The 110,908-nt window shown below is 71.9% G+C and carries 115 protein-coding genes, 4 tRNA genes and 1 pseudogene (2 of these 120 running past the window's edge); 60 read left to right on the plus strand and 60 right to left on the minus strand.

The features are described 5' to 3' along the window. Window positions 1-289, minus strand: partial view of a 3-oxoacyl-ACP reductase gene (locus ABZU53_RS08075; RefSeq protein ID WP_354853451.1) — the beginning only. Its footprint begins 1,070 nt before the window's first position; the window shows 289 of its 1,359 coding nt (coding positions 1-289); the start codon lies at window positions 287-289; its stop codon lies beyond the left edge, outside the window. A gap of 55 nt (window positions 290-344) precedes the next feature. Between ABZU53_RS08075 and ABZU53_RS08080 the strand changes: the two genes are divergently transcribed. From ABZU53_RS08080 to purB, 4 genes are all read left to right on the plus strand, one after another. Further along, window positions 345-1,637 carry an acetyl-CoA C-acetyltransferase gene (locus tag ABZU53_RS08080; protein ID WP_355064638.1) on the plus strand — a complete coding sequence of 431 codons (1,293 nt, stop codon included), beginning with the start codon at window positions 345-347 and terminating at the stop codon, window positions 1,635-1,637. 90 nt (window positions 1,638-1,727) lie between these two features. Further along, window positions 1,728-2,420 carry a hypothetical protein gene (locus tag ABZU53_RS08085; protein WP_354853457.1) on the plus strand — a complete coding sequence of 231 codons (693 nt, stop codon included), beginning with the start codon at window positions 1,728-1,730 and terminating at the stop codon, window positions 2,418-2,420. 2 nt (window positions 2,421-2,422) lie between these two features. Continuing rightward, window positions 2,423-2,764, plus strand: coding sequence for a nuclear transport factor 2 family protein (locus ABZU53_RS08090; RefSeq protein ID WP_355064640.1), 342 nt, complete (start codon window positions 2,423-2,425; stop codon window positions 2,762-2,764). 397 nt (window positions 2,765-3,161) lie between these two features. Beyond that, window positions 3,162-4,586, plus strand: coding sequence for an adenylosuccinate lyase (gene purB / locus ABZU53_RS08095; protein WP_355064642.1), 1,425 nt, complete (start codon window positions 3,162-3,164; stop codon window positions 4,584-4,586). A gap of 151 nt (window positions 4,587-4,737) precedes the next feature. On the opposite strand, the gene ABZU53_RS08100 is transcribed toward purB, so the two are convergent. Both ABZU53_RS08100 and ABZU53_RS08105 read right to left on the minus strand, forming a co-directional pair. Continuing rightward, window positions 4,738-5,301: a YbjQ family protein gene (locus tag ABZU53_RS08100; protein WP_354853464.1), complete on the minus strand. Its 564-nt coding sequence runs from the start codon at window positions 5,299-5,301 to the stop codon at window positions 4,738-4,740. 23 nt (window positions 5,302-5,324) lie between these two features. Further along, window positions 5,325-6,008 (minus strand): trypsin-like serine protease, encoded by a 684-nt coding sequence (locus tag ABZU53_RS08105; protein ID WP_354853466.1) that lies wholly within the window; start codon window positions 6,006-6,008, stop codon window positions 5,325-5,327. Window positions 6,009-6,364: 356 nt separating this feature from the next. On the opposite strand from ABZU53_RS08105, the gene purS reads away from it, so the two are divergent. Genes purS through ABZU53_RS08125 form a run of 4 tightly spaced genes read left to right on the plus strand, consistent with a single transcriptional unit; the run spans window position 6,365 to window position 10,769 of the window. Beyond that, a complete protein-coding gene (gene purS / locus ABZU53_RS08110; RefSeq protein ID WP_007454310.1) occupies window positions 6,365-6,628 on the plus strand; it encodes a phosphoribosylformylglycinamidine synthase subunit PurS in 264 nt (87 codons plus the stop codon). Further along, a complete protein-coding gene (gene purQ, locus ABZU53_RS08115) occupies window positions 6,625-7,308 on the plus strand; it encodes a phosphoribosylformylglycinamidine synthase subunit PurQ (protein WP_355064644.1) in 684 nt (227 codons plus the stop codon). Before purS ends, purQ begins: the two co-directional genes overlap by 4 nt. Before the next feature lie 46 nt (window positions 7,309-7,354). Beyond that, window positions 7,355-10,009 (plus strand): phosphoribosylformylglycinamidine synthase subunit PurL, encoded by a 2,655-nt coding sequence (purL, locus tag ABZU53_RS08120; RefSeq protein ID WP_355064646.1) that lies wholly within the window; start codon window positions 7,355-7,357, stop codon window positions 10,007-10,009. 4 nt (window positions 10,010-10,013) lie between these two features. Next, window positions 10,014-10,769 (plus strand): 2-phosphosulfolactate phosphatase, encoded by a 756-nt coding sequence (locus tag ABZU53_RS08125; protein WP_354853897.1) that lies wholly within the window; start codon window positions 10,014-10,016, stop codon window positions 10,767-10,769. A gap of 247 nt (window positions 10,770-11,016) precedes the next feature. Here the strand turns inward: ABZU53_RS08125 and ABZU53_RS08130 are convergent, their stop codons facing one another. Further along, window positions 11,017-12,843 (minus strand): carboxypeptidase-like regulatory domain-containing protein, encoded by a 1,827-nt coding sequence (locus ABZU53_RS08130; protein WP_355064648.1) that lies wholly within the window; start codon window positions 12,841-12,843, stop codon window positions 11,017-11,019. A gap of 352 nt (window positions 12,844-13,195) precedes the next feature. Between ABZU53_RS08130 and ABZU53_RS08135 the strand changes: the two genes are divergently transcribed. The 5 genes from ABZU53_RS08135 to amcA all read left to right on the plus strand — a co-directional run bounded on the left by ABZU53_RS08135 (window position 13,196) and on the right by amcA (window position 17,877). After that, on the plus strand, window positions 13,196-13,519 hold the full coding sequence (locus ABZU53_RS08135) for a sterol carrier family protein (protein ID WP_354853900.1): 324 nt from the start codon (window positions 13,196-13,198) through the stop codon (window positions 13,517-13,519). A 168-nt stretch (window positions 13,520-13,687) separates the two neighbouring features. Then, the gene (gene purF / locus ABZU53_RS08140) at window positions 13,688-15,226 is read left to right on the plus strand and encodes an amidophosphoribosyltransferase (protein ID WP_354853477.1); all 1,539 of its coding nucleotides are present in this window, start codon (window positions 13,688-13,690) and stop codon (window positions 15,224-15,226) included. A 61-nt stretch (window positions 15,227-15,287) separates the two neighbouring features. Beyond that, entirely contained in the window at window positions 15,288-16,442 is a 1,155-nt protein-coding gene (gene purM / locus ABZU53_RS08145; RefSeq protein WP_354853480.1) for a phosphoribosylformylglycinamidine cyclo-ligase, read from the plus strand. A 126-nt stretch (window positions 16,443-16,568) separates the two neighbouring features. Beyond that, a complete protein-coding gene (gene amcB / locus ABZU53_RS08150) occupies window positions 16,569-17,672 on the plus strand; it encodes a cyclophane-forming radical SAM peptide maturase AmcB (RefSeq protein WP_354853903.1) in 1,104 nt (367 codons plus the stop codon). Continuing rightward, window positions 17,641-17,877: a multiple cyclophane-containing RiPP AmcA gene (amcA, locus tag ABZU53_RS08155; RefSeq protein WP_354853483.1), complete on the plus strand. Its 237-nt coding sequence runs from the start codon at window positions 17,641-17,643 to the stop codon at window positions 17,875-17,877. The genes amcB and amcA overlap by 32 nt, the downstream gene beginning before the upstream one ends. A gap of 143 nt (window positions 17,878-18,020) precedes the next feature. Here the strand turns inward: amcA and ABZU53_RS08160 are convergent, their stop codons facing one another. Beyond that, entirely contained in the window at window positions 18,021-18,236 is a 216-nt protein-coding gene (locus tag ABZU53_RS08160) for a DUF3073 domain-containing protein (RefSeq protein ID WP_007454329.1), read from the minus strand. 307 nt (window positions 18,237-18,543) lie between these two features. Beyond that, on the minus strand, window positions 18,544-19,626 hold the full coding sequence (locus tag ABZU53_RS08165; protein ID WP_354853486.1) for a Glu/Leu/Phe/Val dehydrogenase: 1,083 nt from the start codon (window positions 19,624-19,626) through the stop codon (window positions 18,544-18,546). Between the two features lie 194 nt (window positions 19,627-19,820). Here ABZU53_RS08165 and ABZU53_RS08170 point away from each other — a divergent pair, with 194 nt between their 5' ends. Next, window positions 19,821-20,660: a hypothetical protein gene (locus tag ABZU53_RS08170; protein ID WP_234583169.1), complete on the plus strand. Its 840-nt coding sequence runs from the start codon at window positions 19,821-19,823 to the stop codon at window positions 20,658-20,660. A gap of 250 nt (window positions 20,661-20,910) precedes the next feature. Next, window positions 20,911-21,120, plus strand: a complete 210-nt coding sequence (locus tag ABZU53_RS08175; RefSeq protein WP_007073996.1) for a BldC family transcriptional regulator — start codon at window positions 20,911-20,913, stop codon at window positions 21,118-21,120. Window positions 21,121-21,186: 66 nt separating this feature from the next. Here ABZU53_RS08175 and ABZU53_RS08180 read toward each other — a convergent pair whose 3' ends face one another. Beyond that, window positions 21,187-21,576: a PPOX class F420-dependent oxidoreductase gene (locus tag ABZU53_RS08180; protein ID WP_234583170.1), complete on the minus strand. Its 390-nt coding sequence runs from the start codon at window positions 21,574-21,576 to the stop codon at window positions 21,187-21,189. Between the two features lie 54 nt (window positions 21,577-21,630). Here ABZU53_RS08180 and ABZU53_RS08185 point away from each other — a divergent pair, with 54 nt between their 5' ends. Continuing rightward, complete coding sequence (locus ABZU53_RS08185; RefSeq protein WP_355064650.1) at window positions 21,631-22,410, plus strand: class I SAM-dependent methyltransferase; 780 nt, start codon at window positions 21,631-21,633, stop codon at window positions 22,408-22,410. Between the two features lie 45 nt (window positions 22,411-22,455). On the opposite strand, the gene ABZU53_RS08190 is transcribed toward ABZU53_RS08185, so the two are convergent. Beyond that, window positions 22,456-22,758: a hypothetical protein gene (locus tag ABZU53_RS08190; protein ID WP_354853497.1), complete on the minus strand. Its 303-nt coding sequence runs from the start codon at window positions 22,756-22,758 to the stop codon at window positions 22,456-22,458. Between the two features lie 179 nt (window positions 22,759-22,937). Here ABZU53_RS08190 and ABZU53_RS08195 point away from each other — a divergent pair, with 179 nt between their 5' ends. Next, the gene (locus tag ABZU53_RS08195; protein WP_355064652.1) at window positions 22,938-23,795 is read left to right on the plus strand and encodes a 3-hydroxyacyl-CoA dehydrogenase family protein; all 858 of its coding nucleotides are present in this window, start codon (window positions 22,938-22,940) and stop codon (window positions 23,793-23,795) included. Between the two features lie 28 nt (window positions 23,796-23,823). Next, window positions 23,824-24,567 carry an enoyl-CoA hydratase/isomerase family protein gene (locus tag ABZU53_RS08200; protein ID WP_354853502.1) on the plus strand — a complete coding sequence of 248 codons (744 nt, stop codon included), beginning with the start codon at window positions 23,824-23,826 and terminating at the stop codon, window positions 24,565-24,567. Window positions 24,568-24,633: 66 nt separating this feature from the next. Here ABZU53_RS08200 and ABZU53_RS08205 read toward each other — a convergent pair whose 3' ends face one another. Then, window positions 24,634-25,977, minus strand: coding sequence for an ABC transporter substrate-binding protein (locus ABZU53_RS08205; protein WP_354853505.1), 1,344 nt, complete (start codon window positions 25,975-25,977; stop codon window positions 24,634-24,636). 155 nt (window positions 25,978-26,132) lie between these two features. Between ABZU53_RS08205 and ABZU53_RS08210 the strand changes: the two genes are divergently transcribed. After that, window positions 26,133-26,522 carry a hypothetical protein gene (locus ABZU53_RS08210; protein ID WP_354853507.1) on the plus strand — a complete coding sequence of 130 codons (390 nt, stop codon included), beginning with the start codon at window positions 26,133-26,135 and terminating at the stop codon, window positions 26,520-26,522. A gap of 52 nt (window positions 26,523-26,574) precedes the next feature. On the opposite strand, the gene ABZU53_RS08215 is transcribed toward ABZU53_RS08210, so the two are convergent. Continuing rightward, the gene (locus ABZU53_RS08215) at window positions 26,575-27,036 is read right to left on the minus strand and encodes a hypothetical protein (RefSeq protein ID WP_354853510.1); all 462 of its coding nucleotides are present in this window, start codon (window positions 27,034-27,036) and stop codon (window positions 26,575-26,577) included. Window positions 27,037-27,162: 126 nt separating this feature from the next. On the opposite strand from ABZU53_RS08215, the gene ABZU53_RS08220 reads away from it, so the two are divergent. Further along, on the plus strand, window positions 27,163-27,867 hold the full coding sequence (locus ABZU53_RS08220; RefSeq protein WP_355064654.1) for a DUF2786 domain-containing protein: 705 nt from the start codon (window positions 27,163-27,165) through the stop codon (window positions 27,865-27,867). 4 nt (window positions 27,868-27,871) lie between these two features. On the opposite strand, the gene ABZU53_RS08225 is transcribed toward ABZU53_RS08220, so the two are convergent. Further along, a complete protein-coding gene (locus ABZU53_RS08225) occupies window positions 27,872-28,393 on the minus strand; it encodes an SRPBCC family protein (RefSeq protein WP_354853515.1) in 522 nt (173 codons plus the stop codon). A gap of 163 nt (window positions 28,394-28,556) precedes the next feature. Here ABZU53_RS08225 and ABZU53_RS08230 point away from each other — a divergent pair, with 163 nt between their 5' ends. Further along, on the plus strand, window positions 28,557-29,777 hold the full coding sequence (locus tag ABZU53_RS08230; RefSeq protein WP_355064656.1) for a hypothetical protein: 1,221 nt from the start codon (window positions 28,557-28,559) through the stop codon (window positions 29,775-29,777). Between the two features lie 295 nt (window positions 29,778-30,072). Here the strand turns inward: ABZU53_RS08230 and ABZU53_RS08235 are convergent. From ABZU53_RS08235 to ABZU53_RS08270, 8 genes are all read right to left on the minus strand, one after another. Next, window positions 30,073-30,146, minus strand: a tRNA-Phe gene (locus ABZU53_RS08235). A 99-nt stretch (window positions 30,147-30,245) separates the two neighbouring features. Continuing rightward, window positions 30,246-30,319, minus strand: a tRNA-Asp gene (locus ABZU53_RS08240). 31 nt (window positions 30,320-30,350) lie between these two features. Then, window positions 30,351-30,423: transfer RNA gene (locus tag ABZU53_RS08245), tRNA-Glu, on the minus strand. A 154-nt stretch (window positions 30,424-30,577) separates the two neighbouring features. Next, entirely contained in the window at window positions 30,578-31,381 is an 804-nt protein-coding gene (locus ABZU53_RS08250; RefSeq protein WP_355064658.1) for a polysaccharide deacetylase family protein, read from the minus strand. A gap of 74 nt (window positions 31,382-31,455) precedes the next feature. Further along, window positions 31,456-32,400 carry a MerR family transcriptional regulator gene (locus ABZU53_RS08255; protein WP_354853906.1) on the minus strand — a complete coding sequence of 315 codons (945 nt, stop codon included), beginning with the start codon at window positions 32,398-32,400 and terminating at the stop codon, window positions 31,456-31,458. Beyond that, window positions 32,390-33,010, minus strand: coding sequence for an isopentenyl-diphosphate Delta-isomerase (gene idi / locus ABZU53_RS08260; protein WP_355064660.1), 621 nt, complete (start codon window positions 33,008-33,010; stop codon window positions 32,390-32,392). Before idi ends, ABZU53_RS08255 begins: the two co-directional genes overlap by 11 nt. Continuing rightward, complete coding sequence (crtI, locus tag ABZU53_RS08265; RefSeq protein ID WP_355064662.1) at window positions 33,007-34,488, minus strand: phytoene desaturase family protein; 1,482 nt, start codon at window positions 34,486-34,488, stop codon at window positions 33,007-33,009. The genes idi and crtI overlap by 4 nt, the downstream gene beginning before the upstream one ends. Before the next feature lie 28 nt (window positions 34,489-34,516). Then, window positions 34,517-35,659, minus strand: coding sequence for a polyprenyl synthetase family protein (locus tag ABZU53_RS08270; protein WP_354853530.1), 1,143 nt, complete (start codon window positions 35,657-35,659; stop codon window positions 34,517-34,519). Between the two features lie 64 nt (window positions 35,660-35,723). On the opposite strand from ABZU53_RS08270, the gene ABZU53_RS08275 reads away from it, so the two are divergent. Together ABZU53_RS08275 and ABZU53_RS08280 are read left to right on the plus strand one after the other, a co-directional pair. Then, window positions 35,724-36,647, plus strand: coding sequence for a phytoene/squalene synthase family protein (locus ABZU53_RS08275; RefSeq protein WP_354853533.1), 924 nt, complete (start codon window positions 35,724-35,726; stop codon window positions 36,645-36,647). Continuing rightward, on the plus strand, window positions 36,644-37,969 hold the full coding sequence (locus tag ABZU53_RS08280) for a deoxyribodipyrimidine photo-lyase (protein ID WP_355064664.1): 1,326 nt from the start codon (window positions 36,644-36,646) through the stop codon (window positions 37,967-37,969). The genes ABZU53_RS08275 and ABZU53_RS08280 overlap by 4 nt, the downstream gene beginning before the upstream one ends. A 12-nt stretch (window positions 37,970-37,981) precedes the next feature. On the opposite strand, the gene ABZU53_RS08285 is transcribed toward ABZU53_RS08280, so the two are convergent. Further along, on the minus strand, window positions 37,982-39,058 hold the full coding sequence (locus ABZU53_RS08285) for a serine hydrolase domain-containing protein (RefSeq protein WP_355064666.1): 1,077 nt from the start codon (window positions 39,056-39,058) through the stop codon (window positions 37,982-37,984). A 90-nt stretch (window positions 39,059-39,148) separates the two neighbouring features. Here ABZU53_RS08285 and ABZU53_RS08290 point away from each other — a divergent pair, with 90 nt between their 5' ends. After that, the gene (locus tag ABZU53_RS08290) at window positions 39,149-40,624 is read left to right on the plus strand and encodes an FAD-dependent oxidoreductase (protein WP_355064668.1); all 1,476 of its coding nucleotides are present in this window, start codon (window positions 39,149-39,151) and stop codon (window positions 40,622-40,624) included. A 55-nt stretch (window positions 40,625-40,679) separates the two neighbouring features. On the opposite strand, the gene ABZU53_RS08295 is transcribed toward ABZU53_RS08290, so the two are convergent. After that, window positions 40,680-40,895, minus strand: a complete 216-nt coding sequence (locus tag ABZU53_RS08295; protein ID WP_354853544.1) for a hypothetical protein — start codon at window positions 40,893-40,895, stop codon at window positions 40,680-40,682. Window positions 40,896-41,191: 296 nt separating this feature from the next. Here ABZU53_RS08295 and ABZU53_RS08300 point away from each other — a divergent pair, with 296 nt between their 5' ends. The 8 genes from ABZU53_RS08300 (at window position 41,192) to ABZU53_RS08335 (ending at window position 54,900) form a co-directional block, all read left to right on the plus strand. Beyond that, window positions 41,192-41,440: a hypothetical protein gene (locus ABZU53_RS08300; RefSeq protein WP_354853547.1), complete on the plus strand. Its 249-nt coding sequence runs from the start codon at window positions 41,192-41,194 to the stop codon at window positions 41,438-41,440. 106 nt (window positions 41,441-41,546) lie between these two features. Then, the gene (locus tag ABZU53_RS08305; RefSeq protein ID WP_354853550.1) at window positions 41,547-42,551 is read left to right on the plus strand and encodes a LacI family DNA-binding transcriptional regulator; all 1,005 of its coding nucleotides are present in this window, start codon (window positions 41,547-41,549) and stop codon (window positions 42,549-42,551) included. A 296-nt stretch (window positions 42,552-42,847) separates the two neighbouring features. Further along, window positions 42,848-44,227, plus strand: a complete 1,380-nt coding sequence (locus ABZU53_RS08310) for an extracellular solute-binding protein (RefSeq protein WP_354853553.1) — start codon at window positions 42,848-42,850, stop codon at window positions 44,225-44,227. A gap of 129 nt (window positions 44,228-44,356) precedes the next feature. Continuing rightward, window positions 44,357-45,265: a sugar ABC transporter permease gene (locus ABZU53_RS08315; protein WP_354853555.1), complete on the plus strand. Its 909-nt coding sequence runs from the start codon at window positions 44,357-44,359 to the stop codon at window positions 45,263-45,265. 11 nt (window positions 45,266-45,276) lie between these two features. After that, on the plus strand, window positions 45,277-46,164 hold the full coding sequence (locus tag ABZU53_RS08320; RefSeq protein WP_355064670.1) for a carbohydrate ABC transporter permease: 888 nt from the start codon (window positions 45,277-45,279) through the stop codon (window positions 46,162-46,164). Between the two features lie 142 nt (window positions 46,165-46,306). Continuing rightward, on the plus strand, window positions 46,307-47,929 hold the full coding sequence (locus ABZU53_RS08325; protein WP_355064672.1) for a glycoside hydrolase family 13 protein: 1,623 nt from the start codon (window positions 46,307-46,309) through the stop codon (window positions 47,927-47,929). Between the two features lie 154 nt (window positions 47,930-48,083). Further along, entirely contained in the window at window positions 48,084-51,005 is a 2,922-nt protein-coding gene (locus tag ABZU53_RS08330) for a discoidin domain-containing protein (protein ID WP_355064674.1), read from the plus strand. 181 nt (window positions 51,006-51,186) lie between these two features. After that, window positions 51,187-54,900 (plus strand): discoidin domain-containing protein, encoded by a 3,714-nt coding sequence (locus tag ABZU53_RS08335; RefSeq protein WP_355064676.1) that lies wholly within the window; start codon window positions 51,187-51,189, stop codon window positions 54,898-54,900. Window positions 54,901-54,930: 30 nt separating this feature from the next. Here the strand turns inward: ABZU53_RS08335 and ABZU53_RS08340 are convergent, their stop codons facing one another. Further along, the gene (locus ABZU53_RS08340) at window positions 54,931-55,701 is read right to left on the minus strand and encodes a crotonase/enoyl-CoA hydratase family protein (protein WP_354853568.1); all 771 of its coding nucleotides are present in this window, start codon (window positions 55,699-55,701) and stop codon (window positions 54,931-54,933) included. A 117-nt stretch (window positions 55,702-55,818) separates the two neighbouring features. Between ABZU53_RS08340 and ABZU53_RS08345 the strand changes: the two genes are divergently transcribed. After that, complete coding sequence (locus ABZU53_RS08345; RefSeq protein WP_354853571.1) at window positions 55,819-56,670, plus strand: Rieske 2Fe-2S domain-containing protein; 852 nt, start codon at window positions 55,819-55,821, stop codon at window positions 56,668-56,670. A 452-nt stretch (window positions 56,671-57,122) separates the two neighbouring features. Here ABZU53_RS08345 and ABZU53_RS08350 read toward each other — a convergent pair. The 12 genes and pseudogenes from ABZU53_RS08350 to ABZU53_RS08405 form a co-directional block, all read right to left on the minus strand. Continuing rightward, window positions 57,123-58,145: pseudogene (locus ABZU53_RS08350) on the minus strand (LysM domain-containing protein); the annotation flags it as partial. A 14-nt stretch (window positions 58,146-58,159) separates the two neighbouring features. After that, the gene (locus ABZU53_RS08355; protein WP_354853574.1) at window positions 58,160-58,591 is read right to left on the minus strand and encodes a pilus assembly protein TadG-related protein; all 432 of its coding nucleotides are present in this window, start codon (window positions 58,589-58,591) and stop codon (window positions 58,160-58,162) included. After that, window positions 58,588-59,055 carry a TadE/TadG family type IV pilus assembly protein gene (locus ABZU53_RS08360; RefSeq protein WP_354853577.1) on the minus strand — a complete coding sequence of 156 codons (468 nt, stop codon included), beginning with the start codon at window positions 59,053-59,055 and terminating at the stop codon, window positions 58,588-58,590. Before ABZU53_RS08360 ends, ABZU53_RS08355 begins: the two co-directional genes overlap by 4 nt. Next, entirely contained in the window at window positions 59,052-59,495 is a 444-nt protein-coding gene (locus tag ABZU53_RS08365) for a TadE/TadG family type IV pilus assembly protein (RefSeq protein WP_355064678.1), read from the minus strand. Before ABZU53_RS08365 ends, ABZU53_RS08360 begins: the two co-directional genes overlap by 4 nt. A gap of 5 nt (window positions 59,496-59,500) precedes the next feature. Then, window positions 59,501-59,704 carry a hypothetical protein gene (locus tag ABZU53_RS08370; protein ID WP_354853908.1) on the minus strand — a complete coding sequence of 68 codons (204 nt, stop codon included), beginning with the start codon at window positions 59,702-59,704 and terminating at the stop codon, window positions 59,501-59,503. Between the two features lie 25 nt (window positions 59,705-59,729). Further along, window positions 59,730-60,599, minus strand: a complete 870-nt coding sequence (locus ABZU53_RS08375) for a type II secretion system F family protein (protein WP_354853911.1) — start codon at window positions 60,597-60,599, stop codon at window positions 59,730-59,732. A gap of 46 nt (window positions 60,600-60,645) precedes the next feature. Beyond that, complete coding sequence (locus ABZU53_RS08380) at window positions 60,646-61,548, minus strand: type II secretion system F family protein (RefSeq protein ID WP_355064680.1); 903 nt, start codon at window positions 61,546-61,548, stop codon at window positions 60,646-60,648. A gap of 4 nt (window positions 61,549-61,552) precedes the next feature. Next, a complete protein-coding gene (locus ABZU53_RS08385) occupies window positions 61,553-63,094 on the minus strand; it encodes a CpaF/VirB11 family protein (protein WP_354853586.1) in 1,542 nt (513 codons plus the stop codon). Continuing rightward, window positions 63,084-63,884: a ParA family protein gene (locus ABZU53_RS08390; protein ID WP_354853589.1), complete on the minus strand. Its 801-nt coding sequence runs from the start codon at window positions 63,882-63,884 to the stop codon at window positions 63,084-63,086. Before ABZU53_RS08390 ends, ABZU53_RS08385 begins: the two co-directional genes overlap by 11 nt. A gap of 2 nt (window positions 63,885-63,886) precedes the next feature. Next, window positions 63,887-64,546 (minus strand): SAF domain-containing protein, encoded by a 660-nt coding sequence (locus ABZU53_RS08395; protein ID WP_354853592.1) that lies wholly within the window; start codon window positions 64,544-64,546, stop codon window positions 63,887-63,889. A 46-nt stretch (window positions 64,547-64,592) separates the two neighbouring features. Beyond that, window positions 64,593-65,495: a hypothetical protein gene (locus ABZU53_RS08400; RefSeq protein ID WP_354853914.1), complete on the minus strand. Its 903-nt coding sequence runs from the start codon at window positions 65,493-65,495 to the stop codon at window positions 64,593-64,595. Between the two features lie 38 nt (window positions 65,496-65,533). Continuing rightward, window positions 65,534-66,100 (minus strand): hypothetical protein, encoded by a 567-nt coding sequence (locus tag ABZU53_RS08405; protein ID WP_355064789.1) that lies wholly within the window; start codon window positions 66,098-66,100, stop codon window positions 65,534-65,536. A 693-nt stretch (window positions 66,101-66,793) separates the two neighbouring features. Between ABZU53_RS08405 and ABZU53_RS08410 the strand changes: the two genes are divergently transcribed. Further along, complete coding sequence (locus ABZU53_RS08410; RefSeq protein ID WP_355064791.1) at window positions 66,794-67,501, plus strand: A24 family peptidase; 708 nt, start codon at window positions 66,794-66,796, stop codon at window positions 67,499-67,501. 32 nt (window positions 67,502-67,533) lie between these two features. Here the strand turns inward: ABZU53_RS08410 and ABZU53_RS08415 are convergent, their stop codons facing one another. Together ABZU53_RS08415 and ABZU53_RS08420 are read right to left on the minus strand one after the other, a co-directional pair. Next, on the minus strand, window positions 67,534-68,160 hold the full coding sequence (locus ABZU53_RS08415) for a phosphatase PAP2 family protein (RefSeq protein ID WP_355064682.1): 627 nt from the start codon (window positions 68,158-68,160) through the stop codon (window positions 67,534-67,536). Window positions 68,161-68,278: 118 nt separating this feature from the next. Next, window positions 68,279-68,743, minus strand: a complete 465-nt coding sequence (locus ABZU53_RS08420; RefSeq protein ID WP_355064684.1) for a hypothetical protein — start codon at window positions 68,741-68,743, stop codon at window positions 68,279-68,281. A gap of 142 nt (window positions 68,744-68,885) precedes the next feature. Here ABZU53_RS08420 and ABZU53_RS08425 point away from each other — a divergent pair, with 142 nt between their 5' ends. From ABZU53_RS08425 to ABZU53_RS08435, 3 genes are all read left to right on the plus strand, one after another. Continuing rightward, window positions 68,886-69,683, plus strand: coding sequence for an SAM-dependent methyltransferase (locus tag ABZU53_RS08425; RefSeq protein ID WP_355064686.1), 798 nt, complete (start codon window positions 68,886-68,888; stop codon window positions 69,681-69,683). 72 nt (window positions 69,684-69,755) lie between these two features. Further along, a complete protein-coding gene (locus ABZU53_RS08430; RefSeq protein ID WP_354853603.1) occupies window positions 69,756-70,919 on the plus strand; it encodes a low temperature requirement protein A in 1,164 nt (387 codons plus the stop codon). Window positions 70,920-70,929: 10 nt separating this feature from the next. Further along, window positions 70,930-71,826 (plus strand): helix-turn-helix domain-containing GNAT family N-acetyltransferase, encoded by an 897-nt coding sequence (locus ABZU53_RS08435; RefSeq protein WP_355064688.1) that lies wholly within the window; start codon window positions 70,930-70,932, stop codon window positions 71,824-71,826. A gap of 7 nt (window positions 71,827-71,833) precedes the next feature. Here ABZU53_RS08435 and ABZU53_RS08440 read toward each other — a convergent pair whose 3' ends face one another. Genes ABZU53_RS08440 through ABZU53_RS08450 form a run of 3 tightly spaced genes read right to left on the minus strand, consistent with a single transcriptional unit; the run spans window position 71,834 to window position 73,412 of the window. Then, window positions 71,834-72,241, minus strand: a complete 408-nt coding sequence (locus ABZU53_RS08440; RefSeq protein WP_355064690.1) for a hypothetical protein — start codon at window positions 72,239-72,241, stop codon at window positions 71,834-71,836. Then, on the minus strand, window positions 72,241-73,119 hold the full coding sequence (locus ABZU53_RS08445) for a methyltransferase domain-containing protein (protein ID WP_355064692.1): 879 nt from the start codon (window positions 73,117-73,119) through the stop codon (window positions 72,241-72,243). The genes ABZU53_RS08440 and ABZU53_RS08445 overlap by 1 nt, the downstream gene beginning before the upstream one ends. Continuing rightward, window positions 73,119-73,412 (minus strand): hypothetical protein, encoded by a 294-nt coding sequence (locus ABZU53_RS08450; RefSeq protein WP_354853615.1) that lies wholly within the window; start codon window positions 73,410-73,412, stop codon window positions 73,119-73,121. The genes ABZU53_RS08445 and ABZU53_RS08450 overlap by 1 nt, the downstream gene beginning before the upstream one ends. Before the next feature lie 57 nt (window positions 73,413-73,469). Here ABZU53_RS08450 and ABZU53_RS08455 point away from each other — a divergent pair, with 57 nt between their 5' ends. After that, the gene (locus tag ABZU53_RS08455; RefSeq protein WP_354853618.1) at window positions 73,470-74,114 is read left to right on the plus strand and encodes a TetR/AcrR family transcriptional regulator; all 645 of its coding nucleotides are present in this window, start codon (window positions 73,470-73,472) and stop codon (window positions 74,112-74,114) included. 40 nt (window positions 74,115-74,154) lie between these two features. After that, window positions 74,155-74,322 (plus strand): hypothetical protein, encoded by a 168-nt coding sequence (locus ABZU53_RS08460; protein WP_355064694.1) that lies wholly within the window; start codon window positions 74,155-74,157, stop codon window positions 74,320-74,322. A gap of 39 nt (window positions 74,323-74,361) precedes the next feature. Here ABZU53_RS08460 and ABZU53_RS08465 read toward each other — a convergent pair whose 3' ends face one another. Together ABZU53_RS08465 and ABZU53_RS08470 are read right to left on the minus strand one after the other, a co-directional pair. Further along, window positions 74,362-76,266, minus strand: coding sequence for an ABC transporter permease subunit (locus tag ABZU53_RS08465; protein ID WP_355064696.1), 1,905 nt, complete (start codon window positions 76,264-76,266; stop codon window positions 74,362-74,364). Between the two features lie 125 nt (window positions 76,267-76,391). Beyond that, window positions 76,392-77,828 (minus strand): extracellular solute-binding protein, encoded by a 1,437-nt coding sequence (locus ABZU53_RS08470; RefSeq protein ID WP_355064698.1) that lies wholly within the window; start codon window positions 77,826-77,828, stop codon window positions 76,392-76,394. Here ABZU53_RS08470 and ABZU53_RS08475 point away from each other — a divergent pair. Next, entirely contained in the window at window positions 77,821-78,054 is a 234-nt protein-coding gene (locus ABZU53_RS08475; RefSeq protein ID WP_354853629.1) for a hypothetical protein, read from the plus strand. The two genes, ABZU53_RS08470 and ABZU53_RS08475, sit on opposite strands and share 8 nt — an antisense overlap. A gap of 96 nt (window positions 78,055-78,150) precedes the next feature. On the opposite strand, the gene ABZU53_RS08480 is transcribed toward ABZU53_RS08475, so the two are convergent. After that, a complete protein-coding gene (locus ABZU53_RS08480) occupies window positions 78,151-78,957 on the minus strand; it encodes an IclR family transcriptional regulator (RefSeq protein ID WP_355064700.1) in 807 nt (268 codons plus the stop codon). Window positions 78,958-79,041: 84 nt separating this feature from the next. Beyond that, on the minus strand, window positions 79,042-80,760 hold the full coding sequence (gene argS / locus ABZU53_RS08485) for an arginine--tRNA ligase (RefSeq protein WP_355064702.1): 1,719 nt from the start codon (window positions 80,758-80,760) through the stop codon (window positions 79,042-79,044). A gap of 332 nt (window positions 80,761-81,092) precedes the next feature. Between argS and ABZU53_RS08490 the strand changes: the two genes are divergently transcribed. Genes ABZU53_RS08490 through ABZU53_RS08510 form a run of 5 tightly spaced genes read left to right on the plus strand, consistent with a single transcriptional unit; the run spans window position 81,093 to window position 85,147 of the window. Next, window positions 81,093-81,644, plus strand: coding sequence for a sigma-70 family RNA polymerase sigma factor (locus ABZU53_RS08490; RefSeq protein WP_355064704.1), 552 nt, complete (start codon window positions 81,093-81,095; stop codon window positions 81,642-81,644). Continuing rightward, a complete protein-coding gene (locus ABZU53_RS08495; protein WP_355064705.1) occupies window positions 81,641-82,447 on the plus strand; it encodes a hypothetical protein in 807 nt (268 codons plus the stop codon). The genes ABZU53_RS08490 and ABZU53_RS08495 overlap by 4 nt, the downstream gene beginning before the upstream one ends. 11 nt (window positions 82,448-82,458) lie before the next feature. Further along, window positions 82,459-83,259 (plus strand): ATP-binding cassette domain-containing protein, encoded by an 801-nt coding sequence (locus tag ABZU53_RS08500; protein WP_354853642.1) that lies wholly within the window; start codon window positions 82,459-82,461, stop codon window positions 83,257-83,259. After that, window positions 83,256-84,578, plus strand: a complete 1,323-nt coding sequence (locus ABZU53_RS08505; RefSeq protein WP_355064707.1) for a hypothetical protein — start codon at window positions 83,256-83,258, stop codon at window positions 84,576-84,578. Before ABZU53_RS08500 ends, ABZU53_RS08505 begins: the two co-directional genes overlap by 4 nt. Then, window positions 84,575-85,147, plus strand: coding sequence for a hypothetical protein (locus ABZU53_RS08510; protein ID WP_355064709.1), 573 nt, complete (start codon window positions 84,575-84,577; stop codon window positions 85,145-85,147). Before ABZU53_RS08505 ends, ABZU53_RS08510 begins: the two co-directional genes overlap by 4 nt. 11 nt (window positions 85,148-85,158) lie before the next feature. Here ABZU53_RS08510 and ABZU53_RS08515 read toward each other — a convergent pair whose 3' ends face one another. The 3 genes from ABZU53_RS08515 to ABZU53_RS08525 form a co-directional block, all read right to left on the minus strand. Beyond that, window positions 85,159-85,416, minus strand: a complete 258-nt coding sequence (locus ABZU53_RS08515) for a Txe/YoeB family addiction module toxin (RefSeq protein ID WP_354853651.1) — start codon at window positions 85,414-85,416, stop codon at window positions 85,159-85,161. Next, window positions 85,413-85,688: a type II toxin-antitoxin system prevent-host-death family antitoxin gene (locus ABZU53_RS08520; protein ID WP_355064710.1), complete on the minus strand. Its 276-nt coding sequence runs from the start codon at window positions 85,686-85,688 to the stop codon at window positions 85,413-85,415. Before ABZU53_RS08520 ends, ABZU53_RS08515 begins: the two co-directional genes overlap by 4 nt. 151 nt (window positions 85,689-85,839) lie before the next feature. Continuing rightward, window positions 85,840-85,911 (minus strand) — tRNA-Lys (locus ABZU53_RS08525). Window positions 85,912-86,119: 208 nt separating this feature from the next. On the opposite strand from ABZU53_RS08525, the gene ABZU53_RS08530 reads away from it, so the two are divergent. Then, a complete protein-coding gene (locus tag ABZU53_RS08530; protein ID WP_355064712.1) occupies window positions 86,120-86,422 on the plus strand; it encodes a hypothetical protein in 303 nt (100 codons plus the stop codon). A gap of 126 nt (window positions 86,423-86,548) precedes the next feature. Continuing rightward, window positions 86,549-87,631 (plus strand): NAD-dependent epimerase/dehydratase family protein, encoded by a 1,083-nt coding sequence (locus tag ABZU53_RS08535; protein ID WP_355064713.1) that lies wholly within the window; start codon window positions 86,549-86,551, stop codon window positions 87,629-87,631. Window positions 87,632-87,743: 112 nt separating this feature from the next. Here the strand turns inward: ABZU53_RS08535 and ABZU53_RS08540 are convergent, their stop codons facing one another. The 4 genes from ABZU53_RS08540 to ABZU53_RS08555 form a co-directional block, all read right to left on the minus strand. Continuing rightward, on the minus strand, window positions 87,744-88,940 hold the full coding sequence (locus ABZU53_RS08540; RefSeq protein WP_355064793.1) for a hypothetical protein: 1,197 nt from the start codon (window positions 88,938-88,940) through the stop codon (window positions 87,744-87,746). A 125-nt stretch (window positions 88,941-89,065) separates the two neighbouring features. After that, window positions 89,066-89,815, minus strand: coding sequence for a ZIP family zinc transporter (locus tag ABZU53_RS08545; RefSeq protein WP_354853685.1), 750 nt, complete (start codon window positions 89,813-89,815; stop codon window positions 89,066-89,068). 42 nt (window positions 89,816-89,857) lie between these two features. Continuing rightward, entirely contained in the window at window positions 89,858-91,048 is a 1,191-nt protein-coding gene (locus ABZU53_RS08550; protein ID WP_355064715.1) for a GNAT family N-acetyltransferase, read from the minus strand. Window positions 91,049-91,129: 81 nt separating this feature from the next. Then, window positions 91,130-91,849: a protein phosphatase 2C domain-containing protein gene (locus tag ABZU53_RS08555; RefSeq protein WP_354853691.1), complete on the minus strand. Its 720-nt coding sequence runs from the start codon at window positions 91,847-91,849 to the stop codon at window positions 91,130-91,132. A gap of 62 nt (window positions 91,850-91,911) precedes the next feature. On the opposite strand from ABZU53_RS08555, the gene ABZU53_RS08560 reads away from it, so the two are divergent. Then, window positions 91,912-92,976, plus strand: coding sequence for an AAA family ATPase (locus ABZU53_RS08560; RefSeq protein ID WP_355064717.1), 1,065 nt, complete (start codon window positions 91,912-91,914; stop codon window positions 92,974-92,976). Between the two features lie 7 nt (window positions 92,977-92,983). Here the strand turns inward: ABZU53_RS08560 and ABZU53_RS08565 are convergent, their stop codons facing one another. Then, window positions 92,984-93,544, minus strand: coding sequence for an XRE family transcriptional regulator (locus ABZU53_RS08565; RefSeq protein WP_354853697.1), 561 nt, complete (start codon window positions 93,542-93,544; stop codon window positions 92,984-92,986). A gap of 56 nt (window positions 93,545-93,600) precedes the next feature. On the opposite strand from ABZU53_RS08565, the gene ABZU53_RS08570 reads away from it, so the two are divergent. Beyond that, window positions 93,601-94,842, plus strand: a complete 1,242-nt coding sequence (locus ABZU53_RS08570) for a benzoate/H(+) symporter BenE family transporter (RefSeq protein WP_355064719.1) — start codon at window positions 93,601-93,603, stop codon at window positions 94,840-94,842. Here the strand turns inward: ABZU53_RS08570 and ABZU53_RS08575 are convergent. The 5 genes from ABZU53_RS08575 to ABZU53_RS08595 form a co-directional block, all read right to left on the minus strand. Continuing rightward, window positions 94,836-95,405, minus strand: coding sequence for a GNAT family N-acetyltransferase (locus ABZU53_RS08575; RefSeq protein WP_355064721.1), 570 nt, complete (start codon window positions 95,403-95,405; stop codon window positions 94,836-94,838). The two genes, ABZU53_RS08570 and ABZU53_RS08575, sit on opposite strands and share 7 nt — an antisense overlap. Window positions 95,406-95,537: 132 nt before the next feature. Beyond that, a complete protein-coding gene (locus ABZU53_RS08580; RefSeq protein ID WP_354853702.1) occupies window positions 95,538-95,906 on the minus strand; it encodes a hypothetical protein in 369 nt (122 codons plus the stop codon). 236 nt (window positions 95,907-96,142) lie between these two features. Continuing rightward, the gene (locus ABZU53_RS08585) at window positions 96,143-96,394 is read right to left on the minus strand and encodes a hypothetical protein (RefSeq protein WP_354853705.1); all 252 of its coding nucleotides are present in this window, start codon (window positions 96,392-96,394) and stop codon (window positions 96,143-96,145) included. Between the two features lie 81 nt (window positions 96,395-96,475). Continuing rightward, window positions 96,476-96,949, minus strand: coding sequence for a large conductance mechanosensitive channel protein MscL (gene mscL / locus ABZU53_RS08590; protein ID WP_355064723.1), 474 nt, complete (start codon window positions 96,947-96,949; stop codon window positions 96,476-96,478). Between the two features lie 39 nt (window positions 96,950-96,988). Next, window positions 96,989-97,705: an FCD domain-containing protein gene (locus tag ABZU53_RS08595; RefSeq protein WP_355064725.1), complete on the minus strand. Its 717-nt coding sequence runs from the start codon at window positions 97,703-97,705 to the stop codon at window positions 96,989-96,991. A gap of 176 nt (window positions 97,706-97,881) precedes the next feature. Between ABZU53_RS08595 and ABZU53_RS08600 the strand changes: the two genes are divergently transcribed. Next, a complete protein-coding gene (locus ABZU53_RS08600) occupies window positions 97,882-99,033 on the plus strand; it encodes an MFS transporter (protein ID WP_355064795.1) in 1,152 nt (383 codons plus the stop codon). Window positions 99,034-99,046: 13 nt separating this feature from the next. On the opposite strand, the gene ABZU53_RS08605 is transcribed toward ABZU53_RS08600, so the two are convergent. Next, entirely contained in the window at window positions 99,047-99,403 is a 357-nt protein-coding gene (locus tag ABZU53_RS08605; protein ID WP_007454464.1) for an STAS domain-containing protein, read from the minus strand. Between the two features lie 166 nt (window positions 99,404-99,569). Here ABZU53_RS08605 and ABZU53_RS08610 point away from each other — a divergent pair, with 166 nt between their 5' ends. The 6 genes from ABZU53_RS08610 to ABZU53_RS08635 are packed head-to-tail and all read left to right on the plus strand — an operon-like array spanning window position 99,570 to window position 105,159. Then, window positions 99,570-100,430 (plus strand): STAS domain-containing protein, encoded by an 861-nt coding sequence (locus ABZU53_RS08610; RefSeq protein ID WP_354853713.1) that lies wholly within the window; start codon window positions 99,570-99,572, stop codon window positions 100,428-100,430. Next, entirely contained in the window at window positions 100,430-100,840 is a 411-nt protein-coding gene (locus tag ABZU53_RS08615; protein WP_354853715.1) for an STAS domain-containing protein, read from the plus strand. Before ABZU53_RS08610 ends, ABZU53_RS08615 begins: the two co-directional genes overlap by 1 nt. Beyond that, the gene (locus ABZU53_RS08620) at window positions 100,837-101,256 is read left to right on the plus strand and encodes an anti-sigma regulatory factor (RefSeq protein WP_354853717.1); all 420 of its coding nucleotides are present in this window, start codon (window positions 100,837-100,839) and stop codon (window positions 101,254-101,256) included. The genes ABZU53_RS08615 and ABZU53_RS08620 overlap by 4 nt, the downstream gene beginning before the upstream one ends. Further along, a complete protein-coding gene (locus tag ABZU53_RS08625; RefSeq protein ID WP_354853720.1) occupies window positions 101,244-102,260 on the plus strand; it encodes a SpoIIE family protein phosphatase in 1,017 nt (338 codons plus the stop codon). Before ABZU53_RS08620 ends, ABZU53_RS08625 begins: the two co-directional genes overlap by 13 nt. Continuing rightward, complete coding sequence (locus tag ABZU53_RS08630) at window positions 102,257-103,618, plus strand: sensor histidine kinase (protein ID WP_354853723.1); 1,362 nt, start codon at window positions 102,257-102,259, stop codon at window positions 103,616-103,618. The genes ABZU53_RS08625 and ABZU53_RS08630 overlap by 4 nt, the downstream gene beginning before the upstream one ends. Before the next feature lie 2 nt (window positions 103,619-103,620). Further along, window positions 103,621-105,159 (plus strand): SpoIIE family protein phosphatase, encoded by a 1,539-nt coding sequence (locus ABZU53_RS08635; protein ID WP_355064797.1) that lies wholly within the window; start codon window positions 103,621-103,623, stop codon window positions 105,157-105,159. Between the two features lie 57 nt (window positions 105,160-105,216). Here the strand turns inward: ABZU53_RS08635 and ABZU53_RS08640 are convergent, their stop codons facing one another. Further along, window positions 105,217-106,032, minus strand: a complete 816-nt coding sequence (locus ABZU53_RS08640; protein ID WP_355064727.1) for an AraC family transcriptional regulator — start codon at window positions 106,030-106,032, stop codon at window positions 105,217-105,219. A 31-nt stretch (window positions 106,033-106,063) separates the two neighbouring features. Here ABZU53_RS08640 and ABZU53_RS08645 point away from each other — a divergent pair, with 31 nt between their 5' ends. The 4 genes from ABZU53_RS08645 to ABZU53_RS08660 all read left to right on the plus strand — a co-directional run bounded on the left by ABZU53_RS08645 (window position 106,064) and on the right by ABZU53_RS08660 (window position 109,569). Then, window positions 106,064-106,654: a TIGR03086 family metal-binding protein gene (locus tag ABZU53_RS08645; RefSeq protein ID WP_354853728.1), complete on the plus strand. Its 591-nt coding sequence runs from the start codon at window positions 106,064-106,066 to the stop codon at window positions 106,652-106,654. Between the two features lie 160 nt (window positions 106,655-106,814). Beyond that, window positions 106,815-107,351, plus strand: coding sequence for a PadR family transcriptional regulator (locus tag ABZU53_RS08650; protein WP_355064729.1), 537 nt, complete (start codon window positions 106,815-106,817; stop codon window positions 107,349-107,351). Next, entirely contained in the window at window positions 107,348-108,049 is a 702-nt protein-coding gene (locus ABZU53_RS08655; RefSeq protein WP_355064731.1) for an ABC transporter ATP-binding protein, read from the plus strand. Before ABZU53_RS08650 ends, ABZU53_RS08655 begins: the two co-directional genes overlap by 4 nt. Continuing rightward, entirely contained in the window at window positions 108,046-109,569 is a 1,524-nt protein-coding gene (locus ABZU53_RS08660; protein WP_354853737.1) for an ABC transporter permease, read from the plus strand. Before ABZU53_RS08655 ends, ABZU53_RS08660 begins: the two co-directional genes overlap by 4 nt. Before the next feature lie 29 nt (window positions 109,570-109,598). On the opposite strand, the gene ABZU53_RS08665 is transcribed toward ABZU53_RS08660, so the two are convergent. Beyond that, entirely contained in the window at window positions 109,599-109,760 is a 162-nt protein-coding gene (locus ABZU53_RS08665; protein WP_354853948.1) for a hypothetical protein, read from the minus strand. Window positions 109,761-109,852: 92 nt separating this feature from the next. Further along, window positions 109,853-110,908 carry the 3' portion of a S9 family peptidase gene (locus tag ABZU53_RS08670; RefSeq protein ID WP_355064733.1) on the minus strand. 1,041 nt of this gene lie beyond the right edge of the window, so 1,056 of the gene's 2,097 nt are visible here — the last part of the coding sequence; its start codon lies beyond the right edge, outside the window; it ends in the stop codon at window positions 109,853-109,855.

Genomic DNA, 110,908 nt, shown 5'->3' on the forward strand with positions numbered 1-110,908 from the left:
GCAGCTGGGTCGAGTCGGTGATGCCGGTGGCGTCGTACACCAGGGCGCCGAAGCGGTCCTGTGCCTCGGCCGTGCCGGTGTCGCGCAGCTCGACCCCGGCGGCGGCCAGGATCGTGGTGACCGGCTCGGCGAGCCGGCCGCCGCTGGCCGCGCCGAGCAGGACCGGCCCGGTCAGCAGCGGGTCGCCGGGGTGGTGTCGGCGCAGTCGCGGCGGGTCGGGCAGCCCGAGGCGCTTGACCAGCGCGCGGCCGGCGGCCGATTGGACGAAGCTCGCGTACCTGTCGGTCATGGGCGTAGCCTACTGGCGAGTAAGGTTCGAGCAACACTTGTCGAGGAGGCGGATCGTGCAGAGCATCCGGCGGGTCGCGGTCATCGGGGGCAACCGCATCCCCTTCGCCCGTTCCAACTCCCGCTACGCGGACGCGTCCAACGCGGACCTGCTCGGCGCGGCGCTCGACGGTCTGATCGCCCGGTACGGGCTGGCCGGGCAGCGGGTCGGCGAGGTGGTCACCGGGGCTGTGCTCAAGCACTCCCGCGACTTCAACCTCACCCGCGAGGTGGTCCTCGGGTCCCGGCTCGACCCGCACACCCCCGCGTACGACATCCAGCAGGCCTGCGGCACCGGCCTGGAGGCGGCGATCCTCGTCGCCAACAAGATCGCCCTCGGTCAGCTCGACGTCGGCATCGCCGGCGGTGTCGACACCACCTCCGACGCGCCGCTCGCGGTCAACGAGGAGATGCGGCGCACGCTGCTCAAACTCAACTCCGCCCGGACGCTCGGCCAGCGGCTGAAGGTCGCCGCGAAGCTGCGCCCGCTCCAGCCGTTCAAGCCGGAGATCCCGCGCAACGCCGAGCCGCGTACCGGCCTGTCCATGGGGGACCACGCCGCCCGCACCGCGCTGCGCTGGCAGATCGACCGGCGCTCGCAGGACGAGCTGGCACTGCGCTCGCACCAGCGGCTCGCCGCCGCGTACGACAGGGGTTTCTTCGACGATCTGATGACGCCCTACCTGGGGCTCACCCGCGATGCGAACCTCCGCCCGGACAGCAGTCTGGACAAGCTCGGCGCGCTGCGACCCGTCTTCGGCACCCGTGGCCCGGACGCCGAGCACGCCACCATGACCGCCGGGAACTCGTCGCCGCTCACCGACGGCGCGTCCACGGTGCTGCTGGCCAGCGAGGAGTGGGCCGCCGCGCACCACCTGCCGGTGCAGGCCTGGTTCAGCCTGTCGGAGACGGCGGCCGTGGACTTCGTGCACGGCGACGAAGGGCTGCTGATGGCCCCCGCGTACGCGGTGCCGCGGATGCTGGCCCGCGCCGGGCTGACGTTGCAGGACTTCGACTACTACGAGATCCACGAGGCGTTCGCCTCGCAGGTGCTGGCCACCCTCGCCGCCTGGGAATCGCCGGAGTTCTGCAAGGACCGGCTGGGACTGGACGCCCCGTTGGGCGCGATCGACACCGACCGGCTCAACGTCAACGGCTCGTCCCTGGCCGCCGGGCACCCGTTCGCCGCCACCGGCGGCCGGATCGTGGCCACGCTGGCCAAGCTGCTGGCCGAGAAGGGCAGCGGGCGCGGGCTGATCTCCATCTGCGCGGCCGGCGGCCAGGGCGTGACGGCGATCCTGGAGCGCTGAGGCGTCCCTGTCGATCAACCTGTACGTCGTCCGGTCGCAGCGGGCGGCAAACCGCGGGCGTCGCAACGAACGGCGGACGATACTGGCACGGTGGAGGAGGACCTCGTCGAACTACTGGCCTCGACCGGAGTCACCTGCCGGTTGTTGGTCGAGCAGACGCAGGGCCCATACCACCGAGCTGTGCATCCCGAGCGGCGGGAGATCACCGAGGACCGCGATGGTCTCCCGCTGCGCCTTGGGCTACGCCTATTGGCGGCGGACGCCACCACCCCCCTCGCGGACGTCCTCGTCGAAGTCTGGCAGGCCGACCACGTGGGCCGATACTCCGGCTTCCAGCCATTCGAAGCGAGGCCGGGACAGGTGGTCACCTCGGAGTCGGTGCCGCACGACGTGATCGCCGCCGGTGAGACGTACCTGCGGGGCAGCCAGCGCACCGACGAGCGCGGGATGTGCGCGTTCAACACGATCTACCCGGGCTGGTACGCCAGCCGCACCGTGCACATCCACCTCATCGCGCACCTCGGCGACCGCTCGGTGACCACGCAGCTCTACTTTCCCGACAGGGTCACCGACGAGGTTTTCAGTCGCCCGCCCTATCGGGGCCGGCCGCAGCGCGACACCACCAACGCCACCGACAGCATCTTTGCCGACGGCGGTGAGCAGATGATCCTGGACCTGCAAGGAGATCCGACGACCGGCTACACCGGGGTCCTCTGCGTCGTCCTCGACCGGCAAGCGCGACCTGCCTCGGCTCCGGGTCCTTCGGCGGAAAGCGACAGTTGATCGTGGCCAGCAAGGAGCAGATCAGGGCCACCATCGAGGCACACCTCGCCGCCGTCGGCGCCGCCGACGCTACCGCGCTGGCGGATCTCTACACACCGGATGGCCGTCTGTATGACCCCGCTGGCGGATCCCCAGTCACCGGCCGAACGGCCATCCAGCAGCACTTTGCCGGCGTGCTCACCGAGCAACGGACAATGGAACTGGTCATGGTGGCGATCGCCGACCACCACGCCGCGTTCCATTTCCGCGCCACACCAGCCGACGGCCCCACCAGAGAGGTCATCGACACCATGACCTTCGACGACCAAGCCATGATCACTTCAATGCAGGCGTACGCGAGCTGACACCAAACCCGGTCGGAGTAACCTGCGTGGCCTGCCGTCCGACCAAGGGGAGGAATCGCTCCACCGAGGCCGCGAATGCTGAGGGTCGTCCGCCCAGGGGAAATGCCCAGCCCGTGGCTGCTGGCCGTTGCCGACGGTCGCTTCGAAGCAGCCCTGAGCGACCTGACCGAGGCAATGCACATCGGCTCGCCGCCCCGGTCAGTAGAAATCCGCCAAGCTGCGCCCGGTCTTCGGACCGGGCGAGGATCGCAACGTCGTGGGCCGGCAGGGCCAGGCCGCGTGAGTGCGGCCGTGCACGACACCCCGCGGGTGTGACCTGACCCGACCCGTCCCGCCGACCGGCCGGTGGGCCGGGTTGGCTGGGGCTGCGACCGGCGCGTACGCGAGAATGAGGTACGTGACGACGATCCCGAACGTGCTCGCCAACCGGTACGCCTCACCCGAGTTGGTCGCCCTCTGGTCGCCCGAGGAGAAGGTCCGGATGGAGCGGCGGCTCTGGCTTGCCGTGCTCCGTGCCCAGCGCGACCTCGGCGTGCCCGTCCCGGACGGCGTGGTCGAGGCGTACGAGCGGGTGCTCGACCAGGTCGACCTCGCCTCGATCGCGGAGCGGGAGCGGGTCACCCGGCACGACGTCAAGGCCCGCATCGAGGAGTTCAGCGCCCTCGCCGGGCACGAGCATGTGCACAAGGGAATGACCTCCCGGGATCTCACCGAGAACGTCGAGCAGCTCCAGGTGCGGGCCTCGTTGGAGCTGATCCGCGACCGGGTGGTGGCCACCCTGGCCCGGTTGGCCCGGCTGGCGTACGAGCACTCCGAGCTGGTCATGACCGGCCGCTCGCACAACGTGGCCGCGCAGGCCACCACGCTTGGCAAGCGCTTCGCGTCGGCGGCGGAGGAGCTGCTGATCGCGTACGAGCGGCTGGAGGACCTGATCGACCGCTACCCGCTGCGCGGCATCAAGGGGCCGGTTGGCACGGCCGCCGACCAGCTCGACCTCTTCGACGGTGACGCCGACAAGGTCGCCGAGCTGGAGCGACGGGTCGCCGAGCACCTGGGCTTCGCGCGGGTGCTCGACAGCGTCGGGCAGGTCTACCCGCGCTCGTTGGACTTCGACGTGCTGTCGGCGCTGGCGCAGACCGCCGCCGCGCCGTCCTCGCTGGCCACCACGATCCGGCTGATGGTCGGTCAGGAGCTGGTGACCGAGGGCTTCAAGCCGGGTCAGGTCGGCTCCAGCGCGATGCCGCACAAGATGAACACCCGTTCGTCGGAGCGGGTGAACGGCTTCGCGGTGATCATCCGGGGTTACCTGTCGATGGTCGGCGAGCTGGCCGGTGACCAGTGGAACGAGGGCGACGTGTCCTGCTCGGTGGTCCGCCGGGTGGCTCTGCCGGACGCGTTCTTCGCCGCCGACGGGCTGTTCCAGACCTTCCTGACCGTGCTCGACGAGTTCGGCGCTTACCCGGCGGTGATCAACCGGGAGTTGGAGCGGTTCCTGCCCTTCCTGGCGACCACCAAGATCCTGGTGGCGGCGGTCCGGCGTGGCGTCGGCCGGGAGGTCGCGCACGAGGTGATCAAGGAGCATGCGGTCGCCGTGGCGCTGGCCATGCGCGAGAAGGGCGCCCCGGAGAACGACCTGTTCGACCGCCTGGCCGCCGACGGCCGCCTGGGCCTGTCCCGCGCCGACATCGACACCCTGGTCGCCGACCGCACCGCCTTCGTCGGAGCGGCGAAGACCCAGGTGGAAGCGGTAACCCGCCGCATCACCAAGGTGGTAGAAACCCACCCGGAAGCCGCAACCTACACCCCACCCCCCATCCTCTAACCCCGCCGACTCCCCCCCCTCGCCCCCGCGCCCCAGCGTTCGTCCCGCCCCAGCGTTCGTTGATCATGAAGTTATTGCCGCGACACGCCGACGCGCAGGGCAATAACTTCATGATCAACCGGGTGGCGAGGGGCCGGCAGCGAGGGTCGGGTTAGTCGCCGGTGGGGGTTTCTGCGGCTGTTCGTAGGTTGGGGCCGCTTGCGGGTTCGGCGATGCCGCCGAGAGACTCGGCGAAGGCCGGGTCGGTGGCGGTCTCCGCCGCCACCGCCGGCTGGTCGGCCGGCATGACCTGGGGCATCGTGGGTACGGCGATAACCGCCGTGCCGTACGCGCAGATCTCCATCCACATCTCACCGCAGTCCCGGCTGTCGAAGCGCATGCCGATCACGGCGTTCGCGCCGAGCCGCAGGGCCTCCTCGCCGAGGCGGGTCACGGAGTCGGTACGCCAGCGGGTCAGGTTGTCCGGCGCCATCGGGTCGTACGCGCCACCGCGCAGATTCTTGACACCCTCGCGGTACGGGTTGCGCGTCCTGGCCATCGATGACACCACCTCACCGAGAATCTGGCGGATCTCGTAGCCGGGCAGTTGCTCTGTCGTCACGACCAGCACGGTTCCGATGCTGTCAGGAGTTGCGCGACCCGATCGGGTGCCGTGTTCACCTGATCGGATGCTGCAAAACGACGCGGCGCGGACGGTCGGCACGCCGGCGACCATCCGCGCCGCGCGGGCGCTAACGGTCAGACACCGGCCACCGAGGTGATCCAGGCCCGGTTGTACGCGACACTGCCGTAGTTCTGGATGGAGGAGCCGTCGGCCGTGGAGGCCACACCGACCTGCTGGCCGTTGTAGAACTGCGGCCCGCCCGAGTCGCCCCGCCAGGCGTTGCCGTTGATCCGGCTGCTGCGGATCGCCTGCCCGCCGTACGCGTCGGTTGCGCTGTTGCTGGTCACCTGGACGGTGGCGGTCTTGAGCTGGCTGGAGGCGTCGCACCCGCTGTAGCAGGTCATGCCCCACCCGTAGATCGAGTTGGTCGAGCCGACGGGCGGGTTGCTGCTGGCCAGGGACACCGCCGAGGTGCTGACGGTGCTGGAGAGCCGCATGAGGGCCAGGTCGTTACGGGTGTAGGTGGCGCTGACGGTACGGGTGACCCCGCCCGAGGCGCGGTAGACGCTGCCGACCCGGACCGACATCGTGCCGCTGATGCAGTGTCGGGCGGTGAGCACCCACTGCGCGGCGATCACGCTGCCCGAGCAGGTGAACGAGCCGTTGCTCAGCACGGCGGCGGCCCAGGGGGCGGACGACACGGTGCCGCCGCCGATGATGGGTTGGGGGCCGGCCGGGGCGGCGGACGCGCCGGACGCGGCGGCGAGGGCGCCGACCAGCGCGGTGCTGATCAGGGCGAGCAGGGGACGAACGCGCATCGGTGGACTCCTTGGAGGGGCTGGGGCCCGGGGTCGCCGGGTGCCCGGTGGCGACAGCGGGAGATCCCCGCCGCCGCTGGCATCGAGTGATGTCGATGTACTGTAGGGCCGACGAGCATCGTTTTCAAGAAGCTTATCGAGATCAACGAATGTAACGATTCGGCTACCCAGCGCGCCGTATATGCCCTGCTGGGGCCGCCTGTCCCGCCCCGCCGGCCGCACCCGCCGCCGGTTATGTGGATCACTGCCTGAACTGCGCCCGGCCGGTGCGTCCGCGACGGTATCTGCCAGGTACGCTGGCTGCGCTCGCCCGTTGTGGGTCGGCACCCAACTGCGTACACAGTCAGGAGTGCCCAGTGCCTCGCGTCGTCGTCGACGTCATGCTCAAGCCCGAGATCCTCGATCCGCAGGGCCAGGCCGTCGCAAACGCGCTGCCCCGGCTCGGCGTCAGCGACGTCGCCTCAGTGCGGATCGGCCGGCGCATCGAGATCGACTTCACCGGTGAACCGGACCTGGACCGGGCCCGGGAGATCGCCGACAAGCTGCTCGCCAACCCGGTCATCGAGGACTTCACCGTCCGCCTGGTCGAGACCGACGAGACCGCGGACGCCCGCTCGTGACCGCCCGGGTCGGTGTGGTCACCTTCCCCGGCTCGCTCGACGACGGGGATGCCGCCCGCGCCGTCCGGATCGCCGGCGCCGAGCCGGTCCGGCTCTGGCACGGCGATGAGGATCTGCACGGTGTGGACGCGGTCGTGCTGCCCGGCGGCTTCTCCTACGGTGACTACCTGCGCTGCGGCGCCATCGCCCGGTTCGCCCCGGTGATGGAGACGCTCGTGGACGCCGCCCGCGGTGGCCTGCCGGTGCTCGGCATCTGCAACGGCTTCCAGATCCTCTGCGAGGCGCACCTGCTGCCCGGCGCGCTCACCCGCAACCAGCACCTGCACTTCCGCAACCGGGACCAGGTCCTGCGCGTCGAGTCGGCCGGCACGGCGTGGACCAACGCGTTCCAGCCCGGCCAGGAGATCCTCATCCCCGTGAAGAACGGCGAGGGCTGCTACGTCGCCGACACCGCGACGCTGGACCAGCTCGAAGCCGAGGGGCGGGTCGTCGCGCGCTACGTCGGCGGCAACCCCAACGGGTCGCTGCGCGACATCGCGGCCATCACGAACTCCGCCGGCAACGTTGTCGGCATCATGCCGCACCCCGAGCACGCGGTGGAGGCGCTCACCGGCCCCTCGCTGGACGGCCTGGGCTTCTTCACCTCGGTCCTCAAGCACCTGGTGGGGGCGCCCGCGTGAACGCGAGGAGTCGGTCAGGCGGGCACGAGCGCAGCGAGGAGAGGTCATGACCACCCATCCGGACCCGGTACGGGACACTCCGGAGGCGTACTCCGCCCCGGCGCAGCCGACCGAGCCGCTGGCGCAGCCCGCCGCTCCGTCCCAGCCGGCGACCGCCGACTGGACCGACGGCGTGGACACCGTGCCGCGCGCCGGTGGCACGCCGGGCGAGTTGCAGCCGTACACCGAGCTGGGTCTGCGCGACGACGAGTACGACCGGATCCGGCAGATCCTCGGCCGTCGACCCACGCAGTCCGAGCTGGCGATGTACTCGATCATGTGGAGCGAGCACTGCTCCTACAAGTCGAGCAAGGTGCACCTGCGCCAGTTCGGTGAGAAGGCCCCGCACAGCGACCGGCTGCTCGCCGGCATCGGCGAGAACGCTGGCGTGGTGCAGGTCTCCGACGAGCTGGCGGTGACCTTCAAGGTCGAGTCGCACAACCACCCGAGCTTCGTCGAGCCGTACCAGGGCGCGGCGACCGGCGTCGGCGGCATCGTCCGGGACATCCTCGCCATGGGTGCCCGCCCGATCGCGGTCATGGATCCGCTGCGCTTCGGTGCCGCGGACCACCCGGACACCGCTCGGGTGCTCACCGGCGTGGTCGCCGGCGTGGGTGGCTACGGCAACTGCCTCGGCCTGCCCAACATCGGCGGCGAGCTGGTCTTCGACCCGTCCTACCAGGGCAACCCGCTGCTCAACGCGCTTTGCCTGGGCGTACTGCCGGTCGACCGGCTGCAGAACAAGGCCGCCGCGGGCCCCGGCAACGTCGTGGTGCTGATGGGTGCCAAGACCGGCCGGGACGGCATCGGCGGCGTGTCGGTGCTGGCCAGCGCCACCTTCGACGAGGGCAGCGAGGCCCGTCGCCCGGCCGTGCAGGTCGGCGACCCGTTCACCGAGAAGCTGCTGATCGAGGCGTGCCTGGAGCTGTACGACGGTCAGCTGGTCGTCGGTATCCAGGACCTCGGTGGCGCCGGCCTGACCTGCGCGCTCACCGAGACTGCCGCTGCTGCCGGCACCGGCATGCGGGTCTGGCTGGAGCGGGTGCCGCTGCGGGAGCCCTCGATGGACCCGCACGAGATCCTGGCCAGCGAGTCGCAGGAGCGGATGCTGCTGGTCGTCGAGCCGGACAAGCTCGACGCGGTGCTCAAGACCTGTGAGAAGTGGGGCGTCCTCGGCACCGCGATCGGCGAGGTCACCGCCCCGGAGCCGGACGGCCGCCCGGGTCGACTGCTGATCACCTGGCAGGACCACCTGGTCGTCGACGTGCCGCCGGGTTCGCTTGTCGACGACGGCCCGGTGTATGCCCGACCGATGCGGGAGCCGGCCGACCTGATCCTGCTCCAGGCCGACCGGGCCGAGACGCTGCCCCGCCCGGCCGACCCGGAGGCGCTGCGGGAGACCGTGCTGCGCATGATCGCGTCGCCGAACCTGGCCGACAAGACCTGGGTCACCGAGCAGTACGACCGCTACGTGCTGGGCAACACAGTGCTCGCGCAGCCGGAGGACGGCGGCGTGATCCGGATCGACGAGCGGACCGGGCTCGGCGTGGCGCTGTCGGTCGACGGCAACGGCCGGTACGCCCGGCTCGACCCGTACAACGGCACCAAGCTGGCCCTGGCCGAGGCGTACCGGAATGTGGCGGTGACCGGCGCGAAGCCGATCGCCGTCACCAACTGCCTCAACTTCGGCTCCCCGGAGGACCCGGGCGTGATGTGGCAGTTCGCCGAGGCCGTGCGCGGCCTGGCGGACGGCTGCCTGGAGCTGGGCATCCCGGTCACCGGTGGCAACGTCAGCTTCTACAACCAGACCGGCGCGGCGGCCATCCACCCGACCCCGGTGGTCGGTGTGCTGGGTGTGCTGGACAACGTGGCCGACCGGGTGCCGATGGGCTTCGTCCCGCGTCCCGGCGGCGACCACGACCAGCTCTACCTGCTCGGCGAGACGAATGTGGAGCTGTCCGGCTCGGAGTGGGCCTGGGTGACGCACGAGCACCTCGGCGGCATCCCGCCGCAGGTCGACCTGCTTCGCGAGAAGGCGCTGGCCGACCTGCTGGCCGAGGCGGCCCGGGTGGGTCACCTCAGTTCGGCGCACGACCTGTCCGACGGTGGCCTCGCCCAGAGCCTGGTCGAGTCCTGCCTGCGGCGTGGCGTCGGCGCACGGATCGCCGTGCCCGAGCAGTTCGCCGACGGTTCGATGCCGTTCGTCTACCTGTTCAGCGAGTCCGCCACGCGGGCGCTGGTGTCGGTGCCGCGTGGCCACGACAAGGCGTTCGCGGCGCTCTGCGCCGAGCGGGGGGTGCCGTTCGAGCTGATCGGCGTCACCGACCCGACCGGCGGTGCGCTGGAGGTGCACGGCCAGTTCCGGATCGGTCTGGACGAGCTGCGCGCCGCGCACACCGAGACCCTGCCGCGCCTCTTCGGCGGCGCTGCGGCCGTCGACGTGCCCGCGCCGGCCGCCGGCGTGGCGGGCGCGGTCGAGGCCGTGCCGCTGCCGGGTGCCCCGGCCGAGCCGGTGGACGCGTCGGAGGTGCTCTCCGAGCCGATCGCCTCGGCCGGTCCGTCCCCGCAGACCGGAGCTGTCGACCCGGTCGGGTCGGAGCAGCCGGGCGAATCGTCCGAGTCTGACCCCGGTGCCGCCGAGCCGTCGCCTGACGAGCGCTGAGGCGTTGACGGCGGCCGTCTACGGCCAGCCCGGGTCGGGTGCCCGCTTCGACTGGGGCCTGACCGGGGCGGCCGAACTCGGCCGCGTCTGCGCGGCGCTGGTGGTGGTGGACGTCCTCTCGTTCACCACCGCCGTCGAGGTGGCGGTCGCCCGGGGCATGCGGGTGCACCCGTTCCCGTGGGGCGAGCAGGCCGCCGAGTACGCGGTGCGGGTCGGCGCGGTCGCGGCGGTGGGCCGTCGCCGGGTGACAGCCGACCATCCGTGGTCGCTCTCACCCGCCGCGTTGAGCGCCGCGCCCGTCGTGGCGGACCTGGTGCTGCCCTCACCGAACGGCTCCGCGATCAGCGCGGCCGCCAGCGCCACCGGGCTGCCGGTGGTCGCGGCGTGCCTGCGCAACGCCCGCGCCGTCGGGCGTTGGCTGCGCCGCCAGGGGTACGGCACGACGGACGCCCCCATCGGCGTCGTCGCCTCGGGTGAGCGGTGGCCGGACGGGTCGCTACGACCGTCGGTCGAGGACCAGCTCGGCGCGGCGAGCGTGCTGGACGCCCTGTCCGGTGTGCCGGGTGGCCTCTCCGTGGAGGCGGCCATGGCGCTCGCCGCGCTGGCCAGCACTCCGGACGTGCCCGCCGCGGTGCGCGGCAGCGTGTCCGGTCGGGAGTTGACCGAGGGCGGCTTCGGCGCCGACGTCGACGTCGCGGTCCGGGTGGGCGTGTCGGACGTCGTACCGGTTCTCCGCCAGGGCGTGTTCTCCGCCGCCTGACCGTCGCGGGTCGCCGGCCCGCTCGCGCCGCGCCCACATCCGCGTCCCGCCGCGCCCGCGCCCGTCCGGTGCCGGGCGTGATCAACTCGGTTTCCGGGAAGTCGGTGTGTCGAGGTAACGCGGACAGCCCGCCTTCCTGGAAGACGAGTTGATCACGCTGGAGGACCGGGCGACCAGCGCCCGCAACGGAACGGCCGCCCGGAGATCCGGGCGGCCGTTCTGCCGTGCTGCGGTGCCGTGGTGCTGGTCAGTCGTCCAGCCAGTCGAGGCGTCGGCCGCCCCGCTCGGTGGGCGGCGGCCCGTCCGGCCGGGCCCGGCCACCCTGCTGTTGGCCGTAGCCGGCCTGGTCGTAGCCCCGGTCGTCGTAGGCGCCGCGTTGCTGCGGGGCTTCCTTGCCGTAGCCGCCCTGGTCGTACCCGCCGCCCTGCTGCTGGCCGTAGCCGGCCTGGTCGTAGCCCCGGTCGTCGTAGGCGCCGCGTTGCTGCGGGGCCTCCTGGCCGTAGCCGCCCTGGTCGTACCCGCCGCCCTGCTGCTGGCCGTAACCGCCCTGGTCGTACGCGCTGGTCTGCTGGCCGTAGCCGCCAGCCGGCTCCGCCGCGCGACCGCCGCCGTACGGGGCCGTCGGATCGGGCTGGCCGTAGCCCGGATCCTGCTCCGGCTGGTAGACGCCGGTGGCGTACGGGTCGGCCGGAGCCGGGTACTGGGTGCTGTCACCGGTGTAGCGGCCGGTCGGCTCGTCGAAACGCTCGCCGTAGCCCGCCCCACCGGCGGGAGCGGGCGGGTAGCCCGCGCCACCGGCCGGGGCGGTGTAGTCACGGCTGCCGTAGCCGCCACCCGGGGCGGCAGCGCCGCCGTAGCCCGCGCCCGAGCCGGGTGCGGCACCGTAGGGGTCCCCCGCCGGGCCGGCGCCGTAGCCGCCCTCCGGCGTTGCCGCCGTGCCGTAGCCGCCGCCCGAGGACGGCGCGTTGCCGTAGCCACCGGCGCCGTAGCCGCCCGGAGCGGGCTCGTCGCCGTAGCCGGTGCCACCCCAGCCCTGCTGGCCCGCCGCGCCGTAGGGCTGCGCTGGCGCTCCGTACGGGTCCGGCGGGACGTCGTCGACCACCGGGCGGTGCATCATCGTCGGCGCCTCGCTCAGCGCCGCGCCGCCGACCATGGTCGGGTCGGGACCGCCACCGGCGCGGTTGACCACCCGGGTCTGGTCGTCAGTCCCGTGGAAGGCGCCCCGGGCCGCAGGCACGGCGCCAGCCGCGCCAGCGGTCGCCGGCTCGTCATCGTCGTCGCCGTTCTCGCGGCGCTTCATCCAGAGCAGCACGATCGTGCCGACGCCGGCCGCGACCAGCAGGCCGCCGAGCAGGATGATCAGGTACGACCCGAAGCCGCCGCCGTCGTCCTCGTTGGCGGCGTTCGCCGGGGCGCCCGGGCTGGCCGCCTCGGACGGCTGCTCCTCGCCATCCTCCTCGGTCGCCTCCTCGGTGGGGAGGGCCTCGGCGGTGGCGGACGGCGTGGCGCTGGGCGTCACCTCGACCTTGATCTCCAGGCTGATCCGCTGGCCGGTGATGGACTGCCCGGCACTCGCGGTGAAGTTCTTGAACGCCTTGATGTTGTCGGAGGACGCGCCGAGGTCGATACGCCCGGGAGCGATCGGAGCGGAGGTGCTTCCGGTGAAGCGGAAGTTGCCGCTGCCGTCGCTCAGGGCGTCGTAGCGGTGACCGGCGCTGTCCTGCAGGACGACGAAGGCATTCGGCACCGCGGTGTTGTCGGCCTTCTTGACCACCTTGCCGGACACCGACTTCACGGTCTGCGTCTGCTGCGGCGTCGGCGGCGGTGCAGCCTTGGCCGTGAGGTTGACCGTGGTCGAACCCTGTCCGTTCCCGAGCCCAGCACTGGCCTTGACGGTGATGCGGGCAGACCCGTTCGAAGCGTCGTCCGCCAACCTGAACTTGGCCGTGTAGGTCTTGGCCTCGGTCACGTTGCCCTGCGAGCAACCCTCAATGCACTGAAGCTTGGGATTGTCGGAGCTGACAGTGACATCGGTGGGAACGACCGGGTCGTCGAAGCTGAGCGTGTAACTCACTGTCGTCTCGCCGCCCGCTTGAACGGTGCCTGGGGAGGCTGAGACGTTTGTGACCTTGGGCGCGGCCATCGCTGGTGTGGCGGGGACGGCGAGCAGAGCGCCGGCAACCAGCGCTACGACCACACCGGCCCGCTGCTTCCAGGCACGTCGGTGTGTTGACACGTCCACCGCCTTCCGGGCTGACTTCCCTTGACCGGCGGGGCGCCGGGCCGGGGATCATCACGGTACGAATACGCCGTCGGCCACTATGCCTTGTCTGACTGGATCGGCGCGACCCAGGGCCAGCGTCGAGTGCTTCACCTGTGCGTCGTATCGTCCCGTCGTGTCCTCTCCGCACAGTAAGTCCGCCGCCGTGGCGGCGGCTTTGTCGGCGCTTGACGAGGGGCGTACGCCCGAACGGCCGGTACTCCGGGAGGCGGTCCGGTCCTTGTTGGCCGTCCTCGCGGAGCGCGCCCCCGGCCGATCGGTGGAGGTGCGCGTCCCACCATACGGTGCGATCCAGTGCGTTCCCGGTCCTCGACACACCAGGGGAAACCCGCCGAACGTGGTCGAGATGTCCCCGCAGACCTGGTTGGGGCTGGCCACCGGCCGGATCGCGTGGGCCGAAGCGGTCACCGATGGTCGCGTTCAGGTGAGTGGCATCCGGGCGGACCTCTCGGCGTACCTGCCCCTCTAGCTGCGCGGATGTCCGAGTGATCGTGACTCTCGGCAGGGAAATCGTGACTATCTGTATCGACGGCGACTCGCGTACACTGTCAGGCGACGACAGTGGTCCCGGCCGAGGAGTGTGGATCCGCACCGTGATCCCCGCCAGGCCGGTCCAGACCAGCATGAGGGAGCGGTAGTGCCCCGAGGCGACGGCCGGCTGAGCCACGACCTTGACCCCCAACGACCCGGCCCCCAGGACGCCTGCGGCGTCTTCGGTGTCTGGGCCCCCGGTGAAGAGGTCGCCAACCTGACCTACTTCGGCCTCTACGCCCTGCAGCACCGTGGCCAGGAGGCCGCAGGCATCGCGGTGAGCGATGGCTCGGGCGTGGTGGTCTACAAGGATCTCGGCCTGGTGGCCCAGGTCTTCGACGAGCCCACCCTGGCCAGCCTGCGCGGCCACCTGGCGATCGGCCACGCCCGTTACTCCACGACCGGCGCCTCCAACTGGGAGAACGCCCAACCGACCATCCGGTCGACAAGTTCCGGCACGACCATCGCGCTGGCCCACAACGGCAACCTGGTCAACACCGCCGAGCTGGAGAAGGAGGTCGCCGAGCGCGGCCTGGTCGCGGACGGCTCGACCAACGACACCTCGCTGGTGACCATGCTGCTGGCCAGCCATCCGGACCTGTCCGTCGAGGCGGCCGCGCTCGAGGTGCTGCCGCAGCTGCGCGGGGCGTTCAGCTTCGTCTTCATGGACGAGTCGACGCTGTACGCGGCCCGCGACCCGCACGGCGTGCGCCCGCTGGTGCTCGGCCGGCTGGAGCGTGGCTGGGTGGTGGCGAGCGAGACCGCCGCGCTGGACATCGTCGGCGCCAGCGTGGTGCGCGAGGTCGAGCCCGGTGAGCTGATCGCGATCGACGAGGAGGGGCTGCGCTCCACCCGGTTCGCGTCGCCGGAGCCGAAGGGCTGCCTCTTCGAGTACGTCTACATCGCCCGCCCGGACGCCACCATCGCCGGGCGCAACGTGCACGCGGCGCGGGTGCAGATCGGTCGTCAGCTGGCCAAGGAGCACCCGGTGGAGGCCGATCTGGTCATCCCGGTGCCCGAGTCCGGCACGCCGGCCGCGATCGGTTACGCGGAGGCGTCCGGCATCACCTACGGCGCGGGCCTGATGAAGAACCCGTACGTGGGCCGCACCTTCATCCAGCCGTCGCAGACCCTGCGCCAGCTGGGCATCCGGCTCAAGCTCAACCCCCTGCGGCAGAACGTCCGCGGCAAGCGGCTGGTGGTCGTGGACGACTCGATCGTGCGCGGCAACACGCAGCGGGCCATCGTGCGGATGCTGCGCGAGGCGGGGGCGCTGGAGGTGCACGTCCGGATCTCCTCTCCGCCGGTCAGCTGGCCGTGCTTCTACGGCATCGACTTCGCCACTCGGGCGGAGCTGCTGGCCAACGGGTTGGACAACGACGGCATCCGGCGTTCCATCGGCGCCGACACGCTGGGTTACGTCTCGCTTCCTGGCCTGATCGCCGCGACCGAGCAGCCGAAGACCCGGCTGTGTCGGGCGTGTTTCGATGGGGAGTACCCGATCGAGCTGCCGGCCGGCAACCTGATCGGCAAGCACGTCCTCGAAGGGGTGGGCCGCCGGGTCGCCAACGCGACGCCGGAAGCCCCGGACAGCTTCGGCCCGCTCGTCGCCACTCCGGGTGGCGTGACCGCAAACCGCCCGTAGCACCAACCGGCGCGGCCCGGCCACCGCCGGCGCGGCACCGAGAACCACAAAGGGGAGAACCGTGACGCACGTGTCCGAGCGCAGCGGCGCAGGAAGCAGCCCGACCGGCGCTGGCGGCGACCACCAGCCGTGGACGGGCGGTGCTGGCCGTCAGGCCCGTAAACGCTCGGTCTCGTACGCCGACGCCGGGGTCTCCATCGACGCGGGTGACCGCGCGGTGGAGCTGCTCAAGTCGAAGGTGCGCCAGACCCGTCGCCCCGAGGTGCTGGGTGACCTCGGCGGCTTCGCCGGCCTGTTCCGGCTGGACACGAAGAAGTACAAGAGCCCGATCCTGGCCTCCTCGACCGACGGTGTGGGCACCAAGCTGGTGATCGCCCAGCAGATGGACATCCACGACACGGTCGGCATCGACCTGGTCGCGATGGTCGTCGACGACCTGGTGGCCTGTGGCGCCGAGCCGCTGTTCCTGCTCGACTACATCGCCACCGGCGAGGTCGTTCCGGACAAGGTGGCCGAGATCGGCGCGGGCATCGCCGACGGCTGCCGGTACGCGGGCTGCGCGCTGCTGGGCGGGGAGACCGCCGAACACCCCGGCGTGCTGCGCCCGGACGAGTACGACATCTCCGCCACCGGCGTGGGCGTGGTCGAGGAAGCCGACATCCTCAGCCCCGAGCGGGTCGAGGTGGGCGACGTGGTGATCGCGATGCGCTCCTCCGGCCTGCACTCCAACGGCTACTCCCTGGTCCGGCACGTGCTGCTGGGCGCGGCCCGGATGCGTCTGGACATCGTGATCGACGATTTCGGTCGGCAGCGGACCCTGGGTGAGGAGCTGCTTACCCCGACCAAGATCTACGCCAAGGACTGCCTCAAGCTGATCGCCGAGGCCGACGTGCGGGCGCTGTCCCACATCACCGGCGGCGGCATCCCCGGCAACCTGGTCCGGGTGCTGCCGGAGCACGTCGACGCGGTGGTCAACCGGTCCACCTGGAAGCCGCAGCCGATCTTCGACCTGATCCAGTCGAAGGGCCGGATCGACGACCACGACATGGAGTCGACCTTCAACATGGGTGTCGGCATGTTCGCGATCGTCTCGGCCGAGGACGCCGACCGTGCGCTGGCCACCCTGACCGGCCGTGGGGTCGAGGCGTGGCAGGCTGGCGAGATCATCGAGGGCACCGGCAACGTGCAGATGGTCGGTCAGCACACTCGCGGATGATCACGCTCCGGTGATCGTACGGGCACCTGATCAGGGCTTCACCCGAGTGGCCAGTGCCGCCTAGCCTGAAGGGCTCAGGCTGGGCGGAGGAGGGTGATGGCTGCGGGGGAACTGTCGTTCAGCGGGATGCGCGGTCTGGCCGCGGTCCCGTCGTACGTCGTCATGCAGCCGACGACCCTCTGCAACCTCGACTGTGCGTACTGCTACCTGCCGTTTCGGGCCGCTGACCGGCGGATGTCGGTGCCGGTGGCCGAGGCGGTGGCAGCGGCGGTCAACCCGTGGGCGGCGGCCGGTCGCTTTTCCGTCGTGTGGCACGGCGGCGAGCCGCTGGCCGCCGGTCGGGAGCACCTGGCCGACCTGATCGCGCCCTTCGGGCCCGAGGTCGAGCACCACGTGCAGACGAACGCCACGCTGATCGACGACGAGTGGTGCGCGTTCTTCGCCCGGCACGAGGTGCGGGTGAGTGTGAGCGTGGACGGGCCCGCCGAACGCAATGGCGACCGGGTCAACCGTGGCGGTCAGCCGGCGTACGACCGGATCCTGCGCGGTGTGGCGGCGCTGCGCCGACACGGGCTGCCCTTCTCCGCGCTGGCCGTGGTGTCCCGGCCGGCGCCGGGGCTCGCCGCCGAGTTGTACGACTACTTCCTCGGGCTGGGCTGCGACGTGCTGGGCATCAACATCGAGGAGACCGAGGGCGTCAACACCCGCGACAACAGCCATGACGCGGCTGCGGTGACGGCGTTCTGGGCCGAGTTGGTGTCGGCCTGGCGCAAGGAGCCCCGGATCCACCTTCGCGAGGTCGAGTGGTCGCTGCGGTACGCGGCGGCGGTGCTCGACGGCGCGGCGGACGGCGTGTTGCCCCGTCGGTTGGACCCGATCCCGACCATCGGGCACGACGGCTCGGTGACCGTGCTCTCCCCGGAGTTGGCCGGGTTCACCGATCCGCACTACGGCGACTTCAGCAGCGGGAACGTGCTGGCCACTCCGTTGGCCCGGATCCTGACGGACGCGGCGTCGACGCCCTGGGTGGGCGAGTTCCTGGGGGGCGTGGAGGCGTGCCGGGCGTCCTGCCCGTACTTCGGCTTCTGCGGCGGCGGTCATGCCGCCAACCGTTACTTCGAGCTGGGGCGTTTTGACGGTACGGAGACCGAGCACTGCCGCAACAGCAAGATCCGCCTATTGGAGGGAGTGTTGGAGCATGCCCGAGACCACCAGTCACCGGCGGCCTGAGCGCGAAGCGGACGACGCCCCGGACGGAGTGACCAAGCGGGTGCGGGAGGCCGCCCCCGGGCTCGTCGCGCTGCTTCAGGAAGCCGAGGACGCGCGGCGGCTGCGGGCGGAGGTGTCGGGCGGAGACGGCGTCAGCGCGGTCTGCGCCTGGAACCACTTCGAGAACATCCCGACCTTCTACAACTGGAACAACCGCCCGCGCTGAGGCCGACCGTGATCAGGGGCCTGTCGGCCGGCCGGAGTGACCTCCGGCCAGGGCAGGCCCCTGATGATCGGCACCGGTCTCGCTCCCGATGGGCACATGCGTGAGCACGCGGGGGTCACCGCGTGCTCAGCTGCGTCGAGAGGTCAGCGGGTCGGTCGGACCCAGGGATCCGGGTCGTCGTCCGCGTGATTCTCATCATCGTCGTCGACGAACTCTTTCGAGTCGTCGTCGAAGTGGTGCTCAGACTTACCAGCACCCGCCAGTTCGCGCTGCAAGGCGGTGAGGTCGGTGTTCGGGGAGTGGTACTTCAACTCCCGGGCCACCTTCGTCTGCTTGGCCTTAGCACGGCCGCGCCCCATGGCTCGACCCCCTCGCACAGAATGCGGGGCAGCCCGAAGGCGGGCCCCGATGACGTCAGGCATCTCTCGTGGCTCTTACGGTACATGGGGATGCCATCGTTCGGCACCTCGGGTTACCGTCGGCCGGCTCTGCGCGTCGCGGCGATCCGGCCGTCACCCAGTGTACCTGGTAAGGAGCGGAACGAAGAGCACCCGTGACACCGGACAAAACACGCCAAACTTGACCCGGCCTCAGCTTACCGAGTCGGACCGGCGCGGGAGGCCCGGAGGCGGATCTCGGTCGATCCGCCTCCGCCTCCGGGAGGGGTCAGCGCAGGTGGATCGTGCGCAGCCGACCGACCTCGGCCATCCGCCGCTCGGCCAACCGGTCCGCGGCGACCGCCGGCGGCACGCCCTCGGCGTCCGCCAGGTGCAGGATCTCGCGGGTGGTGTCGTAGATCCGGGTGGCCCGCAGCTTTGCCCGCTCGAAGTTGAAGCCCTCGATCTCGTCGGCCACCTGGATCACGCCGCCGGCGTTGACCACGTAGTCCGGGGTGTAGAGGATGCCCCGGTCGGCCAGCAGCTTCTCGATGCCCGGGTGCGCGAGCTGGTTGTTCGCCGCCCCGGTCACCACCTTCGCGCGCAGCGCCGGCACCGTGTCGTCGTTCAGCGCGCCGCCCAGCGCGCACGGGGCGTACACGTCGATGTCTGCAGCGACCAGCGCGGTGGCGTCGTCCACCAGGGTGACCTGCGGGTGGTTCGCGCGCACCCAGGCCAGGGCCTTCGGGTTGACGTCGGTGGCGACCACCTCCGCGCCGTCCTCCAGCAGGTGCCCGGTCAGGTACTTGCCGACCTTGCCGAGGCCCGCCACGCCGACGCGCCGGCCACGCAGGCTCGGCGTGCTCCAGACGTGCTCGGCGGCGGCCCGCATCCCCTGGAAGACACCCCACGCGGTCAGGATCGAGGAGTCGCCGGCGCCGCCGTGCTCGACGCTGCGGCCGGTCACGTACCGGGTCTCGCGGGCGATGATGTCCATGTCGGCGACGTAGGTGCCGACGTCGCAAGCGGTGTAGTAGCGGCCGGCCAGCGACTCCACGAAGCGGCCGTACGCGCGCAGCAGCGCCTCGCTCTTGATCTGCTCCGGGTCGCCCCAGATGACGGCCTTGCCGCCGCCCAGGTCCAGCCCGGCGAGAGCATTCTTGTACGCCATCCCGCGGGACAGGTCGAGCACGTCGGCGAGCGCGTCGTCCTCGCTGTCGTAGGGGTAGAAGCGGGTGCCGCCGAGCGCGGGCCCCAGCGCGGTGGAGTAGATCCCGATGATCGCCTTCAGGCCGCTCTGTTTGTCCTGGCAGAAGACGACCTGTTCGTGACCGGTCGATACCGGGTCGTCGGTGCTCGCGAATACGCCCATGACTGGCTCCTACGGTGGTGTGCGTTCCTTGTGGGACGCGGACCTGGTGGACCCCGGCGGGGATGCTGCCGGTGCGGTCGAGCCTAGTATCGGCCGCCGAGCGGCCGCCCGACGTGCCGGCGTCATCTCACGTTGCGGCGCGCGTGGTCCGGCCGCTGGGCCCGTACGGGTGCGGTTCGTGGGAGGATCGCGCGGTGCCGTCGCTCTTCGCTTCTTACCTGCGCGTGTACGAGCCGCTGACCGCCTTCGACCGGGACCGGCAGAGCTACTGGCGCCGCTACGTCTCCGAAGGGCGGGCGGTCGCCCCGGTCGAGGGCCCCGGCCGCCAGCGGACGGCGGTGATCGAGGCGCTGGGCGCGGGCTGGACCCGGCTGCCCGACCTGCCCGAGGAGGCGTACGTCCTGGAGACGGACGACGGCCTGCTGGTCTGCCCCTGGAACCTGCGCATCCGGGTCGCCGAGGCGGCGCTCAACGCCCGGGACGGGGTGCCCTCGGTGCTCGCCGACGCGTTCGTGCCGCCGGTGCTCGCCGGGCAGGCCAGGGCGGTCGTCGACGACTGGCGCAGCGGCGCCCGGGTGCTGGAGCACGGTGTGCCCCGGGTGCACGAGCAGATCGCCACCTGGGGCGTGCCGCTGCGGTGGTTCGTGCTCTTCGACCCGGCGGAACGGGACCTGGTCACCGAACCGGGCCGGCGGGCGCTGCGCTACCGGACGGAGATCTCCAAGGCTCGTCGCCGATCGTCGCGGGCGCTGTCGGTGCTGCGTAAGTCGGTGGGCGAGGCGCCGATCACCGAGGCGGTGGAGGAGGCGGCCCGCTGGCTGGAGGAGTTCCACCCGCGCTCGGTGGTGGAGCTGGACTACGGCGGCCTGGTCGCCCTGCTCTCCGACGAGACCCTCGCCGCGGACGACTCGCCGGAGCTGGTCGCCGGTGGCCTTGCCGGGCTGTCGCGCGGCGAGGCCGAGGAGGCGTCCGCCGCGTACGACAAGTTGGTGGCCCGGTGGCGTGCCGTGCAGCTGCTGGAGCGGTGCAACTAGGGCATTTCACCCCAGAAGCGCTCCCAAGGCGAGGTGCGCTCGTAGTTGACGCATCACGAACCGTGATCATGAGTCCGAATAAGGTAGTTTCTGCTGTGTAAAAGTCGTAAAAATCGGGCATGGTTCATCCGTCCGTCTAGGGACCTTCATCCGTTCGGCCCATGTCGGACATCGGGGACTAGCCGGACCATGGGAGACGCGTCGGCCGGCGGGACCCCGGCCGATGTCTATACATGTGGAGGAGTGACCGATGGCATCGCGAACGCACGAACCAGAGCCGCTACTCACACCGGCCGAGGTGGCGTCGATGTTCCGTGTCGACCCGAAGACGGTGACCCGGTGGGCGAAGGCGGGCAAGCTCAGTGCCATCCGCACCCTGGGTGGCCACCGTCGATACCGCGAGTCGGAGGTCAGGGCGCTGCTGCAGGGTCAGATCCCGCAGCAGCGGCAGGGCGACTGAGCCGGTACGAGTTTTTCCGACAAAGGGCGGTGGATCTCGATCCGCCGCCCTTTGTCGTGCCCGCCCTCAGCGCTGCCCCTCGGTCAGCGTGACCCGGATGCCGACCGTGCCGCCCTCGCCGCGGCGCAGCCGGCTGCCGAGCAGGCTGAGGCGGCCGATCAGCCGGTACTTGTGCTTGAGCAGGTCGCGCACCCGGCCCGTGTCGCGGCCACCGTAGAGGGTCGCGTGGGCGGGCACCTCCGCCCCGTGCGGCCGGCCCCGGACGTCACACGGGGCCACGGTCACCTCGCCGTTGTGGCGGATCCGCTTCACCTTCCCCGAGTCGGCCCGGGTCCAGACGGCCAACGCGTCTCCGTCGCGGACCGCCCAGACCGGGGTCGGGACCGCCCGACCGTCCTTACGGAAGGTCGTGAGCAGGAGGTATTTCTCGGCCGACAGCCGGTCCAGCGTGGTCACGCCGCAAGGATACGGCCGCCGCGGGCCAATCAGTGGCCGGATAGCGTGAACCCCGTGACGGGGGAACCTCTAATCGGTGACGTGGTCGGCGAACTGCTGCGGGACGCGCTCGCCGTGGCCACCGGGGTCGGGCCCCGGCCCATGGTCGGCGGGCGGCTGCCCCGGCCGGTCATCGAGATCATCGAACGGGACGACGGCCTGATCAACGGCGCTCCTGCCGCGCACTACCTCGACGGGCCAGCCGACTGGCAGCCGTACGACCACCGGGCCGTCGACCGGGCCCGGGGCGAGACGCTGGACGTCGGCACCGGGGCCGGCCGGATCGCGCTGCTGCTCCAGGAGCGTGGCGTGCCGGTCACCGGGCTGGACACGTCGGCGGGCGCGCTCGCGGTCAGCGGGCGTCGCGGCGTACGGCGGCTGGTGCACGGCACGGTGGACACGCACGTCGCCGACGGGCAGCGGTACGACACGTTCCTGCTGCTCGGCAACAACCTCGGGCTGTTCGAGGGGCGGGAGCGGGCGCCAGTGTTCCTGGCCGCGCTCGCCGCGCTGGCCCGACCGGGGGCGCAGATCATCGCGCACGGCACCAACCCGTACGGCACCCGCGACCCGCTGCACACCGGCTATCACGAGCGCAACCGCCGCCGGGGCCGGCTCGGTGGCCAGCTGCGACTACGGCTGCGCTACCGGGAACTGGGCACCGAGTGGTTCGACTATCTGGTCTGCTCGCCGGACGAGTTCGCCGAGCTGGTGCACGGCAGCGACTGGCAGCTGACCGATGTGGACGACCGCGACGCCCCCTACTACCTGGCCACCCTGCGCCTCGCCGGCTGACCGGAAAGGGGGACCCTCGTCGGAGGGCCCCCCTTTTTCGGCAGATCAGACCTGGACGGTCGGGGGCAGCTGCTCGGGCGGGAGGCCGCCATCGCCGTCGACCACCTCGTCGGGGGTGCCGTCCTCGTCGATGTCGACCATGGTGATGTCCACCTTGCCGTCACCGTCGGTGTCGAACTGGAACAGGTCGGCCTTGCCGTCGCCGTCGGTGTCCACCACCCACACGTCGGTCTTGCCGTCGTTGTTGGTGTCGGCGCGCAGCAGGTCGACCCGCTCGTCGCCCCGGGTCTCCACGGTCTCGGAGTTGGTGCTCTCCCCGGTGGTGACGCTCTCCGGTGCCTGGCTCATCTCGATGCGGTCCTTCCCTTTGGGTTGACAGGCCGTACGTACCCGATCGCGCGCTCCCCCAAGCCTGGGCGGGTTCGTCGTGCTGTTTAGGGTCGCACCATGAGCGAGCGGAGCGGGCCGAGCACCCGGGCCGGCGTGGCGGGGACCCCGCGCGCCACCGGGGCGGACAGGGAGGCGTGATGAACGATCGTTTCGTGGTCGTCGGTGCGGGCACGATGGGGCTCGGCATCGCGTACGTGGCGGCCGGAGCCGGGCACGCCGTCGAGCTGATCGAGGTGGACCCGGCCCGGGGCGCGACCGCGCTGACCCGGCTCGCCGACCTGTGGGAGCGGGCGGTGCAGCGCGGCAAGCTGACCGCCGACGAGGCCGCCGCGAACCGTGAGCGAGTGACGCTGCGCCCGAGCCTCGCCGAGGTCGCCCCCGCTCCCGGGGTGCTCGTGGAGGCGGTGCCGGAGCGGCTCGACCTCAAGCGGACGGTGCTGCGGGACGCCGCCGCCCTGAGCCCGGCCCTGCTCGCGAGCAACACGTCGAGCATCGCCATCGGCGAGTTGGCCGCGGGCCTGGACGCGCCCGAGCGCTTCCTCGGCCTGCACTTCTTCAACCCGGTCTGGGCGATGGCGCTGCTGGAGATCGTGGTCGGCCCGGCGACCGCCGAGGAGACCACCGCGGCGGCCGTCGCGCTCGCCGGCCGGCTCGGCAAGGACCCCGTCGTCGTACGCGACCTGCCCGGCTTCGCCACCTCCCGGCTCGGGGTCACCCTGGGGCTGGAGGCGATCCGGATGGTCGCCGACGGGGTGGCCAGCCCGGCCGACATCGACAAGGCGATGGTGCTGGGCTACCGACACCCGATCGGGCCGTTGGAACTCACCGACCTGGTCGGCCTGGACGTGCGGCTGGACATCGCCCGCACCCTCCAGGCCGCGTACGGGGACCGCTTCGCGCCGCCGGAGCTGCTGGTGGAGATGGTGGCCGCCGGCCGGCTGGGCAAGAAGTCCGGGCACGGCTTCTACCACTGGGACGGCGGGGTCAAGCGGTGAGCGCGGTGGTGAACGGAGGGTGGGCACGGTGAGCGGTCTGCGGATCGAGGAGCGGCCGGATCGGCTCGTGGTGACGCTGGCCCGGCCGGAGAAGCGCAACGCCATCGACGCCGACCTGATCGCCGAGCTGCACCAGGTCTGCGCCGAGCTGGAGGCGCACCCCCGACTGCTGCTGTTGACCGGTGGCGCGGAGGGCATCTTCGCCGGCGGCGCCGACATCGGTCAGCTCCGCGAACGAGGCCGCACGGACGCGCTGGCCGCGATCAACTCGGCGGCCTTCGCCCGGATCAGGGCGCTGCCGATGCCGAGCGTGGCCGCCGTCGACGGCCCGGCGTTGGGCGGTGGCGCGGAGCTGGCGTACGCCTGCGATCTGCGGGTGTGCACGGCGCGGGCGGTCTTCGGCCAGCCGGAGGTGCGGTTGGGCATTCTGGCCGGCGCGGGCGCGACCCACCGGCTGCCCGCCCTCATCGGCGAGGGCCGGGCCAAGGAGCTGCTGTTCACCGGCCGGCGGGTGGACGCCGCCGAGGCGCTGCGCATCGGTCTGGTGAACCGGGTGGTGGACGAGCCCGGCGACCTGCTGACGGTGGCGCACGGGCTGCTCGACGAGATGGCGCAGGGCTCCCCGCTGGCGTTGCGGCTCACCAAGCTGGCGGTGGACGCGCCCGCCGCCGCACATCCGCAGCTCGACCTGGTCAGCCAGGCGGTGCTCTTCGAGGACGAGGAGAAGCACCGCCGCATGACCGAGTTCCTGGAGCGCCGCCGAGCCCGCTGAGGCGGAAACGAAGGACGGCCGCACCGGCTCCGAAGCCGGTGCGGCCGTCGCGGTCCGCGGTGGTGCTCAGTGCCGGATCTGCACCCCGGTGTCGGCGAGGGCCCGGATCACCTGGGCCGACTCACCGAAACCGATGATGAGCACGGCGTCCGCGCCGAATTCCTTGATCTCCTTCGCGCCACCGGTGAAGTCCACCGGCGCCGCCGAGGCGTCGGCCGGGGGGTCGTACGTGAGCAGCTTGAGTCGGTCGCCAGCGATGCCGGCCTTTTCCAGCTCGTCACGGACGGTGGCCTGGAGGCCCTCACCGTAGGAATCCTTGCGGGCGACGATGACGATCTTCTGCGACCCGTCGCGGAGGATCACGTCGGCCAGCGCCCGACCCTGCAGGCTGTCCGGCGGGGCGGTGCGGAAGTAGAGGCCCTTGTCCTCGACGTCGGTCAGGCTGGAGTCGGTGTTGGACGGCGAGAAGAGAATCTTGCCGGCCCGGACCACGTCCGGCAGCACCTCCCGGGAGATGCCCGAGGCGCCGGCGCCGATGATGATGCTGACCCCGTCGGCCACATGCTTGGCGACGGTCGCCTTGGCCACCGTCGTGCTGGTGCCGTCGTCGCCGTCCTTCCACGTCACCGGCTTGCCCAGCGCGCCGCCCGCGGCGTTGATCTCCCGGATCGCCAGCGCCGCGCCGGCCGCCATCGGCGGGTAGGCGATCGCCAGGTCGCCGGTCTTCGGCAGCAGTCCGCCCACGATCAGCGGCTGCTGGTCGTCGGCTTCACCGGGGCGTGCCTTCTTCGCCTTCGGCGGGGTCTTGGTGCTCGCCGCCGACTCGGCGCCCGCGCCGACGAACTCGGTCTTGCCGTCGTTGATCTGCTGGCCGTCGAAGGTCAGCGTGGCGTAGCTCGCGGTGGCCGGCTCACCCTTGTCGGTGAAGCCCGCGCGGGTCAGCGAGACGCTGCGGTACTCGATGTCCTGCCCGGCCCGGGCCAGCGTGAGACAACTGGCCGGGTCCTCGCAGCGCTGACCGTTGTTGGTCACGCCGACGATCTGCTTGGCGATGGCGGCCGGGTCGGTGCTGCCGGCCAGTTGGGCGGCGAGCACACCGATCACGACAGCGTCGTACGTCTCGGCGGCGTAGAGGTAGTCCGTCAGCGCCGGATTGACGGACCGTAGCCGACTCTTGAAGTCGTCGGGCAGCGGGGTGAGCGGCGTGGTCCCCTTCATCCCGTCGACGAGATCGGCGCGATCCTTCAACTCCGCTGGGTAGGAGTTGAGCATGTTGCCGTCCGTGCCGTAGAGGCGCACCTGTTGGGCGCTTCCCTCCTCGGCCTTGTCATCCCCGCAAGCGCTTGTGGCGAGCAGGATCGTCGCGCAGGCGGCCAGTGTGGCTACCCGCGAGCGGCGTGATACGAGCATGGTCGTCCTTCCTCCGGCGAAGGTCCGCTGCGCACATTAGCGTGCCCGGGCCGGCGGCGGGACCGTGGAGGTGGCGAAATGCGCAGGTCGCTCGCGTCGAACACGCAGAGTGACGGAAATGGCGGGCCTTGACCCTCCGTCCTACTGTGCGCTGGGTGACGGACCTACCACAGCAGACGTTCGACGACGCGACCGCCGTGCTCCGCTCGGCGCTGGCCGGCGATGGGGAAGCGGTGACAGGTGCGTTCGACGCCGTCGTCGACCGGGCCGGCCTGCCCGGCGCGTACGGGGTCGCCTGGTGCCTGGCGGCGACGATGGTCGGTGACGCCGCGCCGAGCACCGGATGCGCGCTGGACTTCCCGGGCATCGAGCAGGCGGACTACGACACCCGCTGGGTGGCCCGCTTCGTGAGCGCGTACGCCAACCGGGACGTGCCGACCGGGGAGGCCCTGTTCGGTGCGGCCGCGGCCGACGGGCTGCTCTCCGACTGTCTGCTCACGCTCGCCGGCTCGACGGTCGCCACCCTGCGTAGCCGCGCCGGCTGACCACGCCTCCCGGGGCGCGGCTCCCGTCGGGTGCCGCGCCCGCACGGGCCGCTCAGAAGGCGTGGTACGCGACCAGTGGCTCGTACTCGTAGCGGACGTTCTCGAAGCGGACCCGGAAGTTGACCCCGTCCCGGACGTCGGTCGCCACGGTGACCCAGCCGGAGTTGGCCGGCAGGTAGGTCCAGTAGTTGCAGTTGCCGGTCTTGTCGATGAAGATCACGCAGGCGTCGGTGCCGTACGCGCTGGCGTTGCGCACGTTGATGTCGCGGCACCGGGTTGTGGTGCGGTACGGGCCGGCCTGGCCGCCGTAGCCGCCGGTCTGGAAGAACGAGCGAACCGCCCCGCCGTAACAGGTGGCGAGCGGGGCGAAGAGGTTCGGCCCCGAGGTGACGTCGGTGGAGTCGGCGGCGGGGGCGGCCGGTGCGGCGGCCTGAGCGGCCTGGGCGGGTGCGCCGGTAGCGAGCAGGGCGGCGGCCGTGGCGACGGCGAGCAGGCGGGCGGTCGGGGATGACATGCGTGCCTCCGGAAACAGTTAATTGACCGTCCGTATTGGACGGTCGAGCTGATCGTGACGATGATACTGATCGATCAATGCGGTCGTGGTCCCAGATCGTCCGCCGTGTGTGATAGCTCTGGGGGCATGTCCGAGGCCATGCTCAGCAAGGTGCGCAAGCTGCTCGCCCAGGCCGAGGACCCGGCCTGCACACCCGCCGAGTCGGCGGCCTTCACCGCCAAGGCGACCGAGTTGATCGCCCGCTACGGCGTCGACAGGGCGTTGCTCGCCGTCCGGGATCCGACCACCGACCCGGTCGGCGACCGGGTGCTCGACATCGTCGCCCCGTACGCCCGGGACAAGGTGGGCCTGCTCGCCGCGGTCGCGGAGCCGCTGCGCTGCCGCTGCGTCCGTCGCCGGCAGGGCAACGGGTTCGCGGTGCACCTGTTCGGCTTCGCCAGCGACCTGGAACGGGTGGACCTGCTCTTCACCTCACTGCTCGTGCAGGCCGCACACGGCCTGGCCGCCACGGCGGTGCCCGCGGACGACCATCCGGCCGCCTTCCGGCGGTCCTGGCTCGCCGGCTTCGCGGAGGTGATCGGGGGCCGGCTCTGGGCGGCCGAGACGGCAGCGGCCGGCGAGTCGGGTGGCCCGTCGGTGGCGCTGATGCTGGCCGACCGCTCCGACCGGGTGCAACGGCGGCTCACCGAGGAGTACCCGCGACTGCGGACCGCACCGGCACGCCGGCTCGGCGGCACGGGCTTCGGCTCCGGGGCGGAGGCCGGAAACCGCGCACACCTGGGCGGCCGGGGCCTGGACGGCAGCCGGGCTGGTCGACAACTCGACCGCTGACTGCTCAGGCGGCTTGTTGGCCGCGTGACACGGTGGCGAGATAGCGGGTGAGCAACTCGTGCCAGCCCGCCGTCAACGCCTTGCGGTACCCCTCGGCCGCTTCGCCGTGCCGGTCGAAGTGTCGGTGCTCCAGCTCGACCCGGGTCCGTTCCGGACCGTCGGGGAGGAACAGCACCTCGACCTCGCTCGCCTTCGCCGGGTCCGGCACCGGCACCCGGTCCGGACCGAGCTGCCAGGCGAAGACCAGCCGCCGGGGCGGATCCCAGGTGAGCACCCGTCCCCAGTCGGCGCGGAAGCCGTACGGGCCGATCTCGTAGAGCATGCCGCCGGCCCGTGGCTCCATGCCCAGCTCGGCGAGGGCCTCCGGACCGGACCACGTGTACTCGGTGACCCACCAGTCGGTCAGCTCATCGGTGAAGACCGCGAACGCCCGCTCTGCGGAACCCGGGACGAGGAGGCTGCACCGTAAGGAGAACCGCTCCAGGTCCTGCCGGATGTCGGCCGGATCAGTCATCCCCTGTCCCATAGGCCCGGACCATACCGGCTGATGCCTCGGTGTGCAGCTTCGCGCGGTGCCCGGTTCCAGACAGTGGGTTGCCGAGCCGTCACGCACGGGATGCCCCGCCGGAAAGCGGGTAACCGCGCCGAACGGCTCGGACGACCGGGGCGGCGTACGGGAGCGGGAGAGCATGAGCGAGAACGCGCAGCAGCGGAATCCGGACCGGGACGTCGACGCCGGGGACCCGGACGTCCTGCTCGACATCCCGAATGTGTCGGTCGACTCGATCCGGCTGGTCGTGGACGGGCTGGACGCCGACATCTCGCTGCGCGCCCGGTTGGCCAACCTGCTCCAGCTCGACGCCGGCGTACGGGTCCACCTGAACGGCGTCGAGCTGGACATCGACGGGGTGCACGCCGAGGCGCAGCTACGGGTACGCCTGGAGCAGCTGGTGACACTCCTGGGCCGGGCACTCGACACGATCGACAACAACCCGCAGGTCATCGAATCCCTGGCCCGGGCGGGCAGCGGCGCGCTCGACGACGTCAACCGCAGCACCCAGCAGTTGGCCGCCGGCGCCGCCCAGGTCACCGCGCAGGCGCAGCACTCCGGCGTACGCGACGAGCTGGCCCGACAGGCGGGTGTGCCCGGCGCGCTCGGCGACCAGACGCGAGCACGACCCGCCCGCCCGGCGGAGCCGCGGCCAACGGAGTCCCGGCCGGCGGAGTCGCGAGCGGCGGAGTCCCGGCCGGCGGAAGCTCAGCGAGCGGAGTCGCGCCCGGCGGAAGGTCAGCGGCCGGAGTCTCGGTTGCAGGGCCGGTGGCCGGTGGACCGGGCCTCCGCGCAGGCGCACCCGACCTCCGCGGGGCAGGGGTTTGAGGGGCAGCGGCCGCCCGAGGGCCAGGACCGGCAGCAACCGGGGGGTGGTGCGGGGGGAGACCGATCCGCTCCGGCTGCTTCGTCGACCGGGAAGCCCGCCGGTCAGCCGGGTGGCTCGCCAACCCCCGGTCCTGGTGAGTCGCGGGCCTCCAGCGGCGGGAATCAGGGCGGCCAGGGTGGCGGTGGTGGCAAACCCGCCGGGCAAGCGGCTGGCGGCCAGGGCGGCGATGGTCAGGGTGGCGTTGGTCAGGGTGGTGGTGGCCAGGGCGGCGGCGGGCAGGCCGGTGGTGGTCAGGGCGCCGGCGGTCAGGGAGGCGGTGGCCAGCGTGGTGGTGGTCAGGGCGGCGGCGGGCAGGCCGGTGGTGGCCAGGGTGGCGGTGGTGTTTCGAGTCAGGCGCATGCCGCAGCTCAGAGCGCGGCGCAACTCGCCGAGCAGGCGGGAGAGACCCTGCGGCAGGCCGGGCGCAGTGTGTGGGAGGCGATCCAGGGCGGGATGGCCCAGCACCGTCAACAGGGCCGCCGCGATCAGTGACCAGCGCCCAGCGCGGCCGACGCGGTTGATCGACTCGGGTTCGGCGATATCGCGGTATCCCGGTCGCTGCGATACCCCGATATCGCCGAAAGCGAGTCGATCAAGGGGCAGGCCGGGCGATCAAGGGGCAGGCGGGGCGATCACGGGCCAGGCCGGGCGATCACAGGCCGGGCGGGGGCGATCATGGGCCAGGCCGGGCGATCACGGGGAAAGGCCGGGCGGGCTGCGGCGGAAAAGCAGAACGCCGACCGCGTTTCCGCTGGTCGGCGCTCCTGTAGCCCGGCGAAAGGCTATGTGGCCAGGGGCGGGGTCGAACCGCCGACCTTCCGATTTTCAGTCGGACGCTCGTACCAACTGAGCTACCTGGCCGTGTTGCTCGGCTCATGCTACCCGCCAACCGGATGAACCGCTGGCAGGGTCACCTGCTCCGATACGCAGAACGCCGCGCGAGGCGCGGCGTCAGCGCTGCGGTCCTGACGGGACTTGAACCCGCGACCTCCGCCTTGACAGGGCGGCGAGCACTCCAACTGCTCCACAGGACCTAGCTTGTGTTGCTCCGGCTTGCGCCGGTCGTGCCCCCAACGGGATTCGAACCCGTGCTACCGCCTTGAAAGGGCGGCGTCCTGGGCCGCTAGACGATGAGGGCGGCCCCGCCATCATTGCACATTCGCAACTTCAAGCGGACTTGCTCCCATCCGGCCCCGCCGGAGGCTTGGAAAGCATACGTGATGCCTGGCTGGTCGACAAAACCGGTATCGGTGGAGCCGTCGTGCACCGCATAACCGCAGGTCAGATCCAATCTAGCGGAGGCGGGTGATGCCGAAGCGGTGCTTCAGGTCGGCGATCAGGTGCGGGCAGGCGGCGAGCGTCGCGGCCCGGTTTCCGCCCCCGTCGTGCAGCAGCACGATGGAACCGGGACGTGCCGCGTTGTGGACCCGCTTGGCGATCGTGGCGGCGGTCGGCTTGTCCCAGTCCTGCGGGTCGACGGCCCAGTGCAGCGGGCGCATGCCGAGCTCTTTCGCCACGGCCAGAACCTCCGGTGTCCACCGACCACCGGGTTGCCGGTAGAAGGACACCGGTGTGCCCGGGGAGGCTGCCTGGATGGCCTTGTTGGTGCGGACCAGGTCGGCCCTGATCTCTGCCACCGGTCGGCGGGCGAGGTCGAGGTCGTGCCGCCAACTGTGGTTGCAGAGCTGATGCCCCTCCCGGACGATCCGCCGGATCAGCTCCGGGTGCCGCTGGGCTTCGAGGCCGACGACGCAGAAGGTGGCCGTCACGTGGGCCGACCGCAGTTGGTCGAGCACCTTCGGGGTCCAGGCCGGGCTGGGCCCGTCGTCGAAGGTCAACGCCACGGGGCGTACGCCGGTGGTGCGCCGCAGCCCGGCCGGGAGCTTCGCCGGCAGCGGTCGCAGGGGCGGCTTCGGTGGTTTGGTGTGGGTGGGGCTCGGCGACGGGGTGGGCGTCGGTGTGGGCGGGGCGGTCGGGGTGGTCGACTCGACGGGCTGCGACCCGCCGGCGGCGTGGACGGTGCTGTCTGGCTGAACGCAACCGGACAAGACCAGCACCACGGCGAGGACGGACGCCAGGGCGGCGCGGGCTTGCATCTGTTCGCTCCCGGGGGTCGGGGCAGGCGGACGCCCCGACGGTAGTGGAAGCGAGTGGGGGACCGACAGTCCGGTCACGCCTCCCGCGACTGGTCCAGCGAGTCACGGACCGCCATCGCGAGCGAGACCGCCTCGGCCAGGTCGACCGGCCGGACCACCCCGGCGGGCAGCGTGTCGGCCCGCCAGCCGGGGCCGGCGGCGAGGATCAGCAGCGGGCGGCGGGGCGCCGCGAGCAGCGCGCTGAGCTGGGCCGGGTCGGCCGTGGCCCGGGTGTGTGACCAGAGCACCACGGCGGCCGGGCCGGTGCGGTTGACCGCCTCGACGAGGGCGGCCACCGGCACCCGGGCACCCAGCATCCGGTAGCTCACCCCGGCCTCGGCGAGCGCGGCGGCCAACGCTTCCAGGGGGAGGGTGTGCTGCTCCTCGTCGGCGCAGGAGAGCAGGATCCGGGCGGGGCCGCTGGGCGCGTTGGCCTGGCTGGCTGCCGCGAATGCCTCCGACACGCACCGGGAGACCAGGTGTTCGACCTCGATCAGGCCGGAGGTGGCGGCGTGCCGGTCACCGATGCCGGCGAGCACGGGGCGCAGCAGGGTCTCCCAGGTGGCGACGACGCCGCTGGCGGCGATCGTGTGCGCGATGGTCTCGTTGATCGCCGCGGCGTCCAGGCGCATGGCGGCGCGGGCCAGGCCCCGGGCGGCCGGGCCGGCGCGGCCCACCGGGATGGCGCCGCCACCGTCGCGGCCGGGCGGGCGGATCCGGCTGCGGGTGACGGTGTCCACGGACGTCCGGTCGGGTGCCTGCCGCGCCCACCGGGCCGCCTCGGCCGGGCTCACGCCCTCGGCGGTCAACCGCCGCATGGTTTCGAGGCGGGCCAGATCGGCGGGGGTGTACCGACGGTGGTGGCCGGGCACGTGCTCGCTGGGCCCGAGCCCGTAGCGCTGGTGCCAGGTGCGCAGCGTGGTGACCGCGACCCCCAGCCGGCGCGCGACGGCGCCCGCGCTCAGCGCCTCATCGGCCACCCGACCGCTCCGCCGCGTCATCCGCCGACGATCCGGCCGGGGTCGTGGTCGAGCCGGGGGCGCCCGACGGAGCACCCGAGGGGCGCAGCAGTCGGTTCACCACCCCGCCCAGCCAGGGTGCGTACGACCGGGGGTCGCGGTCGAGTTCGGCCTCCAGGGCGGCCGGGTCGGCCCAGCGCAGCTCGGCCACCTCGTCCGGGTCGGGTCGCAGCGGGGCGGCGGGCAGGAACTCGCCGCGCAGCACGTGGTCGTACTCGAATTCGACGCGACCGGAGGTCGGGTCCTCGGCGTAGTAGACGTAGACGCCCACCTCGGTCAGCTCGACCGGGCCGGTGCCCAGCTCCTCCTTCAGCCGCCGGTTGGCCGCCTCGGTCAGCGATTCGCCGGGGCGCGGATGGCCGCAGCAGGAGTTGGCCCAGCGCAGCGGGAAGCGGGTCTTGACCGCGGCCCGTCGTTGCAGCAGCACCTGGCCGTCCGGGTCGATCAGCAGCACCGAGAAGGCCCGGTGCAGTTGCCCCGGCGGCTGGTGGGCGGCGGCGACTGTGGTGTCGCCGCAGGGCTGCCCGCGGTCGTCGACCAGTTCGACGAGGTGGTCCTCGCGGCTCGTCATCGGCCTTCTCCGGTGATCCGGCCGGCGGCCAGCTTGCCGGAGATCAACACCATCGGTACGCCCACACCGGGCTGGGTGCCGGAGCCGACGAAGACCACGTTCGACAGGTCGCGGTGCAGGTTCGACGGGCGGAACGGCCCGGTCTGGAAGAGGGTGTGCGCGGCGGCGAACGGGGTGCCGGCGGCCATCCCCTGCTCCGCCCACTCGGCGGGGGTGATCGCCTGCAACACCTCGACCCCGGCGCCGAAGCCGACGTACCCGCGCTCCTCCAGCGTGCTGATCAGCTGGTCGCCGTAGCGCCTGGTCAGGTCGCCGCGCCACTCGAAGGGCGCCCGGTCGAGGTTGGGCACCGGCGCGAGCACGTAGTAGGTGTGTCGGTCCGGTGGGGCCACCGACGGGTCGGTCCGGCTGGGGTTGGTCACCAGCAGCGACGGATCGGTCATCAGCTCGCCCCTGCGGATGACCTCATCGAAGGTGCCCTTCCACGCGCGTCCGAAATGGATGTTGTGGTGGGCGATCTTCGCATATCCCTGTCGCGAGCCGACGTGCAGGACGACGCAGGAGGGTGAGTAGGTGAGGCGTCGCGCGGGCGCGGCGGGGAGCAGGTCCCGGTAGGCGACCGGCAGGTCCGGGTTGAGCACCACGACGTCCGCCGGCACGAGCTCGCCGTCGGCGGTGAGCACGCCGGTGGCCCGGCCGTTCGCGGTCTGAACCTGGGTCACCGTCGTGTCGTACCGGATCTGCACGCCGTGCTTCTCGGCCGCGCCGGCCATCGCCCGGGAGACCGCGTGGATGCCCCCGCGGGGGAAGTAGACACCGGCCACCGAGTCGAGGTACGCGATGACCGCGTAGATGGCCAGCGCGTCATGCGGGGCGAGCCCGGCGTACATCGCCTGGAAGGAGAAGATCCGCTGGGTACGCGGGTCCCGGAAGAACTGGTTGATCTTTGTCTGGAGGCGGCGGAAGGCCCCGCCGGTGAGCAGCTTGAGCAGGTTGCCGGTGATGAGGTCGGTGGGCGCGTCCAGGTTGCGCTCGATGAAGTCGGCCCGCTCCAGCCGCCACAGCTCCCGGGCGTAGTCGACGAAGCGCAGGTAGCCGTCGGCCTCCCGGGGCCCGCAGACCCGGGAGATCTCGGCCGCCATCCGGGTGGTGTCGGTGAGCACGTCGAGGGTGGAGCCGTCCGGGTAGTACGCCCGGTAGGCCGGGTCGAGCGGGGTCAGGTCGAGCCAGTCGTGCAGCTCCTCGCCGACCGCCCCGAGCGCCTCGGCGATGAGGTCGGGCATGGTGAGCACGGTCGGGCCGGTGTCGAACTCGTACCCACTCACGGAGAGTCGGCCCGCGCGCCCGCCGGGGACCGGCTCGCGCTCCAGCACCGTCACCTGTCGGCCGCTGCCGGCCAGGTGCAGCGCGCAGGCCAGCCCACCCAGCCCGGCGCCGACGACCACCACCCGGTCCGTCCGTCCCGTCACCGTCCGCACGTGACCACCTCCTCGTGAGAATCGCTCATCAGGCCCGCCGGCTGGTGGCGGCGGCGGCCAACCCGGTCAGCGCCGTACGCGCCGTCCGGTCCACGGGCGCGCTGTCGAGCGCGGCCAGGGCGTCGCCCACCCGCTCGGCGATCATCCGCTCCACCCGGGCCACCGCGCCGGTCTCGGCGACCAGGTCGGCGAGCCGGTCGACCGGCTCGCCGTCGGCCTGCTCCAGTGCTCGGAGCTGGCGGGGAGTGGCCAGTTGGCGAGCCAGCATGAGCAGCGTGGTCGGCTTGCCGGTGCGCAGGTCGTCGCCGGCCGGCTTGCCGGTCGCCGCCGGGTCGCCGTAGACGCCGAGCAGGTCGTCGCGGAGTTGGAAGGCCTCGCCGACGGCCAGGCCGTAGCGGGTGTACGCGGTGACCAGCGCGGCGTCGGCGGTCACCCCGGCCAGGCAGGCGCCGAAGAGCAGCGGTCGCTGCACCGTGTAGCTGGCGGTCTTGTAGCGGGCCACGCGCAGTGCCCGATCGACCGACCAGTTGCTCGGGTCGTTCTCGCCGAGCACGTCCAGGTACTGCCCGGCAACCGTCTCGACGCGCATCTGGTCGTAGCAGCGGCGGACCTCGAACAGCCGGGCCGGGGTGATGGTGGCGCGAGCCAGCAGCTTGTCGGCCCAGACCATGCAGAGGTCGCCGATGAGCACGGCGGCCGCCTCGCCGAACCGGTCGGGGTCGCCCCGGTGGCCGGCGGCGACGTGCTGCGCGGCGAGCGCGACGTGTGCGGTGGGCCGGCCGCGGCGGGTGGTGGAGGCGTCCATCACGTCGTCGTGTACCAGCGCGAAGGTGTGCAGCAGTTCGAGGGAGGCCAGCGCGGGCAGGACCGGTGGGAGGGGCTCGGTGCCGCCGACCGCCCCGCGCCAGCCCCAGTAGGCGAACGTGGACCGGATCCGCTTGCCGCCGGCCAGCACGGCTTCGCGGGCGGCGGACGCGAAGCCGCCCATGGCCGCGTCGATCTCGGTGAGTGCGTCGACCTCGGCGGTGAGGAAGGTGGAGAGGGTCTCGTCGACCGCCGTGATCAGGTCCTGGGTGTACGCGGCCAGGACGGCGCGGACCGGATCGTCCCTGTCGCCCGGCCCTGTCGGCGCCACACGGGTCGCGTTGCCCGCTACTGCGTCGTTGGCCATGGTGGCGAGCGTACCCTAGGGTACGAGTTGCGTCGATTGGTGCGTCGATAATTGAGGAGGGCCGGTGGACACGAATCTCACCGCTGCCTATGACCGGTGTCGTGAGCTGCACAAACGGCACGGGCGTACCTACTATCTCGCCACCCGGTTGCTCCCCGCGTGGAAACGACGACATGTGCACGCCCTCTACGGATTCACGCGGTACGCCGACGAGATCGTCGACCGCACCGAGGACCTGCCACCGGCCGAGCGGGCCGCCCGGCTCGACGACTGGGCCAGCCGGTTCGTGGCCGGTCTGCACGGTGCGCCGGTCGACGACCCGCTGCTGCCGGCCGTGCTGCACACGATCGCCATCTTCGATCTCGACCGGGACGACTTTGCGTCGTTTCTGACGAGCATGGCGATGGACCTGACCGTCACCTCGTACGCGACGTACGACCACCTGCTCGACTACATGGAGGGCTCGGCGGCGGTGATCGGCACCATGATGCTGCCGATCCTGGGCAGCACCGATCCGGCGGCCGCCCGTGAGCCGGCTCGGCAGCTCGGCTTCGCCTTCCAGCTCACCAACTTCATCCGCGACGTCGCCGAGGACCTCGACCGGGGTCGCACCTACCTGCCCGACGAGGACCTGGCGAAGTTCGGCGTCACCCGCGAGGACCTGGCCGAGGCCAGCGCCCGCGGGCGCGGAACGCCCCGGACGCGCGAGCTGATCGAGTACGAGGTGACCCGGGCGCAGGCGCACTATGCCGCCGCCGCGCCCGGCATCACCATGCTCGCGCCGGCGTCGCAGGCGTGCATGCGCACCGCGTACGCCCTCTATGGCGGCATCCTCGACGAGGTTGCCGCGCAGGACTACGACGTCTTCACCCGCCGGGCCCTGGTGCCGCAGCGGCGGCGGATGGCGGTGGCCGCCCGCGCTCTGCTCACCCCGACGGGTACCCCGGTCACGATCCCCGGGCCGACGGTCCAGCCGGCGGCCCGATGACGGCGGGCACCGCGATCGTGCTCTTCACCCGCGACCTGCGGGTGCACGACCACCCGGCGCTGGCCACCACCTGCGCGGCGTTCGACCGGGTGGTGCCGCTGTACGTGCTCGACCCGGCTCTGGCCGGCTTGTCGGCCAACCGCACCCGGTTCCTGCACCAGGCGCTCGCCGACCTGCGCGACGCGCTGCGCGAGCGCGGCGGTGACCTGGTGGTGCGGCGCGGCGACCCGGTGGCCGAGACGATCCGGTTGGCCGGCCAGGTCGGCGCCACCGCCGTGGCACTCTCCGCCGACGTCAGCCGCTACGCCCGTCGGCGGGAGCGGCGACTGCGCGCCGAGTGCGAGCGGCACCGGCTGCGCCTGCGGCTCTTTCCGGGGCTGACGGTCGTCGAGCCGGGTGCGTTGCGCCCCGGCGGCGGCGGCGACCACTACCGGGTGTTCAGCCCGTACCACCGGGCGTGGGCGTCCGCGCGGTGGCGCGAGGAGTTGGCCGCACCCCGCCGGATCACGCTGCCCGACGGGGTGCGCGTGGGTCGGGTGCCGGCCCCGCCGGCCGGGGAGTCACCGGACGCGGCCGTCGGCGGCGAGCGGCTCGCCCGACAGCGGCTCACCGACTGGCTGCCCGAGCTGGGCCGGTACGACGACCAGCACGACGACATGGCCGGCGACGACACCTCCCGACTCAGCCCGTACCTGCGCTTCGGCTGCCTGTCCCCGCTGTCGGTGGCCAACCGTGCCGGCGACCGGTCCGGGCCCTTCGTCCGGCAGGTCTGCTGGCGCGACTTCTATTACCAGGTCACCGCCGCGTTTCCGGAGATCTCGACGGCCGCCTACCGGCGGGGTGCCACCGAAGAGTGGCGCTACGACGATGACGCCCTGTCGGCCTGGGCCGAGGGGCGGACCGGAATGCCGATCGTGGACGCCGGGATGCGGCAGATGCGGGCGCAGGGTTGGCAGCACAACCGGGCGCGGCTGATCACCGCCGGCTACCTGACCAAGCACCTGGGGCAGGACTGGCGGGCCGGTGTCGGGGTCTTCTTCCGCTGGCTGCTCGACGGGGACGTGGCCAACAACTCGGGCAACTGGCAGTGGGTCGCCGGCACCGGCAACGACACCAAGCCGTACCGGGGGTTCAACCCGGTCCGGCAGGCCGAGCGGTACGACCCGGCCGGCGACTACGTGCGCCGCTGGGTGCCGGAGCTGTCGGAGGTGCCGGGCAAGGCCGTCCACCAGCCGTGGAAGTTGCCCGACGACCTCCGCCGCACGGTGGACTACCCGCCGCCGCTCTCCGTACCCGGCACCGACCCGGTCTGGCTGCGCTGAGGCGACGACGCGTCAGAGCACCGAGTGCAGGGCCTCGGCCAGCTCGTCGACCCGGTCGTGTTCCGCGAGCAGCGCCGTGGCGTACGCGAGGCAGTAGCCGCGCACCGGGTCGGCCCAGGCGCTGCTGCCACCGAGCCCGCCCATGCCCCAGCTGCCGTCCGGCTCCCACTGCATACCCAGCGTCCACCGGGCCCGGCGGTCCAGCACCAGGTCCGGCCCGTCGTACTGGACCCGGGTGGCCTCGTCGACGAGGCCGGGGCTGAAGAGCCGTACGCCGTCCAGGACGCCACCGGCCAGCAGGCCGGCGTAGAGCCGGGCCAGGCCGGCGGCGGTGGCGTGCAGGTTGACCGCCGGCATCTCGGCGGCCCGCCACAGCGGGCTGTTCAGCACGGCGAGGTCCAGCCCGCCGGCCGGGTTGCCCATCGCCCGCGCCCGCAGTGAGCCGGGCTCGCCGAGCTGCCGGCTCGGCCACTGTGGGTCGCCGTAGCGCAGGTCCGCGCAGCGCCGCTGATCCGCCTCGGCCAGCCCGAAGCCGAGGTCGAGCTGCCACGGGCCGGCGATCTCGTCGGCCAGGAAGCGGCCCACGCCGCGGCCGTCGACCCGGCGGACCAGCTCGCCCACCAGATGGCCGTACGTCCAGGCGTGCTCTCCGGCCAGCGACCCGGGCGGCCACTCGGGGTCGGCGGCGGCCAGGTCGCCCGCCAGCAGCGCCCAGTCGGTGATGGCGGCCGCCGGCCGGGGCACCGGAAAGGCCGGCAGCCCGGCGGTGTGCGACAACACCTGCCGCACGGTGGCCGGGGTGCGGAACTCCGGCCAGTACCTCTCGACTGGCGAGTCGAGGTCGACCTGTCCCCGGTCGACGAGCAGCAGCAGGCAGAGCGCGGCCACGGGCTTGCCGACCGAGTAGACGTTGACCAGCGTGTCCGGCCGCCACGGTTGGTCGGACGGCCCGTCGGCGGTCCGGGAGCCGCCGACCAGGTCGAGCACCGGCTGGCCGTCGTACCAGACGGTCAGGCTGGCGCCGGACTCCCGGCCGGAAGCGAGCAGGTCGTGGAAGCAGTCCCGGACGGGGTCGAAGCGTGCAGGCATCGGATCACCGTAGGCGGTCCGACGGCGTTACCGTGCCGACTTTTCCCGACCCCGGTGGTCGGGGAGAGACCGCTGGGGGATGCTGTCTCGATGGCGGAGCCGGAGCTGGTGGATGTGATCGTGGTGGGGCTCGGGGTCGGCGGCGAGGAGGTGGCCGGGCGGCTCGCTGAGGCCGGCCTCAGCGTGGTCGGCGTCGAACGGGACCTCGTCGGCGGCGAATGTCCGTACTGGGGCTGCATCCCGAGCAAGATGATGATCAGGGCCGCCAACGCGCTGGCCGAGGCGCGTCGGGTCGACGGGCTCGCGGGCACGGCGCAGGTCCGGCCGGACTGGGCGCCGGTGGCGAAGCGGATCCGCGAGGAGGCCACCGACAGCTGGGACGACACGGTCGCGGTCGAGCGGTTCACCGGCAAGGGCGGCCGGTTCGTCCGGGGCAGTGGCCGGCTCGACGGCCCGGGTCGGGTCCGGGTCGGTGACCAGGTGTTCCAGGCCCGGCACGGCGTCGTCCTGGGCACCGGCACCCGGCCTTCGGTGCCGCCGATCGACGGCCTGGCCGACACGCCGTACTGGACCAACCACCAGGCGATCGAGGTCGAGCAGCTGCCCGAGTCGCTGCTGGTGCTCGGTGGGGGCGCGATCGGGCTGGAGCTGGCCCAGGTCTTCGCGCGCTTCGGCGTCCGCGTCACCGTGGTGGAGGCGCTGGACCGGGTGCTGGCCGTCGAGGAGCCGGAGGCGTCCGAGGTGGCCGCCGCCGCGCTGCGCGCCGACGGCGTCGAGATCCACACCGGCGTACGGGCCGAACGGGTCGAGCACGATGGCGACCGTTTCACGCTGCACGGCGGCGGTGGGGCGGAGTTCACCGCCGAGCGACTGCTCGTGGTGACCGGCCGCCGGGCGCACCTGGAGGAGTTGGGGCTGGACAGCGTCGGTGTGGACGCCACCCAGCGTTACCTGCCGGTGGACGACCGGCTGCACGTGACCGACGGCGTCTGGGCGGTGGGCGACCTGACGGGCGAGGGGGCGTTCACCCACATCGCCATGTACCAGGCGGGGATCGTCGTGGCCGATCTGCTGGCCCACGCCCGGGGGGCGACGGCGGGGGCCGACGCCAGCGGGACCGCCAGCGTCGTCGGCGGTGCGATGGGCGCTTCCAGTTCGCTGGCCGCCAGCGGGTCGAGTGGGTCGGCCGGCACCGTGCCGCGCGCCGACTACCGCGCGCTGCCCCGGGTGACCTTCACCGATCCCGAGGTCGGGGCGGTGGGGCTGACCGAGCAGCAGGCCCGCGAGCGTGGCATCAACGTGCAGGTCGGGTTCACCAAGCTGGGCAGCTCGACCCGTGGCTGGATCCACCAGGTCGGTGACGAGGGTTTCATCAAGCTCGTCGCGGACGCCGACCAGGGCGTGCTGATCGGCGCGACGTCGGTCGGCCCGGCCGGTGGTGAGGTGCTGTCGGCGCTGGTGGTGGCGGTGCACGCGGCCGTGCCGCTGAGCCAACTGCGGCACATGATCTACGCGTACCCGACCTTCCACCGCGCCATCGAGGACGCGCTGCGCGACCTGTCCTGACGGTGGCGTGCCGCTCTGTGTGCTGCCGAGCGTTGGGGCTGACCGCTCGACTCGGTCAGCCCGGGGTGTCGTCCTCCGTTGGGCGAGGCTGGCGGTACTTCTTGATCCAAGCCTCGACATCCTCGGCCAACCAGACCTTCGTCCCTCGTAGCTCCTGGTACGGCTTCGGGAAGGTGGGATACCGGGCAAGCTGCTGGAATCGCTGGCGCGAGACGCCCAGGCGTTCGGCGATCTCGTACGGCCCCATGAGCTGACCCGGCCCTCGGTCCATGGCCCGAACGTAAGACGACCTAGCCTTTCCTTTTGGCTATTGCCAGTTGACTAATTCGTCCGGGGTGGCGACTGTAGGCGTATGACCCGACGTGTTTCTTACGCCGAGTACCTGACGGCGGTCGCGCTGACGCTGGCTCGCCGGCACAAGCCGGTGTGGTCGTGGGTCAGGTGGCGGAACGTCTGCCGGTGTGGGAACGAGTTGCCGTGCCGAGTCAGGCATCGCGTCCCGATCAATCGCGGGCACTGGCCTGGCGAGGAGCGGTGACGACGTCGGCACCTCGTCCGGGAGATGTCATGCTGATCGGGGCCGCCTGTTCGGTGCAGTTCACGGGTGAGCGGGCCCTCCTGCTGCGGCTGGTGTCACTGGGCGAGGTCGACCCGTACACCGGCTGGCTCTGGATCACGGGTTATGCGCTCGACGCGCAGGGGTTGGCGAGGGCCAAGCGCGAGCTGTTTGTCCGAAGAGCCGGGCTGCGCGTCCAGCGCCGGGTCGAACCGGCGGTCGGGCGTTCACGACGATCCAGTCCGCGCCTGACGACGTGACTCAGAATCTGACTGTCGACTGGCGAGCGCGGTGCGACAGCCGGACCGCAAACTTTGCCTCAATTGCCGTTCATTTCTTTCATTCTGGTGACGTACGATTGCGCCCGTGACTAAGCGGTTGACTGAAGTTGCCAAGAAGGCGGGCGTCAGCGAGGCCACCGTCAGCCGGGTGCTCAACGGTCGGGACGGCGTCTCCGAGACGACCCGCACGGCCGTGCTGACCGCGCTGGACGTGCTCGGCTACGAGCGACCGACCAAGCTGCGCGGCGAGCGTGCCCGGCTGGTCGGGCTGGTGCTGCCCGAGCTGCAGAACCCCATCTTCCCGGCGCTCGCCGAGGTCGTCACCGGCTCCCTCGCACAGCGCGGCTACACCCCGGCGCTCTGCGCCCGCACAATCGGCGGCGTGTCCGAGATGGACTACGTGGAGATGCTCCTCGACCACCAGGTCTCCGGGGTGATCTTCGCCGGTGGTTCGTACGCGCTCGCCGACGCCCGGCACGACCACTATCGGAGGCTCACCGATCGGGGCCTTCCGGTGGTGCTGGTCAACGCCGGTGTGGACGAGTTGGGCTTTCCGCGCGTCTCCACCGACGACGCGGTGGCGGTGGAGCAGGCGTACGGGCATCTGCGTTCGCTCGGCCACGAGCGGATCGGGATGGTGCTCGGCCCGGAGGGGCACGTGCCGTCCCGCCGCAAGCTGGACGCGATGGTCCAGGTTGCGGGCTGGGGCGAGGGCGACGCTGAGTGCGTCCAGCGCTCCAGCTTCTCCATGGAGGGGGCGCGGGTCGCCGCGACGAAGCTCGTCGAGCGTGGCGTCACGGGCATCATCTGCGCCAGCGACGTGCTGGCCCTGGGCACCATTCGAGCCGCACGGCGGCTGGGTCGTGCGGTGCCGACGGACATCTCGGTGGTGGGCTACGACGACTCGGCGTTCATGACCTGCACCGACCCGCCGCTGACCACGGTGCGGCAGCCGATCGAGACGATGGGTCAGGCCGCCGTGGATCTGCTGGTCACCCAGATCGAGGGCGCCGGCGTCCTCCAGGACGAGCTGCTGTTCGAACCGGAGCTGGTGGTTCGCGGTTCCACCGCGCCCGCCCCCGGCCGCTGACGATGCCCCTGCCGTACTGACCGCCAGCCCCGTCCGGCCGTCGACCGCTCATCGCGGTCGGCGGCTTTTTTTTGCGTCCATAAGCGATCAAATCCGGCGTAAAACAAGCGACTGTCGGTCTCTGTCGTCAAGAAGTCGTGTCCTTTCAACACACGGTCGACACCTTGCTGAAATGAGTCGGCCTCGTTACAGTGACTCCACTCACACCTGGCTCCGGCGCAGCTACAGGGCGTCAGGTCGCATCACCGCAGATCAGCGCACCTCATGGAGACACCCGTTCCCGAAGGGATGGACAGATGTCCGTACCGCAATACCGAAGGGCTGCGGCGCTGGCGCTCGTGGCCGGCCTGGGGTTCAGCCTCACGGCATGCTCCACGAAGAGCGACGACAAGGGCACGACCGCCGGCGGCAAGGTCACCATCACGGTCGACTGCCAGCCGGTCGGCGCACAGAAAGAGTTGTTGAAGAACTGGAACGACGATGTCGTCGAGTTCCAGAAGCAGAACCCGGACATCGTCGTCAAGAGCGTGAGCGTCGGCGAGCAGTGCAACAACCCGCCGGACTTCACCGCCCGCCTCGCCGGCGGCACCGTGACCGACGTGTTCTACGGGTACATGACCGATCTCCAGCAGGTGCTCGACTCCGGTCAGGCGATGGACATCAGTGGGGTCGTCAACAAGGACACGATCCCCACCTGGGACAGCGTCGACCCGGCGCTCAAGGAGGCCTTCACCGACGGCGGCAAGCTGTACGCCGTCCCGGTGAAGAACTACTCGATGGGCCTGGTCTACAACAAGGTCCTGTTCCAGAAGGCCGGGCTCGACGTCAACAACCCGCCCAAGACCTGGGCCGACGTCCGGGCCGCCGCCAAGAAGATCTCCGCCCTCGGCAACGGCATCGCCGGCTACTCCGAGTACAGCGCCGGCAACACCGGCGGCTGGCACTTCACCTCGCTGCTCTACTCGCAGGGTGGCCAGGTGCTGTCCGCGGACGGCAAGAAGGCCGACTTCAACAACGCGATGGGCAAGCAGGTCCTGCAGAACATCAAGGACATGCGGTACGGCGACAACAGCATGGGCTCCCGCCAGCTGCTCCAGTGGGGTGACCTGCTGACCAACGCCGGCGCGGGCAAGGTCGGCATGTTCATCGGCGCCCCGGACGCCACCCAGGCGATCGTCAGCCAGTTCCAGGGCAAGTTCCAGGACTGGGCGATGGCCCCGCTGCCCGGCCAGGACGGTCCGGCGAAGGGCACGCTCGGCGGCGGCGAGGGCTACTTCTTCAAGAAGGACCTCTCTCCCGAGCAGGTCAAGGCCGGTCTGAAGTGGATCGCTTACCAGAAGCTCACGCCGGGCAAGGGCCAGTTCGACTACGTCCGGGCCAAGCCGCAGAACTACCCGGTGGGTCTGCCCCAGCCGCTGCTGTTCGCCAACGGCAGCGAGGCGCAGAAGCAGGAACTCGAGCTGCGCAAGGCGAACGCGAACGTCGACACCGCGAACTTCGCCATCTTCGAGGCGACCCCGGTGCCGATCAAGGGTGAGCCGCGCAACGCGCAGGCGATCTACGCGGTCCTCGACGCCGCGATGTCCGGGGTGCTGACGAACCCGAACGCGAACATCGACGCGCTGCTGAAGACGGCCGAAGAGAAGGTCAACCAGCTCCTGGCCGCCGAGAGCTGACCGGCAGGTGTGGGGGTCGGTCCACCGGCCCCCACACCCCGCGCCGCACCGTCCGCGTCACTGACTTCCGCAGGAGTTGCCTTGGCGATCACCGCCGTCCCCCAGGCCCCCAGGAAACCGGGTCGCCCGATGTCGCCGTACGCGACAGGGCCGCAGCGCACGAGCCTCGGCCGCAAGGTACGGGACAACCTCGCCGGGCACGCGTTCCTGATCGGCGCCGTGCTCTGCTTCGTGGTCTTCTCCTGGTACCCGATGATCCGCGGCATCGTCATGAGCTTCCAGCGGACCAGGCGCGGCGAGACGACCTGGGTGGGCTGGGACAACTACTCCCGCCTCATCGCCGACCCCAGCTTCTGGCCCGCCTGGAAGAACACGCTCTACTTCACTGTGCTCGCGCTCGTGCTCGGGTACGCGGTGCCGTTCTTCGTGGCGATCCTGCTCAACGAGTTCCGCCACGCCAAGGGTTACCTGCGGGTCCTGGTCTACCTGCCGGTCATGCTGCCGCCGGCCTCGGCGCTGTTCCTCTTCAAGTTCTACGCGTACGACCCCAGCGAGGCGGGGTTGTTCAACGCGATCCTCACGGCGCTGCACCTGCCCACGTCGCAGTGGATGCAGTCGCCGGCGATGACGATGCCGGCCATGGTGATCGCGTCCACCTGGATGAACATGGGTGGCGCCGTCCTGATCTACCTGGCGTCGTTGCAGAACATTCCCGGTGAGCTGTACGAGGCGGCAGAGCTCGACGGCGCCGGGATCTGGCGGCGGATCCGCCACGTGACGATCCCGCAGACCCGGCTGATCCTCGCGCTCCTGGCGATGCTGCAGATCGTCGCCACGATGCAGCTCTTCATCGAGCCACTGATCCTCGCCAACGGCGCGGGCGCGGAGGATTCCGCGACCTCGGTGGCGTACCTCATCTACCAGCACGGGTTCTTCCAGAACGATCTCAACGGCGCCGCCGCGCTGGGCGTGATCATGCTCGTGGTGCTGGCCGGCTTCTCCGCCGTGTACGTGCGACTGACTGCGAAACAGGACTAGGACGGCGCCCAATGGCACAGGATTCCGGTACCCGGACCCTCATCTCCCACTCCCAGCTGAGCCGGGGGCGCGGCAAGGTCATCTACTGGACGCTGCTCGTGGTCGTCGTGGCGGGCTTCACGCTCGTCTTCCTCGGGCCCCTCTACTGGATGGTCACCGGCGCGCTCAAGTCCGGCCAGGAGATCGCGCAGACCCCGCCGTCGCTGTTCCCGAAGGACCCGCAGCCGCAGAACTACATCGACGCGTGGAACAACCTCGCCCTCGCCAAGCTGCTGTTCAACACCTTTTACTACGCCATCGGGGCGGTGCTGTTCCAACTCGTCTTCGACAGCGCCGCCGCGTACTCCCTGTCGAAGCTCCGGCCGATCTTCGGCAACGCGATCCTCGCCCTGATGCTGGGCACCCTGATGATCCCGGCGATGGTCCTCATCGTTCCGCAGTACGTGACGGTGCTCGACCTGCCGATCCTGCACATCAATTTGCTCGACTCACCGTTCGCGATCTGGCTGCCGATGGTCGCGAACGCGTTCAACATCTTCCTGCTGAAGCGGTTCTTCGACTCGATCCCGGAGGAGCTGATGGCCGCCGCCCTGATGGACGGGGCGACGTCGCTGCGCACGCTCTGGTCGATCATCCTGCCGCTGTCGCGTCCCATCCTCGGCGTCGTCTCGATCTTCGCGGTGACCGCGGTCTGGAAGGACTTCCTCTGGCCGAAACTGGTCATGCCGTCGCCCGAGACCCGGACGGTCAGCGTCGGCATCTACACCTTCGCGGGTGGTACGCCGATGAACGTGGTGATCGCCGCGTCGGTCATCGCCGCCATCCCGACTGTCATCATCTTCCTGATCTTCCAACGGAACATCATGTCCGGCCTGACCACGGGCGGCATCAAGGGATAGCCCACGACCGCATTCACCCGCGCGGCGAACAACGACCGTTCGTCCCGACACATATCTCCCTCCGGCGAACCCGCCGACGTACTGACGCAGAAAGCAGGTGCTCGTGTCCACAGCTGACAGAAGTCCGTGGTGGCGTGGAGCCGTGATCTACCAGGTGTATCCCCGGAGCTTCGCCGACGGCAACGGCGACGGCATCGGTGACATCGCCGGCATCCGGTCCCGGCTGAACCACCTGTCCGCGCTCGGCGTCGACGCGATCTGGTTCAGCCCCTGGTATCCGTCCCCGATGGCCGACGCCGGGTACGACGTGTCCGACTACCGCGACATCGATCCGGTCTTCGGCACGCTCGCCGAGGTGGAGGCGTTGATCGCGGAGGCGCACGACCTCGGCATCCGGACGATCGTCGACGTGGTGCCCAACCACTGCTCCGACGCGCACCCGTGGTTCCAGGCCGCGCTGGCCGGCGGCCCGGGAGCGCCCGAGCGGGACCTGTTCTGGTTCCGTCCCGGCCGCGGCCCGAACGGTGACCAGCGGCCCACCGACTGGATCGGCGAGTTCGGCGGCGAGACCTGGACCCGCACCACCAACCCGGACGGCACGCCCGGCGACTGGTACCTGCACCTGTTCGCCCCCCAGCAGCCCGACTTCAACTGGGACCACCCCCGGGTGCGGGCAGAATTCGAGGACATCCTGCGGTTCTGGTTCGACCGGGGCGTCGACGGCATCCGGATCGACTCCGCCGGTCTGCTGGTGAAGGACGGGACGCTGCCCGAGGTCCGACCGGACCACCAGCACCCGTTCCACGACCTCGACGGCGTGCACGACATCTACCGGGGCTGGCGGCGGGTCGCCGACTCCTACGCCGATCGCGCGCTGATCGGTGAGGTGTGGCTGCCGGACCGGCAGCGGTTCGCCAACTACCTGCGCCCCGACGAGCTGCACGCGGCGTTCAACTTCGACTTCCTCGGCTGCGCCTGGGACGCGTCCGCGCTGCGCGAGAGCATCGACGGGACGCTGAGCGCGCACGCGCCGGTCGGCGCACCGGCCACCTGGGTGCTGTCCAACCACGACGTGACGCGGCACGTCACCCGCTACGGCCGGGCGGACACCACGTTCAGCTTCGCGGCCAAGCGCGAGGGGATCCCTACCGACCTGGAGCTGGGCACCCGCCGGGCGCGGGCCGCCGCGCTGCTGTCGCTGTCGCTGCCCGGCGCCGCCTACGTCTACCAGGGCGAGGAGCTGGGGCTCTGGGAGGTCGAGGACATCCCGTACGCGCTGCGGCAGGACCCGATGTGGGAACGCTCCGGTCGGATCGACCCCGGTCGCGACGGCTGCCGCGTGCCGCTGCCGTGGGCCGGTGACGAGCCGCCGTTCGGGTTCAGCCCCGACGGGGCGGCGGCGCCCTGGCTGCCCCAGCCGGCCGACTGGAAGGACCGGACGGCGCTGGCGCAGACCGGCGACGCGGCCTCGATGCTGGAGCTGTACCGGGCGGCGATCCACATCCGGCGGGCCGAGGCGGCGCTCGGCGACGGTGAGCTGACGTGGCTGCCCGCCCCGGACGGGGTGCTGGCGTTCAGCCGTGGCGGTGGCTTCCGCTGCCTGGTCAACCTCACCGACGCGGCGGTGCCGCTGCCCGCCGACGGGGAGCTGCTGCTGGCCAGTGGCCCCCTCGACGACGGTCTGCTGCCGTCGGACACGGCCGTCTGGCTGCGTACCCCCGGAGCGGAGGACGGACCGCGCGCGGACGCCGCCGCCCTGACCTGATCCGACCGACGTGGTGCCGGCGGTCCCGTCCCGGCCGCCGGCACCACCCACCCGCACACCACGACCGAGGAAGGAGGAACGAGAGGGGGAGAAACCGCCACGCCGCACCGAAACGGGGGACCTGGCCTGCCTGACGAGAGGGAGAGCACAGCTCATGGCCAACCACACCACCGCCACCCCGCACCACCTCCGACACCCGGCGCGCGTCGGGCTGGCCGCGATCGCCGCCACCCTGCTCGCCGCCACCACGGTGACCGCCCTCGCGGTCACCGGCACCGCCACCCCGGCTTCGGCGGCCGGGTTGTCCCCCTTCGACATCTCGGGCCGTGGCGCGACCGTCCCGTTCATCGAGCAGGAGGCGGAGAAGGCAGCCTCCAACGGCACGAGGATCGGCCCGGACCGGCGCTACGGCACGCTGCCGTCGGAGGCGTCCGGCCGCGAGGCGGTCACCCTCGACTCCGTCGGCGAGTACGTCGAGTTCACGCTCACCGCCCCGGCCAACGCGGTCACCTTCCGGCACAGCCTGCCGGACAGCCCGGCCGGCACCGGCCGGGACGCCGCCCTCGACCTGCGGGCCAACGGCACCCTGCTGAAGTCGGTGCCGGTGACATCGCGGTACGGCTGGTACTACGGCGGCTACCCGTTCAACAACAACCCGGGCGACACGAACCCGCACCACTTCTACGACGAGACCCGGGCGATGTTCGGCACCACCTACCCGGCCGGTACGAAGATCCGGTTGCAGGTCTCCTCGACCGCCCAGTCGCCCTCCTTCACGATCGACCTGGCGGACTTCGAGCTGGTGGGCGCACCGATCAGCAAGCCCTCCGGTGTGCTCGACGTGGTCACCGACTTCGGCGCCGACCCGAGCGGCGCGACGGACTCGACCGCGAAGTTCCAGGCTGCGGTCGACGCCGGAAAGGCCCAGGGCCGGGCCGTCTGGATCCCGACCGGCACGTTCACCCTCTGGGATCACGTGGTGGTCGATGGGGTGACCCTGCGTGGCGCCGGCCCGTGGTATTCGGTGCTCGGCGGGCGGCACCCCACCGACCGCAAGCGGGCCGCCGGCATCTACGGCAAGTACGTCCCCGGCGGCGGCTACACCGGCGAGATCCGGGCGCACGAGGCCGGCGGGCCGAGCCGCAACGTCACCCTGCGGGACTTCGCCATCATCGGCGACATCCGCGAGCGGGTGGACGAGGACCAGGTCAACGCCCTGGGCGGGGCGATGACCAACTCGGTGGTGGACAACCTGTGGCTGGAGAACACCAAGGTCGGGGCGTGGATGGACGGCCCGATGGACAACTTCACCATCCGCAACAGCCGCATCCTGGACCAGACCGCCGACGGGGTGAACTTCCACACCGGCGTCACCAACTCGACGGTGACCAACACGTTCGTCCGCAACACCGGCGACGACGCCCTGGCGATGTGGGCGCAGAGCGTGCCGAACGTCAACAACTCGTTCACGCACAACACCATCGGCGTGACGCTGCTGGCCAACCATCTGGTCAGCTACGGCGGTCGGGACATCAAGATCACCGACAACGTGACGGCCGACTCGCTGACCAACGGCGGTGGCATCCACGTCGCCAACCGCTACCCCGGTGTGCAGGGCGACACCGCGGTCCGGGGCACCTGGACGATCGCCCGGAACACCTTGATCCGCAACGGCAACTCGGACTACAACTGGAACTTCGGCGTCGGGGCGATCTGGTTCTCCGCCCTCAACGAGGCGTTCCAGCAGGCCACCATCAACATCACCGACACCGACATCCTGGACAGCTCGTACGCCGCGCTGCACTGGATCGAGGGCCAGACCAGCGGGATCAACCTCACCAACGTACGGATCGACGGCGCCGGCACGTACGCGCTCCAGGTGCAGGCGCCCAGCCAGGTGTCGTTCACCAACGTGCGCGCCACCAACATCGCGCAGAGCAACCCGATGCACAACTGCGTGGGCGGCGGCTTCCAGATCACCCAGGGTTCCGGCAACTCGGGCTGGTACACGTCGACCCCGTACTGCGGCCCGTGGCCGGAGCCGCAGTGGGGTGGCGGCCCCAGCACCCCGCCGACCACCGGCCCCACCACCGCGCCACCCACCACCGCACCGCCCACCACCGCACCGCCGACCACGCCGCCCCCGACCACGCCGCCGCCCACCGGCGGGAACCTGGCGCTGAACCGGTCGACGACCGCGACCAGCACCAACCAGAGCTACACGGCGGGCAACGCCGTGGACGGCAACGCGGCCACCTACTGGGAGGGCGCCAACAACGCCTTCCCGCAGTCGCTGACGGTGGACCTGGGCGCGGCCCGCTCGGTCGACCGGGTGGTGCTCAAGCTGCCCGCCGGCTGGGAGCAGCGCACCGAGACGCTGTCGGTGCTCGGCTCCACCGACGGCTCGTCGTACAGCACCCTGGCGTCGTCCGCCGGTCGGGTCTTCGACCCCGGCACGGGCAACACCGTGTCGATCGGGCTGCCCTCCGGTGACCGCCGCTACATCCGGGTCACCGTCACCGGCAACACGGGCTGGCCGGCCGCCCAGCTCAGCGAGGTCGAGGTGTACGGCGGCACCGCCACCACGCCGCCGCCGACCACCGCCCCACCGACGACGGCCCCACCGACCACCGCCCCGCCGACGACGCCCCCGCCCAGTGGCAACCTCGCGGCCGGACGGTCGATCACCGAAACCAGCCACTCCGACGTGTACGCCGCGCCCAACGCGGTGGACGGCAACGCCAACACCTACTGGGAGAGCGCCAACAACGCCTTCCCGCAGTCGCTGACGGTGGACCTGGGTGCCACCCGTTCGGTGTCCCGGGTCGTGCTGAAGCTGCCGCCGTCGTCGGCGTGGCAGACCCGTACGCAGACGCTGTCGGTGCTCGGCTCCACCACCGGCTCGTCGTTCACCACCCTGAAGGCGTCCGCCGGCTACACGTTCAACCCGGCCAGCGGCAACACGGTCACCGTGACCTTCACGGCGACCAGCCAGCGGTACCTGCGGCTGACCGTCACCGGCAACACCGGCTGGCCCGCCGGCCAGCTCAGCGAGTTCGAGGTCTACTCCAGCTAGGCCGACGGCCCCCGCCCGAGCAGGGCGGGGGCCACCGGTCGGGGAGCCCGGCGCAGCGCGGCGCCGGCCCGCCCGCACCCGTCCCGCACCGTCCCCCACCTGTCGCGGCACGACGGGCGTACCCCTGCACCCGTCACCGGGCAACGCACCCACACCACCCCCGAAAGAGGTGTAGCCACCCATGTCCAGAAACGGCCCCACCCGAGGCACCCCGCGTGCCGGCTCGCCCGGTCCCGTCCCCCGAGCCGACCGAGCCCACCGACTGCCGGCCGGCCGGCGGCTGCTCGCCGGCGCGCTCGCCGGACTGCTCCTCGCCGCCGTCCCCGCCCTCACCCCGGCGACCGCGGCACCGGCGGCGAAGCCGGCTCCGGCCCCGGCCGGGTCCGCCCGCGCGGCCCTGCTCGCCGGGCTCTCCGCCAGCATGAGCGCCAGCAGCTACAACCAGAACTACGTCGCGGGCAACGCCAACGACGGCAACGCGTCGACCTACTGGGAGAGCGCCAACAACGCGTTCCCGCAGTGGATCCAGGCCGACCTCGGCGCCACCGTCAACGTGGACCGGGTGGTGCTCAAGCTGCCGCCCTCGTCGGACTGGCAGACCCGCACCCAGACGCTGTCGATCCTCGGCTCCACCAACGGCTCGTCCTTCACCACCCTGAAGGCGTCCGGCGGCTACACGTTCGACCCGGGCACCGGCAACACCGCGACCGTCAGCTTCACGGCTGCCAGCACCCGCTACGTACGGGTGCAGGTAACCGGCAACACCGGCTGGCCGGCCGCCCAGTTCTCCGAGGTCGAGGTGTACGGCGCCAGCGGCAGCACCGACACCCAGGCCCCCAGCGCCCCCGGCAATCTGGCCTACACCCAGCCCGCCAGCGGTCAGATCCGGCTCACCTGGTCCGCGTCCACGGACAACGTCGGCGTGACCGGGTACGACGTCTACGCGGGTGGCGCGCTGCGCGGCAGCGTCAGCGGCTCGACGCTGACGTACACCGACAGCCAGCCGGACACCGCCACGGTCTCGTACTACGTGCGGGCCAGGGACGCGGCCGGCAACCAGTCGTCGAACAGCAACACGGTGACCCGCACCGGCACCGGCACCCCTCCCACCGGCACCAACCTGGCGGTCGGCAAGCCGATCACCGCCTCCGGGTACGTGCACACGTTCGTGGCGACCAACGCCAACGACAACAACGTGACCACCTACTGGGAGGGCAACGGCAACCCGAGCACGCTGACCGTGCAGCTCGGCGCGAACGCCAGCCTCAGCCAGGTCGTGCTGAAGCTCAACCCGGACTCCGCCTGGGGTACGCGTACCCAGAACATCACAGTGCTCGGCCGCGACCAGGGCTCGTCGACCTTCACCACCCTGGTCGGCGCGGCGAACTACACCTTCAACCCGGGCAGCGGCAACACGGTGACCATCCCGGTCTCCGGGGCTGCCGCCGACGTACGGCTCTCGATCGCCTCGAACACCGGCGCCCCGGCCGGGCAGGTGGCCGAGTTCCAGGTCATCGGCACCCCCGCGCCGAACCCGGACCTCACCGTGACCGGCATGTCGGTCAGCCCGTCCGCGCCCGTGGAGACCAGCACCATCACGCTCTCGGCCACCGTGCGCAACGCCGGCTCGGCGGCCTCCGGCGCCACCGACGTCAACTTCTACCTGGGCTCCACCCGGGTCGGCACCGCGTCGGTCGGCGGCCTCGCGGCCGGCGCCTCGACCACGGTCAGCGCCAGCATCGGCACCCGCGACGCGGGCAGCTATCCGCTCAGCGCGAAGGTCGACGAGTCCAACACCGTCGTCGAGCAGGACGACACCAACAACAGCTACTCCAACCCGAGCCCGCTGGTGGTGAGCCCGGTCGCCACGAGTGACCTGGTCGCCTCGGCGGTGGCCTGGTCGCCGGGCAACCCGTCGGCCGGCAGCACGGTCACCTTCTCCGTGTCGATCCGCAACGCCGGCAGCGTGGCCTCCGCGTCCGGGTCGCACGGCATCACGCTCACCGTGCTCAACGAATCGGGCACGGTGGTGCGTACCCTCACCGGCTCGTACTCCGGTGTGATCAACGCCGGGGCCACCGTCGGCCCGGTCGACCTGGGCACCTGGACGGCCGCGAACGGCAAGTACACCGTCCGGGTCGTGCTCGCCGCCGACAGCAACGAACTGCCGGTCAAGCAGGGCAACAACACCAGCGACCGTCCGCTCTTCGTCGGGCGCGGCGCCAACATGCCGTACGACATGTACGAGGCCGAGGACGGCGTGGTCGGCGGCGGCGCGGCAGTGGTGGGCCCGAACCGGACCGTCGGCGACGTGGCCGGTGAGGCGTCCGGCCGGCGTGCGGTGACGCTCAACTCGACCGGCAGCTACGTCGAGTTCACCACCCGGGCCAGCACCAACACGCTGGTCACCCGCTTCTCCATCCCCGACGCGTCGGGCGGCGGGGGCATCAACTCCACGCTGAACGTCTACGTCAACGGCACGTTCCACAAGGCCATCGACCTGACGTCCCGCTACGCCTGGCTGTACGGCAACGAGACCAGCCCGGGCAACTCGCCGAGCGCGGGCGGACCGCGGCACATCTACGACGAAGCCAACGTCATGCTCAACTCGACCGTGCCGGCCGGCAGCAAGATCCGCCTCCAGAAGGACGCGGCCAACACCACCACGTACGCGATCGACTTCATCAACACCGAGCAGGTCTCGCCGATCGCGAACCCGGACTCGGCCCGCTACGCGACGCCGGCCGGCTTCACCCACCAGGACGTGCAGAACGCCCTGGACCGGGTGCGGATGGACACCACCGGCAACCTGATCGGGGTGTACCTGCCCGCCGGCAACTACTCCACCTCGTCGAAGTTCCAGGTGTACGGCAAGGCGGTCAAGGTGACCGGCGCCGGGCCCTGGTACACCCGGTTCAACGCCCCCTCCGGCCAGGAGAACACCGACATCGGCTTCCGGGCCGAGAACTCGGCGGCCGGATCGTCGTTCGCGAACTTCGCCTACTTCGGCAACTACACCTCGCGCATCGACGGGCCGGGCAAGGTGTTCGACTTCGCCAACGTGTCGAACATCGTGATCGACAACATCTGGGCCGAGCACCAGGTCTGCCTCTACTGGGGCGCCAACACCGACTACATGACGATCAAGAACTCGCGGATCCGCAACCTGTTCGCCGACGGCATCAACATGACCAACGGCAGCACCAACAACCTGGTCAGCAACAACGACGCCCGGGCCACCGGCGATGACAGCTTCGCGCTGTTCTCGGCGATCGACGCGGGCGGCGCGGACATGCGGGACAACATCTACGAGAACCTGACCTCGACCCTGACCTGGCGGGCCGCCGGTGTGGCCGTCTACGGCGGCTACGGCAACACGTTCCGCAACATCTACATCGCGGACACGCTCGTCTACTCCGGCATCACCATCAGCTCGCTCGACTTCGGCTACCCGATGAACGGCTTCGGCGCGAGCCCGCCGACCCGTTTCGAGAACATCTCGATCGTGCGGGCCGGTGGGCATTTCTGGGGCGCGCAGACCTTCCCGGCGATCTGGGTCTTCTCCGCCTCGAAGGTGTTCCAGGGCATCCGGGTCAGCGACGTGGACATCGTCGATCCGACCTACAGCGGCATCATGTTCCAGACCAACTACGTCGGTGGGCAGCCGCAGTTCCCGGTCACCGACACGGTCTTCACCAACATCTCGATCAGCGGCGCCCGCAAGAGCGGTGACGCCTACGACGCGAAGTCCGGCTTCGGCATCTGGGTCAACGAGATGCCCGAGTCCGGGCAGGGGCCGGCCGTCGGGTCGGTGACCTTCAACAACCTGCGGTTGAGCAACAACGCGGTGGACATCCGCAACACCACCTCGACCTTCACCATCAACCGCAACTGAGTCAGGCCGTACCGGATGCCGCCGGGAGGTTCACCCTCCCGGCGGCATCGCGCCGTGCCGGCCCTCGCCGGCGGCGAACCGGGCCGCCCCGGCCGCCGCGTCGGTGGCCAGCGAATCCATCCCGTACGCCAGCTCGGTCGCCAGCGCCTCCGCCTCGGGCCGTCCGGCGCCGGCCAGCACGGCCGCCCGGTCGTTGCGCAGGCAGGTCTGCGGATGCCGGGCGATCGCCGCGGCCAGCTCCTCGGCCGCCGCCCGCGCCCGGCCCGGCGGCACCACCCGGTTGACCAACCCCATGGTGTACGCCTCGTCGGCGGGCACCGCCCGCCCGGTGAGGATCAGGTCCAGGGCACGGCTCTCACCGATCAGCCGGGGCAGCCGGACCGTCCCGCCGTCGATCAGCGGCACTCCCCAGCGTCGGCAGAACACCCCGAGCGTGGCGTCGGACTCGGCGACCCGCAGGTCGCACCAGAGTGCCAGCTCCAGGCCGCCGGCCACCGCGTACCCGGAGATCGCCGCGATCACCGGCTTGCTCAGCGCCATGCGGGTCGGACCCATCGGGCCGTCTCCCTCCGGCTCGACCCGATTGCCGCTGGCCGTGCCGATCGCCTTGAGGTCGGCGCCCGCGCAGAACGTGCCGCCGGCACCCCAGAGCACGGCCACCGCCGCGTCCGGGTCGGCGTCGAACGAGCGAAAGGCGTCCGCGAGTGCCCGCGCGGTCGGCCCGTCGACCGCGTTGCGGGCCGCCGGGCGGTCCAGGATCACCGTCGTCACCGGCCCGGCGCGCTCCACCCGTACACCCATCGGCCCATGGTGCCTGGCGGAGCGCCGGAGCGCACCCACCGGAGCATCCGCACACGTTGCTACAGGTCCGTCACCGCCGACCGGTTTGCGACGGCGTTCGCCGGGAAGTCGGTCCTCGTGCGAGAGATCCTGACGAAGATCGAGCAGGCGTCCCGGCTGGACCGGGTGGGTGACCGGCTGCAACGGGTGGTGCTGGGCACGCTGCGTCCACGGCGGTTACGCGACCTCCTGCACGGGGTGCCGCTGGGCCATCCCCTGCACCCGGCGATGGTGCAGGTGCCGGTGGGCTCCTGGATCAGCGCGGCGGTGCTGGACCTCATGCCCGGGCAGCGCCGGGCTGCCACCGCGCTGGTCGGGCTGGGCACCGTCAGCGCCGTGCCGGCGGCGATCGCCGGCCTGAACGACTGGGTGGCCCTCGCCCCCGACCAGCGGCGCGTCGGCCTGGTGCACGCCGCCGCGAACGGCATCGGCCTGACCTTCTACGCCGGCTCGCTGGCGGCACGGCTCTCCGGCCGGCACGGTATGGGCCGCGCTCTCGGCTTCCTCGGGCTGTCCGCCGCGAGCCTCGGGGCCTACATCGGCGGGCACCTGGCGTACAAGCAGGGGGCGCAGGTCAACCAGAGCATCTCCGAGCTGCGCCGGATGAGCGACGGTTGGCACTCGCTTGTCGACATGTCGGCCCTGCCGCAGCGCACGCTGGTGACCCGCGAGGTGGACGACGTCTCGGTGATCCTCTACCGCCACGGCGACGAGGTCACCGTCATGCTGGAGCGCTGCCCCCACCAGAGCGGGCCGCTCGGCGAGGGCGAGGTCCAGGAGATCGACGGCCACGCGTGCGTGGTCTGCCCGTGGCACGGCAGCGCGTTCCGGCTCAACGGCGGCGAGGTCGTACTGGGGCCCTCCGGCAACGACCAGCAGATCCTGCCCACGCGGATCCGCGACGGCGTGCTCCAGACCCGCGTCCCCTGACATGCTCGGCTGAGCGCGACCGGACGCCGTCGGGCTGGTGTCGCTCCCCGTCGACATACCGCAGAGTCATAGATATACCTCTGAGGTATATCGCTTTCCAGACCATCTGCCGCCGCATGCTGTCGCGCGACCGGTCAGCTTCGCCGGTGCCGACCGGTCGATGGCTCGTCCGGCACGGCATCCCAGTCGGGCCCGCCGGCGGCCGGTCCGCGCTGGTCACGACCGGTCCAGCCTTCGTCGCCGGTCCAGGCCTCCTCGCCGGTCCAGCCCGGTGCCGCACTCAGGGCCGGGTCTCCGGTGGGCGCCGCCGTGCTCTCGGTGGCCGCTGCCGCGCGGCTGGCGGCCCATGCGGCGCCGCTGCTCCGACCGCCGCTGCGGGAGCTGCCGCCGCTCCGATCCGCGCCGCGCCGGGGCGCGCGGGCAGCCGCGGCCAGCCGGGGAGCCGCGCCGGCGGTGGCCGGGCGGCGGCGCAGGCCGAGCACCGCGCCGATCTGGGCGCCCACGATGCTCGCGACGGCCAGCACGGCGGAGACCGCCAGCGGTCGGTTCACCCGGTCGGTGGTTCCGGCCCGCGCCGCGCCGACGGTCATCGGGGGTACCTGACCCGTCGACTCCGTACCGCCGGGGGGCGCCTGCTCCGCCCGCTCCGGCGCGGTCCGCTCGGGCGCCGGTCGCGGGGCCGGCGGCCTGGGCGCGGCGGGCCGGCCGACGAGTTTTCCGGTGGCGTGCGGGCGGGCGCCCTGGTCGGCGGCCTCCGCTGGCAGCCGGAGCAGTTGGCCGGGGCGAATCCGATCCGGGTCGTCCAGCCGGTTCAGCTTGGCGAGCTGTCGATAGTCGCCGAACTCGTCGAGGTACCGCTCGGCCACCTCGCCGAGGTAGTCGCCCCGCGCCACGCGATACACCGGGGCCGCCTGGTCACCGGCGCTCGGCCCGTCAGGCGCGACCAGCCCGAGCGGCTCGCTCCCGGCCATGCCGAGCGGCCCGCTCCCGGTCATCCCGAGCGGCCCACCTTCGGGCAGTCGGGCGGCTCCGGTCGAAGCGCTCGACTGGGCGTACGCCGGAGCGGTGTAGACCGCCGCGGCGCTGGCGGCGGCCGGGCTGGCCGCGAGGATCAGCGCGACCGAACCGACCAGCGCGGCGGCGGCCTTCTGCTGGCGGCTCATCCCCGGCAACTTCGGCGCCGGCCGGCGCAGGGTCTGCGCGCCCAATTCGACGATGACGGAGAAGGCGAACGTGGCCCAGCCGAACCAGCCGGCCAGCGCCAGGGCCCGCAGGAAGAGCTGCCCGTCGTCGCGGCTGGTCAGGGCGGTGCCCACCTCGGCGAGGGTGGGCAGATGGTCGGGCAGGGGATTGCCCGCGAAGGCGAGCAGCGCGACCGGCGCGCCCGCAACCAGAGCGCAGAGCACGACGAGCGCACCGACGCCGGTGAGGACGCGTCCGGTCCGCCGTACGACGGACCGACCCGATGCGGACATGGCGGCCTTCCTTCCTACGGTCCTGCGGTGATGGCCCGCGCGGTCGCCTCGCCGGTGACGGTGACCCGGTCGGCGAAGCCGAACAGCCCGAGCATCGAGCGGCGGTAGGTGATCGTGACGCGTACCCGGACGACGGTCTCCCCGGCGATCTGCGGGAAGCTCACGGTGTGGCCGGTGGTGCCGGCGGCGGAGAGATAGTTGGCGACCGCGACGCGGGCCTGCGGCTGGTCGATCCGCGTCGGCCCACCCTCGATCGCGGTGGCCCGGTCGATGGCCTGCCCGCCCGCGCGGGCCGCCTCCGCGGCGAGGTTGTCCGCGCGTTGCAGCGTGCGCAGCTGACCGGCGCCGTCGAACGAGAGACCCACGATGGCCAGTACGCCGATCATCGCCACCGCCAGGAAGATGCTCACGCGGCCGTGGTCGCCGGAGAGCGGACGGACGGTCATCGCCGGCTCCGGTAGCGGTCAAGTGGTGAGGTGAAGCTCGCCTCGACGCGGTTTTCGCTGGGCATGCCGGGCACGGCCGAGAGGCGCAGATCCCGGAAGGACACCCGGCAGGCGACCGTGACGGTGACTGTCGCATCCTGGCCGAGCGCGCTGCGGTAGGCCCTGTCGAAGCTGGTGGTGGCGCCTCCGACCGAGCCGCTGAACGTCACGGTCGGAGTGCCGCTGCAATTCAGCCCTCGCCAGTCCAGCTGCTGCTGAGCCGCCTCGCGGGCTTCCCTGCGGGCGTCGGCCGCACTGCGGGAGATCGAGGCGGCGCGGGCCGCGTCGTGGGCGGCGGCGTCGATGGCCTCCGCCGCCACCGCGCTGCGTCCGGCCACGCCGGCCAGCACCATCAGCGCGATGAACGCGGGTGCGAGCACCGCCACCTCGATGGAGACCGAGCCCCGCTCGGCGGGCCGGTTCACGGCGGGGTCACCCGCTCCACCGTCCCGTGCGCGGTCTGCTCTACCGCGAAGTCCACACCGGGCACCACCGACAGGGATCGGCCGGTCACCGTGCAGGTCACCTCGACCGCGGTGGTCACGCAGGTCGGGCCGGTCCTGTCCCAGCCCAGCAACCAGCCGCCGGTGGCGGACAGGAACCGGGTGGCGCTGGCCTTCCCGGCGCTGTCGGACGCGTTGTAGAGCCGCTGGGCGTTGACCCCGCTCTGGGCGGCGTTCAACGCCGTGGAGCGGGCCAGGAAGACCGCCGAGACCTGGAGCGAGGCGAACAGGAGCACCAGGATCAGCGGCATCACCACGGCCAGCTCCACCGGGTTGGCACCCCGCTCCCGGTCGCCGGCCACGAGGCGACACCGGGCGGCGAGAACCGCCCGGCGCCACCTTCCGGACGCGGCTCGGCGCATGCCGGCTACTTCGGGTTCGTGTGGTTCGGGATGGCCTTCATCCAGTCGTTGGCCTTGCCGAGGGCCAGGCCGGTGACGATGGTCGCCACGAAGACCAGACCGAAGATGATCACGGCGGTCGGTACCGGGCTGTCGCCGCGCTCGCCGTCCCGCCGCAGCTCGGCGAAGCGCGTCGTCACCACGACGTGCAGGTAGGTGAGGATGGACATGGCGTACTCCTTCTCGGGGGTCGGATCAGACACGGGCGATGAACGGATAGACGACGAAGCCGAGCAGCACGAAGACGAGAAGTGCGCCCGGGATGTCGAGTCGGCTGGTCACGCCCTCGGCGCGGGCCAGGTTGTCGGTGCGGATCTGGTCGCGCAGCGAGTCGGCCCGGCTGCGCAGGGTCTCGTGCACCTGCGCGCCCTCGCTGCCGGAGGAGCGCATGATCGCGCCGACGTCGCCCAGCTCCGGGATGCCGATCTTGTCGGCGAGGTCACGCAGCTCGTCCCAGGGCGCGTGCATCTGCATCTGGGCGATCCGCAGCGACTCCTGAAGCCGGTCGAACACCCAGCCGTCACAGACCGCGGCGGCCCGCTCCAGCGACTGCACCGGCCCGTGCGCGGCGGAGAGCTGCAGAGCCACCAGATCCAGGTACGTGCAGACGGCCTGGCGGAACTCGTCGCGGGCGGCGTCCGCCTTTGCCAGCACCGAGCGGTGCGCCAGCAGGCCGGCGATCAGCGCCATGCCGAGGCCACCCAGCACCGGTACGACAAGCGGCAGCGAGACACCGAGCACGAACAGCGCCACCCCGAGCAGGGTCGGCGTGGCCAGTCCGATGAGCGCGGACAGCAGCACCGACAGCGCGTACTGCTCGGGGGTCTGACCGATCAGGGCGAGCTGCCGGTGCGGTGGTCGCAACCAGCGGGACAGCCCGGTCAGCCAGTCCAGCCGGCGGGAGGCGGGAGCGGCCACCCGCCCGGTGCCCGGCGGCTGGTGCAGGCGGCGCAGCGCCGGCCCGAGCGCGGGGGTCGCCGGAACCAGCTCCCGGATCACCAGGAACAAGCCCAACCCGATCGTCGCCCCGCCACAGACCGCGACGGCCAGGTGCCAGTTGAGGATCACCGCGACCGCCTTCCGGGGCTGCGCCGCGCTTCGCCGCTCGCGCTCACGCGATCACCTCCTGCGGGTCGGGGGCCGGCAGGAACCGGGCCGGCCGCTGCGGCTGGCTCATCGACCGCACCCAGGCCAGCAGGCCGATGAATGCGGCACCGAGAGCGGCCATCACCACCTGACCCGTCGGTGTGCCGTACGGCTTGATGTATTCGGTGTTGACCAGCCCGTACGCCAGCGTCGCCAGCGTCATCCCGGTCAGGAAGCGGACCGCGAACCGGGGCTGGGTGCGCTTGGCCTCGATCTCCCGGCGGGTCGCCACCTCCGCGGCCGCCGCGCCGGCGATCGAGCCCAGCACGTCGCCCAGCCGCTCACCCCGGTCGGTGAGGTGCAGGATCAGCGCCGCCACGACCTGGTCGCAGACCGGATCGCCGATCTCGTCGGCGAACGCCAGCAGCGCGGAACGGGCCAGCCAGCCGGCCTGCAACCGGGCGGCGAGCAGCCGTACCTCGTCCTCGATGCCGGGTGGCACGCTGCCGATCGTGCTGATGATCGCCTGTTGGAGGCCCTGCCCCGTACCGGAGACGTCCTTGAGCCGGCGGGTCCACTCGCCGACGGCCTCGATCCGGGCGATCGCCCGCTGCTCGGCCTTGCCGACGGCGAACAGCCAAGGCGTGCCGGGCACCGCCACCGCCACCAGCAGGCCCACCACCGGCAGCCCGGTCAGCAGGAACGCCAACGCCCCGGCGACCACCGCGGTGAGCAGCAGCGCCTGGTAGGCCCGCCGCTCGGCTGGAGTGGCGCCGGAGCCGCGCCAGAGGCGGCTCAGGCCGGGCCCCGCTCCCGGGCCGGCCCCGGCGGGCCGGCGGCTGCCCACCAGCGCGACGACCGCCAGCAGCAGCCCGGCCACACAGGCGGCCCCGGAGACCACAGCGATCAACTCCAGGCTGTTTCCCATCAGGTCACCGCCGGGCCAGTCGGGTCTGTCGGGGACGCCGCCAGGCACCCGTACCGGCCTCGATCCACCGGGTCAGCAGCCGGGCGTCGTACCCCACCCGCAGCAACTGGTCGCGAACCCGTTCCGGGAGGTGCCGGGGGACGGCGCGGCCGTCCGGACCGGGACCGAAGACGGTGGTGGTGGTGATCCGTCCGGCCTCACCGGCCCCGATCACCTCCTCCACGTGCGAGACGAACCGGTGCTTACGGCCGCCGATCGCGCTCTCGTCCTCGACTGTGACGTAGACGATCAGATCGAGGGCGTTGCCGGCCATCCGGCGAGCCTGGTCGACGGTCATCTCCCGGCCGTGCGCCAGCGCCAGCTCGACGATCCGTTCACCCACCCCGGCAGCCGTACGGGCGTGAATGGTGCACATCGAGCCCCGGCTGGTGGTCATCGCCTGGAGCATCGGCACGATCTCCCGGGACCGGACCTCGCCCACGATGATCCGCAGCACGCCCATCCGCAGCGAGAGCGGGATCAGGTCGGCGATGGTCACCTCACCCGCCGGCCGGCCGTCGAAGCCGCGCTCGCCGTGCCCCTCCCGCGCCTCGAAGCTCATCACCGCCCGGTGCCGCTCCCGGCGACGGGCCGGCAACAACTCCCGACTCTCCTCCAGCAGCACGTACGGCTCGTCGGGTGGGATCTCGTTCATGAGCGCCCGGATGATCGTGGTCTTCCCGGCGCCGGCCAGCCCGGCGACCATGATGTTCAACCCGGCGCGCATCGCCGCACGCAGGAAGTCGCGCAGCAGCGGGTCGATCATCTCGTCCAGGTCACCCCGGGCGCCGGCCACGTCGTCGAGGCTCACGTCCAGGGTGTTGTGCTTGCGGATCACCGCGTACGGCCGGTGGCTGACCAGGAACACCGCGGCCAGTCGGCTGCCGTCGGGCAGTTGCAGGTCCAGGGTGGGCTTCACGGTGGACAGTGACCGTTCGGTCGCGCCGGCCCGCCGCGCCGCCGCCTGGAGGATCTCCACCAGCTCGGCGTCGCTGTCGGCGATCGGCTCGGCCCAGTCCACCCCACCGCCGTGCCGGGTGATGCGCACCACGTCGCAGCCGAGGATGTGCACCTCCTCGATGGTGTCGTCGACCAGCAGGGTCTGTAGCCGGCCCAGCCCGACCAGCTCGGCGGTCACCTGGTCGAGCAGCAGGCGTTCCTCGCCGGCGGCCATCGGTGTGCCGGCGCGACGGACCGCGTCCGCGTACTCGGCGACCACCGTGACGGCCAGCCGGGCCCGCTCGGTGTCCTCCTCGTCGACGGTGAACTCCCGGCCGCGCTGCCACAGGGTGAGCCGTTCGGTGAGTTCCCGGCGCAGCTCCCGGACCACCTGGAAATCCATCCGAGGTCGGGGTGCCACCTCCGGCGGCGGCGTGGCCGTGGGCATCGGCTGCGGTATCGCCGCCGACTGGTGGTGCCGGCCGTTCGGCGGGGCCAGCGGCGGCGCGGTGGACGTCGCGGCCGGCGGCTGCTGACGTGGGTCGGTGGAGACGGGCTCAAACCGCATCCGGCACCCCCTGCTGCACCGGCCAGGCCAGCCGTGCCCGCCGGCGTTCCAGCAGCGCACCGACCGGCACCTCCAGCGCGGCGGCCGCGCGCAGCAGCGGCCGTCCGGACCGTACGGTCCCACCGAGGGCGAGCACCCCTGCGGTACGCGGGTCGTGCGGCAGCCGGGCGATCACCGGCAGTTTCAGTCCACGGCTGATCTCCGCGCGCCCGTGCCCGTCGCCGACCAGCAGCAGCCGCAGGGTGCCCGGCGGCACCCGGTGTTCGGCGAAGTCCCGCTCGATCGCGGTGACCACCGCCCGGGTGCCGGACAGGTCGGGCAGGTGGGCCCGGGTCACCAGCAGCACCACCGAGGCGGCCCGCAGCAGTGGCCACGGTGGGCCGGTGACGTGCAGCCGGCCGCAGTCGACGAGCACGTCGTAGCCGGGAGTACCCCGGTCCAGGGCGTTGAAGTAGTCGGCGAAGCGCTGCCAGAGCGGGGTGACGCTGCCGGCCTGCGCCGGGTCGACCAACCCGGGCAGCAGCAGCCGTTCCCGGCGCGGCGCGTCCAGGTCGACCAGCTGCGACCAGAACCCGGTCTCCAGGTTGCCGTCGCGCAGCTCCCCGACGGCCAGCTCGCCGATGCCGCGCGGCCCGTCCAGCTGACCACCGAGGTAGCCGGCGAGGATCGACCCGCCGGCCGGGTCGCACTCGGCCAGGACCAGCCGGCGGTGCCAGGTCAGGGCACAGGCCAACGCCGAGGTGGTCACGCCGGGCGAACCCTTCGCGGACACCAACGCGATGATCGCCATGCTCAGGCCGCCTCGGTCAGCACGACCGCGATCCGCTCCTGGGCGGCCAACGCCACCACGGCGGGTACGTCCCGGATGAGCAGCGCCAGGTACAGCACCTTCTCGTCGTCCGTCGGGCTGACCATGTCGATGACGGTGGCCGCGAACCGGGTGCCCGCCCCGGCCGCCGCCCCGGTGGCGTTCTCGTCCGGGGTGCTGACCAGCAGCACCTTGTCTCCGGGGTGCAGCGCTCGGGCCGGCACCTGGGCGGTCTTCAGGCCGATCGCGATCTGCTGCTGACCCGGGCCGAGCAGCGGGTCGTCGGTGACCTGCCCGAGGGTGAGCAGGGTGCCCGGCACCAGCGCCACGGCGGCCCGCTTGCCGACCACCTCGTCCAGCCGGCCCGCGGGCACCGGGTGCAACCCCTGACCGCCGGCGACCTGCACGGTGATCAGATCGGCGGCGCTGACCTCCCGACCCACCTCCACCGGCCGGGCCACCGCGAGGTAGCTGCCGGTGGCCCGGACCGAGGTGACCGCGAACGCCGCCCCCAGCCCACCGAGGGCGATCAGGAGTACGGCGAGACCCAGCAGCCCTGGGCGGACGCGGCGCTGCCGGACCACCTTGGGCGGGCTGACCGGCGCGTCCACCGGCCCGGTCGCGTTACGCGTAGCCACACTCACCGTTCGATCTCCATTCCCGACTGTGGGGCTCGCAGAACCGGCTCACTCACCTGGTCACCACCTGGAGTTCCTTGATCTGGACCGGCACGGTGCCGCTGGTCCGGGTCTGCGGGATCGGGTCACCCTCGTCGCCGTCGTCGGTCCACCAGCGCACCGTCCAGTACGTGGTGGCGCCCACCCGGTAGGTGCCGGCCTTCGGGTAGCCGCGGTCGTAGCCGCAGTCCGGGGAGGTGCGGCCGGCGCGCTTGCCCTTCGGGTCGTACGGGGTGCCGGCCTTGGTGCAGGTGACCGTGTCGCCGTTGCCCATGTTCCAGACGATCCGGTCGACCTTCGCCTCGATCGAGACGGTCAGCCCACGGTCGGACGCGGAGGCGCGCAGCGGCCCGAAGTAGCTGGCGCTCGGGGTGGCCCACATCCACACGGGCAGGCCGACCAGGCCCGGGCCGATGTCCTTGCGGGGCGCCACCTTGAGCCGCGCCGGCAGCAGCTTGATCGACGCCAGGGCCCGGCGGGCCAGCTCCTCCGGGTCCGGCGGAGCGCCGAAGCCGGGCGGCGGCCCGTCCCGCAGCACCGTGTCCTGTGCGCCGAGATCGCCCCCGTTGCAGGTCTGCACGTACCACTGCTGACCCTCGGGTGCCGGCTTCTGCGGCGAGGCGAGCTTGTAGTAGCAGCCGTCGCCGTTGTTGAACCAGCCCAGCAGGTCGTCGTAGCAGGGGATCGTCCGCCCGCCCCACTGACAGACACCGCCGCCCCCGCCGCCGCCGGAGTCGCCGCCGCCGTTGTCGCCCCCGCCGCCGGGGCCGCCCGGCGTACCGGGCTCGTCGTCCCAGACGTTGCAGTCCGGTTGGCCGGGCGGACATCCGGCCCCCGGGTCGGCGCGTCGGGCGGCGGCGGCCGGCAGGGTCGCGCCGACCACCAGTAGCAACGCCAGACCGGCCCCCGCGAGCATCCGCCGGGCCGCGCCGGTGCGGGCTCTCCGCCCCCGGGTCAGCACGGCTGGTCCGGGTGCGCCGAGCCGGAGCTGATCAGCCAGCGACCGTCGGGATAGCGGGTGGCGGTGGCGGTGGCCAGATGTTTGCCGCCACCGCTGCCCGGGACCACGCGCTGGTCCTTGGTGTAGACCAGCCGGTAGCCGCTCGCGTCCAGGCAGTCCTGGATCTCCACGGTGGCCGGGTCAGAGTCCAGGCTGACGGCGGTCACGCTGGGATCGGACGCCAGCGTCCCGGTACGCATCGCGCCGTGCTCCTTTGCGTCGCGAATGGACAATTGCACCCGGGTCAGCAGCGGATCAGCGAGAAACCGGGACAGTTCCGGCGCGTGTGGATCATTGCGCCGACTCGCCGTCCGCGATGCTGCGAGATAACCGGAGTACGCCGCGAGCGCCGCCTTTTCGGCAGCTTCCCGTTCCGCGCCCGAATCGGCCCGCGCTCCGTCGCCCCGCGCCGTCGCCGGCCGATCGACCGCCTCCTGCCCGCTGCCGCAGGCGGTGACCGGCACCGCCGCCACGACCGCCAGCAGGCAGATTGCCGCTCGCCTGAGCTGCCGTCCGCGCACCGCTGAGCCCTCCTCGTGGTCGCCCGACGTGGCCATGAAGCACCGCCGCCGGGCATGCGGAAGCGCGCCCGGATCAGTGCCTTCCGGAGCTTTTACTGCGCTTCTGCATTCACCGTTACGGATCTTCTACAAATGCAAGGTCCCGTGTCGTCCGGTCGTAGAGGTGAGGCTTGCGTCACACCCAAGGGGCGAGCATAGGCTGACGCTCGCCGATGCAACAGAGGCAATTCAAGTGAACACTCTGCGTGATGATGGGTGGTGGTGGCGGGTGTTCGTGCTGCACTCCGGACGATGGCCGGTCGAGGGGTCGCCGACCGTCCGGCCTCGCCGGCCGGGGCCGATCCGCCGCAACCCCTGCGTCGGTCCCGAGAGTGGGACATCGCGCCGCCATCCCGGCATCCGGACTGCGTCCCGGGGCGACGGACCGGCCACCCCGTCTGCGGTGCCGACCGGCCCGCCCTCGGACGGGGAGATCATCGTGCCGCCGGTGGCGGACGTCGGTTTCCGCGCCATCCGCTACACCCGAGCGAACGTTCAGTCACGATCCGTGTTCACCTTTGCGGGGGGCGGCCGGCGTCCGGCGTGGTCCACGTGGCGCTGACCGGCCCTCCTGCGGCGGCACCCGGTCGGCGAAACCCGACCGATCGGGCGGCGGCGGGGCCTGCCCCTGGCCGTTTTCGGCCCGCGACCGGGCTGGCGATCCTGACGGTCAGTCCGCTGCTGCGGTTGGCAGTCGTGCGCTACGCCGTACCCACGGGAGCCCCCAGCCGGACCGGCTGCGACGCCTGCGGCGCGGCGGTCGGCCTGACCCGGCCCTGGCCGGCGCTCGGCCCGGCCGGCCAGTGCGGCCGGTGCCGGGCCCGGGTCGGGCCGCCGCCCGGCACGGTCGAGGTGGCCGCGCTCGCCGCCGTGGCGCTGCTGGCGCTGGTCGGCCCGTCGGGCGGGGCGATGCCGGCGCTGGCGTGGTGGCTCGCCTGGACCGTGCCGGCGGTCCTCGTCGACCTGGCCGTGCACCGACTGCCCGACCGGCTCACCCTGCCCGCGGCGGCCGGGACCTGGCTGCTGCTCGGCGCGGCCGCGCTCGCCGACGCCGACGCGGGCCCCTGGCTGCGGGCGGTCGCCGCGGGCGCGGGGCTGGCGCTGTTCTTCGCCACCAGCACGCTGCTGCTCGGCCGCCGCGGCTTCGGGTTGGGCGACGCGAAGCTGGCGCTCAGCGTGGGGGCACTGCTCGGCTGGTACGGCCTGCCCGTCCTGCTCCTCGGGCTGCTGCTCGCGTTCGGGCTGTCCGCGCTGGTGAGTCTGGGACTGCTGGTCGCCCGACGGGCCCGGTGGAGCACGCACCTGCCGTTCGGCCCGTTCCTGCTGCTCGGCACGGTGGGTGCCCTCCTCCTGACCTCCTGACCGCCCACCCCGCCGGCCGTCGGGCGGCGGGGTCAGGGGCGGGGTCGGCTGGCCAGGTCGGGTACCGGGCGGCGGGCATCGGCGCGGCGGCGCAGCGCCTCGGCGGTCAGGCGGGCCAGAAGCGGGGTCGCCACCATGGCGACCAGGGCGCCGAGCAGCAGGCCGGCGGCCACGTCGTGCGGGTAGTGCACGCCCACGAAGACCCGGGAGAACGCGGCCAGCACGGCCAGCGGCAGCGCGACCAGTCCGAGCCGTCGGGAGAGCAGCAGTGTGGTGATCGCCAGCGCGCCGGCCAGGGTGGCGTGGTTGCTGGGGAACGACCAGTCACCCGGTGGTGGGCAGGTGCCGGCGACGATCGCCCGGCCCACCGTCCGGCACGGTCGGTCCTCGTCCACCACGGTCTTGAGCCATTCGCTGCTCGCGTACGCGAGGAGGGTCGGCAGCGGCGCGACCAGGGCGAGTGCCCGGTCGTGCGGGCCGCCGACCAGGCGGCGCAGCGCGGCCGCCACCAGCAGCGCGCCGAGCAGCAGGATCACCCCCTCGGTGGCGTGCCCGACGAACCACTGCACCGGGTGCGGGGTGCCGGCGGCCGCGTCGACGATGTCGCGGTACCACTCGGCGCTGATCTCTGGAACGTCCGTGCTGCCGTTGTCGGCCATGAATCACCTCACCAGACGTTCATACCTCGTTCACCTGGAAGACACCCTGGGAACGCGGCAGGGGGCAGCGCAGGAGTCGAAGGTCGAGCCGGCCGCACGGAGGCCCGCCGGCAGGCGCTCAGGTCGGCGCGGGCCCGCCGGCCATGCGCTCGCGGACGGCCTCCAGCGCCTCGAAGGCGTACGCCCAGTTGTGGCACTTGAAGCTGCGCAGGCCGTCGATGGCGGTGTGGCAGTCGGCGCAGCGCACCCCGGAGATGGCCTCCGGCACCTCGGTGTTGACGTACCTGTGTTCGCCGAGGATGACCGTGGCGATCATGTTCTTGTCGTGCAGGCCGGTGAGTGCCGACGAGACGATGTCGTACCAGGTGATCCGCCGGCCGCACTTCGGGCAGTCCGGTTCGTCGCCGCTGACCCACAGCGGGGCGCCGATGCTGCGTGCCGGCATTCCCAGCAGCTTCTCCAGACGGCGGACGTCCGACTCCGGTGTGGTCCACCGGTGCCGGCCGGGCAGCGACGCGGGCGAGTCGTACACGGCGCGGAACAGGTCGTGGTCGACCCGGACGGTTTCCCGCTGACCGGTCATCGCGTCCCCCTCGGTGATTCGGTGCCCCCACCGTGGTCGGCGTTGACCAGGGGCGCAGCCGGATCAACGACACGAGGGGTCAGCGGGTCGTCGCCCCGGCTGCTAGACATCGAGATCTGACCGCGCGGCGAAGGGACCCCTCGTGACCGACCAGCCGACACCCGACACGACCGACGTCACCGCCCGACCCAACGTCGCCCGGATGTACGACTACTTCCTGGGTGGCAGCAACAACTTCGCCGCCGACCGCGCCGCCGCCGAGCGGGTGTTGGAGATCTTCCCGGGCACCGGGCTCGCGGCCCAGACCAACCGGCACTTCCTGCGCCGAGCCGTCCGGTACGCCGTCGGGCAGGGCGTCCACCAGTTCCTGGACATCGGGGCGGGGTTGCCCGCCCAGGGGGCCGTGCACGAGGTGGTACGGGCCGTGGCGCCGGACGCCCGGGTGGTCTACGTCGACTACGACGAGGTGGCCGTCGCGTACGCCCGACGGTTGTTGACGGACGTGCCCGGCGCGGCCGTCGTGCAGGGCGACCTGCGGCGGCCGGACGACCTGCTGGCCCACCCGGAGGTGCGGGCCACGCTCGACCTGGACCGCCCGGTGGCCGTGCTGCTGCTCGCGGTGCTGCACTTCGTGCCGGACGACGACGACCCGTGGGCTGCCGTCGCCCGGCTGCGCGACGCCACCGTGCCCGGCAGCCACCTGGTCCTGTCGCACCTGACGCTGGACGGCGTCCCGCCGGAGGTGGCCGAGCGCGGGCAGGCCGTGTACCGCACCAGCAGCGCCCCGCTGGTGCCCCGCACCCACGCCGAGACGCTGCGCTTCTTCGACGGGTACGAGCTGGTGGAGCCCGGCCTGGTCGAGACCACCCGGTGGCGGCCGGACGGCGAGCCAGCGGTCGGGGACTCACACGGCTACGCCGGGGTCGGCGTCCGCCGCTGACGCGCTTTCGCCTCCGGTGGCGGGCCTCGGGTGGTACGACGGAAACAGCGCCTGCCACCGGGAGGAGCGCCGATGGCGAGCAGGCCCGAGCGGCTGTTGCGGACAAGCGACGCGCCGCTGAGCGCCTCGTTCCTGGAGCTCTTCTTCGACCTGGCGTTCGTGCTCGCCCTCAGCCAGTCGGCCGCGCACCTGCTGCACGACCTCACGCTGGCCGGCGCGCTGCACACCGCTCTGCTGCTGGCCGGCGTCTGGTGGATCTGGGTGACCACCACCTGGAGCGCCGACTGGTACGACCCGGAGACCCCGGCCATCCGCGTGGTGCTGGTCGTCGCCACGCTGGGCAGCCTGCTGGCCGGGGTGGCGATCCCGCAGGCGCTCGAGGAGCGGGGGGTGCTCTTCGCCGGCGCGTACGTCGCGGTCCATCTCGTCCGGGGCGTGGTCACCGCCTCGATGCTGCGCGGTCATCCACGGCAGCGCCGGGCGCTGCGGATCCTCTGCTGGTACACGGTCACCGCCGTGCCGTGGCTGGCGGGCGCGTTCCTGCCGCAATGGCGGGTGCCGCTCTGGGTGCTCGCCCTCGCGATCGACGTGACCGGCCCACGGCTCGGCTGGCCCACGCCGAGGCTGGGTCGTGCCCGTCAGCAGGAGTTGCGCCTCGCTGGCGCGCACTTCGCCGAGCGCTACCAGCAGATCATGATCATCGCGCTCGGCGAACTCGTCCTGGCCGCCGGGCTCTCGTACGCCGGCACCCGCCTCGACCTCGCCGAGACCGCCGCCTTCCTGCTGGTCTTCGCCACGGCCGTGCTGATCGGTCTGCTCTATGTGACCCCCGCCGGCCGGCAGCTGGGCTCGGCCATCGAGCGCGCCGACCCGTCCCGGCTCGGTGTCGTCACCGGATACCTGCACCTCGTGATGATCGCCGGCATAGTGGTCACGGCCGTCGGGGCCGAGCTGAGCATCGCTCATCCCTCCGAAGTCGGCGACATGAGGGCTGTCGCGGTCATCCTGGGCGGACCCACCCTGTTCCTCGTCGGCCGGATCCTGTTCTCGCTGGCCATCCACCGGCGGTTGTCCTGGCCTCGGGTTGGCGCGCTGCTCGTGCTGGCCGGCGCGGCGGCCGCCCTGCGGCTGCCGCTGCTGGCGATCAGCGCGGTCGCCACCGGCGTGGTGCTCGTGGTGGCGGTCCTGGACCACGCCGCCCCCTTCACCTATCGCCGGCGCAGATCTGCTGACTAAAGTCAGGCAGATGGACTCCGCGCTCATCGCCGCAGTGCGGCGGTTCAACCGGACGGTCACCCAGCGGGTGGGTGCGCTCGACGACGAGTACATGGCGCAGGGCCGACCCCTCGGGCAGGCCCGCCTGCTCTGGGAGATCGGCCCCGCCGGCGCCGAGGTCGCGGCGTTACGCGCACGGCTCGGCCTGGACTCCGGATACCTCAGCCGACTCCTGCGCACCCTGGAGAACGACGGGCTGGTCACCGTGGGCCCGGCCGGCCAGGCCGGCGGCGACGGCCGGGTACGCGTCGCCCAGCTCACCGACGCCGGCCGTACGGAATGGGCCGAACTCGACGAGCGGTCCGACGAACTCGCCGCCTCGATCCTCCAACCGCTCACCGAGCGACGCCGCGAACGACTCGTCGCCGCCATGGCCGAGGTCGAACGCCTGCTCATCGGGTCGATGGTGGTCATCGCACCGTGCCCGCCGAGCGACAGGCGAGCCCGAGCGTGCCTGCGGGCCTACGCCCGGGACATCGGGCGGCGGTTCGACGACGGGTTCGACCCGGCACTGAGCAAGCCGATCCACGACGAGGAGATCGCCCCGCCCGCCGGCGTGCTCCTGCTCGCCACCCTCAACACCGAGCCCGTCGGCTGCGGCGCCGTCAAACTCCACCGCGACGCACCCGCCGAGATCAAGCGTGTCTGGGTGGCGGACAGCGTCCGCGGGCTGGGCATCGGGCGACGGCTGCTGAGCGAGCTGGAACGGTACGCCGCCGACCGAGGCGTGAGCACGGTCCGGCTGGACACCAACCGCAACCTCACCGAGGCGATCGCCATGTACCACGCGGCCGGTTACCGGGAGATCGAGCCGTACAACACCGAGCGCTACGCCCACCACTGGTTCGAGAAGCAGCTCGGGCAGTAAGTAGTGGCTACAGCCGTTCGAAGCTCTCCATCCCGGCGAGCTCCAGCACCTCGGTCCGGATCGCCGGGCATTCCTGACGGGTCTGGTCGTCGATCTGACGGCCGTTCGGCACGGGGCCCTGTTTCTCGTACCAGGAATAGAGGTTCACGGTCAGGTTGGCCATCGCGCCCGTCTCGGACCCGATCCCCTTCAGCGTCGGCAACTGGCCGTCCAGGTAGGCACACACCTCCTTCGCCGACACCGGATTCGAGCCGCGGGCCGGAGCGGATCCGGCCGCGCTGGGCGCGGCATCGGGTGCTGCCGGGGTGCCCGGCGCTGCGGGCGTGGAGGGCTCGGGCGCGTCGGCGTCGGTGCATGCCGTCAGGGCGAACACAAGACAGAGGGCTGGCGCGATCAAGCGATTGCTTCTCATCATCAATTCTCGTCCTGACCTGGTTGTTGGTGGTCAGCCCCGGTGGTCGCGGTGACGAGCCAGAGGCCGGTGGGCAGTCGATAGCCGACGCCGGGCTCGCGAAACCGGCCGAGCAGCCGGGCAGCTCCTGCTCGGGCCGGAGCCTGCCCAGCCAGCGGGGCAGCCCGGTACGCGGCACCGGCGGGGCCGACCTCGATGAGCCATTCGGCAACCGCGTCGGCGTCGTCCGGGGCGTCCAGTTCGACGTCGTACGGCGTGATCGTGACGGCGGTCCAGCCGGCCCTGGTGAGGACTCGGACGAGCCTCGCCGGGTCGGCGAAGGAGAACGGACCGGGCTCGTCACCTACCGGTAGCGGTGGTAGCGGCCCGAGGTGCGGTGCTGCGCCGAGCATCGCGGCGGACAGCCACGGGTTGACGCCGCCGTCGCGGAAGACGGTCGCGGCGAGGCGTCCGCCCGGGCGCAGGGATCGTCGGATCGTGGCGCAGCCGGCGACCGGATCCGCCAGCAACATCAGGGTCATGCGCGAGAACGCCGCGTCGAACGGCGCCCCCGGAACGACATCGAGAGTCTCGATGTCGGCCACGTGGAACCGAATGTCCGGGAACCGCTGGCGGGCTGCGGTCACCATCGCCTCGGCGATGTCGACGCCGACCGCCGCGCCGGTCTCGCCGACCGCCCTGGCGAGCTCGGCCGTGGTGCCGCCGCAGCCGCAGCCCACGTCAAGAATCCGTTCGGCGGGCCGTGCGGCCAGTCGATCCATTGCCGCCGCGCCCAGCGGTCGGCCGGTCTCGTCCTGCCGCTCGGCGTGGCGGATCCAGCCGGCCGCCGCTCCCGCCCAAAAGGCGGCATTGCGGGAGCGTAGGGCGGCGGTGTCGGCCATCAGAACGGCATCTCGGCGCCGTCGACGCTCACCGACCGGAAGTTGGCTGCCTTCGTCGGGTCGAAGCCGTCCTCCTGCGCCGCCAAGCCCGCGGCGCGGACCAGTCGCTCCGACTGGAACTGGCGGAACGCCGCTTCGTCCTGCCAGATGTTGATGATCCGCCAGCCGTCCTCGGTCGGTCCGGAGACATGGGCGAGGAGCCCTGGCGGCCGGTCCGGCCCGAGGTGCCGCTCCACCTGCCGGTATTCCGCCTCACTGACGCCGGGCATCTCCTGCAACACACCGAACGGCATCGGCCGCCGCCTCTCGATAGAGTGAGTCTCTATCCAATAGAGCACTACACTCGACCGGTGGTTGTCAAGCGAATCTACGACTCTTCCCGCCGACAGGAGCAGGCCCGACAGACCCGGCGAGCAATCCTCGAAGCGGCCGGCCGCCTGTTCGTCGACCCCGGGTATGCGGCCACCCCGCTGACCGCGGTCGCCGCGGAAGCCGGCGTCGCGGTCCAGACCCTGTACGCGGTGTTCGGCAGCAAGCGGCACCTGCTCTCCCAGTTGGTCGACGTCACCCTGGCCGGCGACGACGAACCGGTGGCCCTGCCGGACCGGCCCTTCGTGGCCGAGATCCGCGCGCTCGCCGACCCTCGCGCCAAACTCGTCCGCTATGCCCGCCATCTGGCCGAGGTCAACGCCCGACAGGTCCAGGTGATGCTCGCGCTGGCCGGAGCAGCCACGGCCGATCCGGACGCCGCCGAGATCTGGCGCAAGAACATCGACGAGCGCCGCCGGGGCATGGCCATGTTCGCCGCCGAACTCGTCGGCACGGGGGGCCTCCGCCCCGACCTGGACGTCGATCAGGTGGCCGACATCCTCTGGCTGGCTCAGGACGTCCGTAACTTCGACTGGCTCGTCCGGCAACGCGGATGGTCGCTGGAGCGGTACCAGAGGTGGTACGTGGACACCGTCAGTGGCGCCACCATCGCCGGCGCCGAATAGCGGTCACATCCGTTCCGGCGTCCGGATTCTGCGCGACAGCGTGGTGCTACCGACCGCGGCGAACATGGCCGACCAGGCGCTGGCAGTCACCCCTCGCCTGGTCGGCAACGGTGGGTTCTATGTCCTGAACAGCGAACCCGCTCTCCAGACCCCACCCGGCCAGCTGGGCGGTACGGGCACCGTGGACTTCCTGCTCGCCTACACCTGATGCACGTCCGCGCTTGCGCTCGCGACTCGACGTACCCGGTCAGCCCTTGACCGCGCCGGCGGTGAGCCCTTCGGTGAGGAAGCGCTGCCCGAGGGCGTACATGACCACCACGGGGATGCTGACGAGCAGCGACGCCGCGGCGAGTTGTCCCTGCGGTACGATGTCTCCGGCGATCATCGACTGCATCCCCACCGGCAGCGTCTTGTACTCGTCCTTCGTGATGAACACGAAGGCGAAGAGGAACTCGTTCCAGGCGTTGGTCAGGGTGAAGAGCGCGACCGCCAGCAGCCCCGGCTTGGCCAGGGGCAGCACCACCCGGCCGAACGCCTGGACGCGGCTGCAACCGTCGACCAGCGCGGCCTCCTCCAGCTCGACGGGGATCGACGAGAAGTAGCCCACCAGCAGCCAGGTGGCGAACGGCAGCGTGAAGGTCGGGTACGTCACCACCAGCGACCACAACGAGTCGGTGAGCCGCGCGCCGATGAGCATCTGGTACAGCGGGATGAACAGCAGCGCGCCCGGCATCACGTAGGTGAGCAGGACCGTGACGGTGAAGCCCTGCGCGCCGCGGAACCGCAGCCGGGCCAGCGCGTAGCCCGCCAGGGCGGCGCAGACCAGCGCCACCGCCGTGGACGCCGCGGACACCAGCAGGGTGTTGAGGTACCAGCGACCGAAGGGCTGGTTGGCGAAGAGTCCGCTGAACTGCTCCGTGGTCCACGGCGTCGGCCACAGGTCGTCGGTCCGCATCACGACCTGGCCCTCGGACTTGAAGGCCGTGACGGCGATCCAGTACAGCGGGCCCAGCACAAAGAAGAGCAGCCCGGCCAGCGCGACACCGGATCCCAGGCCCGACACCACAGACGACGCCCGGCGACCGCCGCGCGACTGGAGGGTCGAAACCACCCGGCCGACCCCTGCGGCGATCAGCAGGATCACCCCGAGGACCACCGCCGCCTTCCAGAAGATCTGTGGCGACGCCCAGGCCAGCAGGCCGGTGACCACCGCCGCGACGACCCACGGCAGGGCCCTGCGCGCCGTCGGGGTCCACCGCGTACCGACCCATCGCGCTGCGCGGCGTGGCCGGGGCAGCTTCGCCCCCGAGTCCTGGCGCAACAGCCGGACCAGGACGAACACCAGCCCGCCGATGACCGGCAGCATGACGAGCGTGACCGCCGCGCCCGCGCCGTACTGCAACTGCAAGATCGCCTTCGAGTACGCGACGAGCACGTACGGCGCGGTCACGTCACCCGGGCCGCCCTGGGTCAGCAACCAGACCAGGTCGAAGTTGTTGAACGTCCAGATCGACGACAGGGTCACCGTCACGGTGATCACGTGACGGAGTCCGGGCAGCGTCACGTTGACGAACCGCTGCAGCGACGAGGCCCCGTCGATGGTCGCCGCCTCGTAGAGGTCCGCCGGGATGGCCTTCAACCCGGCCAGGAAACACACGGTGAAGAACGGCACCCCCTTCCAGACGTTGACGAGGATCACCGACGGCATGGCCAGCGACGGGTCGGACAGCCAGCCCGCCGGCCAGCTGTCCACCAGGTGCGCGCTGGCCAGCAGCGGCCCGATCCCGGTGGCGGTGAGCAGCGTGTTGACGCTGCCGAAGATGGGGTCGAGCAGCGCGCGCCAACTGAACGCCGTCACCACCGTCGGCACCACCCACGGCACCAGCAGCAACCCCGCCAGCACCGCTCGCCCGCGGCGCCGGTGGTGCAGCAGCAGGGCCGCGGCCAGCCCGAGCACCACCTTGAAGATCTCGGCGTACGCGGTGAAGACGAACGAGTTCACCACGCCCGTGTGGAACTGGTCGTCGCCGACGAGGTGGAGGTAGTTGTCCAGGCCGACGAACACGGTGTCCTGCCCGTGCCGTTCCGTGGTGCTGGTGACGATCGACCTGGCGATCGGCACGAGGACGAGCCCGCCGACCAGTACGGCCATGGGCACGAGGAACAGTGCGGCCAGTCGCCAGTCACGACCCAGCCGCCGCTGGACCGCCGTGAGGGAGCCGGGTCCCGGCGGCGGGGACTTCCTCGCCGCCGGGACCCGCGCAGGACGGACCGACCTCACTGCGGCAGCCCCTGCTGGTTGAAGATCTGCACCATCTTCGCGTGGGCGGCCGTCACGGCCTGCGCCGGCGCCGTGCCCTGCACGACCTGCTGCATCATGTCGGTGAGGACGTAGGCCGCGCCGACGGCCTGCTGACCCGCGCTGGCCTTCTGCGGGAAGGCCAGGCCGTTCTTCGTGTTCAGCGGCAGCTTCAGTTCGGTGATCTTGCGCAGCATGGGGAACGCCGGGTCGCCGCTGGTGAAGAACGGGTCGGCGTCCCAGACCTTCTTCCAGGCGGGCATCACCAGGCCGGGCGCTTCCTTCGCCACCCCGAGCAGCGCGGGCGCGCTGACCAGGTACTGCGCCAGGAGCTTGGCGAGCCCGGGGTTCTTGGCGCCCTTGAAGACGACGAAGCCCTGCGACTGGCCGAGCAGCAGGGGATTGTTGGTCGCCGGCCCGATGCAGTCGGAGAACACGTGGGTGTTCGCGTACACCGGGTTCTTCTTGGTCCGGGAGTCCGCGTAGACGCTGAACTGGTTGCGGGTGTAGCCGAGGATCCCCGCGAGCCAGTTCTCGTTGTTGCTGGTGTCGGTCCAGCTTGCGATCCCCGGCGGCAGCATCGGCTTGTACTTGGGATTGGTGTAGATGTCGCCCAGGAAGGTCACCGCCTGCACCGTCTCGGGGGAGTCGAACGTGACCTTCCGGCCGTCGTTGGAGGCGATCGACCCGCCGTACGCGTTGATCAGCGCCTCGATCATGCCGTTGCCGTCACCGGACCGGTTCACCGTCATGCCCCAGCCGAACCGGCGCTTGCCCGGATCGGAGATCTCCAGGCAGAGGTCCCGCAGCTCCTCCCAGCTGTAGATGTCCTTGGGCGTGATGCCCTTGTCCTGCATCCAGTCCTTGCGCAGGAATGACCCGATCCCGATGAAGTGGTACGGGATCGCGAACCACCTCCCGTCGAAGACGCAGAAGTTCGTGGCCTCGGCGGAGGGTTGGCCGTACGTGGCGGTCAGCGCTGTGACGACGTCCGTCACGTCCTCCAGGTCGCCCAGCGCTTGGAACTGCGCGACGAAGCGTGAGTCGGTCATGAACGCCAGGTCGCGCGCCACCCCGCCTTTGACCTCGGCGTCGATCTTGGCCACCACGTCACCGGCGTCGGCCTGGACCAGACTGTTCTCGATCTTCGTTCCGGTGGTGTCGGCGAACTTCTTGACCGAGCTGTCGAGTGCCTCGTTCGCCGCCGTCGAGTACAGCTTCTGCGACAGCATCCCCATCGAGGAGCCCTTCATCGACGACGCGGCGTCGATCAGCTCCTGTGGAACCTCCGGCTGCACCTTGCTGGGCGATTCGGAGCTGCCCCCGCACGCGGCCAGGCCGGTCGCGCCGAGCACACTCACCCCCACCCCCAGAAAGCCGCGCCGAGACCACGCCGGCTTTTCTTCCATGGACATTCGCCTCCTTCATTTCCCCGCGTACGGCTGCACGCCGAAGGCTCACCTGGCGGACACCGCGATGGTTGGGTTCCACGCTTCGCCCGGGCCACTCGCGACATTTCGGGTGCCGCACGTCGGGCAGCGCGACGAGGTTGAGGCGATCGGCGACCGGGCCGAGATGGTGGCGCTGACGTTCCAGTTCGGTCGGGTCACGGGACCACCGCCGTTCGAGATTTCGAACTAGGTTCGATATACCGGATCGAGTGGTCGCGACGCTAGAGCAGCGCACTGAGTAATGTCAATGTTTCGATGCTGTTTCGACCCGAAAGCGGGAGGTCGGCTATCGAGACTGGGCCCGGTAGCCCATCCGAGCCGACAGCGCGGCCGCGCCCTCCCGAACCAGCCCGGTCCACTCCACCTGCACCTCAGGCGTCCAGCGGATGATCGGCGCGGACAGGCTCATCGCGGCGATGACGGCACCGGAATGGTCCCGGATCGCCGCCGCGACGCAGCGCATCGCGCTGTCCGACTCGCCGACGTCGACCGCGACACCCTCCGCCCGGACACCTTCGAGATGCTCACGGAGAAGGTCCGGGTCGGTGATGCTGTCCGGCGTCATCCCCGGCAGCGGATCCTTCGACAGGACGGCGTCCAGGTCCGCCTGATTGAGGGCCGACAGCAGTACCTTGCCGACCGCCGTGCAGTGGGCCGGCAGCCGCAGCCCCACACCGGAAACCATCCGCACGGGGTGCGTGCTGTCGAACTTGACGAGGTAGATGACATCGGCGCCGTCGAGCACCGCCACATGAACCGCCTCGTCACACCTGGCGGCCACGTCCCGCGCGACGCCCTGCGCCTCGCGTACCAGATCAAGCCGGCCCGCGAACGCCGCGCCCAGCTGGAACAGCGGCATGCCGAGCCGGTACTGCACCGGCTGGCCCGGTACGGAGATCAGGTACGAGCGAGCCTCAAGCGTCACGAGCAGCTCGTGGACTGTGGTGCGGGGCAGGTCGAGCCGCTCCATCACCTGGCGGGCCGACAGTTGGGGGCAATCCAGGAACAGTTCGAGGACGTCAAGCGCGCGGATGACTGCCGGTACCACACGGGGCATGTCGAAGGTCCCTTCGCAGTGCCGGACTCGTGCCAACGATCTCCACACGGACCAGCACCTGAAGAGGATAGCCACGTCAGCCCCGAGCGCCATGGCCATGGCGGAGCAGTAAGGGGGCGTTCACATGCGTTCGGGGGTCCGGATGCCGAGCAGGTGCAGGCCCTGCCGAAGCACCCGGGCGGTCAGGTCGCAGAGCACCAGCCGGCTGTCCCGGACTGGCCCCTCGGCCCGCAGCACCGGACACCGTTCGTAGAACGCGCTGAACGCCGCGGCCAGCCGGTACAGGTAGCCGGCGAGGTGATGGAACTCCAGGTCCTCCGCCACCTCGCCGACCACCCGGCCGAAGCCGACCAGCTCGAAGGCCAGCGCCCGCTCCGCCGGTTCGGCCAGCGAGACGGCCGCTTCCGGCCGGGCCGCCACCCCGGCCCGCCGAAAGATCGACCGGATCCGGGAGTACGCGTACTGGAGGTAGGGCGCGGTGTTGCCGTCCAGGGACAGCATCCGCTCCCAGTCGAGCACGTAATCCCGGTGCCGGTCGTTGGACAGGTCGGCGTACTTGATCGCGCCGATGCCGACCGCCCGGCCCACCTCGGCCGCCTCAGCCTCGCCCAGTTCCGGGTTCCGGTCCCGGGCCAGCGCGGTGGCCCTCGCGATCGCCTCCCCCAGCAGCCCGACCAGCTTCACCGACCCGCCGGCCCGGCTGCGCAGCATCCGCCCGTCCGACCCGAGGATCGAGCCGAACCCGACATGCTCGGCCCGGGCCGGCGGGGACAGCCAACCGGCCTGTGCGGCGACGGCGTACACCATCTCGAAGTGCCGCCGTTGCGGCAGCCCGACCACGTAGAGCAGTCGGGTCGCGCCCAGCGCGTCGGTCCGCTGCCGGATCGCCGCGAGGTCGGTCGCCGCGTACCCGTACCCGCCGTCGGACTTGCGGACGATCAGCGGTAGCGGCTCGCCGCCCCGGCCCACCGAGCCGGGCGGGAACACGCAGGCCGCCCCGTCGCTCTCGCGCAGCAGGCCGAGCCGACCCAGGTCCTCGACCACCGGGGCGAGCAGGTCGTTGTAGCTGCTCTCGCCGTGGAAGTCCCGCTCGGTGAGGGTCACGTCGAGCCTGTCGTACACGGTCAGGAAGTACCGCTCGGACTGCTCCACCAGCAGCCGCCACAGCCGCAGCGTCACCGGATCGCCGCCCTGCAGGGCCACCACCCGCAGCCGGGACCGCTCGGCGAACGCCTCGTCGGCGTCGAACTTCGCCCGAGCCGCCTTGTAGAACGAGTCCAGGTCCCCCATGGACAGCTCGTGTGCGGCCTCGGCCTCGCCCAGATCGGCCAGATGCTCGATCAGCATGCCGAAGGGCGTGCCCCAGTCGCCCAGGTGATTGGCCCGCAGCACCCGGTGCCCCAGCCACTCCAGCAGCCGGGCCGCCGCGTCGCCGATCACCGTCGAGCGCAGGTGCCCGACGTGCATTTCCTTCGCCACGTTCGGCGCCGAGTAGTCGATGACCACGGTCTCCGGCTCGGCGGCCACCGGCACACCCAGCCGCGGGTCGGTGGCGAGCGCGGACACCAGCCCGGCCAGGACCGCGTCGGCGACGGTCAGGTTGAGAAAGCCCGGCCCGGACACCTCGGCGACACTGCACACGTCGGCCAGGTCGGCGTACTCCAGCACCTCGGCGGCGACGTCGCGCGGCGGCCGGCCGAGCCGCCGGGCCAACGCCAGCGCCGCGTCGGACTGGAAGTCCGCGCGCGGAGACCGCCGCACGACCGGGTCGACAGGTACGCCGGCCACCGTCGCGAACGCCGGCGCCAGCCGGTCGGTCAGCAGCTTTTCCAGATCCATGGGTACGCCGATCTCGCTCGGATCCGCCGCTCGCGGATCACCGGAAGGGGATGCGGGCGGACCGAGGACGATCGGTGACGACCGGCGGCTCGATCCGCCGGTCGCAGGTGAGGGATGCTCAGCGCGGGCGGTCGCAGGACCGCCGGCGTCGCAGCGCGCCGAACAGGACGTCGGGGGACGCCGTCGGGGACGCGTACGAGCTGGACATGGCGTCAACCTAACCAGCGGACCCGTGGCCGTGCAACGCCATTGACGTCGACCGGGCCGACGTCGGTGACGGCGGTCACACCGATGCGGGACCCGATCACGAGGGGGTCGTCGTCTTACCTGATGTGAGACGAAGTCTGGACGCGGCCGACGAGCAGGAACTCGTACGCCGCGTGGCCCACGGTGACCGGCGGGCCTTCGACGAGCTCTACCGGCGCACCGCACCCTGGCTGGAGGTGCGGCTGCGGCGTCGGTGCGCCGACCCCGATGTGGTCGCCGACGTCCTCCAGGAGACCTACCTGACCCTCTGGCGGGCGGCCGGCAGCTTCGCCGGCGACCAGGTCAGCGGCAGCGCCGTCGGCTGGTTGTGGACCATCGCCGCGCACCGCCTGGTCGACGCGTTCCGGCGTCGCTCCCGGCAGGCGCGGATGCCGCAGGTGCACCCGGTCGAGACGGTCGTGCCCGCCGCCGAGGACGAGGTGCTGGCCGGCCGGGTCGGGCAGGAACTCGAACAGGCCCTCGCGGTGCTGGCGCCCGAGGTCCGCGCGGTGCTGCGCGCCACCGTCCTCGACGGCTTCACCGTCCGCGAGACGTCCGTGCTGCTGGGCGTACCCGAGAACACCGTCAAGTCCCGGATCCGCCGCGCCCGGATCGTCCTGCGGGAGGCCCTGTCATGACCACGCATCCCACCCTGAATGACATCGACCGCTACGCCGACTTCGATCCCGGCCTCGACGAGGCGACCGTCTGGTCGATCGAGGTGCACCTGGAGGACTGCGCCGACTGCCGCGCCCGCCTGGCCGGCAGCACCACCGCCAAGTCGCGCGCCCTGGTCGCCGAGGTCGCGGCAGCCGTCGACCGTGGGATCGCCGCCGGCCCCGCCCCACGGTCCAGGGCCTTCTTCCGTACGCCGGTACGGCAGCGCTGGTTTGTGGCGGCGCTGCTGCCGTGGGTCGCCATGACCGCCGGCGTGCTCGGCACCGCGGCCCTGCTCACGTACTTCCTGTCCGAGTTGCCGTCGATCGTGTTGCTGCTCGCGCCCCTGGCACCGCTGCCCGGGGTCGCGGCTGCCTGGAGCAGACGCGCCGACCCGGCCTGGGAGCTGATCGTCGGCACCCCCTCCGCCGGTCTGACGATGCTGTTACGCCGTACCGCAGTGGTGCTCGTCCTCGTCATCCCGGTGCTCGCCGCGTTCGCCGCCCTCGGCGCCAGCCGGGCGAACCCCGCGCTGATGCTGCTGCCGTGCCTGGCCTTCACCGCCGCCACGCTGCTGCTCGGCTCCCTCGTCGGCGTTCACCGCGCCGCGATCGGCCTGATGGTGGCCTGGGCCGCCGCCGTGGTCGCGCCCAGCCTCGCCACCGCCGAACTGCCGGTGCTCCTGGAACCGGCGGCCACCGGCGGGTGGGCCGTCGTCACGGTCGTGCTGGCCGCCCTGACCCTCCTGCGCGCCAACAGCTTCCGGCGCCTCACCTCGTTCTGAAGGGAACCACCATGCGAGCGGTGAGTACGGCCGAAACGGCCACCACCATCCACCCCTGGGCCATTCACGCCGAGGCGCTGAAGGTGCGGGCCGGCCGCCACCTGGCCGTCGACGGGCTCGACCTGAGCCTGGGCACCGGCGTGCACGGCCTGCTGGGGCGCAACGGCGCGGGCAAGACGACGTTGATGCGTGCCCTCGCCACCGTGCTCAAGCCGGCCGGAGGTCGGCTCACCCTGCTCGGCAGTTCGGTCGACGGCCGCGCCGACCTGCGCCAGGCCCGGCGCGCGCTGGGCTACCTGCCGCAGCACTTCGGCTACTACCCGCGGTTCACGGTGCGCGAGTTCGTGTCGTACCTGGCCTGGTTGAAGGAGATGCCGAAGCCCGACATCCCGGCGGCCACGCAGCGCGCGATCGACCGCGTGGGACTCAGCGCCAAGGCCGACGCCCGCCTCCGGACACTCTCCGGCGGGATGCTGCGCCGGGCCGGCGTCGCCCAGGCCATCGTCAACGACCCGCAGGTGCTGCTGCTGGACGAGCCGACCGTCGGCCTCGACCCCGAACAGCGCCTCGACCTGCGTGAGCTGCTGCGCGACCTGGGCACGGACGCCTGCGTACTGGTCTCCACCCACCTCGTCGAGGACGTGGTCGCCGCCTGCACCGAGGTCGTGCTGATCAACGAGGGTCGGCTGGTCTGGCAGGGCACGCCCGCCGCCCTGGCCACCCAGGGCGACGAACACCACCCGGGCGACAGCCCCGCCGAACGCGGCTACTCGGCCCTGCTCCGCCGCCACCACGCGGAGGCCGCCCGATGAGTGTCCTGAGGATCGAACTGCGGCGCTCCGCCGCGGCCGGCGCTGCCCTGCTCGCGTTGGCGGTCGGCGTCGCCGCCCTCTACATCGCCCCGGGGCGCTGGTCGGAGGGCTGGATGTCCCTCACGCTGACCGTGAAGGAGTACATGATCCTGCTGTGGCCGATCGCCCTGGCCGCCGGAGCGTGGCAGGGCCGCCGCGAGCACCGGGCCAAGGTCGGCGAACTGTTCGCCACCACACCCCGGTCCCGCATCCGCCGGATGCTGCCGGTCCTCGTCGCGATGGGATCCTCGGTCGGGCTCGCCTTCCTGCTCGTGGTCGCCGCGGGCGGCATGCGGATCGCGTCGACCGCCGCCTACTTCCCGCCGGACGTCGTCGCCATCACGCTGGTCGGCGCGCTCTGCCTCGTCGCGGCGGCCTGGCTCGGCCTGGGCATCGGGCGGCTGCTGCCCACTCTGGTGACCGCACCCGTGCTCGCCGTGGCAGGTGTGCTGCTGGTCTTCTTCACCGTGATCATGCGGCCCGACTGGATGGGCGCGATCCTGTCGCCCGCCTACGGCAGCACCCCGTTCTACCCGTTCCAGACCATCGACCCGCGGGTCACCGCCGTGCTCGCCCTCTTCATGGGCGGGCTCGCGCTGACCGGCGTACTCCTGCTGGTCGCCGGGGGCCGACGGGCCTCGGTGGCCGCCGTGCTGCCGGTGCTGCTCGGCTTCGGCGCCGCGGCGGCGATCGTCCCCCGCGACGACGCAGCCCTCGTCGCACCTGTCGACCCCGTCGCCCGCGAACTCGTCTGCACCGACGACGCGCCGAAGGTCTGCGTCACCCGCGTCCACGCGAACGTGCTGGATGCGCTGACCCCCCTCGCCCGCCAGGGCCTGTCCGTCCTCGCGAAAATGCCGAACGCCCCCACGCAGGCGCACGAGGACAGGCGGGCCCTATTCCTCGAGGACGCGCCCGCCCGCGACGCCGACATCGTCACGATCGACGTCCGGATCGACGACCACGGCGGCCTGGCCCACCCCGACGCCGTGGTCCCCGAGATGGTCTTCGGCCTGGGCACCGGGTACGGCAACGGGGAATGCGAGCGCAACGGCGCGGTCGAACGAGCAGCCGCCTACCACCTGCTCGGCCGCGAGCCGGTCTCCGACGTCGGCGTGATCCCCGAGATGATCGAGGAGGATCCGCAGCTCAACGCCGAGGCGGCCACCCTGTGGCAGGGCCTGCAGAAGCTACCGGCACCGGAGGCGATCTCCCGCGTGACGGCGGTACGCGACGCGATCCTGGCCTGCCGGGACACCACCGGACTGCTGTCCCGATGACCCTCCACCTGCGCGCACGACGCGTACCCCTGGCACTGGCCGCGTCCGTCGGCGCCGCAGCGCTGATCTGGGCGCTGTGGCTGACCCTCTCGAAGGAGCGCGACGCCATCCTCCTGCTCGTCGTGCTGACGGTCATGCTGATGGTGGCGGTCCTGTCGACCACGCTGGCAGCACCGGACGAAGACCTGGAACGCACTGCCGCACTGCACTGGCCGTGGCGCCGAGCCGTGCACCTGCTGGCCGCTCTGGCGCTCGTACTCGTCGTGCTGCTCGCCACTCAGCTCACCGGTGCCCGTTTCGGCCCCGCCGCGCTGGTGGTCCGCGACTCCGCCGGCCTGCTCGGCCTGACCGCCCTCTGCGCGGCGGTCGTGGGCGCGGCCCGCGCCTGGTTCCTCCCCATGGGCTGGGCTGTCGTCGCCGCGATGTTCCCTCAGCCGAGCACGTGGGGCGCGTTCGCCACCTGGCAGGGACAACCCCACACCAGCCGACCGGCGGCGGCGGTCGCAACCGTCCTGGCGGTCACCGGCCTGGTGACGTACGCGATGCGCGGAGCCGCCCGACGCGAGTGACTGGCCGTCCGCTACCGGTCGACGTAGTGGTACCGGCAGGCGATGATCTCGACGTCGTCCTTGGTGACCCGATACACCAGCCGGTGTTCGCGATCGATCCGGCGGGACCAGAAGCCGGACAGCTCTCCTCGAAGGGGTTCCGGCTTGCCGATGCCCTCGTATCCGTTGCGCATCACGTCCGCGATGAGATCGTTGATGCGTTTGACCAACTTGCGGTCGGTGTGGCTGAGGTACTGGTTCCAGGCCGTCGCGGTGAAGACCAGCCTCACGCGATGTCCCGGACGGTGGCCGGGTCGATCAGGTCCCGCTCGACCGCGTCGCCCTTCTCAAGCTCTGCCATCGAGCGGCGCAGGGCTGCGGCGTTGGCCGGGTTGCGAAGGAGGTACTCGGTTTCCTTCATCGCCTCGTACTCGGCGAGCGGCACGATGACCACCGGCTCGTGACCCGACCGGGTCACCACCACCTCCTCCGCGTCGTTGATGACGCTGTCGAGTTCGGCGGCCAGGTTCTGTCGAAGCTGGGTGAAGTTCACGGTCCGCATGACCACCTCCAGGGCAAGTACAGAAAACTGTACCTCGGGTGGAATGGTCGCGCCATGCACGTGCGTGGCCGGCTGCTGGTGTACTTAGCTGCTACAGGCCACGCGCACCAAGACGAGAGACCTGTCAAGGGCTGGCTGAGCTGCGGAAGAGTGGGCCGCCAGGGACTCGAACCCTGAACCTATGGATTAAAAGTCCACAGCTCTGCCATTGAGCTAGCGGCCCGCGCGCTCAGGTTACCTGACAGTCAGCGTCGTTGACTCTCGGCTTCCAGCCGGCCGTCGATGCCTGGCGAGCTCAGGTGATCAACACCAGGTCGGCGAGGTGGCGGTGTCCGGGGCGGTGGATACCGCCACGTCGGGGAGGTGGAGTGGATCAAGCCGACCTCTCGCCACCGTGTGTGGCGGGGGACGGCTGGGGAATGGGGACGGGCATGAGCGCGAGCGGCAGCCCGGCGGTGGCGGCTTCCGGGGAGGAGATCGGGTCGGACGGCGTACGTCAGCCGGGCGGGGAGGTGCACGCGTGGCTGCCCGGCCAGAACCAGACCGTCTGCGGTCTGGCGCTCAGCCGCACTCGGCTGCGCCGCTTTCCGCACGTGCGCTTCGACTACCTGGGTACCGACGTGCTCACCGAGGCGGACGCGGTGGGCTGGATCTGCCCGCGTTGCCTGGCGGCCACCCTCGGTCGCCGGGGCAAGGAGAAGCACGGCTGGGTCCGCGACTCGCCGCGCCCTTGATCGACTCGGATTCAGGGAAGTCGGGCTGTCCCGCCCCCGCCGTTACCCCGAGATGCAGGAAGCCGAGTCCACGGGCGCGGCGCGCGGCGGCGGTTGACCGGCTGCTGGACGGGTACGGGGTCGGGCATGCGGATCGTGGTGGTGGGGGCGAGTGGCAACGTCGGTACGGCGGTGCTGCGGCGGCTGCGCCGGGAGCGCGGCGTGGAGCTGGCCGGGGTGGTCCGGCGGTTGCCCGGCCCGGATGCCGGTACGCCGTACGAGCAGGTGGAGTGGCACTCCTGCGACATCGGTGCGCCGGGCGCGGTGGGCCAGCTCGCCGAGGTGTTCGCGGGAGCGGACGCGGTGGTGCACCTGGCCTGGCAGATCCAACCCAGTCACGACCGGCGGGTGCTGCGCCGGACGAACGTCGACGGCAGTCGGGCGGTGTTCGAGGCGGTGGCGCGGGCCGGGGTGCCCGCTCTGGTGTACGCCTCGTCGGTCGGCACGTACGCGCCCGGCCCGAAGGACCACCCGATCAGCGAGCGGTGGCCGGCCACCGGAGTGTCCGGCTCGTCGTACAGCGAGCACAAGGCCGAGGTCGAGGCGCTGCTGGACGGACTGGAGCGGGAGCACCCGACGCTGCGGGTGGTTCGCCTGCGGCCCGGTCTGATCTTCCAGCGGGACGCCGGTACGGAGATCACCCGCTATTTTCTCGGCCCGTTGGCGCCGGTACGACTGCTGCGCTTCGGCCGGATACCGCTGGTGCCGACCAACCGGCGGCTGCGGATGCAGGCGGTCCACGCCGACGATGTGGCTGACGCGTACGCCAGGGCGGTTCTGGGTGATGCGCGCGGCGCGTTCAACGTCGCCGCGGACCCGGTGCTGACCCCGGAGCTGGTGGCTCGGCACTTCCACGGCTGGACGGTGCCGGTCGCCGCTCCGGTGCTGCGGGTGGCGGCGGCGCTGACCTGGCGGGCGCGGTTGCAGCCGGTCGACGCGGGCTGGGTCGAGTTGGGCCTGAACGCGCCACTGATGTCCAGCGAGCGGGCCGAGACCGAGCTGGGTTGGGTACCCAAGATCGACGCTTTGACCGCGCTCAAGGAGCTGTTCGTCGGCATGGCCGGCGGCGACCACACGGCCAGCCCGCCGCTCTCCGCGGCGCGCACCCTGCCCGGCCGCCCCGCCGGCCTCCTGCACGCCCACCCGCCAGGCGAGAAGAACCCCTACTGACGCGGTGATCAAGAGCTTTGCGTCAGAAAACCCGGCCTCGGTGACCCGAACCTCTTGATCACCTGCGGCAGGCCGCCAGGCGGCCAGGGGCGGGCGGTCAGAGGGCGGGCGGTCAGGCGGGCTTGGGGCCGATGACCTCGGGGTTGCGGGCGCCCAGGAAGAAGATGCCGCGGTAGCCGGGGGTCTCGAACTTGCCGCTCGGGTTGCGGCGCAGCGGGGAGTTTTCGATCTTCATCGTGCCGGTGCGGTTGTTGCTGACGAAGAAGATCGCGCCGCCGCCCTCGTTGGCCTTGTTGTTCTCGATGACGGTGCCGGCGATCCGTACGGTGAACTCGTTGCCGTCGCAGTAGATCGCGCCGCCGCTGCCGCCGCCGGGCGTGCCGGACTTGGCCGGGTTGGCGCCGCTGCCGATCGCCTCGTTGTTCCTGAGCAGGCTGTTGAGCACCACCCACGACACGCCGATGCTGCTCAGCGCCCCTCCGTTGGAGCAGGAGCCGCCGTCGAAGGTGCTGCTCACGACGTACACCGGCTTGTTCTCGTACTGGCTCAGCACCCGGACGGCCGCACCCCCCAGGTCCGGGCCGGTACGGTCGCAGCGGTTGTGGACGAAGCGCGAGTTGACCACCTTGAGCCGCCCGCCGCGGACGAAGATCGCGCCCCCGCCGCCGCCCTCCGTCTTGTCGCCGGTGGAGTTGCCGTCGGCGAAGGTCAGGTTCTGCACGGTGAGCTGCGGGTGGTCCTGGTTCTGGCAGTGCGAGGTGGTGAAGCCCTGGGCCTCGTCGCAGGTGTTCATGTAGAGGATGCGGCGCTGCCCCTGGCCGCTCAGCGTCACCCTGCCGCCACCGTCGAGCACGATCTTCGGCCCGTTGGCGTTGCGGATCTTCGCGGTGGCGGCCATCTTGATCGTCACCGGGGCCGGTCCACAGTTGAACGTGATGACGCCGCCGGCCGCCACGGCCTTCACCACCGCCGCCGAGGTGCAGCTCGCCGGGGTGCCGGTGCCGATGGTGCGGGTCGGCTTCGACGTGTCCACCGCGCGCGCCTCGGTCGGCACTGTGGCGTGGCCGTTCGGGTTGCCGGCGGCGAGCGCCTTGGCGGCCGGGGTGGTCGGCTTCGGGCTCGCGCTGGCCCCGGGGCCACCGAGACCGTCCCGGCCCACCGGTGCGACACCCTGGTCGCCCGTCGAGAGGGCGTCCGGCGTGGCCTGCGGGGTGGCCGACGCGCCGGCCGGAGCCGGATCGGTGGACCCGCAGGCGGGCAGGGTCGCGGTGGCGACACCGAGGACGAGCAGAGCGGCAAGCGACGTCATGCGCACCCCGCTGATGCTAGGAGCCCTGACGGCGTCACGACGAATCCGCCGTGCCGGTTTAATGCGCCGCTAAGCAACGCCGCTCGACGGGACCGCCGGCAGCCGACTCACGCGGCCCTTCACGCTCACGCGTGGGAGAGCGCGAAGGCCGTCAGGAAGCCGGCGACCGTGATGAGGCCGACCAGCAGGTGGGCGTTCTCGAACGCCTCCGGGACCATTGTGTCGGTGATCATGGCGAGGATCGCCCCGCCGGCCAGCGCGGTGATGGCGGCCAGCACCTCCGGCGGTGCGCCGCCCAGCAGGGTGTTGCCGAGCAGCGCCGCCACACCGCTGATCAGCGCGATCCCGGTCCACAGCAGGAAGACGTACCGCCGGGTGCGGCCCGCCTGGCGCATGCCGGCCGCGCTGGACAGCCCCTCCGGGACGTTGCTGAGGAACACCGCCGCCACGGTGACCAGGCTGACCGCGCCGCCGGCGAGCAGGCTGGCGCCGATCACGACCGATTCCGGTACGCCGTCCAGCAGCGCCCCGACCGCGATCGCCGACCCCGAACCGGGCTGCTCACCCTCGGAGGGCTGCTGGTCGCCCGAGCGCTTCCGGTTCCGCGCGCCGTGTCGGGCGAGGCCCACATTCGCCAGGGTGTAGACGATCGCGCCACCGGCCGCGCCGAGCACGGTGGGCAGCATCCCGCCCTGCTCGTGGGCCACCTGGATCAGCTCGTACGAGACGGCGGAGAGCAGCACCCCCGCGCCGAACGCCATGATCGACGCGGTGATCCGCTGCGGCACCCGGACGAAGAAGCCGACCGCCGCCCCGATCAGCAGGGCCGACCCGGCCAGCAATCCCCATCCACCCGCCTGCAACCACTCCGGCATTCCGGGGACCGTACCCGCTGGACCGAGGTCGGCAAACCGCGCTCAGAAGTCGGCGAAGAGGTACGGCACCCGGCGCCCGAAGATGTCGCGCAGCTCGGTGGCGGCGTCTGCCGGCACGTCGCCCAGCCCTCGCAACGGCAGCTCGGCCGGGTCCAGCACCCCGTACGCCAGGGCGGACAGCCCGGCCGCGTTCAGCGTGGCCGTCGGCGTGCGGCCGCTGTCGTCGGAGACCAGTTCCAGCGCGCCGGTCGTACCGTCGAGCAGATGGGTGCCGGCCAGCCACCGGTCCCCGGTCAGTTCGATCCGGACCCGGCCCGGGCCGGAGGGCAGCCCGTGCAGCGCGTCCAGCGACAGCAGCCGGGCCATCGGGGCGGACGAGCCCGGCCGGCCCACCCGCGCCTCGACGTGCACGTCCAGGTCGGTCAGCCACAGCTCCGGCAACTCGTCGGGCGGGACCTGGACGGTGACGCGCTCGACCTGGTCGACGTGCCGGGCGAAGAACTGCAGCAGCAGCGTACGGGCGAGGGGGTCGGCGACCAGCAGCTCGTTGCCGATCAGCGTGCCGCCGTGGTCGTCGATCCGGTACGTGACAGCGCCGGTGACCTCACCGGCCACCCGGGCGGTGACCAGCCAGTACTCGTCCCGGTCACGCAGGCCGGCCGCCCGGTGGTCCGGGAACACCGAGAACCCGTGCCGGGTCTGCAGGCAGCGCTCGGTGAACGCCCGCCAGGCGGGATAACCGGCGGCGATCCGCTCCCAGCCCACCTCGCCGGGCAGCTCGGCGCGGACGAGTGGGCCCAGGTCGGCCGGGGAGAAGGCGACCGTACGCGGCTTGGGCAGCCCGACGTAGCCGAACCGGGCGTAGAAGCTGGGCCGGAACGGGTAGAGCGCGCTGAGCACGTGCCCCTCGTCGCGCATCTCGTCGAGGAGCTGGTGCAGCAGCCTGCGGACGTGCCCCTGCCGGCGGGCCAGCGGATGGGTGGCCACCCCGGCGACACCGGCCATCGGCAGTACCACGCCGCGCAGGTTCTGCCGCATGCCGATGGCCGAGACGGCGGCCAGGGTGGCGCCGTCCTCCTCGACGATCAGCGTCCGGTTGCCCTGGTTGTAGGGCAGGTAGTCGCGGAACTCCTCCACCCGGGCGGCACTGAGCGGCGATGCCTCGAAGGCGTACGCGGCCAGCGGGAAACTCGTCGTGAGACGTTCGTCGGCGGTCACCCGTCGGATGGTCATCCGCCCATCTCAACCCGCCGCGCAGGTCGCAGCAACCGGATTGGCCCGATCCGCGCGGGCCACCGGCAGGCCACGCGCGGGTCAGCGGGTCGTGACGTCGGAGACGACGACTGTGACGTTGTCCGGGGCGCCGGCGTGGTGGGCGAGCTTCACCAACTGCTCACCGCACTGCTGGCGGTCGGCGTACATGCCCAGCGTCGTCGCGATGGCCTCGTCCTCGACGTAGTCGGAGAGCCCGTCGCTGCACAGCAGCAACCGGTCGCCGGGGACCACAGTGAGCACGCCGACGGCCGGCGGGGTGTCGGCGCCCTGCACGGCCCGGGTCACCAGGGACCGCTGCGGGTGGTGCCGGGCCTGCTCGGGGGAGAGCGTGCCCTGGTCGACAAGCGCCTGCACGAACGTGTCGTCCCGGGTGAGCTGGGTCAGCTCCCCGTCGCGCAGCAGATAGCAGCGGGAGTCCCCGACCTGGGCCAGCACCAGCGTCTCCCCGGCCAGCAGCGCGGCGGTGAGCGTGGTGCCCATCCCCTCGCGGGCCGGGTCGACGGTGATCGCGGCGTGGATGCGCTGGTTGGCGGTGCTGACCACGGCACGGAGGGCGTCGGCGGCCCCGTCCGGGTCGGTGGGCGGGGCCAGCTCGTCCAGGATCCGGATCACGATCTCGCTCGCCACCTCGCCCGCGGGCAGCCCGCCCATGCCGTCGGCGACGGCGATCAGGCGGTCACCGGCGAGGGCGGAGTCCTCGTTGTTGGTGCGGACCAGGCCGATGTCGTTGAGGATGACCGAGCGGAGGATCAGCGTCATGGTGTCAGCTTGCCAAGAACACCCTGCCTTCGTCTCTACGCACTACTGCGTAGGGTTGAGAAATGATGCCGGTGTCCATGGTCGGACGCGCCGGCGAGCTCGCCGAGCTCGACCGGGCATGGTCCGCCGTGGCGGCCGTACGCCGCTCGGCGCCTGCCGTCGCGGTGCTCACCGGAGCGGCGGGGGTGGGCAAGAGTCTGCTGGTCGCGGCCGCTGTGGACGCCTTCGCGCCGCGTCCCGCGCTGGTTCTCTCCGGTGCCGCCCGGGTGCACGGCCCGGCCCCGTACGACTGGCTGGCGGCGGTGCTCACCGGTCGGGACACCAGCCGGCTCGGCCTGCCGTCGGACGCGCTGGCCTGGCTGGCCCAGCAGCCCACCGCACCCCGCGAGCGGTACGCGCCGGGCACTCTGCTCCGCCTCGCCGTGCGGACCGTCCAGCTGCTGGTCGGCGCCGGCCCGGCCGTGCTGGTCGTGGACGACCTGCACGCGCTCGACCCGGCCAGCGTCAACCTGGTCGGGGAGTTGGCCACCGTCGCCGACCTGCCCGCCCTGCTCGTGGTGGCCAGCCGACCGCCGGCCGACGCGGTGGCGCCGGACCTCACCCGCCGCGCGCTGGCCCGGCTCAGCGGCGTGCGCGGCGCCGTCCGCCAACATCTTGGCCCGCTGCGCCCGGCCGAGGTCGCCGAGGTGCTGACCCAGGTGTACGCGGGCAGCACCCCGTCCGGCCGGCTGGTCACCTCCCTCTGGCGCTGCACCGGCGGCAACCCGTACGCGCTTACCGAACTGCTGGCCGCACACGCGTCGGAGGGACCGGAGGCGTTGCTGCGGCGGCTGCCCGGCCCGCGTCCGCCACGTCAGCCGACCGCGCCGCGCGCTCCGGCGTCGGCGGCCGATGCGGTCGTCGACGTGCCGCTCGACCCGGAGTTGACCGCCCGCGAGGTCGAGGTGCTGGGCTGCCTGGTCGCCGGGATGTCCAACAAGCAGGTGGCGAAGGCGCTCGGCATCTCGGTGCGGACGGTCACCGTGCACGTGTCGAACCTGCTGCGCAAGACCGGCTCGGTGTCGCGTACCGAGGTGGCGCTCTGGGCGGTCCGGCACCGGCTGCCGGTGCCCGCCCCGGTGGACTGAGTCGGGTTCAGCGGCGCGGGTAGCGCAACAGCAGGCTCGCGGCGACCTCGTCGTCGCCCACCGCCGCGTAGCTGTGCGGCACGTCGGAGACCCAGCGCAGGTGCCCGCCGGCCGGGGCGGTCAGCGGCGCGTCGGCCGGGCCGGCCCGCAGTACGCCGGCGAAGACGGTGACGTGTTCGGTGACGCCCGGTTGATGGGCGGGGGAGATCTGCACGACGCCGGGTGCGACGCGCATCCGGTACAGCTCGTAGGTCGCGTCGGTGTCGTCGAACACCTCCAGCAGGGTGGCGGTGACCGCGGCGCCGTGCACGGTGGGCTCGGCGGCCGGCTCGGCAAGCAGCGCGGTGAGCGGCACGCCGAGCTGTGCGGTGACCCCCCAGAGCGTCTCCAGTGTCGGGTTGCGGGTGCCGTTCTCCAGGCCGGAGAGGGTGGCCTTTCCGACACCGGCGAGCCGCGCCAGTGTGGACAGCGAGATCCCCCGCTCCTCCCGCAGGGCACGGACCCGTCGGCCGACGACGGCGGGATCCACGTCGAGGCCCGGACGGCGGGCTGGTGGTGGGTGCGGCACCCGGCTATCGTGCTACACGCTGTCGTTCCGTAAACGGAACGCTTGGGGAGGTCGGGATGGCGGGACGGGCGCAACCGGTGCTGGCCGGCGTCGTGACCGCGCTGGTGGGCTTCGCCAGCTCGTTCACCGTCGTGCTGGCCGGGCTCCGCGCGGCGGGCGCGTCGGACGCGCAGGCGGCCTCCGGCCTGCTGGCTCTCTGCGTGGCGTGCGGGCTCGCCGCCGCCTGGCTGGGCTGGCGGCACCGGATCCCGATGAGCGTGGCCTGGTCGACGCCGGGCGCGGCGCTGCTGGTGGCGACCGGGCCGCCGACCGGCGGTTGGCCGGTGGCGGTGGGCGCCTTCCTCGTCTCCGGGGCGCTGATCGTCGCGGCCGGGCTCTTCCCGCCGCTGGGCCGGGCGGTCGCCGCGATCCCCAAGCCGGTGGCCGGCGCGATGCTCGCCGGTGTGCTGCTGCCCCTGTGCACCGCCCCGGTCCGCGCGCTCGTCGAGCTGCCCCGGGTGGCCGGCCCGGTGGTGCTCGGCTGGCTGCTGCTGCACCGGTTCGCCCGCCGCTGGGCCGTGCCCGGCGCGCTGCTGGTGGCGGTGGTGGCGATCGCGCTGACCGCGCCGCCGGCCGGCCTGAGCGGTGCCACGCTGACCCCGTCGCTCGCCCTGACCGTGCCCGCCTGGAACGCGTCCGCGCTGGTCGGGCTCGCCCTCCCGCTGTTTCTGGTCACGATGGCGGCGCAGAACGTGCCAGGCATGGCGGTGCTGGTCGGCTACGGCTACCGGCCGCCGTTCGGGGCGGCGCTGCGGGCCACGGGTCTGGCCAGCCTGCTGGCCGCCCCGGCCGGCGGGCACGCGGTGAACCTCGCGGCGATCACCGCCGCGCTGGCCGCCGGCCCCGACGCCCACCCGGACCCGGAGCGCCGGTGGGTCGCCTCGGTCACCGCCGGGCTCGGGCTGGCCCTGCTCGGGCTGGGCGCCGGCGTGGCCACGGCCCTGGTCGCGGTCGCGCCGCCGATCCTCATCGAGGCGGTCGCCGGTCTGGCCCTGCTGGGTGCGCTCGCCACCGCGCTCGCCGCGGCGGTGACCGACCCGGCGACCAGGGAGGCCGCCGTGGTCACCTTCGTGGTGACCGCCTCCGGTGTGACGCTGATCGGCGTGGGCGGCGCGTTCTGGGGGCTGGTCGCCGGCTGCCTGATGCTGCTGCTCTTCCACCGCCGCCAACCCGCGCCCGTCTCGCCCTCTCCGAAGATGTCAACACCGGACCAGCGAAGTGACGCCATACCCGCCGACCGGACACCGCAACATCACTGATCCCGCACAGAACTCCGCTGCTCGCTCTCCGCGACCCGGGCCAGTACCACGGCGTCCGCGCGTCGCCGCGGGAAGGCGAGAAAGCTCCGCAGGACGCCCTCCTCGACGAAGCCGGCGGCGGCGAGCACCCGTCGGGACGCCAGGTTGTCAGGCTCGACCCACGCCTCCACCCGGGCGAGGCCGGCGGTCCCCAGCGCCCACTCCGTGAGCAGTCGCGCCGCCCGGCTGGCCATTCCGCGACCGCGCGCGGCGGGTGTCACCCAGTAGCCGAGACCGGCCACACCCCGCTGGGGTCGGAACAGCAGCGTGACTGAACCGACCGCGACGTCCGTGTCCGCTTCGGTGACCACCAGCGAGACGCCAGCCCTGTCGGTGGCCCGACTCCACTGCCGCCGTACGAACGCGTGGCCGGCCTCCTCGGTGAACCGGACCGGCACGGTCGTGGCCTCGGTGATCCGCCGATCCGCCGCTGCCTGCCGGACGCAGTTGAGGTCTTCCAGCGCCCACGACCGAAGCCGGACGACGCCGTCGGTCAGATCCGGCTGCCGTGACACCAGTGACATCCCGCGACGGTACGCGTCTCTCGTCTGACCACGTCCACCCGCCTTGATCCACTCGGGTTCGTGGAAGGCGGGGTGTCCGGGCTGCGGTGATGCCGCGGTTTGCTTGAACCCGAGTCGATCAGGGCGACGGGTTCACTCCTCGGGCGGCAGGTCGGCCACGCCGACAGTGAGGCGTACCCGGCCCTGCGCGACGGCGGCGATCCGGTCGGCCGGCACGTAGACGGCACCGACGGCCGAGTCGGTGGACACCTTCAGGTAGCCGGTGTGCAGCAGCCGCGCCGCCAGGTCGGCCGGAACGTCCGGCTCGTCGACAGCCGTCGCCTCGATCAGCTCGTCCAGGCTGCTGCCCGGGTCGGCGGTCGGTGTCTGCACGGTCACCGCGTTGGGGTCGCCCCGCTGGACGAGGTCCACGGTCCCGACCTCGGTGCCGGCGGAGTCGATCACCGACATCCCGGTGGTGATCCGCGAGATGGTCGCCTGCTGCTCGTCCTGCTGGTCCATCCCTCAGCGGTTCCCGGGGTCGTGCGCGGCTAAACGCCGTCGGCCTGCTGGTGGCCGGCGCGGAGGCGAGAGGTCCGGAGAGCGGTATACCTCAGAGGAATATTCATACCTCAGAGTCATAACCGTCGAAGGCAATACCGCCTCCAAGGCTCTGCGACGATGGCGGGCGACAGACCGGGATACGAGCGCTCCACCGCGCACCTGCGCCACCCGCGCACCGCGCACAGCCCGCCCATTCAGCTGTTCGGGAGCGTCCAGCTGCCCGGTGGGCGCGGGGACAGTTCCCGCCAGGTGTCCGGGCCGTCGAGCAGCGCCCGGACGGTCTCCTCGGCCTCGTCCGCGCTGCCGTACTCGTAGAAACGGGAGATGCCCTCAGCGCCGCCGGCCCGCTGCTCGACGTGCCACCGGTCGGCGTCCACCCGCAGGAAGACGTCCCGCCGGGCCAGTCGCCCCCACTTCCCGTTCCACCAGTGCTTTCGCTGCTCCATGGCGGGACTCTATCGAACACACGTACGAGAAGGTGCGGCCCCTGCGGGAATCCCACAGGGGCCGATGTGCATCCGCTCGGATCAGCGCTGCGCCGGCGGCTCGGTGCGGCGGCCCAGCACGTCGTCCAGCGCCCCGCGCTGCTGGCCGGGGGTCGTGTGGCCGGCGGAGACCAGCGCGTCCCGGATCTCGGTGAGCAGCTTGACCTCCTCGCTGGGCGCGGAGGGCGGCGGCTCCTCGCCCCGCTTGCGCCGCTCGGCCAGCCGGTTCATCGGGTAGACGACCAGGAAGTAGAGCGCCAGCGCGGTCAGCAGGAAGGTGATCACCGCGTTGACGAACGCCACCCAGTCGAACGGGATCTCCCGGAACGTGGGGACCGAGCCGGTGAGGCCGTTCTTGTTCCCGGTGATCAGCACGATGATCACCCGGACCAGCGGTTCGAGGAACGACTTGGTGAGCTGGGTGACCACGCCCGTGAACGCGGCGCCGATGACGACACCGACCGCCAGGTCGACGACGTTGCCGCGCATGATGAAATCTTTGAAGCCCTTGAGCATCCGTACTCCCGAGGTGTCCGGTTTTCCGTCCGGCACAACCTATGCCCCGGGGGCGGGCTCCAGAAAAGCGCCGGCTTCGATCGCCGCCCGGCCCGCGTCGCCGGCCCGGATCGCCTCGACCAGCCGGGTGTGGTCGACGTAGCGCTCGGGCGTGAGCGCGCCTCCCATCGCCTGGGCGACGGTGCTGCGCAGGGCCGCGCCGACCGAGGCGTACAGCTCGGCGAGCATGGTGTTGTGCGCGGCGGCGACCACCGCGACGTGCAGGGCCGCGTCGGCCTCGACGAACGCGTCGACCCGGCCGCCGCGCCAGGCCGCCTCGCGCTCGGCGAGCGCGCCGTCGAGGGCCGCCAGGTCCTCCGGTGTACGCCGCAGCGCGGCGAGCCGGGCGGCCTCCACCTCGAACGCGCGCCGGACCTCGATGACCTCGGTCATCCGGTCGTCGCCCAGTCGGCGGGCCACCACCGGCGCCAGCTCGTCGGTGGACACCACGTACGTGCCGGAGCCCTGCCGGCACTCCAGCACCCCGGCGTGCACGAGGGCGCGGACGGCCTCGCGGACCGTGTTGCGCCCGACACCCAGCGCGGCGACCAGCTGTGGCTCGGTGGGGATGCGCCCGCCGATCGGCCACTCGCCGCCCAGGATCCGGGCCCGGAGCTGCTCGATGGTCTGCCGGACGCGGTGCCCGCGCGGCGGCACGGCGGCCTGGTCGCGGGGCGGCGCCGACGGCGCGGAGGGGGAATCGACCGACGGTGGCACTGGTTACATCACCGGCCCTAAATTCATCCCATGATTGTAGGTTAGAGGTCATGACCCCGCCACCCACCGCCGCTCCGGCCCCGCCCGCTCCCGCCGCCGTCGACATCCGCCCGACGCGCGACCCCGGGGGCCGGCGGACGCACCCGGCGACCGGTGGCGCGCTCGTGCTGGTCGGGATGCTGCTGGTCGCGCTGAACCTGCGTGCCGTGGTCACCAGCCTCGGCGCCCTGCTCGACGAGGTCCGCGACGGGCTGGGTCTCTCCGGCACCATGGCCGGTCTGGTCACCACCCTGCCGACCATCGCGTTCGCCGGCCTGGGCGCGCTCACCCCGTGGCTGGTCCGCCGGGTGGCACCGGCCCGGGTGCTGGTGGTCGCCATGCTCGCCCTCGCCGTTGGCCAGGTGCTGCGGGTCGCCACCGACTCGGCCTTGATCTTCGTGCTCACCAGCGCGCTGGCGCTGTCCGGCATCGCGGTCGCCAACATCCTGCTGCCGATGCTGGTCAAGCAGCACTTCCCGCACCGCACCGGCCTGGTCACCGGGGCGTACACCATGACGTTGACGGTGGGCACCACGGTGGCCGCCGCCTCCGCGGTGCCGATCGCGCACGCCTTCGGGTCCTGGCGGGCCGGGCTCGGCGTCTGGGCCGCGATGGCCGCGGTGGCCGTACTCCCGTGGGTGCCGCTGGCGCTGCGGACCCGGGCGGGCGCGCGGCGGGCGACCCTGACGGCGGCCGTCGCCACGCCGGCGCGGGTCCGGCCGGCGCGGACCCGGCTCGGTTGGGCGATGGCCGTCTACTTCGGGGCGCAGTCGCTCAGCGGGTACGCGATCATGGGCTGGCTGGCCCAACTCTTCCGCGACGCCGGTTACCATCCGGAGTCGGCCGGGCTGCTGCTCGCCGGGGTGACCGCGCTCGGCGTGCCGATCGCGTTGCTGATGCCCACCCTGGCCGGTCGGCTGGGCAGCCTGCGTCCGCTGGTGCTCGGGTTGACCACCGCTTCCGCGCTGGCCTACCTGGGGTTGGCGCTCGCACCGCACGGCGCCGCGCTGCTCTGGGTCGCCCTCCTGGCGATCGGCCAGGGCGCGTTCCCGATGATCCTGACCGCCATCGGTCTACGCGCCCGCACCGCCGAGGGGACCGTCGCGCTCTCCGGGTTCGCGCAGAGCACCGGGTACGTGATCGCCGCCCTCGGCCCGCTGCTGGTCGGCATCCTCTACGAGGCCACCGGCGGCTGGACCGCGCCGATCGGGTTCCTGCTGGTCGCACTCGCCGTGCAGACGACTGCGGGCATGGCGATCGCTCGTCCCCGGTACGTCGAGGACGAGTAGGTCGCGACAGCGATCAGGAGGACGCCGGGGTGGGTTCGCCGGCGACGGCCTCATCCACCGTCGGGTAGGTGTGCAGCACCTCGACGAGCCCGCTCACCTCGAGGATGCGCAGCACCCCGCGCTGCGGAGCGGCCAACCGCACCACACCGCCGGCCTCGTCACAGCTGTTCTTGGCGCGAACGAACACCGACAGACCGGTCGAGTCGCAGAACGAGACGTCCGCCAGGTCGAACACCAGCCGGTTACGGCCCTTGTCGAGCAGGTCGGTGATCTGATCCTGCAACTGCGGTGCGGTTGCCATGTCCAGCTCGCCCGCGACTGACACGACGACCACGTCGCCGCGTTGTTCCGTGTGCACCGTCAGGGACATTCGCCAGACCTCCTGTTATCGGGGGAACGGTATCCCACGACCGTGATCCGACGCAGGACGGGAGCCGGCATCCGGTGGCCATCATCATTCCATTGCTACGGAGCAAGTAGTTGCGCGGACCCCGGTGATAGAGTCCGGCCGGTCCAGGTCGAGGGGGGTTTTCACGATGGCGTTGAACGCCGAGGAAAGTGGTCGGCTCGCCGCGCTGCTGGGCGGGCATGCCGAGCAGGTCACGCAGCGGTGGACCGACATCGTTGCCAGCTCGCTGCGGGGTCGGCTGAGTCACGCCGAGCTGCGCCGGCAGGTCGAGGACCTGCACCGTGCCATCGTCGGCACCGGTGAGCAGGGCACGATCGACCTGTCCGCCGAGCACGCCGCGGAACTGCGCGCCACGCTGTCCGAGCTGTCCCGGGGCAGGGCCCGGCAGGGCTTCTCCGCCACCGAGACGACGATCAGCGTCTTCGCGCTCAAGGACGTGCTGGCCGACCTGGTGCAGGAGTCCGGCGGCGCCAACGCGCTGCACGACTACGTCGCCTTCTCCAAGCTGGTCGACGAGCTGGGCCTGTTCACCTTCGAGAGCTTCGTGCGCACCCGCGAGAGCCTGATCGCCGACCAGGCCGAGCAGCTGCTCGAACTCTCCACCCCGGTGGTCAAGCTCTGGGAGGGCGTGGTCGCCGTCCCGCTGGTCGGCACCCTGGACTCGGCCCGCGCCCAGGTGGTCATGGAGCGCCTGCTGCAGACCCTGGTCGACACCGGCTCCCCGTACGCGATCATCGACATCACCGGCGTCCCGGCCGTGGACACCCAGGTCGCCCAGCACATCCTGAAGACCGTGGTGGCCGCCCGGCTGATGGGCGCCGACTGCATCATCTCCGGCATCCGTCCGCAGATCGCGCAGACCATCGTGGCGCTCGGCATCGAGTTCGGCGACATCGCCACCAAGGCGAGCCTGGCCGACGCGCTGCGGCACGTGCTGCGGCTCAACGGGGTGGAGACCGCCCGTCGCCAGCCACGCCGGGGCGTCTGATGGAGCGCGTGCCGATCCTCAAGATCGGTGACATCCTGCTCGTCTCGATCCAGCTGGACATGTCCGACCAGACGGCGGTCCAGCTCCAGGACGACCTCGCCGAGCGGATCGTGGCCACCGGCTGCCACGGCGTCATCATCGACATCACGGCGCTGGACATCGTCGACTCGTTCGTCGGGCGGATGCTCTCCACCATCGCGTCGATCTCCAAGGTGCTCGACGCCGAGACGGTGGTGGTCGGTATGCGACCCGCCGTCGCCATCACCCTTGTCGAACTGGGGCTGTCGCTGAACGGCATCCGTACCGCGCTGAACGTCGAGCGCGGCATGGAGCTGATCGCGGCGGCCCGCGCCGACGAGCTCGACCTGCAGCTCGACGACGATCCGGACGCCGAGACGGCCACGCCGTGACCGCGGGCGTCGACCTGGGCCAGCCGCAGGCGCAGTCGGTCCGCAGCGATGAGGACGTGGTCCGCGTCCGGCAACTGGTCCGCACGGTGGCGGTCGCCGTCAAGCTGTCGCTCGTCGACCAGACCAAGGTGGTCACCGCGGCGAGCGAGCTGGCCCGCAACACCCTGGTGTACGGCGGCGGCGGCACCGTGGAGGTGACGATCGTGGACAACGGTCGTCGCAAGGGCGTCCGGATCATCTTCGCCGACTCCGGCCCCGGCATCGCCGACCTCAACCTGGCCCTGACCGACGGCTACACCACCGGCGGCGGCCTCGGCCTCGGGCTCAGTGGGTCCCGGCGACTGGTCGACGAGTTCGAGATCGAGACGTCGGCGGAGGCCGGCACGCGCATCACGGTGACCAAGTGGTCGCGGTGAACGGGGACCCGGTCACCGACAGCGGCATCTGGTTCCGGGTGGAGGCCGGCAGCACCGCCAGCGCCGTACGACGGGCCGCGGAACGCCTCGGCGAGCAGATCGAGATGGGTGCGGCGCGCATCGCCGACCTGGCCATCGTCGCCGCCGAGTTGACCAGCAACCTCGTCAAGCACGCCGACAACGGTGTCCTGCTGCTCCGGCCGGTCCGCCGCGCCGGGCAGGCCGGCGTGGAGCTGGTGGCCATCGACTCCGGGCCCGGCATGGCCGACCTCGCCGTCTCGTCCCGCGACGGGCACTCCACCACCGGCACGCTCGGCATCGGCCTGGGCGCCATCGTCCGGCAGGCGAGCTGGTTCGACGGGTACTCCCTGCCCGGCCGGGGCACCGTCCTCGCCGTGCAGGTCTGGCCGGCCGAACCGGCCCACCCGTCCTGGGCCGGTGCCCTCACCCGGCCCCTTACCGGCGAGACGGTCAGCGGCGACGGGTACGCCGTCCGGATCGCCGACGGCCGGCACCAGGTGCTGGTCAGCGACGGGCTGGGGCACGGGCCGCTGGCCGCCGCCGCCACCGAGGCGGCGCTCGCGGCCTTCCGCGACGCCCCGGCCAGCCCACCGGCAGCGGTGGTCAGTCACCTGCATCGGAGCATGTCGCACACCCGCGGCGCCGCGCTCGCGGTCGCCGAGCTGGCGGCCGGCGTGCTGCACTACGCCGGGCTGGGCAACATCAGCGGCGTGATCGTCGAGGGCGACGGCCAGCGCCGGGGGCTGGTGTCGCTGCCCGGCATCGCCGGGCACCAGCGTCCGACGGTCCGGGGCTACGACTACCCGTTCGGACCGGGCGCCCGGCTGGTGATGCACAGCGACGGCGTGGCCGACCGTTGGCGGTTGACCGACTACCCGGGCCTCGCCGAACGATCCCCGCTGGTGATGGCGGCGACCCTGCTGCGCGACGCCGGCGTCCGACGCGACGACGCCTGCGTTCTGGTCGCGAGGTCGTGGGCATGAGCGCGGAGCCGGCCGCGCCGCCGCTGCTGCAGATGGCGCTGCGGGTCGAGCAGGACATCTTCGTCATCCGCCAGCGTGGCCGCGAGGTGGCCAACGTGGTGGGCCTCGAACGCCAGGACCAGGTCCGGATCGCCACCGCGCTCAGCGAGGTCGCCCGGGACCTGCTGCGTACGACCGGCGGCGCGGACGTCACGTTCCACATCGACGCGGGATCCGACGGCCGGTTCCACCTCCGCGCCGACCTGGCCCCGGTGGCCCCGCTGCCCGACGGCCGGTACGAGCCGCAGTCGGGTGCGGTCTCCCGACTGGTCGACACACTGAGCGTGTCGACCGTCGAGGGGGTTACGGTCGTACGGATGTCCCGAAGAGTCCCGGCCAACGCGCCGACACCAACTCCGGAGCGGCTTGCCGAGTTCCGTGCGGAACTCGGCCGCACCGCCCCGGCCAGCGCGCTGGATGAGCTGACCGTGCAGAACGGCCAGCTCATCGCGGCACTCGACGAGGTACGCAGCCAGCGCGACGAGCTGGCCGTGCTGAACGAGGAGCTGGCCGAGACCAACCGCGGCGTGCTGGCGCTCTACAACCAGCTCACCGAGGAGTTGGAGGAGACCAACCGGGGGGTGGTCGCTCTCTACGCCGAGCTGGACGAGAAGTCGGCCCAACTGCGCGCCGCGAGCGAGTCGAAGAGCCGCTTCCTGGCCAACGTGAGCCACGAGCTGCGCGCCCCGGTCACCGCGATCATCGGGTTGGGGCGTCTGCTCGCCGACTCCGCCTCCGACCCGCTCACCGCCGAACAGGCCCGCCAGGTGGGCCTCATCCGCTCGTCGGCGGAGGACCTGCTCGGGCTGGTCAACGAACTGCTGGATCTCGCCAAGGCGGAGTCGGGCCGTATCGAGCCGGACTGGGCGGACGTGGATCTGCGCCCGGTCTTCGGCCAACTGCGCGGCACCATGCGGGCGCTGGCCACCCGGCCGGAGGTGGAGCTCACCGTGGAGGAGCCGACCGCGCCGGCCGTGCTCCGCACCGACGAGGTGCTGCTCGGCCAGGTGCTGCGCAACCTGCTGCACAACGGGTTGAAGTTCACCGAGCGTGGCGAGGTGCGCCTGCGCGTCCGGCAACGCGACGACCGGTGGAACTTCGAGGTCAGTGACACCGGCCCGGGCATCGCGCCCGAGATGCACGATCGGATCTTCGAGGAGTTCTACCAGGTGCCGGGGGCGACCCGGGTCGGCGGCACCGGCCTCGGCCTGCCGTACGCCCGGCGGCTGGTGACCCTGCTCGGGGGCACGCTGGAGCTGGCCAGCGAGCCGGGCCGGGGCAGCACATTCACTGTCTCCCTGCCCACAGGCGGAGCGTGACGGTGGACGGCGGCCCGGCGACCGTCCTGGTGGTCGATGACAGTCGGACCAAGCGTTACCTGCTGGTCAGTTGGCTGACCCGGGCCGGGTACACCGTCCTCGAAGCGGAGAGCGGCACCGAGGCGCTGGCCCGCGTCGAGACGGACCGGATCGACCTGGTGGTGCTCGACGTCCGGCTGCCCGACCTGAGCGGCTACGAGGTGTGCGAGCGGATCAAGGCGGCACACCCGGTGATGCCGGTGATCCACGTCTCCGCGCACGCGGTGGACGTCGCCGACCGCGCCCAGGGGCTGACCCGGGGAGCGGACGCGTACCTGGCCGAACCGATCGAGCCCGAGGAGCTGATCGCCACCACCCGGGCGGTCCTGCGGTACTACCAGGCCCGCAAGCGTGCCGAGCTGCTCGCCGAGCGGCTGCTCGTCCTCGCCGACACCACAGTCGCGGTGCACGCCGCGTCGACCTTCGCACGGCTGCTGGAGGTCGCGGCGGAGGGGGCCGCGCAGATCTTCAAGAGCCCTGCCGCCGTGATCGCGGAGACGTTCGACGGTGACTGCATCGCCGGCATCTGCGCCGGCCCCGGCGCCGAGGCCGCCATCGTGCCCTGGGTCGTCGACGACACCGGGGTCCCCACGGGCGCCACGGTCAAGGTGGAGGCCCCGGCGAACTGGGCGCTGCTGACCTGGCCGGCGGACGACTCGGTGACCGTGGCCGCGGCTCGACTGCGCGAGGACCGGGCCCCGCTGTACGTGGTGGTGCCCACCGCCACCCAGACCGCCCGAACGCCGGTGCTCGTGCAGCTCGCGCAGGCCGTGGCGGCGGCGGTCGAGGCTCAGCGCTCCTTCGACGAGGAGCACCGCATCGCCGTCACCCTCCAGCGCAGCCTGCTCCCGCGCAGCCTGCCCACGGTGGCCGGACTTGACTTCGCGGTGCGCTACGAGCCCGCCAGCGCGCAGACCGAGGTGGGCGGCGACTTCTACGAGCTGGTGATGCTCGACGGGCACCTCCTGCTGGCGATCGGCGACGTGGCCGGCCACTCGCTGCACGCGGCCACCGTGATGGCCGAGCTGCGGCACGCGGTGCGGGCGTACGCGGTCGAGGGGCACCAACCCGGCGAGATCCTGCACCGGGTCAACGAGCTGATGCGGACCCTGCTGCCGAACGAACTGGCCACGCTCTGCGTCCTGCTGCTGCACCCGCCGACCGGGCGGGTCCGGCTGGCCAGCGCCGGTCACCTGCCCCCGCTGCTGCACCAGAACGGCAAGGTCGAGTTCGTGCAGCACTCGGCGCCGCTGCTCGGCGTCCGCGCGCCCCGACCGGCCGACCTGGAGTTCGTCCTGCCGGCCGGTGCCACGCTGGTGTTCTACACCGACGGGTTGATCGAGCGCCGGGACGCCACCATCGACGAAGGGCTGGCCGCACTCGCCGCGGTGGCCGCCACCGTGGACGACAACCTGGACGAGTTCTGCGCCCGCCTGCTGGTGGAACTGGCCCCATCCAAGATCCAGGACGACGTCGCCGTGGTCGTCCTGCGCCGCCGCTGAGCGGGCGGCACCCGCAGGGCTGCTCGGTGGTCGCTGCCCGGTGGTCGCGCGTGCGGCTCAGTGCACCGAGCGGGCGTACGCGGCTGGTGACACTCCGGCGACGGCGGTGAAGTCGCGGACCAGGTGGGCCTGGTCGCTGTAGCCGAGGGTGGCGGCGAGGCCCGCCCAGTCGAGCGGAGCCCCGGCGGCCCGCTCGACGGCCTCCTGGAGGCGGTAGCGGCGGATCACCCACTTCGGACCGACCCCCACGCACTCGGTGAAGAGCCGCTGTAGCCGCCGGACCGGAACGTCGTGCCGCGCGGCGAACTCGTCGACGCGCAGCACCGTCCGGTCGGCCCGGATGGACTCGGCCAGCCGGACGGCCTCCGCCGCGGCCGGGTCCGGGTCGGGCGCCCACGCGGTGAGCGCCGCGTCGAGCGCGCGACAGCGGTCGCTGTCGCTGCCCGCGCAGACGGGATGGGCGGGACGGGTCAGCCGGCCGGCGGGCAGTGGCAGTCGAGGTCCGGTCAACTCGGCCACCGACCGACGCCAGAACGGGTGGAAGCCGCCAGGGCGGAACTGGATCCCGCAGACCCGGCCGGTGCCGGTGAGCGTGATCCGGAACAGGTCGCGGCCCACCCCGGCCACCTCGCCGGCCTCCGCCGCGTCGCCGTCGCGGTCACTCGCACCGTCGCTGCGGAACACCACGTTCACCGCCGGGTGCGGCACGACCCGTTGCTCGAACGGCGCGCTCAACGTCCAGTCGATCAACCAGTAGTGCTCGACCCACTCGCGCAGCGGTTCGGCCGGCAGGTGCCGCCGGAAGCGGACCTCGCGCAGCAACCGCGCCGGGTCGAGAATGCCCCGGCTGTCGCCGCGCGGTCGCTGTCGCATTTCTTCAAGACCACCCTCATACGCTGGCCGTATGGCCACTCAGACTAGCGATCTGCTGGCGGCTGCCGCGCCGCGAACCGTCGACGTGGTACGCGGCATCGCCGACGACCAGCTCGACCTGCCCACTCCGTGCCGCGACTACGTGGTCCGTGATCTGCTCAACCACCTGTTCGAGGTGGTGGTGAACTTCCAGGAGCTGGCCGAGAAGAGGCCGGTGGAGTGGGCCGAGAAACCCGACCACCTGGACGACGGCTGGCGGGACCGGTTCGCGGTCGAGACCGACCGCCTGATCGCCGCCTGGTCGGACCCGTCGACGCTGGAGGGCGTCTCGCCGGGCATGGGGCTGCCGCAGACCGTCGTCGGCGGCATGGCCCTGCTGGACCTGATCGTGCACGGCTGGGATCTCGCCGTGGCGACCGGCCAGCCCTACCAGCCCGCCCCGGAGGCGGTGACCGAGCTGCACGCCCTGGTCGAGCGGCTGGGCCCGACCGCTCGCAAGATGGGCGTCTTCGCCGACCCCACCCCAACCCCACCCACATCCACGCCGGCCGTCACCACGCCCGACCTGGACCACCTCCTGACCCAGACCGGCCGAACCCCCACCTGGCCCCAAACCCCCTAACCCCACCCACCCCCCACCCTTCGCCCCGGTGATCAAGAGGTTTGCGTCATCAGCGGGGCGAAATCTGACCCAAACCTCTTGATCACCGGCGATCAGGGTGGTTGGGGAGGGGGTGGGTGGGTGGTTGACTTGGGTATTCGCTGGGTGAATAGTGGGCCGGGTGTCCACGCCGCATGTGCTGCTCGGGTTGCTCGCTGGGGGCAGCCGGCACGGGTATGAGCTCAAGCGTGCGCATGACCAGCGGTTGCCGCGGGCTCGGCCGTTGGCCTTCGGGCAGGTCTACGCCACCCTCGGCCGGCTGGAACGGGACGGTCTGGTGGCCACCGCGGGTCAGGACCGCGCCTCCGGGCCGGACCGCACGACGTACGCGCTGACCGACGAGGGCCGGTCCACGCTGGATCACTGGCTGTCCACGGTGGAGCCGCCGATGCCGTACGTGGCCAGCACGCTCTTCGCCAAGGTCGTGGTGGCGCTGCTGGTCGCCGACGTCGACCGGGCGCGGTCGTACCTGGTGGCCCAGCGCGCCGCGCACACGGCACGGCTGCGGGAGCTGACGGCGGTCAAGACCGACCCGACCGCCACCCTCAACGACGTGGTCGCGGCCGACTTCGCGATCGCCCATCTCGACGCGGACCTGCGGTGGCTGCACACCACCCTGGGCCGGGTCGCCGACTGGCACCGGGAGGTGCACGCGTGACGCAACTCCAGGCTCGCGGCGTGGTTCGGGCGTACGGTCCGACGCCCGCGCTGCGCGGTGTGACGCTCGACGTGGCCGAGGGCGAGATCGTCGCGGTCACCGGTCCGAGTGGCTGCGGCAAGTCGACCCTGCTGCACTGCCTGGCCGGGATCCTCCGGCCCGACGCGGGCGAGGTCACCTGGCGCGGCCACCGGATCGACACCTGGTCGGAGGCGGCCCGGTCCCGGCTGCGGCGCACCGAGTTCGGCGTGCTGTTCCAGTTCGGGCAGCTGGTCGCCGAGCTGACCGCGGCCGAGAACGTGGCCCTGCCCCTGCTCCTCGCCGGCACGGGGCGGCGAGAGGCACGGACGGCGGCCCTCACCTGGCTGGAACGGTTCGGGGTGGCCGACCTGGCTGACCTCCGGCCGGGTGAGATGTCCGGCGGTCAGCAGCAGCGGTGCGCCACGGCTCGGGCGCTGGTCACCGAGCCGCGGGTGCTCTTCGCCGATGAGCCGACCGGCGCGCTGGACACGCTCACCGGCGAGCAGGTGCTCATCCAGCTGGTTCGGCTGGCCCGCGAGCAAGGCACGTCCGTCGTGCTGGTCACGCACGAACCCCGTATCGCCGCGTACGCCGATCGGGAGATCGTGCTGCGCGACGGCCTGGTGGACCACACCGGCCTGGGGCTCGACGTGCCGTTGGCGGGTGGCGCCCGGTGAGGCCGGCGACGCTGGTACGGCTCGCGCTCGCCGGCAACCGGACGGACACGGCGCGGGTGGTGCTGACCGCGCTCAGTGCCCTGCTGGCGACGCTGGCCGGGCTGGCGGCGCTCACCGTGCTGGCCATCCAGAAACCGCCCGGCGACGCGCGGGCGGAGTCCGAGCAGTACCGCAACGCGCTGCTGAGTGAGCCGGGACTGCGCGGGGGGACGGCCTTCGCGCTGCTGATGTTGGCCGTCCCGGTGCTGGCGCTGGCCGGCCAGTGTGCCCGGCTCGGGGCGCCGGCCCGGGACCGGCGCCTCGCCGCGCTCCGGCTGGCCGGCGCCACGCCCGGTCAGGTCACCCGCCTGGCGGTGCTGGAGACCGGCCTGGCCAGCCTGCTCGGCACCCTCGCCGGGCTGGGCGTCTACCTGGCCGGCCGTGAGCTGCTGCACCGCCCGGACGAGCAGGGTCGGCTGGCCCTGCCCACCGACGTGCTGCCGTCGGTCGGCGCGCTGGTCGCGGTGGTGCTGGGTCTGCCGGTGATCGCGGCGCTGGCCACCGCCCTGATGCTGCGCACGGTCACGACCAGCCCGCTCGGGGTCAGTCGCAAGGCCGCCCGCGAGCGGGGTCCGCGCCCCTGGGCCGGGCTGCTGATCGGCCTGGGTCTGGCCACCTTCGTCGTCGTACGCCCGGTGGTGTACCAACTCGACGGGAACGACGCGGTGCTGGGCTGGCTGGTGCCGCTGTTGTTCCTGGTGGGTGGGCTCACCGCGATGATCGGGGTGGTCGTCGGCACCGGCTGGATCTCGCACACCTGCGGACGGTTGCTGCACCGGCACGCCCGCGGTGCGTCGGCGCTGCTCGCGGCGGGCCGGCTGATGGCCGACCCGTGGGCGGGCAGCCGGACGTTCGCCGCGTTGCTGGCCGCCGTGATCTTCGGTGCCGGCGCGGCGGCACAGCGCGCCTACTTCGTCGCACAGGACGAGGTGGAACGGGAGCAGAACCGGCTCGCCGGGGTGGACGCGGGCACCAACCCCTTCTACCTGTCGACGATGGATCTGGTCGACGCCGCGGTGGCCGTGGCGGTGCTGATCGCGGCGGGCGGCCTGATCGTCGCGCTGGTCGAGGGGATCGTCGCCCGCCGACGGGCCTACGCGGCGCTGGTCGCCACCGGCGTGCCCCGCAGCACGCTCAGCGCATCGGTGGCCTGGCAGGCGCTCACCCCGGCCGTGCCGGCGATCCTGCTGGCGCTCACCGTGGGCTTGCTGCTCGGCCGAGGGCTCTTCCAGAGCATCACCACGAGCGGGTCGTCGATCGAGGTCTGCGACGCCACGGCGGCGCTCTGCGACGATCCGGCCACCCGCAGCCAGTACACACGGATCGTGCAGACCGCCGGGGTGGAGAAAGCGATCGCCGTACCCCTGGAACAGCTGGCCTGGCTCGGCGCCGGCGCCCTGGCGGCGGTGCTGGTGACGGTCGGCGTCGGCCTGCTCTTCCTCAGGGTGAGCACGGCGGTGGACGAGCTGCGGACGGCCTGACCGACGAGGTGGGGTCGGCCGTCGGTCGGTCAGGTCGGGGCGTGGAACAGGCCGGCGGACCAGGAGATCAGCAGGCCGACGGCGGCGGAGCAGCAGCAGACGACCAGGGCGGCGGCCACCACCCCCAGGATCATCCACGCGGACATCCGGCGGGCCGCTCCCGGGTTGTCCGCATCGGCCTCGTCGCTCACTCCGGGAAGTCTAGGCGCGCATGATCGCGCAGTTTTCCTGGATGTGGTGGCCTCGACGGCAGAGTGAGGCCACCACGTCCGAGATCAAAGCGTCAGGCGCGACCGAGGCGGTCCAGGATCCAGGCGTTGATGAACGCCTCCTCGCGCCAGGCGTCGTAGCGACCGCTCGGGCCACCGTGCCCGGCACCCATCTCGGTCTTGAGCAGGTAGTCGCCCTGCGGTGCGGTCGCCCGCAGCCGCGCGATCCACTTCGCCGGCTCGGAGTAGAGCACCCGCGTGTCGTTGAGGCTGGTCACCGCGAGGATCGCCGGGTAGTCCACCGCCGCGACGTTCTCGTACGGCGTGTACGACTTCATGTACGCGTAGACCTCGGGGTCGTCGAGGGGGTTGCCCCACTCCTCCCACTCGGTGACGGTGAGTGGCAGCGACGGGTCGAGGATCGAGGTGAGCGCGTCCACGAACGGCACCTGCGCCACGATCCCCGCGAACGCGTCCGGGGCGAGGTTGGCGACCGCGCCCATCAGCAGCCCACCGGCCGAGGCGCCCCGGGCGACCAGCCGGTCGCTGGCCGTCCAGCCGGCCTTGACGAGGTGCCGGGCGCAGGCGACGAAGTCGGTGAAGGTGTTCTTCTTGGCCAGCATCTTGCCCTGGTCGTACCAGCGCCGGCCCAGCTCGCCACCGCCGCGGATGTGCGCCACCGCGAAGACCACGCCCCGGTCCAGCAGGGACAGGCGGGCCACCGAAAACCACGGGTCCATGCTGGCCTCGTACGAGCCGTAGCCGTACAGCTCGCACGGTGCCGAGCCGTCCCGGGGCGTACCGACCCGACAGACCAGCGAGATCGGCACCCGCGTGCCGTCGTCGGCGAGCGCCCAGTCGCGGTGCTGCTCGTACTCGGCCGGGTCGTACGGCCGCCCGTCCGGCCCGGGCAGCACGGGCTTCTGCTTGCGCAGCACCATCTGCCGGGTGACCAGGTCGAAGTCGTACACCGAGTCTGGGGTGACCAGCGAGGAGTAGCGCAGCCGGATCTGCCCGGTGCGGTACTCCGGGTTGGCGTCCAACCCCACGCTGTAGAGCGGCTCGGGGAAGTCGATGTCGTACGAGTCGTCGCTGCCGACCGGCAGCACCCGCAGGCCGGTGAGCCCGTC

This window comes from Micromonospora sp. NPDC005194 (assembly GCF_040608335.1).
In the GTDB taxonomy this organism is placed as follows: Bacteria; Actinomycetota; Actinomycetes; order Mycobacteriales; family Micromonosporaceae; genus Micromonospora.

Coding starts and splice junctions, on each gene's coding strand:
- ABZU53_RS08470 (WP_355064698.1), bottom strand. CDS start 77,828: ATGTCCATGGAAGAAAAGCCGGCGTGGTCTCGGCGCGGCTTTCTGGGG.
- ABZU53_RS08250 (WP_355064658.1), bottom strand. CDS start 31,381: ATGCAAGCCCGCGCCGCCCTGGCGTCCGTCCTCGCCGTGGTGCTGGTC.
- ABZU53_RS08215 (WP_354853510.1), bottom strand. CDS start 27,036: ATGTCATCCCCGACCGCCCGCCTGCTCGCCGTCGCCACGGCCGCCGCC.
- ABZU53_RS08300 (WP_354853547.1), top strand. CDS start 41,192: ATGCTGATCGGGGCCGCCTGTTCGGTGCAGTTCACGGGTGAGCGGGCC.
- ABZU53_RS08440 (WP_355064690.1), bottom strand. CDS start 72,241: ATGATGAGAAGCAATCGCTTGATCGCGCCAGCCCTCTGTCTTGTGTTC.
- argS (WP_355064702.1), bottom strand. CDS start 80,760: ATGGATCTGGAAAAGCTGCTGACCGACCGGCTGGCGCCGGCGTTCGCG.
- ABZU53_RS08560 (WP_355064717.1), top strand. CDS start 91,912: ATGATGCCGGTGTCCATGGTCGGACGCGCCGGCGAGCTCGCCGAGCTC.
- ABZU53_RS08415 (WP_355064682.1), bottom strand. CDS start 68,160: ATGGCCGACAACGGCAGCACGGACGTTCCAGAGATCAGCGCCGAGTGG.
- ABZU53_RS08400 (WP_354853914.1), bottom strand. CDS start 65,495: ATGCTCGCGGGGGCCGGTCTGGCGTTGCTACTGGTGGTCGGCGCGACC.
- ABZU53_RS08520 (WP_355064710.1), bottom strand. CDS start 85,688: ATGCGGACCGTGAACTTCACCCAGCTTCGACAGAACCTGGCCGCCGAA.
- ABZU53_RS08540 (WP_355064793.1), bottom strand. CDS start 88,940: ATGACGTCGCTTGCCGCTCTGCTCGTCCTCGGTGTCGCCACCGCGACC.
- ABZU53_RS08355 (WP_354853574.1), bottom strand. CDS start 58,591: ATGACCGTCCGTCCGCTCTCCGGCGACCACGGCCGCGTGAGCATCTTC.
- ABZU53_RS08340 (WP_354853568.1), bottom strand. CDS start 55,701: ATGGGTGTACGGGTGGAGCGCGCCGGGCCGGTGACGACGGTGATCCTG.
- ABZU53_RS08430 (WP_354853603.1), top strand. CDS start 69,756: ATGGCGAGCAGGCCCGAGCGGCTGTTGCGGACAAGCGACGCGCCGCTG.
- ABZU53_RS08510 (WP_355064709.1), top strand. CDS start 84,575: ATGACCCTCCACCTGCGCGCACGACGCGTACCCCTGGCACTGGCCGCG.
- ABZU53_RS08645 (WP_354853728.1), top strand. CDS start 106,064: ATGGCCACTCAGACTAGCGATCTGCTGGCGGCTGCCGCGCCGCGAACC.
- ABZU53_RS08225 (WP_354853515.1), bottom strand. CDS start 28,393: ATGGGACAGGGGATGACTGATCCGGCCGACATCCGGCAGGACCTGGAG.
- ABZU53_RS08335 (WP_355064676.1), top strand. CDS start 51,187: ATGTCCAGAAACGGCCCCACCCGAGGCACCCCGCGTGCCGGCTCGCCC.
- ABZU53_RS08605 (WP_007454464.1), bottom strand. CDS start 99,403: ATGTCCCTGACGGTGCACACGGAACAACGCGGCGACGTGGTCGTCGTG.
- ABZU53_RS08445 (WP_355064692.1), bottom strand. CDS start 73,119: ATGGCCGACACCGCCGCCCTACGCTCCCGCAATGCCGCCTTTTGGGCG.
- ABZU53_RS08320 (WP_355064670.1), top strand. CDS start 45,277: ATGGCACAGGATTCCGGTACCCGGACCCTCATCTCCCACTCCCAGCTG.
- ABZU53_RS08495 (WP_355064705.1), top strand. CDS start 81,641: ATGACCACGCATCCCACCCTGAATGACATCGACCGCTACGCCGACTTC.
- ABZU53_RS08280 (WP_355064664.1), top strand. CDS start 36,644: ATGACGGCGGGCACCGCGATCGTGCTCTTCACCCGCGACCTGCGGGTG.
- ABZU53_RS08630 (WP_354853723.1), top strand. CDS start 102,257: ATGAGCGCGGAGCCGGCCGCGCCGCCGCTGCTGCAGATGGCGCTGCGG.
- ABZU53_RS08295 (WP_354853544.1), bottom strand. CDS start 40,895: ATGGACCGAGGGCCGGGTCAGCTCATGGGGCCGTACGAGATCGCCGAA.
- ABZU53_RS08570 (WP_355064719.1), top strand. CDS start 93,601: ATGGCGGGACGGGCGCAACCGGTGCTGGCCGGCGTCGTGACCGCGCTG.
- ABZU53_RS08190 (WP_354853497.1), bottom strand. CDS start 22,758: ATGAGCCAGGCACCGGAGAGCGTCACCACCGGGGAGAGCACCAACTCC.
- ABZU53_RS08175 (WP_007073996.1), top strand. CDS start 20,911: ATGGCATCGCGAACGCACGAACCAGAGCCGCTACTCACACCGGCCGAG.
- ABZU53_RS08365 (WP_355064678.1), bottom strand. CDS start 59,495: ATGCGCCGAGCCGCGTCCGGAAGGTGGCGCCGGGCGGTTCTCGCCGCC.
- ABZU53_RS08165 (WP_354853486.1), bottom strand. CDS start 19,626: ATGGGCGTATTCGCGAGCACCGACGACCCGGTATCGACCGGTCACGAA.
- ABZU53_RS08530 (WP_355064712.1), top strand. CDS start 86,120: ATGAGCGCGAGCGGCAGCCCGGCGGTGGCGGCTTCCGGGGAGGAGATC.
- amcA (WP_354853483.1), top strand. CDS start 17,641: ATGCCCGAGACCACCAGTCACCGGCGGCCTGAGCGCGAAGCGGACGAC.
- ABZU53_RS08310 (WP_354853553.1), top strand. CDS start 42,848: ATGTCCGTACCGCAATACCGAAGGGCTGCGGCGCTGGCGCTCGTGGCC.
- ABZU53_RS08220 (WP_355064654.1), top strand. CDS start 27,163: ATGTCCGAGGCCATGCTCAGCAAGGTGCGCAAGCTGCTCGCCCAGGCC.
- ABZU53_RS08195 (WP_355064652.1), top strand. CDS start 22,938: ATGAACGATCGTTTCGTGGTCGTCGGTGCGGGCACGATGGGGCTCGGC.
- ABZU53_RS08585 (WP_354853705.1), bottom strand. CDS start 96,394: ATGGAGCAGCGAAAGCACTGGTGGAACGGGAAGTGGGGGCGACTGGCC.
- ABZU53_RS08370 (WP_354853908.1), bottom strand. CDS start 59,704: ATGTCCATCCTCACCTACCTGCACGTCGTGGTGACGACGCGCTTCGCC.
- ABZU53_RS08315 (WP_354853555.1), top strand. CDS start 44,357: ATGTCGCCGTACGCGACAGGGCCGCAGCGCACGAGCCTCGGCCGCAAG.
- ABZU53_RS08435 (WP_355064688.1), top strand. CDS start 70,930: ATGGACTCCGCGCTCATCGCCGCAGTGCGGCGGTTCAACCGGACGGTC.
- ABZU53_RS08575 (WP_355064721.1), bottom strand. CDS start 95,405: ATGTCACTGGTGTCACGGCAGCCGGATCTGACCGACGGCGTCGTCCGG.
- ABZU53_RS08385 (WP_354853586.1), bottom strand. CDS start 63,094: ATGCGGTTTGAGCCCGTCTCCACCGACCCACGTCAGCAGCCGCCGGCC.
- ABZU53_RS08580 (WP_354853702.1), bottom strand. CDS start 95,906: ATGGACCAGCAGGACGAGCAGCAGGCGACCATCTCGCGGATCACCACC.
- ABZU53_RS08555 (WP_354853691.1), bottom strand. CDS start 91,849: ATGACGCTGATCCTCCGCTCGGTCATCCTCAACGACATCGGCCTGGTC.
- ABZU53_RS08450 (WP_354853615.1), bottom strand. CDS start 73,412: ATGCCGTTCGGTGTGTTGCAGGAGATGCCCGGCGTCAGTGAGGCGGAA.
- ABZU53_RS08285 (WP_355064666.1), bottom strand. CDS start 39,058: ATGCCTGCACGCTTCGACCCCGTCCGGGACTGCTTCCACGACCTGCTC.
- ABZU53_RS08290 (WP_355064668.1), top strand. CDS start 39,149: ATGGCGGAGCCGGAGCTGGTGGATGTGATCGTGGTGGGGCTCGGGGTC.
- ABZU53_RS08475 (WP_354853629.1), top strand. CDS start 77,821: ATGGACATTCGCCTCCTTCATTTCCCCGCGTACGGCTGCACGCCGAAG.
- ABZU53_RS08550 (WP_355064715.1), bottom strand. CDS start 91,048: ATGACCATCCGACGGGTGACCGCCGACGAACGTCTCACGACGAGTTTC.
- ABZU53_RS08420 (WP_355064684.1), bottom strand. CDS start 68,743: ATGACCGGTCAGCGGGAAACCGTCCGGGTCGACCACGACCTGTTCCGC.
- ABZU53_RS08505 (WP_355064707.1), top strand. CDS start 83,256: ATGAGTGTCCTGAGGATCGAACTGCGGCGCTCCGCCGCGGCCGGCGCT.
- ABZU53_RS08380 (WP_355064680.1), bottom strand. CDS start 61,548: ATGGGAAACAGCCTGGAGTTGATCGCTGTGGTCTCCGGGGCCGCCTGT.
- amcB (WP_354853903.1), top strand. CDS start 16,569: ATGCGCGGTCTGGCCGCGGTCCCGTCGTACGTCGTCATGCAGCCGACG.
- ABZU53_RS08270 (WP_354853530.1), bottom strand. CDS start 35,659: ATGGCCAACGACGCAGTAGCGGGCAACGCGACCCGTGTGGCGCCGACA.
- ABZU53_RS08600 (WP_355064795.1), top strand. CDS start 97,882: ATGCTGCTGGTCGCGCTGAACCTGCGTGCCGTGGTCACCAGCCTCGGC.
- ABZU53_RS08535 (WP_355064713.1), top strand. CDS start 86,549: ATGCGGATCGTGGTGGTGGGGGCGAGTGGCAACGTCGGTACGGCGGTG.
- ABZU53_RS08205 (WP_354853505.1), bottom strand. CDS start 25,977: ATGCTCGTATCACGCCGCTCGCGGGTAGCCACACTGGCCGCCTGCGCG.
- ABZU53_RS08100 (WP_354853464.1), bottom strand. CDS start 5,301: ATGGTCGCCGGCGTGCCGACCGTCCGCGCCGCGTCGTTTTGCAGCATC.
- ABZU53_RS08330 (WP_355064674.1), top strand. CDS start 48,084: ATGGCCAACCACACCACCGCCACCCCGCACCACCTCCGACACCCGGCG.
- idi (WP_355064660.1), bottom strand. CDS start 33,010: ATGACGAGCCGCGAGGACCACCTCGTCGAACTGGTCGACGACCGCGGG.
- ABZU53_RS08105 (WP_354853466.1), bottom strand. CDS start 6,008: ATGCGCGTTCGTCCCCTGCTCGCCCTGATCAGCACCGCGCTGGTCGGC.
- ABZU53_RS08230 (WP_355064656.1), top strand. CDS start 28,557: ATGAGCGAGAACGCGCAGCAGCGGAATCCGGACCGGGACGTCGACGCC.
- ABZU53_RS08615 (WP_354853715.1), top strand. CDS start 100,430: ATGGAGCGCGTGCCGATCCTCAAGATCGGTGACATCCTGCTCGTCTCG.
- ABZU53_RS08640 (WP_355064727.1), bottom strand. CDS start 106,032: ATGCGACAGCGACCGCGCGGCGACAGCCGGGGCATTCTCGACCCGGCG.
- ABZU53_RS08610 (WP_354853713.1), top strand. CDS start 99,570: ATGGCGTTGAACGCCGAGGAAAGTGGTCGGCTCGCCGCGCTGCTGGGC.
- purL (WP_355064646.1), top strand. CDS start 7,355: ATGACCACCCATCCGGACCCGGTACGGGACACTCCGGAGGCGTACTCC.
- mscL (WP_355064723.1), bottom strand. CDS start 96,949: ATGCTCAAGGGCTTCAAAGATTTCATCATGCGCGGCAACGTCGTCGAC.
- ABZU53_RS08500 (WP_354853642.1), top strand. CDS start 82,459: ATGCGAGCGGTGAGTACGGCCGAAACGGCCACCACCATCCACCCCTGG.
- ABZU53_RS08160 (WP_007454329.1), bottom strand. CDS start 18,236: ATGGGGCGCGGCCGTGCTAAGGCCAAGCAGACGAAGGTGGCCCGGGAG.
- ABZU53_RS08545 (WP_354853685.1), bottom strand. CDS start 89,815: ATGCCGGAGTGGTTGCAGGCGGGTGGATGGGGATTGCTGGCCGGGTCG.
- ABZU53_RS08465 (WP_355064696.1), bottom strand. CDS start 76,266: ATGGCCGTACTGGTCGGCGGGCTCGTCCTCGTGCCGATCGCCAGGTCG.
- ABZU53_RS08390 (WP_354853589.1), bottom strand. CDS start 63,884: ATGGCGATCATCGCGTTGGTGTCCGCGAAGGGTTCGCCCGGCGTGACC.